Origin of the sequence: Curtobacterium sp. MCLR17_054 (genome assembly GCF_003234335.2) — a bacterium.
Taxonomy (GTDB): domain Bacteria; phylum Actinomycetota; class Actinomycetes; order Actinomycetales; family Microbacteriaceae; genus Curtobacterium; species Curtobacterium flaccumfaciens.
In genome coordinates this window covers 3,578,335-3,691,082 of the sequence record NZ_CP126263.1, presented here as the reverse complement: position 1 = coordinate 3,691,082, position 112,748 = coordinate 3,578,335, and the positions used below count along the sequence as shown (strand labels likewise).

109 protein-coding genes and 1 pseudogene (2 of these 110 only partly in view) are annotated in these 112,748 nt (G+C 71.1%); 75 read left to right on the top strand and 35 right to left on the bottom strand.

What is annotated here, in order from left to right; all coding sequences use genetic code 11:
- Nucleotides 1–1,405, top strand: the 3' portion of a protein-coding gene (locus tag DEJ08_RS17555; protein ID WP_111053672.1) for an L-serine ammonia-lyase. Its footprint begins 2 nt before the window's first position; the window shows 1,405 of its 1,407 coding nt (coding positions 3–1,407); only part of the start codon is in view: it crosses the left edge, with 1 base visible at nucleotide 1; its stop codon occupies nucleotides 1,403–1,405.
- Nucleotides 1,406–1,440: 35 nt separating this feature from the next.
- On the opposite strand, the gene DEJ08_RS17550 is transcribed toward DEJ08_RS17555, so the two are convergent.
- Genes DEJ08_RS17550 through DEJ08_RS17530 form a run of 5 tightly spaced genes read right to left on the bottom strand, consistent with a single transcriptional unit; the run spans nucleotide 1,441 to nucleotide 6,218 of the window.
- Nucleotides 1,441–2,277, bottom strand: a complete 837-nt coding sequence (locus DEJ08_RS17550; protein WP_181438900.1) for a class II fructose-bisphosphate aldolase — start codon at nucleotides 2,275–2,277, stop codon at nucleotides 1,441–1,443.
- Complete coding sequence (locus DEJ08_RS17545; protein WP_111053673.1) at nucleotides 2,274–3,317, bottom strand: 1-phosphofructokinase family hexose kinase; 1,044 nt, start codon at nucleotides 3,315–3,317, stop codon at nucleotides 2,274–2,276. Before DEJ08_RS17545 ends, DEJ08_RS17550 begins: the two co-directional genes overlap by 4 nt.
- On the bottom strand, nucleotides 3,314–4,432 hold the full coding sequence (nagA, locus tag DEJ08_RS17540) for an N-acetylglucosamine-6-phosphate deacetylase (RefSeq protein WP_111053674.1): 1,119 nt from the start codon (nucleotides 4,430–4,432) through the stop codon (nucleotides 3,314–3,316). The genes DEJ08_RS17545 and nagA overlap by 4 nt, the downstream gene beginning before the upstream one ends.
- Nucleotides 4,429–5,340: an ROK family protein gene (locus DEJ08_RS17535; RefSeq protein WP_071406233.1), complete on the bottom strand. Its 912-nt coding sequence runs from the start codon at nucleotides 5,338–5,340 to the stop codon at nucleotides 4,429–4,431. The genes nagA and DEJ08_RS17535 overlap by 4 nt, the downstream gene beginning before the upstream one ends.
- A complete protein-coding gene (locus DEJ08_RS17530; RefSeq protein ID WP_071406232.1) occupies nucleotides 5,340–6,218 on the bottom strand; it encodes an SIS domain-containing protein in 879 nt (292 codons plus the stop codon). The genes DEJ08_RS17535 and DEJ08_RS17530 overlap by 1 nt, the downstream gene beginning before the upstream one ends.
- A gap of 133 nt (nucleotides 6,219–6,351) precedes the next feature.
- On the opposite strand from DEJ08_RS17530, the gene DEJ08_RS17525 reads away from it, so the two are divergent.
- From DEJ08_RS17525 to DEJ08_RS17460, 14 genes are all read left to right on the top strand, one after another.
- Nucleotides 6,352–7,140 carry a DeoR/GlpR family DNA-binding transcription regulator gene (locus DEJ08_RS17525; RefSeq protein ID WP_027466817.1) on the top strand — a complete coding sequence of 263 codons (789 nt, stop codon included), beginning with the start codon at nucleotides 6,352–6,354 and terminating at the stop codon, nucleotides 7,138–7,140.
- A 147-nt stretch (nucleotides 7,141–7,287) separates the two neighbouring features.
- Nucleotides 7,288–8,529, top strand: coding sequence for a Gfo/Idh/MocA family protein (locus DEJ08_RS17520; protein WP_111053675.1), 1,242 nt, complete (start codon nucleotides 7,288–7,290; stop codon nucleotides 8,527–8,529).
- A gap of 23 nt (nucleotides 8,530–8,552) precedes the next feature.
- Nucleotides 8,553–9,878 carry an ABC transporter substrate-binding protein gene (locus DEJ08_RS17515; RefSeq protein ID WP_111053676.1) on the top strand — a complete coding sequence of 442 codons (1,326 nt, stop codon included), beginning with the start codon at nucleotides 8,553–8,555 and terminating at the stop codon, nucleotides 9,876–9,878.
- Nucleotides 9,879–9,887: 9 nt separating this feature from the next.
- Entirely contained in the window at nucleotides 9,888–10,865 is a 978-nt protein-coding gene (locus DEJ08_RS17510) for a carbohydrate ABC transporter permease (RefSeq protein WP_111038425.1), read from the top strand.
- Nucleotides 10,862–11,722 carry a carbohydrate ABC transporter permease gene (locus DEJ08_RS17505; protein WP_181433258.1) on the top strand — a complete coding sequence of 287 codons (861 nt, stop codon included), beginning with the start codon at nucleotides 10,862–10,864 and terminating at the stop codon, nucleotides 11,720–11,722. The genes DEJ08_RS17510 and DEJ08_RS17505 overlap by 4 nt, the downstream gene beginning before the upstream one ends.
- On the top strand, nucleotides 11,719–12,492 hold the full coding sequence (locus DEJ08_RS17500) for a hypothetical protein (protein WP_111053677.1): 774 nt from the start codon (nucleotides 11,719–11,721) through the stop codon (nucleotides 12,490–12,492). Before DEJ08_RS17505 ends, DEJ08_RS17500 begins: the two co-directional genes overlap by 4 nt.
- A gap of 34 nt (nucleotides 12,493–12,526) precedes the next feature.
- A complete protein-coding gene (locus DEJ08_RS17495; protein WP_017887924.1) occupies nucleotides 12,527–12,721 on the top strand; it encodes a hypothetical protein in 195 nt (64 codons plus the stop codon).
- Between the two features lie 54 nt (nucleotides 12,722–12,775).
- Nucleotides 12,776–14,461: a bifunctional 3'-5' exonuclease/DNA polymerase gene (locus DEJ08_RS17490; RefSeq protein ID WP_111053678.1), complete on the top strand. Its 1,686-nt coding sequence runs from the start codon at nucleotides 12,776–12,778 to the stop codon at nucleotides 14,459–14,461.
- A gap of 118 nt (nucleotides 14,462–14,579) precedes the next feature.
- Nucleotides 14,580–15,041: a hypothetical protein gene (locus DEJ08_RS17485; RefSeq protein ID WP_111053679.1), complete on the top strand. Its 462-nt coding sequence runs from the start codon at nucleotides 14,580–14,582 to the stop codon at nucleotides 15,039–15,041.
- 46 nt (nucleotides 15,042–15,087) lie between these two features.
- On the top strand, nucleotides 15,088–15,906 hold the full coding sequence (locus DEJ08_RS17480) for a phosphatase PAP2 family protein (protein WP_111053680.1): 819 nt from the start codon (nucleotides 15,088–15,090) through the stop codon (nucleotides 15,904–15,906).
- A 108-nt stretch (nucleotides 15,907–16,014) separates the two neighbouring features.
- A complete protein-coding gene (locus DEJ08_RS17475; RefSeq protein ID WP_111053681.1) occupies nucleotides 16,015–17,628 on the top strand; it encodes a serine/threonine-protein kinase in 1,614 nt (537 codons plus the stop codon).
- 85 nt (nucleotides 17,629–17,713) lie between these two features.
- Nucleotides 17,714–20,866, top strand: a complete 3,153-nt coding sequence (locus tag DEJ08_RS17470; RefSeq protein ID WP_258366975.1) for a GH92 family glycosyl hydrolase — start codon at nucleotides 17,714–17,716, stop codon at nucleotides 20,864–20,866.
- 34 nt (nucleotides 20,867–20,900) lie between these two features.
- Complete coding sequence (locus DEJ08_RS17465) at nucleotides 20,901–21,131, top strand: hypothetical protein (protein ID WP_017887929.1); 231 nt, start codon at nucleotides 20,901–20,903, stop codon at nucleotides 21,129–21,131.
- Between the two features lie 64 nt (nucleotides 21,132–21,195).
- Complete coding sequence (locus DEJ08_RS17460; RefSeq protein ID WP_139179591.1) at nucleotides 21,196–21,408, top strand: hypothetical protein; 213 nt, start codon at nucleotides 21,196–21,198, stop codon at nucleotides 21,406–21,408.
- Between the two features lie 112 nt (nucleotides 21,409–21,520).
- Here DEJ08_RS17460 and DEJ08_RS17455 read toward each other — a convergent pair whose 3' ends face one another.
- The 4 genes from DEJ08_RS17455 to DEJ08_RS17440 are packed head-to-tail and all read right to left on the bottom strand — an operon-like array spanning nucleotide 21,521 to nucleotide 24,501.
- Nucleotides 21,521–22,048 carry a GNAT family N-acetyltransferase gene (locus tag DEJ08_RS17455; RefSeq protein ID WP_111053683.1) on the bottom strand — a complete coding sequence of 176 codons (528 nt, stop codon included), beginning with the start codon at nucleotides 22,046–22,048 and terminating at the stop codon, nucleotides 21,521–21,523.
- A 37-nt stretch (nucleotides 22,049–22,085) separates the two neighbouring features.
- Nucleotides 22,086–23,024, bottom strand: a complete 939-nt coding sequence (locus DEJ08_RS17450; RefSeq protein WP_111053684.1) for an aldo/keto reductase — start codon at nucleotides 23,022–23,024, stop codon at nucleotides 22,086–22,088.
- Between the two features lie 51 nt (nucleotides 23,025–23,075).
- Nucleotides 23,076–23,696, bottom strand: coding sequence for a CG0192-related protein (locus DEJ08_RS17445; RefSeq protein WP_111053764.1), 621 nt, complete (start codon nucleotides 23,694–23,696; stop codon nucleotides 23,076–23,078).
- 49 nt (nucleotides 23,697–23,745) lie between these two features.
- Nucleotides 23,746–24,501, bottom strand: a complete 756-nt coding sequence (locus tag DEJ08_RS17440; RefSeq protein ID WP_111053685.1) for an SDR family NAD(P)-dependent oxidoreductase — start codon at nucleotides 24,499–24,501, stop codon at nucleotides 23,746–23,748.
- Nucleotides 24,502–24,535: 34 nt separating this feature from the next.
- Here DEJ08_RS17440 and DEJ08_RS17435 point away from each other — a divergent pair, with 34 nt between their 5' ends.
- The gene (locus DEJ08_RS17435; protein ID WP_111053686.1) at nucleotides 24,536–25,348 is read left to right on the top strand and encodes a putative RNA methyltransferase; all 813 of its coding nucleotides are present in this window, start codon (nucleotides 24,536–24,538) and stop codon (nucleotides 25,346–25,348) included.
- A gap of 19 nt (nucleotides 25,349–25,367) precedes the next feature.
- On the opposite strand, the gene DEJ08_RS17430 is transcribed toward DEJ08_RS17435, so the two are convergent.
- Nucleotides 25,368–25,787 carry a VOC family protein gene (locus tag DEJ08_RS17430; RefSeq protein WP_111023347.1) on the bottom strand — a complete coding sequence of 140 codons (420 nt, stop codon included), beginning with the start codon at nucleotides 25,785–25,787 and terminating at the stop codon, nucleotides 25,368–25,370.
- Between the two features lie 62 nt (nucleotides 25,788–25,849).
- On the opposite strand from DEJ08_RS17430, the gene DEJ08_RS17425 reads away from it, so the two are divergent.
- Complete coding sequence (locus DEJ08_RS17425) at nucleotides 25,850–26,806, top strand: helix-turn-helix transcriptional regulator (RefSeq protein ID WP_111053687.1); 957 nt, start codon at nucleotides 25,850–25,852, stop codon at nucleotides 26,804–26,806.
- Here the strand turns inward: DEJ08_RS17425 and DEJ08_RS17420 are convergent, their stop codons facing one another.
- Nucleotides 26,807–27,895 (bottom strand): Abi family protein, encoded by a 1,089-nt coding sequence (locus DEJ08_RS17420; protein WP_284180487.1) that lies wholly within the window; start codon nucleotides 27,893–27,895, stop codon nucleotides 26,807–26,809.
- Nucleotides 27,896–28,132: 237 nt separating this feature from the next.
- On the opposite strand from DEJ08_RS17420, the gene DEJ08_RS17415 reads away from it, so the two are divergent.
- The 7 genes from DEJ08_RS17415 (at nucleotide 28,133) to DEJ08_RS17385 (ending at nucleotide 36,511) form a co-directional block, all read left to right on the top strand.
- Nucleotides 28,133–28,222 (top strand): potassium-transporting ATPase subunit F, encoded by a 90-nt coding sequence (locus tag DEJ08_RS17415; RefSeq protein ID WP_017887940.1) that lies wholly within the window; start codon nucleotides 28,133–28,135, stop codon nucleotides 28,220–28,222.
- Complete coding sequence (kdpA, locus tag DEJ08_RS17410) at nucleotides 28,222–29,904, top strand: potassium-transporting ATPase subunit KdpA (protein WP_111045866.1); 1,683 nt, start codon at nucleotides 28,222–28,224, stop codon at nucleotides 29,902–29,904. Before DEJ08_RS17415 ends, kdpA begins: the two co-directional genes overlap by 1 nt.
- On the top strand, nucleotides 29,901–32,000 hold the full coding sequence (gene kdpB / locus DEJ08_RS17405) for a potassium-transporting ATPase subunit KdpB (protein ID WP_111053689.1): 2,100 nt from the start codon (nucleotides 29,901–29,903) through the stop codon (nucleotides 31,998–32,000). Before kdpA ends, kdpB begins: the two co-directional genes overlap by 4 nt.
- A 2-nt stretch (nucleotides 32,001–32,002) precedes the next feature.
- On the top strand, nucleotides 32,003–32,602 hold the full coding sequence (kdpC, locus tag DEJ08_RS17400; RefSeq protein ID WP_111053690.1) for a K(+)-transporting ATPase subunit C: 600 nt from the start codon (nucleotides 32,003–32,005) through the stop codon (nucleotides 32,600–32,602).
- Between the two features lie 121 nt (nucleotides 32,603–32,723).
- Nucleotides 32,724–35,216, top strand: coding sequence for an ATP-binding protein (locus DEJ08_RS17395; RefSeq protein ID WP_111053691.1), 2,493 nt, complete (start codon nucleotides 32,724–32,726; stop codon nucleotides 35,214–35,216).
- The gene (locus tag DEJ08_RS17390) at nucleotides 35,213–35,896 is read left to right on the top strand and encodes a response regulator (RefSeq protein WP_027466795.1); all 684 of its coding nucleotides are present in this window, start codon (nucleotides 35,213–35,215) and stop codon (nucleotides 35,894–35,896) included. The genes DEJ08_RS17395 and DEJ08_RS17390 overlap by 4 nt, the downstream gene beginning before the upstream one ends.
- A 96-nt stretch (nucleotides 35,897–35,992) precedes the next feature.
- Entirely contained in the window at nucleotides 35,993–36,511 is a 519-nt protein-coding gene (locus tag DEJ08_RS17385) for a helix-turn-helix domain-containing protein (RefSeq protein WP_111045873.1), read from the top strand.
- On the opposite strand, the gene DEJ08_RS17380 is transcribed toward DEJ08_RS17385, so the two are convergent.
- The gene (locus DEJ08_RS17380) at nucleotides 36,495–37,340 is read right to left on the bottom strand and encodes a helix-turn-helix transcriptional regulator (protein ID WP_027466793.1); all 846 of its coding nucleotides are present in this window, start codon (nucleotides 37,338–37,340) and stop codon (nucleotides 36,495–36,497) included. The genes DEJ08_RS17385 and DEJ08_RS17380 overlap by 17 nt on opposite strands.
- A 110-nt stretch (nucleotides 37,341–37,450) precedes the next feature.
- Between DEJ08_RS17380 and hxlB the strand changes: the two genes are divergently transcribed.
- The 4 genes from hxlB (at nucleotide 37,451) to DEJ08_RS17360 (ending at nucleotide 40,011) form a co-directional block, all read left to right on the top strand.
- A complete protein-coding gene (gene hxlB, locus DEJ08_RS17375) occupies nucleotides 37,451–38,014 on the top strand; it encodes a 6-phospho-3-hexuloisomerase (protein ID WP_111045875.1) in 564 nt (187 codons plus the stop codon).
- Between the two features lie 11 nt (nucleotides 38,015–38,025).
- Nucleotides 38,026–38,649 (top strand): 3-hexulose-6-phosphate synthase, encoded by a 624-nt coding sequence (gene hxlA / locus DEJ08_RS17370; RefSeq protein ID WP_071406215.1) that lies wholly within the window; start codon nucleotides 38,026–38,028, stop codon nucleotides 38,647–38,649.
- Between the two features lie 136 nt (nucleotides 38,650–38,785).
- Entirely contained in the window at nucleotides 38,786–39,292 is a 507-nt protein-coding gene (locus DEJ08_RS17365) for a GNAT family N-acetyltransferase (protein ID WP_111023340.1), read from the top strand.
- Nucleotides 39,289–40,011, top strand: a complete 723-nt coding sequence (locus DEJ08_RS17360) for an alpha/beta hydrolase (RefSeq protein ID WP_111028931.1) — start codon at nucleotides 39,289–39,291, stop codon at nucleotides 40,009–40,011. The genes DEJ08_RS17365 and DEJ08_RS17360 overlap by 4 nt, the downstream gene beginning before the upstream one ends.
- 71 nt (nucleotides 40,012–40,082) lie before the next feature.
- Here the strand turns inward: DEJ08_RS17360 and DEJ08_RS17355 are convergent, their stop codons facing one another.
- A complete protein-coding gene (locus DEJ08_RS17355) occupies nucleotides 40,083–41,438 on the bottom strand; it encodes an APC family permease (RefSeq protein ID WP_111023338.1) in 1,356 nt (451 codons plus the stop codon).
- A 201-nt stretch (nucleotides 41,439–41,639) separates the two neighbouring features.
- Between DEJ08_RS17355 and DEJ08_RS17350 the strand changes: the two genes are divergently transcribed.
- From DEJ08_RS17350 to budC, 3 genes are all read left to right on the top strand, one after another.
- Nucleotides 41,640–42,407 (top strand): HAD family hydrolase, encoded by a 768-nt coding sequence (locus DEJ08_RS17350; protein WP_071406212.1) that lies wholly within the window; start codon nucleotides 41,640–41,642, stop codon nucleotides 42,405–42,407.
- A 73-nt stretch (nucleotides 42,408–42,480) separates the two neighbouring features.
- On the top strand, nucleotides 42,481–44,991 hold the full coding sequence (locus DEJ08_RS17345) for a glycoside hydrolase family 65 protein (RefSeq protein WP_071406211.1): 2,511 nt from the start codon (nucleotides 42,481–42,483) through the stop codon (nucleotides 44,989–44,991).
- Nucleotides 44,992–45,192: 201 nt separating this feature from the next.
- A complete protein-coding gene (gene budC / locus DEJ08_RS17340) occupies nucleotides 45,193–45,960 on the top strand; it encodes a meso-2,3-butanediol dehydrogenase (RefSeq protein WP_071406210.1) in 768 nt (255 codons plus the stop codon).
- Nucleotides 45,961–45,984: 24 nt separating this feature from the next.
- Here the strand turns inward: budC and DEJ08_RS17335 are convergent, their stop codons facing one another.
- From DEJ08_RS17335 to DEJ08_RS17325, 3 genes are read right to left on the bottom strand one after another with little or no spacing between them, the layout of a single operon-like run.
- Entirely contained in the window at nucleotides 45,985–46,371 is a 387-nt protein-coding gene (locus tag DEJ08_RS17335; RefSeq protein ID WP_111045883.1) for a VOC family protein, read from the bottom strand.
- Nucleotides 46,368–46,883 carry a DUF1697 domain-containing protein gene (locus DEJ08_RS17330; protein WP_111053765.1) on the bottom strand — a complete coding sequence of 172 codons (516 nt, stop codon included), beginning with the start codon at nucleotides 46,881–46,883 and terminating at the stop codon, nucleotides 46,368–46,370. Before DEJ08_RS17330 ends, DEJ08_RS17335 begins: the two co-directional genes overlap by 4 nt.
- 26 nt (nucleotides 46,884–46,909) lie before the next feature.
- A complete protein-coding gene (locus DEJ08_RS17325; protein ID WP_244993283.1) occupies nucleotides 46,910–47,173 on the bottom strand; it encodes a hypothetical protein in 264 nt (87 codons plus the stop codon).
- Nucleotides 47,174–47,276: 103 nt separating this feature from the next.
- On the opposite strand from DEJ08_RS17325, the gene DEJ08_RS17320 reads away from it, so the two are divergent.
- From DEJ08_RS17320 to DEJ08_RS17310, 3 genes are all read left to right on the top strand, one after another.
- On the top strand, nucleotides 47,277–47,741 hold the full coding sequence (locus DEJ08_RS17320) for a prevent-host-death protein (protein WP_111045885.1): 465 nt from the start codon (nucleotides 47,277–47,279) through the stop codon (nucleotides 47,739–47,741).
- A gap of 160 nt (nucleotides 47,742–47,901) precedes the next feature.
- The gene (locus DEJ08_RS17315; RefSeq protein ID WP_194653228.1) at nucleotides 47,902–48,090 is read left to right on the top strand and encodes a hypothetical protein; all 189 of its coding nucleotides are present in this window, start codon (nucleotides 47,902–47,904) and stop codon (nucleotides 48,088–48,090) included.
- A gap of 39 nt (nucleotides 48,091–48,129) precedes the next feature.
- Entirely contained in the window at nucleotides 48,130–48,582 is a 453-nt protein-coding gene (locus tag DEJ08_RS17310; RefSeq protein WP_017887957.1) for a hypothetical protein, read from the top strand.
- Nucleotides 48,583–48,737: 155 nt separating this feature from the next.
- On the opposite strand, the gene DEJ08_RS17305 is transcribed toward DEJ08_RS17310, so the two are convergent.
- The gene (locus DEJ08_RS17305) at nucleotides 48,738–50,213 is read right to left on the bottom strand and encodes an NCS2 family permease (protein WP_111053692.1); all 1,476 of its coding nucleotides are present in this window, start codon (nucleotides 50,211–50,213) and stop codon (nucleotides 48,738–48,740) included.
- 157 nt (nucleotides 50,214–50,370) lie between these two features.
- Between DEJ08_RS17305 and folE the strand changes: the two genes are divergently transcribed.
- The 5 genes from folE to DEJ08_RS17280 all read left to right on the top strand — a co-directional run bounded on the left by folE (nucleotide 50,371) and on the right by DEJ08_RS17280 (nucleotide 54,379).
- Nucleotides 50,371–50,982 (top strand): GTP cyclohydrolase I, encoded by a 612-nt coding sequence (folE, locus tag DEJ08_RS17300; RefSeq protein ID WP_111053693.1) that lies wholly within the window; start codon nucleotides 50,371–50,373, stop codon nucleotides 50,980–50,982.
- Nucleotides 50,979–51,914, top strand: a complete 936-nt coding sequence (folP, locus tag DEJ08_RS17295) for a dihydropteroate synthase (RefSeq protein WP_111053694.1) — start codon at nucleotides 50,979–50,981, stop codon at nucleotides 51,912–51,914. Before folE ends, folP begins: the two co-directional genes overlap by 4 nt.
- Nucleotides 51,911–52,660 carry a pyrimidine reductase family protein gene (locus DEJ08_RS17290; RefSeq protein WP_258366976.1) on the top strand — a complete coding sequence of 250 codons (750 nt, stop codon included), beginning with the start codon at nucleotides 51,911–51,913 and terminating at the stop codon, nucleotides 52,658–52,660. Before folP ends, DEJ08_RS17290 begins: the two co-directional genes overlap by 4 nt.
- A gap of 78 nt (nucleotides 52,661–52,738) precedes the next feature.
- A complete protein-coding gene (locus DEJ08_RS17285; protein ID WP_111053696.1) occupies nucleotides 52,739–53,392 on the top strand; it encodes an HAD-IA family hydrolase in 654 nt (217 codons plus the stop codon).
- Between the two features lie 444 nt (nucleotides 53,393–53,836).
- Nucleotides 53,837–54,379 (top strand): type 1 glutamine amidotransferase domain-containing protein, encoded by a 543-nt coding sequence (locus DEJ08_RS17280; protein WP_027466778.1) that lies wholly within the window; start codon nucleotides 53,837–53,839, stop codon nucleotides 54,377–54,379.
- A 40-nt stretch (nucleotides 54,380–54,419) separates the two neighbouring features.
- Here DEJ08_RS17280 and DEJ08_RS17275 read toward each other — a convergent pair whose 3' ends face one another.
- Nucleotides 54,420–55,019, bottom strand: a complete 600-nt coding sequence (locus DEJ08_RS17275; protein WP_258366977.1) for a molybdenum cofactor biosysynthesis protein — start codon at nucleotides 55,017–55,019, stop codon at nucleotides 54,420–54,422.
- Nucleotides 55,020–55,108: 89 nt separating this feature from the next.
- Between DEJ08_RS17275 and DEJ08_RS17270 the strand changes: the two genes are divergently transcribed.
- From DEJ08_RS17270 to DEJ08_RS17240, 7 genes are all read left to right on the top strand, one after another.
- On the top strand, nucleotides 55,109–56,701 hold the full coding sequence (locus DEJ08_RS17270) for an AlkA N-terminal domain-containing protein (protein ID WP_111053698.1): 1,593 nt from the start codon (nucleotides 55,109–55,111) through the stop codon (nucleotides 56,699–56,701).
- The gene (locus DEJ08_RS17265; RefSeq protein ID WP_111053699.1) at nucleotides 56,698–57,210 is read left to right on the top strand and encodes a methylated-DNA--[protein]-cysteine S-methyltransferase; all 513 of its coding nucleotides are present in this window, start codon (nucleotides 56,698–56,700) and stop codon (nucleotides 57,208–57,210) included. Before DEJ08_RS17270 ends, DEJ08_RS17265 begins: the two co-directional genes overlap by 4 nt.
- Nucleotides 57,211–57,238: 28 nt before the next feature.
- Complete coding sequence (locus DEJ08_RS17260) at nucleotides 57,239–57,499, top strand: type II toxin-antitoxin system Phd/YefM family antitoxin (RefSeq protein WP_027466775.1); 261 nt, start codon at nucleotides 57,239–57,241, stop codon at nucleotides 57,497–57,499.
- A complete protein-coding gene (locus DEJ08_RS17255; RefSeq protein WP_017885834.1) occupies nucleotides 57,496–57,756 on the top strand; it encodes a type II toxin-antitoxin system RelE family toxin in 261 nt (86 codons plus the stop codon). The genes DEJ08_RS17260 and DEJ08_RS17255 overlap by 4 nt, the downstream gene beginning before the upstream one ends.
- A gap of 146 nt (nucleotides 57,757–57,902) precedes the next feature.
- Nucleotides 57,903–58,724, top strand: coding sequence for an alpha/beta fold hydrolase (locus DEJ08_RS17250; protein WP_111053700.1), 822 nt, complete (start codon nucleotides 57,903–57,905; stop codon nucleotides 58,722–58,724).
- 18 nt (nucleotides 58,725–58,742) lie between these two features.
- On the top strand, nucleotides 58,743–59,615 hold the full coding sequence (locus DEJ08_RS17245; protein WP_111092200.1) for an HAD family hydrolase: 873 nt from the start codon (nucleotides 58,743–58,745) through the stop codon (nucleotides 59,613–59,615).
- A 226-nt stretch (nucleotides 59,616–59,841) separates the two neighbouring features.
- The gene (locus tag DEJ08_RS17240) at nucleotides 59,842–61,317 is read left to right on the top strand and encodes an APC family permease (protein WP_111053702.1); all 1,476 of its coding nucleotides are present in this window, start codon (nucleotides 59,842–59,844) and stop codon (nucleotides 61,315–61,317) included.
- Between the two features lie 97 nt (nucleotides 61,318–61,414).
- On the opposite strand, the gene DEJ08_RS17235 is transcribed toward DEJ08_RS17240, so the two are convergent.
- Entirely contained in the window at nucleotides 61,415–62,146 is a 732-nt protein-coding gene (locus DEJ08_RS17235; protein WP_220035427.1) for a LysE/ArgO family amino acid transporter, read from the bottom strand.
- Between the two features lie 69 nt (nucleotides 62,147–62,215).
- Here DEJ08_RS17235 and DEJ08_RS17230 point away from each other — a divergent pair, with 69 nt between their 5' ends.
- Complete coding sequence (locus DEJ08_RS17230; protein ID WP_111053704.1) at nucleotides 62,216–63,130, top strand: LysR family transcriptional regulator ArgP; 915 nt, start codon at nucleotides 62,216–62,218, stop codon at nucleotides 63,128–63,130.
- Here the strand turns inward: DEJ08_RS17230 and DEJ08_RS17225 are convergent.
- Nucleotides 63,121–63,900 carry an Fpg/Nei family DNA glycosylase gene (locus DEJ08_RS17225; RefSeq protein ID WP_111053705.1) on the bottom strand — a complete coding sequence of 260 codons (780 nt, stop codon included), beginning with the start codon at nucleotides 63,898–63,900 and terminating at the stop codon, nucleotides 63,121–63,123. The genes DEJ08_RS17230 and DEJ08_RS17225 overlap by 10 nt on opposite strands.
- Nucleotides 63,901–63,950: 50 nt before the next feature.
- Nucleotides 63,951–68,717 (bottom strand): Lhr family ATP-dependent helicase, encoded by a 4,767-nt coding sequence (locus DEJ08_RS17220; RefSeq protein WP_111053706.1) that lies wholly within the window; start codon nucleotides 68,715–68,717, stop codon nucleotides 63,951–63,953.
- Nucleotides 68,718–68,877: 160 nt separating this feature from the next.
- On the opposite strand from DEJ08_RS17220, the gene DEJ08_RS17215 reads away from it, so the two are divergent.
- A complete protein-coding gene (locus DEJ08_RS17215; protein ID WP_111053707.1) occupies nucleotides 68,878–69,552 on the top strand; it encodes a PadR family transcriptional regulator in 675 nt (224 codons plus the stop codon).
- 71 nt (nucleotides 69,553–69,623) lie between these two features.
- Here DEJ08_RS17215 and DEJ08_RS17210 read toward each other — a convergent pair whose 3' ends face one another.
- Entirely contained in the window at nucleotides 69,624–70,244 is a 621-nt protein-coding gene (locus DEJ08_RS17210) for an alpha/beta hydrolase (RefSeq protein ID WP_111053708.1), read from the bottom strand.
- 73 nt (nucleotides 70,245–70,317) lie between these two features.
- On the opposite strand from DEJ08_RS17210, the gene DEJ08_RS17205 reads away from it, so the two are divergent.
- Nucleotides 70,318–70,860: an NUDIX hydrolase family protein gene (locus tag DEJ08_RS17205; RefSeq protein WP_071406188.1), complete on the top strand. Its 543-nt coding sequence runs from the start codon at nucleotides 70,318–70,320 to the stop codon at nucleotides 70,858–70,860.
- Between the two features lie 88 nt (nucleotides 70,861–70,948).
- On the opposite strand, the gene DEJ08_RS17200 is transcribed toward DEJ08_RS17205, so the two are convergent.
- On the bottom strand, nucleotides 70,949–71,152 hold the full coding sequence (locus tag DEJ08_RS17200) for a CsbD family protein (protein ID WP_027466762.1): 204 nt from the start codon (nucleotides 71,150–71,152) through the stop codon (nucleotides 70,949–70,951).
- 265 nt (nucleotides 71,153–71,417) lie between these two features.
- Complete coding sequence (locus tag DEJ08_RS17195) at nucleotides 71,418–73,028, bottom strand: DEAD/DEAH box helicase (protein WP_111032224.1); 1,611 nt, start codon at nucleotides 73,026–73,028, stop codon at nucleotides 71,418–71,420.
- A gap of 292 nt (nucleotides 73,029–73,320) precedes the next feature.
- Between DEJ08_RS17195 and DEJ08_RS17190 the strand changes: the two genes are divergently transcribed.
- Nucleotides 73,321–74,148 (top strand): endo alpha-1,4 polygalactosaminidase, encoded by an 828-nt coding sequence (locus DEJ08_RS17190; protein WP_258366981.1) that lies wholly within the window; start codon nucleotides 73,321–73,323, stop codon nucleotides 74,146–74,148.
- A gap of 142 nt (nucleotides 74,149–74,290) precedes the next feature.
- On the opposite strand, the gene DEJ08_RS17185 is transcribed toward DEJ08_RS17190, so the two are convergent.
- The 4 genes from DEJ08_RS17185 to DEJ08_RS17170 all read right to left on the bottom strand — a co-directional run bounded on the left by DEJ08_RS17185 (nucleotide 74,291) and on the right by DEJ08_RS17170 (nucleotide 76,558).
- Entirely contained in the window at nucleotides 74,291–74,650 is a 360-nt protein-coding gene (locus tag DEJ08_RS17185) for a GntR family transcriptional regulator (RefSeq protein ID WP_035809483.1), read from the bottom strand.
- A 10-nt stretch (nucleotides 74,651–74,660) separates the two neighbouring features.
- On the bottom strand, nucleotides 74,661–75,233 hold the full coding sequence (locus DEJ08_RS17180; protein WP_051597091.1) for a DUF1684 domain-containing protein: 573 nt from the start codon (nucleotides 75,231–75,233) through the stop codon (nucleotides 74,661–74,663).
- Nucleotides 75,234–75,365: 132 nt separating this feature from the next.
- Nucleotides 75,366–75,848, bottom strand: a complete 483-nt coding sequence (locus DEJ08_RS17175) for a hypothetical protein (protein ID WP_071406185.1) — start codon at nucleotides 75,846–75,848, stop codon at nucleotides 75,366–75,368.
- Between the two features lie 71 nt (nucleotides 75,849–75,919).
- Complete coding sequence (locus DEJ08_RS17170) at nucleotides 75,920–76,558, bottom strand: GNAT family N-acetyltransferase (protein ID WP_071406184.1); 639 nt, start codon at nucleotides 76,556–76,558, stop codon at nucleotides 75,920–75,922.
- A 91-nt stretch (nucleotides 76,559–76,649) separates the two neighbouring features.
- On the opposite strand from DEJ08_RS17170, the gene DEJ08_RS17165 reads away from it, so the two are divergent.
- Entirely contained in the window at nucleotides 76,650–77,255 is a 606-nt protein-coding gene (locus tag DEJ08_RS17165) for a 2-phosphosulfolactate phosphatase (protein ID WP_258366978.1), read from the top strand.
- 36 nt (nucleotides 77,256–77,291) lie between these two features.
- Nucleotides 77,292–77,600, top strand: a pseudogene (locus DEJ08_RS17160) (DUF427 domain-containing protein); the annotation flags it as partial.
- A 29-nt stretch (nucleotides 77,601–77,629) separates the two neighbouring features.
- On the opposite strand, the gene DEJ08_RS17155 reads toward DEJ08_RS17160, so the two are convergent.
- The 6 genes from DEJ08_RS17155 to DEJ08_RS17130 form a co-directional block, all read right to left on the bottom strand.
- The gene (locus tag DEJ08_RS17155; protein ID WP_111038472.1) at nucleotides 77,630–78,889 is read right to left on the bottom strand and encodes an Nramp family divalent metal transporter; all 1,260 of its coding nucleotides are present in this window, start codon (nucleotides 78,887–78,889) and stop codon (nucleotides 77,630–77,632) included.
- A gap of 192 nt (nucleotides 78,890–79,081) precedes the next feature.
- Complete coding sequence (locus tag DEJ08_RS17150) at nucleotides 79,082–79,777, bottom strand: CGNR zinc finger domain-containing protein (RefSeq protein WP_111053711.1); 696 nt, start codon at nucleotides 79,775–79,777, stop codon at nucleotides 79,082–79,084.
- 47 nt (nucleotides 79,778–79,824) lie between these two features.
- Entirely contained in the window at nucleotides 79,825–80,316 is a 492-nt protein-coding gene (locus DEJ08_RS17145; RefSeq protein WP_111053712.1) for a SprT-like domain-containing protein, read from the bottom strand.
- Complete coding sequence (locus DEJ08_RS17140; protein WP_071406181.1) at nucleotides 80,313–81,143, bottom strand: hypothetical protein; 831 nt, start codon at nucleotides 81,141–81,143, stop codon at nucleotides 80,313–80,315. The genes DEJ08_RS17145 and DEJ08_RS17140 overlap by 4 nt, the downstream gene beginning before the upstream one ends.
- Nucleotides 81,144–81,284: 141 nt before the next feature.
- Nucleotides 81,285–81,995: a YhjD/YihY/BrkB family envelope integrity protein gene (locus tag DEJ08_RS17135; RefSeq protein WP_146248429.1), complete on the bottom strand. Its 711-nt coding sequence runs from the start codon at nucleotides 81,993–81,995 to the stop codon at nucleotides 81,285–81,287.
- A gap of 106 nt (nucleotides 81,996–82,101) precedes the next feature.
- Complete coding sequence (locus DEJ08_RS17130) at nucleotides 82,102–82,944, bottom strand: spermidine synthase (RefSeq protein ID WP_111053714.1); 843 nt, start codon at nucleotides 82,942–82,944, stop codon at nucleotides 82,102–82,104.
- Between the two features lie 130 nt (nucleotides 82,945–83,074).
- On the opposite strand from DEJ08_RS17130, the gene DEJ08_RS17125 reads away from it, so the two are divergent.
- The 6 genes from DEJ08_RS17125 to rpoC all read left to right on the top strand — a co-directional run bounded on the left by DEJ08_RS17125 (nucleotide 83,075) and on the right by rpoC (nucleotide 94,275).
- Entirely contained in the window at nucleotides 83,075–83,596 is a 522-nt protein-coding gene (locus DEJ08_RS17125; protein ID WP_111053715.1) for a hypothetical protein, read from the top strand.
- Nucleotides 83,593–84,798 (top strand): sensor histidine kinase, encoded by a 1,206-nt coding sequence (locus DEJ08_RS17120; RefSeq protein WP_111053716.1) that lies wholly within the window; start codon nucleotides 83,593–83,595, stop codon nucleotides 84,796–84,798. Before DEJ08_RS17125 ends, DEJ08_RS17120 begins: the two co-directional genes overlap by 4 nt.
- Nucleotides 84,795–85,472 (top strand): response regulator transcription factor, encoded by a 678-nt coding sequence (locus DEJ08_RS17115; protein ID WP_111053717.1) that lies wholly within the window; start codon nucleotides 84,795–84,797, stop codon nucleotides 85,470–85,472. The genes DEJ08_RS17120 and DEJ08_RS17115 overlap by 4 nt, the downstream gene beginning before the upstream one ends.
- A 332-nt stretch (nucleotides 85,473–85,804) precedes the next feature.
- Nucleotides 85,805–86,458: a hypothetical protein gene (locus DEJ08_RS17110; RefSeq protein WP_111053718.1), complete on the top strand. Its 654-nt coding sequence runs from the start codon at nucleotides 85,805–85,807 to the stop codon at nucleotides 86,456–86,458.
- A gap of 402 nt (nucleotides 86,459–86,860) precedes the next feature.
- A complete protein-coding gene (gene rpoB, locus DEJ08_RS17105) occupies nucleotides 86,861–90,349 on the top strand; it encodes a DNA-directed RNA polymerase subunit beta (RefSeq protein WP_071406174.1) in 3,489 nt (1,162 codons plus the stop codon).
- A gap of 44 nt (nucleotides 90,350–90,393) precedes the next feature.
- Nucleotides 90,394–94,275, top strand: coding sequence for a DNA-directed RNA polymerase subunit beta' (rpoC, locus tag DEJ08_RS17100; RefSeq protein ID WP_110863230.1), 3,882 nt, complete (start codon nucleotides 90,394–90,396; stop codon nucleotides 94,273–94,275).
- Between the two features lie 129 nt (nucleotides 94,276–94,404).
- Here rpoC and DEJ08_RS17095 read toward each other — a convergent pair whose 3' ends face one another.
- On the bottom strand, nucleotides 94,405–94,800 hold the full coding sequence (locus tag DEJ08_RS17095; RefSeq protein ID WP_111053719.1) for a VOC family protein: 396 nt from the start codon (nucleotides 94,798–94,800) through the stop codon (nucleotides 94,405–94,407).
- 401 nt (nucleotides 94,801–95,201) lie between these two features.
- Here DEJ08_RS17095 and DEJ08_RS17090 point away from each other — a divergent pair, with 401 nt between their 5' ends.
- From DEJ08_RS17090 to fusA, 17 genes are all read left to right on the top strand, one after another.
- Entirely contained in the window at nucleotides 95,202–96,869 is a 1,668-nt protein-coding gene (locus DEJ08_RS17090) for a GspE/PulE family protein (RefSeq protein WP_027466747.1), read from the top strand.
- Nucleotides 96,870–96,889: 20 nt separating this feature from the next.
- Nucleotides 96,890–98,479 (top strand): type IV pilus twitching motility protein PilT, encoded by a 1,590-nt coding sequence (locus DEJ08_RS17085; protein WP_284180485.1) that lies wholly within the window; start codon nucleotides 96,890–96,892, stop codon nucleotides 98,477–98,479.
- On the top strand, nucleotides 98,479–99,702 hold the full coding sequence (locus tag DEJ08_RS17080) for a type II secretion system F family protein (protein WP_111053720.1): 1,224 nt from the start codon (nucleotides 98,479–98,481) through the stop codon (nucleotides 99,700–99,702). The genes DEJ08_RS17085 and DEJ08_RS17080 overlap by 1 nt, the downstream gene beginning before the upstream one ends.
- Before the next feature lie 183 nt (nucleotides 99,703–99,885).
- Nucleotides 99,886–100,344 carry a type II secretion system protein gene (locus tag DEJ08_RS18920; protein ID WP_307810259.1) on the top strand — a complete coding sequence of 153 codons (459 nt, stop codon included), beginning with the start codon at nucleotides 99,886–99,888 and terminating at the stop codon, nucleotides 100,342–100,344.
- A gap of 73 nt (nucleotides 100,345–100,417) precedes the next feature.
- A complete protein-coding gene (locus tag DEJ08_RS17070; RefSeq protein WP_146248430.1) occupies nucleotides 100,418–101,869 on the top strand; it encodes a type IV pilus modification PilV family protein in 1,452 nt (483 codons plus the stop codon).
- Complete coding sequence (locus DEJ08_RS17065) at nucleotides 101,869–102,573, top strand: PilW family protein (protein ID WP_111053722.1); 705 nt, start codon at nucleotides 101,869–101,871, stop codon at nucleotides 102,571–102,573. The genes DEJ08_RS17070 and DEJ08_RS17065 overlap by 1 nt, the downstream gene beginning before the upstream one ends.
- The gene (locus DEJ08_RS17060) at nucleotides 102,570–104,465 is read left to right on the top strand and encodes a hypothetical protein (protein WP_111053723.1); all 1,896 of its coding nucleotides are present in this window, start codon (nucleotides 102,570–102,572) and stop codon (nucleotides 104,463–104,465) included. Before DEJ08_RS17065 ends, DEJ08_RS17060 begins: the two co-directional genes overlap by 4 nt.
- Nucleotides 104,462–105,304 (top strand): prepilin peptidase, encoded by an 843-nt coding sequence (locus DEJ08_RS17055; RefSeq protein ID WP_111053768.1) that lies wholly within the window; start codon nucleotides 104,462–104,464, stop codon nucleotides 105,302–105,304. Before DEJ08_RS17060 ends, DEJ08_RS17055 begins: the two co-directional genes overlap by 4 nt.
- A gap of 35 nt (nucleotides 105,305–105,339) precedes the next feature.
- On the top strand, nucleotides 105,340–106,392 hold the full coding sequence (gene pilM / locus DEJ08_RS17050) for a type IV pilus assembly protein PilM (RefSeq protein WP_111053724.1): 1,053 nt from the start codon (nucleotides 105,340–105,342) through the stop codon (nucleotides 106,390–106,392).
- Nucleotides 106,389–107,117 (top strand): PilN family protein, encoded by a 729-nt coding sequence (locus DEJ08_RS17045; RefSeq protein WP_181438901.1) that lies wholly within the window; start codon nucleotides 106,389–106,391, stop codon nucleotides 107,115–107,117. Before pilM ends, DEJ08_RS17045 begins: the two co-directional genes overlap by 4 nt.
- A complete protein-coding gene (locus DEJ08_RS17040; protein ID WP_181438902.1) occupies nucleotides 107,114–107,791 on the top strand; it encodes a type IV pilus inner membrane component PilO in 678 nt (225 codons plus the stop codon). Before DEJ08_RS17045 ends, DEJ08_RS17040 begins: the two co-directional genes overlap by 4 nt.
- Nucleotides 107,792–107,952: 161 nt before the next feature.
- The gene (locus DEJ08_RS17035; protein WP_502869437.1) at nucleotides 107,953–108,561 is read left to right on the top strand and encodes a CBU_0592 family membrane protein; all 609 of its coding nucleotides are present in this window, start codon (nucleotides 107,953–107,955) and stop codon (nucleotides 108,559–108,561) included.
- 27 nt (nucleotides 108,562–108,588) lie between these two features.
- The gene (locus tag DEJ08_RS17030; protein ID WP_111053727.1) at nucleotides 108,589–109,104 is read left to right on the top strand and encodes a DUF6121 family protein; all 516 of its coding nucleotides are present in this window, start codon (nucleotides 108,589–108,591) and stop codon (nucleotides 109,102–109,104) included.
- A gap of 37 nt (nucleotides 109,105–109,141) precedes the next feature.
- On the top strand, nucleotides 109,142–110,374 hold the full coding sequence (locus tag DEJ08_RS17025; RefSeq protein WP_111053728.1) for a hypothetical protein: 1,233 nt from the start codon (nucleotides 109,142–109,144) through the stop codon (nucleotides 110,372–110,374).
- Between the two features lie 228 nt (nucleotides 110,375–110,602).
- On the top strand, nucleotides 110,603–110,971 hold the full coding sequence (gene rpsL / locus DEJ08_RS17020; protein WP_017885540.1) for a 30S ribosomal protein S12: 369 nt from the start codon (nucleotides 110,603–110,605) through the stop codon (nucleotides 110,969–110,971).
- A gap of 5 nt (nucleotides 110,972–110,976) precedes the next feature.
- On the top strand, nucleotides 110,977–111,447 hold the full coding sequence (gene rpsG / locus DEJ08_RS17015) for a 30S ribosomal protein S7 (protein ID WP_017885539.1): 471 nt from the start codon (nucleotides 110,977–110,979) through the stop codon (nucleotides 111,445–111,447).
- Nucleotides 111,448–111,534: 87 nt separating this feature from the next.
- On the top strand, nucleotides 111,535–112,748 hold the 5' portion of the coding sequence (gene fusA / locus DEJ08_RS17010) for an elongation factor G (RefSeq protein WP_027466735.1). 904 nt of this gene lie beyond the right edge of the window; only the first 1,214 of its 2,118 coding nucleotides appear in the window; the start codon lies at nucleotides 111,535–111,537; its stop codon lies beyond the right edge, outside the window.

Below are 112,748 nucleotides of genomic sequence, written 5' to 3'. Positions count from 1 at the left end.
GCCGGTCTCCGTCTTCGATCTGTTCAGCGTCGGTGTCGGCCCCTCGAGCTCGCACACGGTCGGCCCGATGCGGGCCGGTGCCGAGTTCGCAACCCTCGTCCGTGGCCTGCCCGTCGCGTCCGTGGTGGTCGACCTGTACGGGTCCCTCGCGTCGACCGGGCAGGGTCACGGCACCCTCGGTGCCGTCGTCGCCGGGCTCATGGGGTCACACCCGGAGACCGTCGACCCCGATGCCATGGTCCTCGCGCTCGACGCCGTGGAACGCGACGGTGTCCTGCGCCTCGATGGCGGTGCGAGCGTGCCGTTCCGCCTCGCCGACATCGTCCTGCACCCCCTGACGATGCTGCCCCGGCACCCGAACGCCATGCGGCTGCGTGCCCGTGACGCCGACGGGACCGACCTGGCCGACGAGACGTACTACTCGATCGGTGGCGGGTTCATCGCACGGGACGAGGCGGCGGAGCCCGCGGCCGACGCATCCGCTGCCGTCGCCGGTGCCGCGATCCCGGTCGACGACGCCGTGCCGTACCCGTTCTCGAGCGGCGCGGAGCTGCTCGCCGCGTGTGCCGGTTCCGGCCTGCCGATCAGCGGCGTCGCCCTGGCGAACGAGGCAGTCACGCGGACGGACGCCGAGATCCGGTCCGGACTGCTGGGCATCCACGGCGTGATGGAGTCGTGCGTCGACCGATCCGTCCGCCGGGGCGGGTGCCTGCCCGGGGGACTCGACGTCCGCCGTCGCGCGGCCACCTGGCACGAGCAGCTCACCCGCGAGGACCCCGACCACGACCCGCTCTTCGCGATGGAGTGGGTGAACCTCGTCGCCATGGCGGTCAACGAGGAGAACGCCACCGGAGGCCGCGTCGTCACCGCCCCGACGAACGGCGCAGCCGGCATCATCCCCGCGGTCCTGTACTACGCGCTCACCTACGTGCCCACGGTCGCCGACGCCCCCGCCGCCGAACGGGACGACGCCGTCGTGCGGTTCCTGCTCACCGCCGGGGCGATCGGGTCGATCTACAAGGAACGGGCGTCGATCTCCGGTGCCGAGGTCGGCTGCCAGGGCGAGGTCGGTTCGGCGGCGTCGATGGCGGCTGCAGGGCTCGCCGAGGTCCTCGGGGGCACGCCGGAGCAGGTCGAGAACGCCGCCGAGATCGCGATGGAGCACAACCTCGGGCTGACCTGCGACCCGATCGGCGGCCTGGTGCAGATCCCGTGCATCGAGCGGAACGCGATCGCGGCGAACAAGGCGATCAACGCCGCCCGGATGGCCCTGCGCGGGGATGGGGTGCACCACGTGTCGCTCGACCAGGTCGTCGAGACGATGCGGCAGACCGGGGCGGACATGTCGTCGAAGTACAAGGAGACCGCGATGGGCGGGCTCGCGGTGAACGTCCCGCTCTGCTGAGCGCCAGCTCGCGCCCGTTTGCGCCCGCTCGCGCGTCAGGCGTGCAGGAGCGTCAGCAGCCGTGCCGTCTCGGTGGCGATGGCGTCCCGGCCCGCCGACACGTACTTGCGCGGGTCGACGACGTCCGGCCGCTCGTCGAGCACGGTGCGGAGCGCACGGGTGAACAGGCCGTTCAGGTGCGTCGAGATGTTGATCTTCGTCATCCCCGCGTGTACAGCGCCACGGAGTTCGTCGTCGGACAGGCCCGAGGACCCGTGCAGCACGAGCGGCACCGGAACCGCGGCACGGAGGCGCTCGACCAGGTCACGGTCCACCGACGCCTCGCGGGTCTGCATCGCGTGCGAGGTCCCCACCGCGACCGCCAGGGCATCGACCCCGGTGTCAGCCACGAACGCGGCTGCGTCGGTCGGATCGGTGCGGACGCCGGGTGCGTGCACGCCGTCCTTGCCGCCGACCTCGCCGAGCTCGGCCTCGATCGCGACGCCCGCGGCGTGACACCGAGCGGCGAGCTCGCGGGTCGCGGCCACGTTGGCGGCGAAGTCCAGGTGTGAACCGTCGTACATGACCGAGTCGACGCCCAGCTCGACGCCGGCCGCCACCAGCTCCGGGTCCTCGATGTGGTCGAGGTGCACGAGGACCTCGACGTCGGCGGCGCGTGCGACCGTCTGGGTCGCGGTCGTGATCGGTGCGAGGCCGCCGTGGTACCGGACGCAGTTCTCGCTGATCTGCAGGATCACCGGCAGACCGGCCAGCTCGGCGCCGGAGACGATCGCCTCGGCGTGCTCGAGCAGCACGACGTTGAACGCACCGACCCCGCGGCGTGCCGTGCGGGCGGTGTCGAGCAGGCCGGTGAGGGCGAGGTCGTTGATCATGCGGGGGTCCTCGTTCGGTCGTGGGCGGGAGCGGGCGGGGTGGACAGGAAGCGGTGGACGTCTGCCGGGTCGACCGCGCCAGCCACCGGCTGGAGGACGGCGGCCGCCCCGTGTGCGGCGGCGGACCGCATGGCTCGGAGCAGGGTGGCGTCGTCGGGGGCCGGGACGCTGCCGTCGGGCGCGGAGAGGCCAGCACCGACGAGGACATCGACCAGGACACCGACGAGTCCGGCGGTGGCTGCGTCGCCGGCGCCGGTGGGGTTACCCGAGACCCCGGGGACCGCTGGCACCTCGAGCACGTGCTCGGTGGTGTGGGCGGCGATGCCGTCGGAGCCGCGAGAGACCACGACGACCGTCGCGCCGAGTCCGAGGAGCCGGAGTGCCCCCGAGCGCTCGTCGTCGGCGCCCGTGGCCTCGAGCAGTTCCTCGCGGTTGGGCTTGCAGACCGTCGCGCCGGCCGACGCGGCAGCCAGCAGCGCGGTGCCTGAGCAGTCGACCACGGAGAGCACACCGCGGCGGCGGGCGGCGGTGACCCAGCGGGCGACGACCGCGGGGTCGGTGTCGCGGGGCAGGGAGCCCGACACGACCAGGGCAGCGGCGGGCGGGGCACCGGCGGCACCGCGGGTACTGGCGGCACCGGTGGCATCGCTGGCATCGCCGCCGAGCAGTGTCTCGACCGCGGTGGTGACGGTGTCCCACTCGTCGGGGCTGAGCACGGGGCCGGGCTCGCCGAACATGGTCGGGTGCGCGAGGTCGTCCACCACCGTGACGGTCGTGCGGGTCTCACCACGGACGGCGACGTCGGTGTGGACGAGCCCGAGGTCGTCGAGGGCATGGGCGATCCAGTGCCCGCCGTCGCCGCCGAGGGGCAGCACGGCGTGGGTCGGGACACCGGTGGCTGCGAGGACCCGCCCGACGTTCAGGCCCTTGCCGCCGGGACGCCGCTGGACCTCGAGCACGCGCTGGGTCTCGCCGATGCGCTGTTCGGCGACCCGGTAGGTCACGTCGACGGCCGGGTTCGGGGTGACGACGAGGATCACGCGACCACCGCCGTCGGCAGGGCTCGGACGCTGCCGCGCTCCGGGTCGAGCACGACCAGGTCGGCGGGGGCGCCCACGCTGAGCGGGGCCGGAGCCCCGAGCAGGCGTGCCGCACGCCCCGCGGACGCCGCGACGACCTCGGGCAGGTCGGTCCCGGCGTCGAGCAGGCGGCGGACGGCGTCGGCGACCGTGATCGTGCTGCCCGCCAGCGACGAACCGTCGGCGAGCACGGCGAGCCCGTCGCGGACGGTCACCGCCGATCCGGCCACCGTGTACGCGCCGTCGGGGCAGCCGGTCGCCGCCATGGCGTCGGAGACCAGGACCATCCGGCCCGGAGCGCTGCGCTGGACGATGTCGACGGCGACCGGGTCCAAGTGGTGGCCGTCGACGATGCACTCGAGCAGAACACGGTCGTCGGAGAGCGCGACCCCGACCGGCCCTGGCGCACGGTGGTGCAGCGGGGGCATCCCGTTGAACAGGTGGGTGGCGAGCGAGGCCCCGGCGTCGACCGCGCGGCGGGTCTGCTCGGCGGTGGCGTCGGTGTGGCCGATGGCAACGACGACCCCGGCGTCGACGAAGCGGGCGACGGCGTCGAGTGCACCCGGCAGCTCCGGCGCGAGCGTGACGATCCGCAGGGCGCCACCCGCGGCGTCGCAGTAGGCGTCGACCTCGGCGGGGTCCGGGGCGTGCAGCAGGTCGACGCGGTGCGCCCCGCGACGGGCGGGCGCGAGCCACGGCCCCTCCAGGTGCAGCCCGGCGAGCGTGCCGTCCGCGACGAGCGGCCGGAGCCGGGTGAGGGCCGCCACGGTGTCCGCGCGCCCGCCCGTGGCGATGGACCCGACCAGGGTGGTCGTGCCCCGTGACCGGTGGTGCCCAGCGGCGGCGCGGGCGTCCTCGGCGGAGCACCCGGCGAAGTCGTGCCCGAGCGCCCCGTGGGCGTGCAGGTCGACGAACCCGGGCACGACCGCGCCGTCGACGGTGACGGCGGTGCCCGTGCGCATCGGGGCCCCGGTGCCGGTCGCCAGCACGGTGTCATCGTCACCGATGACGAGCCAGCCGTCGTGCAGGTCCGCCTGGGCCGTGACGATGCGATGAGCTCGGACGAGGGTCGTCACAGCAGGACTCCGGTCTCGGTCTCGAGCAGCGCGCGTGCGAGGATCCCCGCTCCGATGGCGCCGGCTGCGTCGCCGTGCCGGGCGGGGACGACGACGGGGACACGGACGCCCTGCAGGCGCTCCGTGACGGCGTCGCGCAGCGGGTCGAGCAGCAGCGGCCCCGACTCGGCGAGTCCCCCGCCGACGATGATGGTGTGGACCCCGGCGACCGCGGTCGTCCAGGCGAGCGCGTCGGCCAGGACCGCGACGCAGTCGTCCCAGACCGCACGGGCTGCGGGGTCGCCCTGGCGGACCAGGAGCATGGCGGCGTGAGCGGACGGCGCGCCGGAACGACGTGCGACTCCCCCGGCGGACGCGATCTCCTCGACGCGGTGTCCCGCGTGCGGACCGGTCTGGATGCGGACCTGCCCGATCTCCCCCGCCCAGCCACCGCCGGACACGACGACGCCGTCGACCACCAGGGCGCTCGCGAGCCCGGTGCCGACCGGCACGAACGAGACCGACCCCCGCGAGAGCGCCGGGTCACCGGCCCGGACCTCGGCCAGGGCGCCGGCGCGGACGTCGTGGCCGAAGGCGAGCGGCACGTCGATCCCGTGACGCAGGAGCTCGGCACGGACGAGGTCACGCACCGGGACGTCGCGCCACCCGAGGTTGACGGACAGGTCCACGGTGCCGCGGGTCTCGTCGACGACGCCGGGGGTCACCACCCCGATGGCTCCGAGCGGCGCCCGTCGGGTGGCCTGTGCGGCCAGTTCGGCGACGACGGCGGCGAGGCGCTCGGCGCCCGGGTCGTCGCGCGGCGTCGGTACCCGGGTCTCGTCGAGGACGAGTCCGTCGGCCGTCGTCAGCCGGGTCTTGATGCCCGTGCCGCCGACGTCGACCCCGAGCACCGCGCCTGCGCCACCCATCAGGTGAGGATGACCGACCGGGTGAGCGACCGGGGGTTGTCCGGGTCGAGCCCGCGTCCCTCGGCCAGGGCGACGGCGAACCGGTGCACCACGACGAGTCCGGCGATCGGGTCGAGGTCGTGCTGGACGAAGCGGGCGCCGGTGGCGGCGACCTCGTCGGCCAGGCCCTCGGGTGCCGTGCCGAGCGACCAGACGAGCCGGCCGGGCTGGGCGATCGCGATGGGACCGTGCCGGTAGTCCATCGCCGGGTAGGACTCAGCCCAGAACTGCGCGGCCTCACGCGTCTTGAGCGCGGCTTCGAACGTCAGGCCGACTGCGGCCCCACGACCGACGAACGAGACCTGCTCGGCGTCGAGCAGGTCGTCGATCGGCACCGTCAGCGCGGTCTCGGCCTGGGCTGCGAGCGCGTCGACGTCGTCACCGATGGACGCCCGCAGCAGTGCGAGCGTCGTGGTGGCGAAGCGGGTCTGGACGACCGAGCGCTCGTCGGCGAAGGGCAGGGCGACCACCTGGTCGGCGACGGCCGCGGCAGGGCTGTCGGCGACGGCCGTGATCAGGACGGTCCGCTGCGACGGCAGGGCCTGCAGCAGGTCGACGATCTCGGTCGTCGTGCCCGAGCGGCTGATCATGAGCACGCGGTCGTACTCGCGGGACGCGGGGTACTCGGATCCGGCGAAGGCATCGGTCACACCGAGGCCCGCCTGCTCACGGGCGACGGCGTAGCTCATGGCGATGAACCAGCTCGTGCCGCAGCCGATCACGGCCACGCGTTCGCCCGGCTGGGGGAGCGCGTCGGCGAAGGTCGGCAGGAGCGCGGCGGCTGCACGCCAGGTCTCCGGCTGCGAGGCCAGTTCAGCGCTCACGAAGGTGTCGGTCATGGGAGCCTTCCGGGTCCGGATCGATCCGGGTGATCGATGATCAGGAAGCGTAGCGAGCGATCGTGCGCAAGGGAAGGGGAAAACGTCATTTCCGATCACCGGGGGACGGTGGTGACGCCGTAGGATGACCGTCATGACCCCCCAACAGCGGCTGAACGCCCTGCTCGAACTGGTGAGCGAACGCGGCAACGTGTCGATCGCCGAGATCGGGGAGCTGCTCGGGATCTCCGCCGCGACGGCTCGCCGTGACCTCGCGACCCTCGCCGACCAGCGGCTCGTCACGCGCACGCACGGGGGCGCGGCAGCGCTCGGGGCCGGGTACGAGCTCCCGCTGCAGTACAAGATCGCCCGGCAGGCCGAGGCGAAGACGGCGATCGCCCGCGCGGCCGCCCGACTGGTGCAGCCGGGGGAGACCGTCGGCCTCAACGGCGGGACGACCACGACCGAGGTCGCGCGTGAACTCGGCAAGAGCGAGCGGTTCATCCGCGCCGACGGCGAGTTCGGCATCACGATCGTGACGAACGCGCTGAACGTCGGGTACGAGCTGTCCGTCCGCGCCAACGTGAAGATCGTGGTCACCGGTGGAGTGGCGCGGCGGCAGTCCTACGAGCTCGTCGGGCCGCTCGTCCGGGACACCCTCGACGAGTTCGCCCTCGACCTCGTGGTGCTCGGCGTCGACGGTCTCACCGGCCAGTACGGCGCGACCACCATGCACGAGGGCGAGGCCGAGGTCAGCCGCCACTTCGCCTCGGTCGGACGACGCGTCGTCGTGGTCGCCGACTCGACCAAGATCGAACGGTCGACCTTCGCCCGGATCTGCCCGCTCGACCGCATCGACGTCCTGGTCACCGACCAGCCGGTGCCTGCCTCGTTCGCCGCTGACCTGGCCAGCGCCGGCGTGGAGCTCGTCGTCGCCGACTGAGCACCCCCTGCGGCCACCCCGGAACGGTCCGGACGTTTCGATCGTGTAAAACCCTCCCCGGCACGGATGCGTGAGCGATCCGTGAGCGCCTATTGTGCATTCATGATCGATTCGGCATCATGGGCGTCACATTCACGCAAGGGAGCGATGAGCATGGGCGCTGACAACGCAGGACTCCGCGTCGCGGTGATCGGGATGGGCCAGCGGTCCGCCATCGCGCGCCACGTGGCCGAGGCAACCGCCGACGACCCGTCGCTGCAGGCCCGGGTCGTGGCCGTCGCCGACGTCACCGCGGCCGGCCGGGACCGCGGGCACGACGAGTACCCGGACGCCCTGGTGGTCGAACACCACCGTGACCTCACCGGTCACGTCGACGCGGCCATCGTCACCACGCCGGACTGGACCCACGCCGAGATCGCGATCGACCTGCTCCGCGCGGGCATCGCCGTCTACCTCGAGAAGCCGCTGGCCATCACGGTCGAGGACGCCGACGCCGTCCTGAACACCGCGGCGGAGACCCGGACGCCGCTGTACGTCGGGCACAACTTCCGGCACGCCGCCGTCGTCCGCCTGATGCGCGAGATCGTCGACCGCGGCGAGATCGGTCAGGTCAAGGCCGTCTGGTGCCGGCACTTCGTCGGCAACGGTGGCGACTACTACTTCAAGGACTGGCACGCCGACCGCAGCAAGGTGAACTCCCTGCTCCTGCAGAAGGCGAGCCACGACCTCGACGTCATCCACGCGCTCGGCGGGGGCGACACCGCCCGGGTCGTCGGGATGGGTTCGCTGTCGGTCTACGGTGACGTCACCGACCGGCGCGACCGCAGCGGCGAGCTCATGGGGGACTGGTTCTCCCACGACAACTGGCCGCCGCTCGCCCAGACCGGGCTGAACCCCGTCGTCGACGTCGAGGACGTCTCGATGGTGATGATGACGCTCGACAACGGGGTGCAGGCCAGCTACGAGCAGTGCCACTTCACCCCGGACTACTGGCGGAACTACACCGTCATCGGCACCGAGGGACGCCTCGAGAACATCGGCGACACCGGTGGTGGCGTCGTGAAGGTCTGGACGCACCGCCGGGGCTGGGACACCGCGGGGGACCGCGAGTACCCGATCGACGGCGTCGAGGACGGGCACGCCGACGCCGACCTGCTCACCATGACCGAGTTCCTGCGGTCCGTCGCGTTCGACGAACCGTCGGAGCTGTCCCCGATCGCGGCCCGTGCCGCGGTCGCCGCCGGCGCGCTGGCCACGCGCTCGCTCCGCAACGGGTCCGTCCCCATCGACGTCCCGCCCCTGCCGGCCGAGACCATCGCGCACTTCACGTCGAACGCCCCGCACTCCACCCCCTCCACCCCGCATCCCGCCCAGACCGTCGGCTCCTGACGGCCGTGCGAAAGGACACCCCGATGACCGCACACATCCCCACCCGAGGAACCGGCGTGCGCCGCGTCCTCCTCGGCGCCGTCGCCGCACTCGGCGCGGCAGCGCTCCTGGCCGGCTGCTCCTCGTCGTCCGGCGCGTCCGGCTCCGGCGGCGACTACGAGGCCGCGCCGAAGGACACCAAGGCGTCCCTGACCTACGCCGTCTGGGACGAGAACCAGGTCAAGGCCATCAAGGCCAACCTGAAGGGCTTCAACGAGGAGTACCCGGACATCAAGGTGAGCGTCGACGTCACGCCGTTCGCCAACTACTGGACGAAGCTGCAGACCCAGGGCTCGAGCAACACCCTGCCCGACCTGTTCTGGATGAACGGCCCGAACTTCCAGCTGTACGCGGCCAACGGCAAGCTCGCGCCGATCACCGGCGAGGTCGAGTCGGGTGACATCGACGCGTCGAAGTACTCGAGCGCACTCAACGACCTGTACACGTACGACGACACCCAGTACGGCGTGCCGAAGGACTTCGACACCATCGGCGTCTGGGTCAACAAGTCGCTGTTCGAGCAGGCCGGCTTGGACCTGCCGTCCAAGGACTGGACCTGGGACGACTTCCAGCAGACCGGCGCCGAGCTGTCCGAGAAGCTCAAGTCGAAGGGCGCCTACGGGGCGGCCGGCGGCATGGACGGCCAGACGACGTACTACAACACGATCCTGCAGGCCGGGGGATCGGTCGTGAACGCGGACGGCACCGAGTCCGAGTACGCCACGAAGGCCTCCGAGGACGGCCTGCAGTTCTGGACCGACCTGATCGACTCGGGGGCATCGCCCTCGATCAAGCAGCTCACCGACACCACGGCCGACCAGTGGTTCACCTCGGGCAAGCTCGCGATGTACCAGGGCGGCAGCTGGTTCCGCTCCGCGCTGACCGGCACCGAGCTCGAGAAGGACGTCGTCGCCTACCCGCTGCCCAAGGGCAAGGAGCAGGCGACCGTCATCCACGGTGTCTCGAACGTCGTGTCCGAGGCGAGCAAGGACAAGGCAGCCGCCCAGGCGCTGCAGGTCTACCTCGCGGGCAAGACGGCCCAGCAGCAGCAGGGCGACATGGGCGCGGTCATCCCGGCGTACGAGGGCACGCAGAGCGCCTTCACGAAGACGATGCCCGACGCCGACCTGCAGGTGTTCCTCGACGCGGTGGACTACGCGAAGCCGCTGCCGGTGTCGAAGAACACCGCCGCCTGGAACACCCTCGAGACCACCCTGCTGCCGAGCGCCTTCGACGGGTCGAAGCCCGTCGACCAGGTGGCAGAGGACCTCGCACAGAAGATGGACGCCGCCCTCGCCAAGGAAAAGTAGGACCCGCGCGTGACGATCAACACCGAGCGGCCCCCGGCCGCAGCCACCCCCGCCCGGACGACACGTTCGTCCGGGCGGGGCGCCCCCGCTCAGCGAGCCGACGGCGGCCGAGCGCCACGACGGACCGACGGCTGGTGGCCGTGGCTCTTCGTGCTCCCGTTGCTCGTCGGCGTCGGCACCTTCTACATCTGGCCGATCATCCAGACGTTCTGGTACTCGTTCACCAGCTGGGGCGTCTTCGGCGGTGCCACGTTCACCGGCGTCGCCAACTACGTCCGGCTCGTCGGTGACCCGCAGCTGTACCAGTCGCTGCTCAACACGGTGATCTACACCGTGATCGTCCTCGCCGGGATCCCGATCGCGGTGTGGCTCGCCAGCCTGCTGAACACCCCGGGGCTGCGGTTCGCGCAGTTCTACCGGGTGCTCTTCTTCCTGCCGTACGTCGCCATGCCCGCGGCGATCGCCCTGGTCTGGCGGATCATGTACAACGGCGACTACGGCATCGTGAACTGGTTCCTCGGGAACTTCGGCATCGACGGCCCGTACTGGATCTCGACCCCCGGCTTCGCGCTGATCGCGGTGAGCCTGGTCGGCCTCTGGTCGTCCCTCGGGTTCTCGATGATCATCCTCGGCGCCGGGCTCAAGGACATCCCGCCGGAGCTCTACGAGGCCGCGGAGCTCGACGGCGCGAGCCGGTGGCGGCAGTTCCGGTCGGTGACCGTGCCGTTGCTCAGCCCGAGCATCTTCTTCGTGGTGATCGTCACGACGATCTCGAGCTTCCAGCTGTTCGACCTGCTGTACGCGATCCTCGGCAGCACCAACCCGGTGATCCCGAAGACGATGTCGCTCGTCTTCTACTTCTACAGCGCCGGGTTCATCGACAACGACAAGGGCTTCGCGGCCGCGATCGCGATGGTGATCTTCCTGCTCATCGGCATCGTCACGCTCGTGCAGTTCCGCGTCCAACGGAAGTGGGTGCAGGGATGACCGCCACCGTCACACCGCCTCGGACCGCGCGTCGGCCCGGCCGTCGCGGCGGCAGCCACTGGTGGATCCACGTCGTGCTCGGCATCGGCGGGTTCGCGATGGCCTTCCCGTTCCTGTGGCAGATCATCATGTCGCTGTCGACGAACGCGCAGGTGCAGTCCGTCACGCCGGTCTTCTGGCCGGGGGAGCTGCAGTGGCAGAACTACGCGCAGGTGTTCGAACGCCTGCCGTTCCTCAGCCAGCTCGGCACGTCGGTGTACGTCACGATCATCCGCACGATCGCGCAGATCGTCCTGTGCACGCTCGCCGGGTACGCCTTCGCCCGGATGCGGTTCCGCGGCCGGGCGGCACTGCTCGCGATCGTGCTGTCGATCCTGCTCGTGCCCTCGCAGGTCTACCTGATCTCGCAGTACCAGATCGTGCAGGGGCTCGGCTGGCTCGACACCCTGATGGGGATCGTCGCACCCGGGCTGTTCAGCGCCTTCGGCACGTTCCTGATGCGGACCGCGTTCCTGAACATGCCGCCCGAGCTCGAAGAGGCAGCGCGGATGGACGGTGCGAACCCGTTCCAGACGTTCTGGCGGATCATGCTGCCCCTGGCCCGTCCCTCGATCAGCGTGCTCGCGATCACGACCGTGCTGTGGTCGTGGAACGAGCTGCTCTGGCCGCTCGTGGTCTCCACCCGCGCCGAGGACATGCCGCTCGCAGCCGGCCTCGCGACGCTGTCGAGTGACCGCACGATCGACTACCCGGTGCTGATGGCCGCCAGCCTGATGGCGATGGCGCCGGTGCTCATCATGTTCGTCGTGCTGCAGCGTCGGGTAATGGACGGGCTCGCGTCGTCCGGTCTGAAGTGACCACCGCGACCCCCGGCCTGGAGGCCCGCCCCGCGTCCGTCGCGGTCCTCGCCGCCGCCGTGGGGTCACCGGACGACTCGGCGACGGTGGCGGCTGCACTGGCCGCCACCGTCGCCGACGCCGGGCCCGCGGAGCGGGACGCGCTGCTGGTCGCGGCGCTCCGCGCCGCGGTGCCGGACAGCGCCGACGCGCTCGCGGAGCGGGGCCTCCCGCGCGCGCTCGCCGAGGCCTCCGTCGCCGACGTCGACCGCAAGCTCGCACGCTACGGGCTGCACGGCACCGGGGTGGAGTGGCTCGTCGCCGTGGTGACCGGGCGCGTGGTGGCCGTGGGGCGCCTCCAGTTCGAACTCGGCGACCACCTGGCGGACGGCACGCTGGCCTGGGGCGTGCACGTGCCGGAGACCGGGCCGCTCGACCCGGTGGCCTGCGACCGCTCGTTCGCCCGCGCACCCGAGGTCCTGCGCGGCCTCGCACCGCAGCTCGCTGCCGATCGGTGGCAGTGCCGCTCCTGGATGCTCGACCCGGGACTGCCCGCCGCGCTCGGTCCCGATGCCAACCTCGTGCGCTTCGCCCGGCGCTTCCGTCTCGTCCCGCCGGGCGAGCGCGACGCGACCGAGGGGGACGCCAGCGTCGCGAAGTTCGTCTTCGGGGTGCCGCTGGCGACCGCGCGGTCCGCGGCGCCGTCCGGTCGGTTGCGCGCGGCCGTGCTCGACCGGTGGGCGAGCGGTGGGCACTGGACCGAGCGGACCGGCACGGCACCGGTCGCGTGACCGCCCGCAGCCGCGGCCGCGTACCGTGCACGGCATGACGAAGCCCGACCACGACCACCTCGACGACGGCGTCGACATGACGTTCGAGGAACGCCGACAGGACACGTTCCGCCGCATGTCCGGATCCGACGAGCACGACGCCGATCCGCGGGTCGAGGTCTCCCGTGCCGAGGACGGTGACGTCCGCATCGACGTCGCCGACACCGCGGCGGTCCGACCCGGCGAGTGACACCCGTTCCGGCCCTGGTCCGCCGGGGTCGGTGGGGCACGGCATGATCGTGTCGTGCACCTCGTCCTCCGCCGCGTCGACGGCGGCGTCCTCGCGACGCCCCTGACCGACGCGGGGACCGCCGGGGGCGAGCCGATCCGCCTGGACGAGCCGGGCCTCCCGGCCTTCGTCGCGGCCCACGACGCACCGGGCGTGCGCTGGGTGTGGGACGACACCGCGCGCTGGTACCCGGCCGTGCTCGCTGCAGGTGGGCGGGTCGGTCGCTGCGTCGACCTGCGCCTCGGTCGTCGTGTCCTGCGGGCCGCGCTCGCGGCACGGGGATCCGCGCTCGCCGCTGCGCCGGCAGATGCCCTGGACGCCCCGGTCGCGGAAGCCCGCATGGTCCGGCCGACGCAGGCCCAGCTCTTCGACGACGCCCTGTTCACCGCCTCCGCGCCCGACGACGAGGTCGACCCGGTGGCGGAGTTCCGCTCCCAGCTCGCCGCGGTGGCGGGGTCGAGCGCTCCCGGTGCCCTCCGCCTGCTGCTCACCGCGGAGTCGGCCGGTGCGCTCGTGGCGGCCGAGATGCTGCACGCGGGGCTGCCGTGGCGTGCCGACGTGCACGAGCGGCTGCTCGAGGACGCCCTCGGGCCGCGCGTGCCCTACGGGGTGCGGCCGCGACGTCTCGAGGAGATCGCCGCCGTCGTGCGCGAGCGCCTCGACGACCCCGGTCTCAACCCGGACTCGCCCGCCGACGTCCTGAAGTCGCTGCGCCGGGCAGGCCTGATGGTCACGAGCACGCGGAAGTGGGAGCTGCAGGAGATCGAGCACCCCGTCATCGAGCCGCTGCTCGAGTACAAGCGCCTGGCGCGACTGCTCACCGCCAACGGCTGGACCTGGCTCGACGACTGGATCCGCGACGGCCGGTTCCACCCGAAGTACGTCGTCGGCGGTGTCGTCACCGGTCGTTGGGCGGCCGACGGCGGGGGAGCGATGCAGTTGCCGAAGGGCATCCGCGGGGCCGTCATCGCCGACCCCGGGTGGAAGCTCGTCGTGGCGGACGCCGCGCAGCTGGAGCCACGTGTGCTCGCCGCGATGTCCGGCGACCGGGCGATGGCCGCGGCCGGCGACGGGCGCGACCTGTACGACGGCGTGGTGGCGTCGGGGGCGGTCGAGACCCGGCAGCAGGCCAAGGTGGCGATGCTCGGTGCGATGTACGGGGCGACCCAGGGCGAGGGCGGTCGGCTCGTGCCACGCCTGGTCCGGGCGTTCCCGCAGGCGCTCGACATGGTGGAACGGGCGGCCCGTGCGGGGGAGCGCGGCGAACCCGTGACGACGCTGCTCGGGCGGACGTCACCGGTGCCCGAGGACTCGTGGTTCGAGGCCCGGAACCAGGCCTACACGGTCGAGGGGACCCCGGCGATGCAGCGTGCGGTCGAGTCCCGCGCCCGGAGCTGGGGACGGTTCACCCGGAACTTCGTGGTGCAGGGGACCGCGGCCGAGTGGGCACTCGCGTGGATGGGTTCCCTGCGGTCGCGGCTGATCGCGCGCTTCCCCGGAGCCGTGACGGACGGGCCGCACCTGGTGTTCTTCGTGCACGACGAGATCGTGGTGCACGCTCCGGCGGAGCACGCCGAGTGGGTGGCGCAGCAGATCCGGGAGGCCGCGGTCGATGCCGGACGGCTGCTGTTCCAGGACTTTCCGGTGACGTTCCCGCTGTCGGTCGGGGTGGTGGGGGCGTACTCGGAGGCGAAGGACTGAGGCGGCCGGGGCTCACGTGCCGCCGAGTTGTGCCACTGAAACACGTATGTCAGTGTTCCAGCAGCAGCTGTTGTCCGGTGCTCTCCCTCCGAGTGCCCAGAAACGATCGGACGGATCGATGCGTGTCCTCTCCTGGCAACGGTTCGACATCGGGTTGCGGCTCATCCTCTGCAGCGGCCCTGTGCTGATCTGCGTGTTCTCCCTGGCCGAGTTCCCGGAAGTGAGCGGCTGGTGGATGCTGGGCATCGGGACCGCGTCGATCGTGCTGATGCTCAGCACCCCGGCGGTCGCCATCATCGCGACCCGTAACGCCCTCTGGCTCGTTGCGGCGCCGTTCTGGGGCGTCCGGGTCAAGATCGACGACGTCGCGTCGGTGGCGAGCGCGGACGTGCGACCGATGGAGGACTTCGGTGGGTGGGGCATCAAGGGCAGGAGCCGCCGCGGTGGTCTGCTCCTGGCAGCGGACGGCCAGCGCGCCGTGCGCATTGCTCGACTGAACGGACAGGTCTTCCTCGCCACCTCGGATGATGCCGACGGTGTGGCCAGCGCGATCGGTCGTGTGGTCGCTCGGCGCTCGTAGCCAGGCGGCCGGGACGGCTCCCGGCGGCTTCGGGCAGTGTGGACGGATGCACACCGAACGCGGGGACGCCGCCGACCGCACCGTCGGCGAAGTCGACCTGACCCGTTGGCGCTCCCGGGCGGGCCGCAGTGTCGCCGGTGCGTGGACCGCGCTCGGCAAGCGCTTCGGCGCCATGCCCGTCCTGCTGCTGACCCTCGCCATCGGCCTGGGCGTCGCCGTCCTCGCCACGTGGATCGCCTCCGAGGTCTACGACGCCGTGCGGGAAGCCGACGACGTCGCGGTGCTCGACCGACCCGTCCTCGACTGGGCGCTCACACTCCGATCACCCACGGCGGACACGCTCGTCACCTGGTGGACCGACATCGCCGGCACGATCGGGATGCCGATCGTCGCGCTCGGATTCCTGGTCGGCTTCACGATCCAGCGCCGTGCGTGGACGCCACTGGTACTCCTGGTCGCCGCGAGCGGTGGTTCGTTGCTCATGACGATCGCGGGCAAGGACCTGATCGGTCGCGCCCGTCCGCCGCTGTCCGACGCGGTGCCGCCGTACGAGACGTCGCCGTCGTTCCCGTCGGGCCACACGCTCAACTCCACGGTGATCGTGGGCACGATCGTGTACCTCCTGCTCCTGCGGCAGTCGCGCGTCGTCACCCGGGTGTGGACGATCGTCGTCGGCACCCTGTTCGTGCTGTCGGTGGGGGCGTCGCGGGTGTTCCTCGGGCACCACTGGGTGACCGACGTGCTGGCGGCGTGGGCGCTCGGACTCGCCTGGCTCGCCCTCGTGATCACGGCGCACCGGTTGTACCTGACGGCGCTCCACCACGGTGCCGAGCCCGCGCCGGACGTCGACCGCATCACTTCGTGAGCAGAAGACGTCGGGTCGCTCGCCCGCACCCGACATCTTCTGCTCACGAAGTCGCCGGGCCCCCCGAACGGCAGAGCGCCGTCAGCCGCGACCGGTAGGTTGCCGGGCATGGAAGAACGGGTCTTCGGCGGCAGGTACCGCGTCACGGGCACGCTCGGACACGGTGGCATGGCGTCCGTGTACCGGGCGGTCGACGAGCAACTCGGTCGCGAGGTCGCGGTCAAGGTGTTCCGCATCGGCCCCGTCGACCGCGGTGAGCGCGCCCGCGCCGAGGCGGAGATCCAGACGCTCGCGACGCTGCGCGCCCCCGAGCTCGTCACGCTCTACGACGCCGCTCTCGACGACGTCGACGGCGACTCGTACCTCGTCATGGAACTCGTGCCGGGCAGTGACCTGGCGACCCGTCTGCGCGAGGGCCCGCTCGACCCCGCGACCGCTGCCCGCCTGGGTGCCCAGGTCGCCGACGGCCTGGCCGCCGTGCACGCGCAGGGGATCGTCCACCGTGACGTGAAGCCCGCGAACGTCCTGCTCGAGAGCGACGGCCGGCACGTCAAGCTCGCCGACTTCGGGATCGCCCTGCTCCGTGACGCCTCACGCGTGACGGGGACGGGGACCGTGATGGGGACGGCGGCGTACCTGGCCCCGGAGCAGGTCCTGGCGAAGGAGATCACCGGCAAGGCCGACGTCTACTCGCTCGGGCTCGTGCTGCTCGAGTGCATGACCGGCCGCCAGCCGTTCCCGGGCAGCGCGGTCGAGTCGGCCACCGCCCGGCTCACCCGTTCGCCCGAGATCGACCGGCAGCTGCCCACGGCCTGGCGCACCCTGCTGCACGTGATGACCGCGCAGGACCCGGCGGAGCGACCGACGGCTGCCGAGGCGGCCGAGCGCCTGCGAGCGCTGGGCCGCGACGAGCCGACGAACGCCACGCAGCTGCTGCCCGGCACGCCCGGTGCGGTGACGTCCGCGGCCGCCGGTGCGGCTGGTGCCGCGGTCGGCGCCGGTGCCGCCGCAGCGGCGAACGCCGACGACCGGACGCAGGCGATGCCGGCGAGCGAACTGCCGAACGGCGGCGCGCGTCCGGGCGACGACGCCACCCGCGTCCTCGACACCCAGCGTCCGAACGCCGCCGACGACGTCTCGACGACCGTCCTCGGCGCCCAGGCGAACGGCCGCGGCGCATCGGGCCCGAGCGGTCCGACACCGCCACCGGTCATGCCCCGACCGGTCCGGGGAGACCGGCCGGACGACCAGCCGGAGAAGAAGAAGCGCGGACCGCTCATCGCCGCGATCATCGTGATCGTCCTGGTGCTGATCGGCATCGGGGTCGCGGTGTTCGCCCTCAACGGCGACGACGACGGCACCCCGGCCCCGACGGACACCACCTCGACCGCGCCGACCGAGCAGCAGCCGTCCGAGGACCCGGGCGAGGAACAGCAGCCGAGCGAACCCGCCGAGCAGCAGCCATCCCAGGAGCAGCAGCAGCCGTCGCAGCCCGCCGAGGAACCCAGCGAAGAGCCGAGCGAACCGACCGAGCCGGAGCAGCCCACCCAGGACCCGCCCGTCGGTCCGGAGCCGAGCACCCCGGCCTCGAACCCGGTGCAGGAGCCGCAGGACGGTACGGGCGCGGCCGACACCGGCGCGGCCGACACCGGCGCGGTCGACACCACGTCGGACACCGCCCCCGGCAAGTCCGGCAGCGCACCGGGACACAACAAGGACTGACGACCAGCACTGACGACGAGCACTGACGACGAGCACTGACACGCCGGGGTTTTCGTCCAGTCCCTGGAGCAAATAGGCTCGTTCCGTGCGAGAACTGCAACGGAGCGGTGGCCCGACGACGGCCGTGGCCGCTCGGAACGGCGTCGGCTTCGGTTCAGCAGAGGCCTGGCTCGTCGAACGACCAGCGGGAGCGTCCGTGGCCGAGGCGATCGTCCCCGGCTTCACCGGACGCACCATCGCCACCGGCGACGAGCTCTCCTGGGTCTGGTTCCCCGAGCGGACCCTGCCCGACGGGGCGTCGGAACCGACCGAAGCAGACCTGCCGCACTTCTGGGACGCCACGGCCTTCGCCGTCGACGTCGTCTTCACCGACGGCTCGCGGCTGCGTGACCACGCCGGGGTCCGCGACCAGTACGGCGACGCGGTCACCCCGGACGCGCAGGATGCGGCCCGCAAGCAGTGGGTGGACCAGTGGAACCGTCGCGCGGTCGACCTCACGCCGTTCGCGGGGCTGGTCGTCGACCGCCTGGAGGCCCGGCTCGGCTCCGACACGTCGGCTGCGGCCACCGACGGCGAACGTCCCGCACTGCGCGGCTGGCTCGACGCCGTCCGGATCGGTCCCGCGCGTCCGGCCCCGACGACCCCGCTCGGCCACGTCCGGACGACCCGTGGCACCCAGGCATCCTCCCGGTTCTCCCGCGGCAACAACGCCCCGCTCGTCGGCGTCCCGCACGGAGGCGTGTTCGGCCTGCCGATGACGGACGCCTCGAGCAACCGCTGGCCGTACGCGTACCAGGAGCACGACCGGCTCGACGACCAGGGGCGACTCCGTCCGGCGATCCAGGCCTTCGCGACGAGTCACATCCCGTCGCCGTGGATGGGCGACCGCGGGGTGTTCCAGGTGATGCCCTCGCCACTCGACACCCCCGATGTCGACCGGTCCGCCCGCGCGCTCGGGTTCGACCACGAGGACGAGCAGGACGGCCCGCACCGCTACCGGGTCGCCCTCGAGCACGGTGTGACGGCCGAGCTGACCGCGGGGGAGTTCGCCCTCGGGTTCCGGTTCACCGGCACCCGCAGCGTCGTGCTCGACCACCACGGCCGGGTGTCCGACGTCTCCGTGACGATCACCGACGGCACCGCCGTGGTCGAGGCCGTCCTCGACGACCGCCCCGGCACCCCGCCGCACCACGTGCACCTGCGGGTCGCGGGGATCACCGCCGACCACACGACGATCGGCGAGCACGAGCTGCGCGGCTGGCTGTCCGTGGGGCAGGCTGGGGCCACGGACGGCCCGGTCGACGTCCTGCTCGGCATCTCGACCGTCTCGATCGAGGACGCCCGCGCGAACCTCGACGCCGCCGGCTCGTTCGACGCCATGTGCTCCCGTGCCGAGGCGCTGTGGACCGAGAAGCTCGCGACGCTGTCCTTCGACGGCGCGACCCCCGACCAGCTGACGAGCCTGTACTCCGGCCTGTACCGGCTGTTCCTCTACCCGAACCGCGCCGGGGAGACCGCCCTGACCGGCACCCCGCGGCACCGCTCCCCGTACGGCGACGTGCTGGCGGACCCGATCCGCGACGAGCCCGGGCCGGAGATCGTCGAGGGTCCGTTCACCACCACGAACGGCTTCTGGGACACCTACCGCACGGCCTGGCCGCTCCTCGGACTCCTGACCCCCGAGACCGCTGGCGAGCTCGCGCAGGGCTTCGTCGAGCACCACCACGACGGCGGGTGGACGCCCCGCTGGAGTGCCCCCGGCGCCGAGGACTGCATGACCGGAACCACGAGCGACACCGTCTTCGCCGACCTCGCGGTGAAGGGCGTGCGCGGCTTCGACCTGGCCGAGGCGTACCGGAGCGCGGTGCGGAACGCGACCGTCCCGCCGCGTGACGAGCGCGTCGGACGCAAGGGGAGCCTCCCGGGCGCCTTCCGCGGCCACGTCGACACGGCGACCCACGAGGGGATGTCGTGGACCCTGGACGCGGCCATCAACGACTGGGGTCTGGCCGTCATGGCGGGCCTGCTCGCGTCACGGGCGCGGACGCCCGCCGACCTGTCCCGTTACGAGGCCGAGGCCGAGTGGTTCGCCTGCCGTTCCCTGCAGTACCGGCACGTCTTCGACTCCGAGCGCGGGTTCTTCATCGGCCGCGACCCGGACGGCTCGTGGCGGGTCGGCACCGAGTTCGACCCGCGCGACTGGGGCGACGACTACACGGAGACGAACGCGTGGGGCACCGCGTTCACGGCGCCGCACGACGGCGCCGGCGTCGTCGACCTGCACGGCGGGCCGGAGCGGTTCGATGCCGCTCTCGACGCGTTCTTCGCGACCCCCGAGACCGGCGCGTTGGCGCGCTCCGGCTCGTACGGCTTCCCGATCCACGAGATGACCGAGGCCCGCGACGTCCGGATGGGCATGCTTGGGCTGTCGAACCAGCCCGCGCACCACATCCCCTTCTTCCCGATGTTCACCGGGCGGCACGACGACGCGCACCGCATCGTCCGCGAGTCGCTCGAGCGCCTGTTCGTCGGGTCCGACCTCGGCCAGGGGTACCCCGGCGACGAGGACAACGGCGAGATGAGCGCCTGGTACGTCTTCGCGACCATCGGCCTGTACCCGCTCGCGCCGTCGACCGGTACCTACGTGCTCGTGCCGCCGTCGGTCCGCAGGACGGTGCTGCGACAGCCTGGAGGAACGGAGACGGTCATCGAGATCGCCGCCGGCTCCGCAGGCCGGTACGTCGCGTCGGTGACGGTCGACGGCTCGCCCTGGACCTCGGTCACCATCCCGCACAGCGTGGTCGTGGCCGCGTCGCGGATCGAGTTCACCCTGTCAGACGAACCGCAGGGCTGGGCGTCGGACACCCGCCCCGTCTCGGCCTCCGACGTGCACGGCTACCGGGACGCCCCGGTGGACGTCCTGCCCGTCGGTGCCTCGGCGCTCACCGACGACACCGGCCGCACCGTCACGGCGCTCGCCGCGGGGGAGTCCGTGTCCTTCGACGTGTCGTGCCCCGCCGCCTCGTTGTACACCGTGACGGTGGCATCGCCGGGGTCCTACTCGTGGCAGGTCGGCCTCGACGACGCCGTCACCGCGGTCGACGGTGCCGAGTTCTCGTGGGTCGGCCAGACCCGGGTGTTCCGCATCCTCGGCGGCGGTTCGTCGTTCACGTTCACCGCCGGCACCGACCTGACGCTGACGCAGCTCGAGCTCATCGCGGCCGACGGACAGCGTTGACCCGGCGTTCACCGAGCGGGAGCATGCTCGCCCCATGTCGATGAGCGCACCGTTCGATCCCGAACAGCAGGGCCGATCCATCCCCGTGGACGGCAGTGACGAGTCCGAACTCGAGATGGAGGAGGACCGCGGCGCCGACGTCGGGGACGACTCCGCCGACCCGAGCGTCTCGCCCGTCAGTCACCACGACGAGGACGAGGCCGGCGGCGGCCCGGTGTTCCGGCGTCCGCACGCCGGTGAGCGGCTGCACCCGGACGACCTCTGACCGTTCCGGGGGTCCTCCGGGGTTTCTTGGGCGATTGCCAAGCGGCTCGGGCATGCTCGTGCGCATGTCGATCGCGAACTCGTGGGACCCGTCCGGTGGCCGTGCAATCCCGGAGGACCAGGTCCGTCAGGACGGGCTCGAACTCGACGAGGACCCGGCGATGCTCGGGATCTCGTTCGACGTCGTGGGTGGTGCCTCCGCCGACCCCGCCGGGGTGTCCCCGGTCGACGTGAACGTGCCGACGCCGAGGTCTGCTGGTTCCGCCTCCGACGACTAGCGCGCCCCTGGTCGAATCGGGCGTACCTGGTCGAATCGGGCATACCTGGTCGAATCTTTTCACCAGGTACGCCCCAAAGCACCTTGCATCGCACGCGTTCTGGGAAAGAACGTCAGCGCGCGGAAGGGTCGGGGACCCGGTACTTGAACCCGACGTGCGAGCCGGTGAAGCCGAGACGCTCGTAGAACCGGTGCGCATCGGTCCGTGCAGCGTCCGAGGTGAGCTGCACGAGCGGGGTCCCGAGGGCCGGCGCCGCGACGTCGGTCACCCAGCGCATCAGCGCACTCCCGATGCCGCCGGAGCGCAGCGCACTGCTGACCCGCACCGCCTCGACGAGCAGCCGGGTGGCACCACGACGAGCCATCCCGGGGATCCGGGTGAGTTGCAGCGTCCCGACGAGCCGCCCGTCGGCGTCCTCGGCGACGAGCAGCGCGTTCGCCGGGTCGTCCACGATCGACCGGAGTGCCTGGGCGTACTGCGGACGGTCCTCCGGCGCGGCGACGTCACCCCGTGCGGCGCTGATCGGGTCGTCGGACAACAGCGCCATGAGCGCATCGAGGTCCTCGTCCACCGCGTTCCGCAGCGTCAGTTCGCCGGAGCGTGTGGTCAGGCGGACGGGCAGGGCGAGATCGTGGAGCACGACCCCACCCTGCCCGACCCGACCGGGCCGTTCCTGCTCAGGGAACGGTGTGTCCAGCCGCGGTGAAGATCCGGTACCACTCCTCGCGCGACAGCTCGACGTCCGAGCCGGCTGCCGAGTCCCGCACACGCTGCGGGTTCGTGGTGCCGAGGACGACCTGGAAGTGCGCGGGGTGGCGGGTGATCCACGCGACCGCGATGCCGGTCGGGGTGACACCGTGCGCCGCTGCGACCTCCTCGAGCACGTCGTTCAGCTCGGCGTACTGCTCACGGTCGCCCAGGAAGACGCCGTCGAAGAAGCCCTTCTGGAACGGCGACCACGCCTGGAGCGTGACGTCGTTGATGCGCGAGTAGTTGAGGATGTCGTTGTCGCGGTCGACCGACTGCTCGAGGCCGCCCATGTTCGCGGTCAGGCCCTGCGAGATGACGTTGGCGTGGGTGATGCTCAGCTGCACCTGGTTGAACGCGAGCGGCGGGCGGACGTGCTTCTTGAGCAGGTCGACCTGGCCGGGGGTGTGGTTCGAGACGCCGAAGTGGTGCACCTTGCCGGCGGCGTGCAGCTCGTCGAAGGCCTTCGCGACCTCTTCCGGCTCGACCAGGGCGTCGGGGCGGTGCAGCAGCAGGACGTCGACGTACTCGGTCTGCAGCGCCTCGAGCGACTCGTGCACGGACTCGAGGATGTGCTCGTACGAGAAGTCGAAGTACGCGCCCTTCGGCGTCGGCCGGATGCCGACCTTGGTCTGCAGCACGATCTCGGCGCGTTCCGCGGGCGTCAGCGTGACGGCGGCGCCGAACCGCTCCTCGCAGCCGTGCCATTCGCCGTAGACCACGGCATGGTCGAACATGTTCACGCCCGCATCGCGCGAGGCGCTGTAGAGCGAACGGATGTCCTCGTCGCTCATGTCGTTGATCCGCATCAGTCCGACGACGACGTCGGAGGCGGTGAGGTCTGTCTGTGGCAACTCCAGTGTCTTCACGCCGTCGATCCTGCCAGCCGGTCCCCGGTGCAGGCAGGCCCTGCCAGTACCTCAGGCGCGTTCGGGCAGCAGGACGGCGAGCACCTCGGAGCCGTCCGTCCACGTCCCGGTCAGCGTCTCGCCCTCGGGCAGGGTCGTACCGACGACCCGAGCGATGACGATCGTGCCGTGGTCGGTCGCGATCGACGTCAGGGCGTCCGCAGTGGTCGCTCGCACCGAGGCGACACTGGGGGAGTCGGGTGCGGAGCCGCTCCCGCTGGCCCAGGCGTCCTTCGGCCGCGGTCCGGCACCGTTGGCCATCTCGAGCGAGGCTTCGTGCCCGCCGGTCACGATCGCCCGGCGCAGCACGTCGGCATGGACCGGATCACCCACGGCGTCGTAGACCCACCGTCGCCCGAGCACGGAGTGGTCCATCTCGGTGACCAGGAACGCGTCGGCGCCGGGCAGTGGTGCGTCCCGGTAGGTCAGTGGCGCCTGCAGGACCCGGCCGTCGTCGGTGCGGACGAGGAGCACCTCGACGCCGACCTCGCCAGCGGGGTCGTCGAACCGGAACTGCCCGACGACCTGGAGCGGCGATCCCGCGACGACGCCGCTCCACGCCTGGTCGGGGAGCCAGGCGGCGAGCGCCTCGGCCTTGGAGGGGCGGAGCGTTGCCTGCTCGATGACTGCCATGAGCCGACCGTACTGCTGCGCAGCACCGTGCCGTCGGCGCACCTCGGGGTCAGTGGACGGAGAACCCGCCGTCCACCGCGATGGACTGCCCGGTGACGTAGGCCGACCCGGGTCCGGCGAGGAACACCGCCGCCGCGGCGAAGTCCGACGCCAGCCCGTTCCGGCCGACCAGCGTCCGCGCGGCGAGGGCCGCGACCGTCGCCGGGTCGGACCCGAGTCGCTCGTTGAGCGGGGTGCGCACGAAACCGGGGACGAGGACGTTGGAGGTGACCCCCTGCGCGGACCAGGCCTCTGCCTGGGACCGGGCCAGCGCCTCCAGGCCGGCCTTGGAGACCCCGTACGCGCCGCTGGCGGCGAAGGGGCGGTGGGCCTGCTGTGAACTGATCGACACGATCCTTCCGTACCCACGGACCGCCATCCCGGGTGCGAGCCGCTGCCCGAGCACGAACGGCGCGTCGAGGTTGACGGCCATCGTGGCGTCCCAGGTGGCCTCGTCGAGTTCGGGCATCGGCGGCCGCAGGTTGATCCCGGCGGAGTTCACCAGCACGTCGACGTCCCCGGCGGCGTCCGCGAGTGCGTGTGCGCCAGCGCGGGAGGAGAGGTCCGCGACGATGCCGTCAGCCGAGCGGCCCGCCTGGCGGATGCCGGCGACGGTTGCGTCGATGGTCGCGGGCGTCCGGGCGGCGACGAGGACGTGGGCACCCGCGTCGGCGAGTGCGGTGGCGATCGCTCGGCCGATGCCGGAGCTGCCTCCCGTCACGAGTGCGGTGCGGCCGTCGAGGCCGAAGAGCTGCTGCAGCGACATCCGGTCAGGGTACCGAGGCCCGTACGCTGGGCCGGTGCGTGACGACCTGCTGCCGATGCTCGCCTGCCCCGTGTGCGCCGAGCCCCTCGGCCGCGTCGACGGCGGCCAGGTCGGGTGCCCGAACGGTCACCGGTTCGACGAGGCGAAGCAGGGCCACCTGACGCTCCTGCCCGCGAAGCGGCGCGCACTCACCGCGGACACCCCGGAGATGGTGGACGCGCGGCTGCGGTTCCTGGGGCGCGGCCACTACGCGCCCGTCGAGCGGGCGCTCGCCGCGATCGTCGCGGACGCGCCCGCGCCCGGCATCGTGCTCGACGTCGGTTCGGGCCCAGGGACCTACCTGGCGCATGCGCTGCGCGCGGCGGACGGGAGGCTCGGGGTCGCGTTGGACTTGTCGGCCGTCGCGATCCGGCGTGCGGCACGCGCCCACGAGCGCGCGGGGGCCGTCGTCGGGGACGTGACCGAGCGCCTCCCGGTCGTCGACGGCGCTGCCGCCGTCCTGCTCGACGTCTTCGCACCCCGCAACCAGACCGAGTACGCCCGCGTCCTGCACGCCGACGGCGTGCTCGCGGTGGTGACCCCGCGGGCCGGCCACCTGGCGGAGCTCGCCGAGGCGACGATCAGCGTGGACCCGGAGAAGGAGCGCCGGCTGCACGACTCCCTGGCGCCGTCGTTCGCGCTGCGGTCCTCCGAGGACCTGACGTGGACCATGGAGTTGTCGGCGGAGGACGTCCACGACGTGGTGCACATGGGGCCGAGCCACCACCACGTCGCGGCGGACACGGTGTTCGAGCCGGCGACGGTGACGGCCGCGGTCACCGTGTCGACGTGGACGCCGACGCGCTGACCGCGACCCTCAGGACGGATCAGTCGCCAGCGGGGGCGACGTCGAGCTGCCAGACCACGCCGAACCGGTCGCGCAGCTGCCCGGCCAATGGTGCCCAGGCCGAGGGTTCCAGAGGCTGCCGGACCTCGGCGCCGTCGGACAGTACGGCCCAGTACCGCTCGATCTCGGCCGTGTCGTCGCCGTGCACGAACACGTAGAAGGCGTTCGATCCCTGGTCGTAGGGCTGCCCGGGCCAGACGTCGAAGGCCATGACGCGGAAGCCGGCGGCCGTGGCGACCTGACCGAAGACGATCCGGTCCGCCCAGGCCGGGTCGTCCAGGGCGCCCATCTGGCCGTAGGTGGCGGCGGTGACCTCGCCGCCGAAGACCGATGCGTAGAAGTCGAGCGCCGCGCGGGCGTCGCCGTCGAAGTTGAGGTGGGTTGTCGTCTCGATGCTCATGGGACGAGGATGACGGGCAATGCGGTCAGATCGTGTCCGCTTCTCGGACGAAGATGGACGCCATGGCCGGACCCTCCGCACGGATGCTCGCGCTGCTCTCCCTGCTCCAGGTGCACCGCGACTGGCCGGGGGACGAGCTCGCCGGGCGGCTCGACGTCAGTCCGCGCACCGTCCGCCGCGACGTTGATCGGCTCCGCGGGCTCGGGTACCGGGTCGAGGCGCTCCGTGGCCCGGCCGGCGGCTACCGGCTCGAGGCCGGCTCCGACCTGCCCCCGCTGCTCTTCGACGACGACCAGGCTGTGGCGATCGCCCTGGCGCTCGCCGTGGCACCGGCATCGGGGGCGGACGTCGCGGAGTCGGCGGCCCGCGCCCTGGCGACCGTCCGGCAGGTGATGCCCGCGCGGCTGCGGTCCCGGGTCGACGCGGTGCAGGCCGTGACCGCGACGAGCCGGACCACCACCGACCCGGAGGTCCTGGTGGCGGTGAGCGAGGCCGTCCACCTGCAGGAGGTCTTCCGCTTCGGGTACGGCGAGGACGAGACCCCGTACCGGGTGGAACCGCACGCCGTCGTCGCCCGGAACGGCCGCTGGTACCTGCTCGACTGGGATGCCGATCGCGACGACTGGCGCACGCACCGCATCGACCGGATCACGCCGCGGATGCGCACCCGCGTCCCCTTCACGCCACGTCCGATCCCGGGTGGCGATGCGGCCGCGTTCGTGTCCGCGCGGTTCAAGGGTTCGGCGGTCGACGACGTGTGGCCGTGCACCGGTTCGGTGACCACGACGGCGGACGATGCGCGGCGGATCGCACCGTACCTGCCCGAGGACGCCGTGGTCGAGCAGCTCGAGGACGACCGGGCGCGCGTCACCCTCGGATCGTGGTCGTGGGACGGGCTCGCGGGAGTGGTGTCAGGACTTGCGGTCGACTTCGTCGTCGCGAGTCCGGACGAGCTCGTCGAGGCCGTGGCAGGCCTCGCTGACCGGTTGCGCGCGGCCGGCACGCGTGGCCCAGCGTGATCAGTGGCGACCTCTCCAGATCGCGTGGTCCAGCCAACCGGCGCCGACACCCATCGACGAGAGATCGAGGTGCTCGTTGCTCGGGAAGGCCCCGAGGAGAGCGGCCACGCGCTCGGCCCAGTCGTGGTCGGACGGGATCGACCTGAGCAGGTAGGCCATAACCGCCAAGGTGTTGTAGACGCCGAACTGCTTCGGCGCATCGGTTCCCGAGAGATGTGCGAGGAGCGGTACCGCACCGGAACTCGGGCGTTTCGGGACCACGACCAACTTCCGGTTGAACAGACGCGCATGGTGTGCTGCGACGTTCCGGACGTAGTTGACCGAGGCGAGCCAGCTCAGCATCGTCTTCTTGGTCGGGACGCCGAACTCTCCGGCGATCCGGGTGGCGACGTCGTTCCGGAGACCGCCGTACAGCCGAGCGAGGTGTCCCAGCTCGAGGATTTCGGTGAGTGCCCAGATGGGCATCCGGTCGTCGTACTTGGCGCGGAAGTGGGCAACGAACGACTCATCCGAGGAATCCTGCCGTTCGCGGACGCGCTGCAGCCAAGCAGTGTGCGGGCTGGAGCCATCGGACGCATCGGCCCGGTGTGCGGTGAAGGCATCGGTGAAGAGTGATCCGTCTTCGTGAGCGAAGGGGGCGTGCTCTCCGAGGACGTGGCCGACCTGGGTCCGAACGGCCACCTCGATCCGCTCGACACCTTCGATCACCAGGAGCCGGAGACTCCGATCGAAGGCGATGAGTGCTTCTGCTGCGGCGAGTTCCGTCCCTGGTCGGTACCGGTCCTGGACCTCGATGTGCCGACGGCCGCCGTCGTCGATCTCGAACGAGGATTCACGGAAGGGGTAGAGGTACCCGGTGAGGCGGTAGTAGCCGACTTCGCGCAGCACCGAGCTCGCGACACCCCGATCACCGATGCAGACTCCCTTGGAAGCCAGCTTCTCGATCTGCTCACCGATCGAGAGCCACGGCTTCACGTACTCCATGCGCCCCCCGAGACAAGAAAATCGGCCCGAGCCGTGAGGCGAGCGGGCCGATCGTGATACCGAAACCCTACCAGGATCCGCGTCACGGGATCGAGCGCTCTCCACAGGCGTTAGGAGCGTGCATGCGTCCGCCAGGGCGGCGTCAGGGATCCGTTAGGAGCGGCCTGGAGGCGCGGCGCAGGATCCAGCATCGGTTCGGCACCACTCGTGGTGCCGGTCCGCGTCACCCGGCGCGGACACCGCAGATCTTCTGGAGTCCCTCGTGTTCGACGTGTTCGTCGTCGCCGGTGTCCTCGCCGTGTTCGGCGTGGTGGCACTGATCGCCAAGGGGGTGGAACGGCTGTGATCGGCATCACCATCGCGGCCGCCGTCCTCGGCATCGCCGCAGTCGTGTACCTCGTCTGGGCGCTCGTGCGTCCGGAGCGCTTCTAGTGGGCGCCGCGGACGTCTGGGCGGGCATCGCCCAGGTCGCCACCCTCGTCCTGCTGCTCGTCGTCGCGTACCGCCCGCTCGGCGACTGGATGGCGAAGGTCTTCACGCCCGTCCGCCACAACCGGGTCGAGCGCGGGGTCTACCGGCTGATCGGGGTCGACCCGGACGCCGAGCAGTCGTGGCCCGTGTACCTGCGCGGCGTGCTGCTCTTCAGCGTCGCCGGGCTCCTGCTCGTCTACCTGCTGCAGCGCATCCAGGTCGTCCTGCCCGGCGACCTCGGGCTGCCCGGCGTCGGACCCTCGCTCGCGTTCAACACCGCGGCGTCGTTCGTGTCGAACACGAACTGGCAGTCGTACTCGCCCGAGGTCACCCTCGGCTACACGGTGCAGATGGCCGGCCTGGCGGTGCAGAACTTCCTGTCCGCAGCCGTCGGCCTGGCGGTCGCCGTGGCCCTGGTGCGCGGGTTCGCCCGTCGCAAGTCGGGCACGCTCGGCAACGTGTGGGTGGACATCGTCCGCGGGCTCGGCCGACTGCTGCTGCCCGGGGCGTTCGTCTTCGCGATCGTCCTCGTCGCCGGCGGGGTCGTCCAGTCGTGGGGGAGCGGCACCGACGTCACCACGCTCATCGGTGGCACGCAGCACATCCCGGACGGGTTCGTCGCGTCGCAGGAGGCGATCAAGGAGCTCGGCACGAACGGTGGCGGCTACTTCAACGCGAACTCGGCGCACCCGTTCGAGAACCCGCAGGCGTGGACGAACCTCGTCGAGATCTTCCTGATGCTCGTCATCCCGTTCTCGCTCCCACGCACGTTCGGGCGCCTGGTCGGCGACGACCGCCAGGGGTACGCGATCCTCGCCGTGATGGGCGCGATCTTCCTCGTCTCGCTGTCGGTCATGTCGATCGCCGAGCTCGGCGGCGGCGGTGTCGCCACACACGCTGCCGGGGCCGCGATGGAGGGCAAGGAGAGCCGCTTCGGCATCCTCGGTTCGACGCTCTTCTCGACCGCGACCACCTCGACGTCCACCGGTGCGGTCAACGCGATGCACGACAGCTACACCCCGATCGGCGGGATGATGGCGCTCGTCAACATGATGCTCGGCGAGGTCACCCCCGGCGGCGTCGGATCCGGCCTGTACGGCATGCTCGTGCTCGCCGTGATCACGGTGTTCATCGGCGGCCTGCTCGTCGGTCGCACCCCGGAGTACCTCGGCAAGAAGATCCGCGCCAAGGAGATGACCTTCGCGGCGCTGTACATCCTCGTCACGCCGACGCTCGTGCTCCTGGCCACCGGGCTCTCGCTCGTGATCCCCGGGGTCCGCGAACAGGTGCTCGGGACGTCGATCTTCAACCCCGGCAACCACGGGCTGACCGAGCTGCTCTACGCCTTCACCTCGGGTGCGAACAACAACGGCTCGGCCTTCGGCGGGCTCACCGCGAACACCACCTGGATGAACTCCTCGCTCGGCGTCGTGATGCTGCTCGGCCGCTTCGTGCCGATGGTGTTCGTCCTGGCGCTCGCCGGGTCCCTCGCCGCGCAGGACCGGGTGCCGGAGACCGCCGGCACGCTGCCCACCCACCGCCCGCTGTTCATCGGGCTGCTCGGCGGCGTCGCCGTCATCGTCACCGCACTCACCTACTTCCCGGTGCTCGCACTGGGTCCGCTCGCAGAAGGACTGTCATGACCACCCCCGTGACCACGGAGTCGGAACCGCGCCCCGCCGTGGAACCGGCCACCCGCTCGTCCGCATTCGGCCCCCGCCAACTGGTGGCGGGCCTCCCGGGCGCCCTGCGGAAACTCGATCCGCGACTCATGTGGCGGAACCCCGTCATGTTCATCGTCGAGGTCGGCGCAGCGCTGACGACGGCGGCTGCCGTCGTCGAGCCGTCCGCGTTCACCATCGCCATCGCCGTGTGGCTCTGGCTCACCGCCGTCTTCGCCAACCTGGCGGAGTCGGTGGCCGAGGGTCGCGGCAAGGCGCAGGCCGACACCCTGCGGAAGACCCGCTCGACCACGAGCGCCCGCCGGGTGCTCGGGTACGCGACGACCGACGCGGCCGCGACCGGCAACGAGACCGAGGAGGTCGCGTCCGTCGACCTGGCCAAGGGCGACGTGGTCGTGGTCGTTGCCGGCGAGGTCATCCCCGGCGACGGTGACGTCATCGACGGCATCGCGTCGGTCGACGAGTCGGCCGTCACGGGTGAGTCCGCACCGGTCATCCGCGAGTCCGGCGGTGACCGCAGCGCCGTCACCGGCGGCACCCGGGTGCTGTCGGACCGGATCGTGGTGCGCATCACCTCGACGCCGGGCGAGACCTTCATCGACCGGATGATCCGCCTGGTCGAGGGTGCGGCACGGCAGAAGACGCCGAACGAGATCGCGCTGAACATCCTGCTCGCCTCGTTGTCGATCGTCTTCGTGATCGTCTGCCTGACGATGCAGCCCATCGCGGGACTCGTCGGCGCGACGGTCAGCGTGCCGGTGCTCATCGCCCTGCTCGTCTGCCTCATCCCGACCACCATCGGGGCCCTGCTCTCCGCGATCGGCATCGCCGGCATGGACCGGCTCGTGCAGCACAACGTGCTGGCGATGTCGGGCCGCGCGGTCGAGGCCGCCGGTGACATCACGACGCTGCTGCTCGACAAGACCGGGACGATCACCTACGGCAACCGTCGGGCATCCCGTGTGGTGCCGGTGCCGGGCGTGAGCGAGGCTTCGCTGATGGAAGCGGCAGCCCTGTCGAGCGCTGCGGACTCGACCCCTGAGGGACGTTCGATCGTCGACCTGGCGCGCGAAGACGGCGCCGCCGTCGGCCTGCCGGACGGCGCTGTCGAGGTGCCGTTCACGGCGCAGACGCGCATGTCCGGTCTCGACCTGCCCGACGGGTCGCAGATCCGGAAGGGCGCTGCTGCGGCAGTGCTCGCCTGGGCGGACACCACCGAAGCCGGTGTGGTGTCGGCCATCGACGCGACCGTCGCGGAGATCTCCGACCAGGGCGGCACCCCGCTCGTCGTCGGGCGTCGCTCCTCGACCGGTGCGGTCACGCTGCTCGGTGTCGTGCACCTGAAGGACGTCGTCAAGGACGGCATGGCGTCGCGGTTCGCCGAGCTCCGGTCGATGGGCATCCGCACGGTGATGATCACCGGCGACAACCCCCGTACCGCGGCCGCCATCGCCCACGAGGCCGGCGTCGACGACTTCCTCGCCGAGGCCACCCCGGAGGACAAGCTCGCCTACATCAAGCGCGAGCAGGAGGGCGGCAACCTCGTCGCCATGACCGGTGACGGCACCAACGACGCCCCGGCCCTGGCCCAGGCGGACGTCGGCGTCGCGATGAACACCGGCACGACGGCGGCGAAGGAGGCGGGCAACATGGTCGACCTCGACTCCGACCCGACCAAGCTCATCGACGTCGTCCGCATCGGTAAGCAGCTGCTCATCACCCGCGGTGCCCTGACCACCTTCTCCATCGCCAACGACGTCGCGAAGTACTTCGCGATCATCCCGGCGATGTTCCAGGCGGCGTTCCCCGGGCTCGCGGCGCTCAACATCATGGGGCTGCACAGCCCGTCGTCGGCGATCCTGTCGGCTGTCATCTTCAACGCGCTCGTCATCGTGGCGCTCATCCCGCTGTCCCTGCGTGGCGTCAAGTACCGCGCGGCCGCAGCGTCGTCGATCCTCGGCCGCAACCTGCTCGTCTACGGGCTGGGCGGCGTGGTCGTCCCCTTCATCGGCATCAAACTGATCGACCTCGTGGTCGGTCTCATCCCGGGGTTCTAGTCATGGCATCTGCACGTTCCACCTTCCGTTCCGCCGGTGTGGCCATCCGCCTCACCCTCGTCGCCACCGTCGTCCTGGGCGTCGGCTACCCGCTCGCCGTCTGGGGAGTCGGCCAGGCGGCGTTCCACGACCAGGCCAACGGTTCGATGGTCACGGACTCGTCCGGCAAGGTCGTCGGTTCCTCGTTGATCGGGCAGTCGTTCACCGGCAAGCAGGCCGACCGTTGGTTCCAGTCGCGGCCGTCCGCCGCCGGGGACGGCTACGACGCGGGGGCGTCCTCCGGCTCGAACCTCGGGCCGAACAACGCCGACCTGCTCAAGGCCGTCGAGGAGCGTCGTGCGGCGCTGGCGAAGGCCGACGGGGTCTCCGCCGCGCAGGTGCCGGCGGACGCGGTCACGGCGTCGGGTTCGGGGCTCGACCCGGACATCAGCCCGGAGTACGCGTCGCAGCAGGTCACGCGGGTGGCCTCGGCGCGAGGCCTGTCGGTTGCTGACGTGCGGGCGCTCGTGGCCGAGCACACCGAGTCGCGGCAGCTCGGGTTCCTCGGTGAGCCCGTCGTGAACGTGTTGTCGCTGAACCTGGCGCTGGCGAAGGCGTCCTGAGCGTGGGTGTCCCCTCCGCAAAACACCGGTGCTCGCGCGTCGAACACCCGCAATCCGCGGTGCGACAGGTGAACACCGGTGTTTTGCGGAGACCGACCCCCGGACGCGAGAGGATGAGCACGTGAAGCGCGGGAAGCTGCGGGTCCTGCTCGGTGCGGCGCCCGGTGTCGGCAAGACCTACACGATGCTCGAAGAGGGGCGTCGGCTGCTCGACGAGGGTCGCGACGTGGTCGTCGCCGTCGTCGAGACGCACGAGCGCGCCGCCACCGCAGCACTGGTGAACGGGCTCGAGGTCGTGCCCCGCCGCACCGTCTCGCACCGCGGTGTCGACCTGGACGACCTCGACCTCGACGCCGTCATCGCCCGGGCACCCGAGGTCGCGCTGGTCGACGAACTCGCGCACACGAACGCCCCGGGGAGCGCGAACGAGAAGCGCTGGCAGGACGTGGAGGCACTGCGGGACGCCGGCATCGACGTCATCTCGACCGTCAACGTGCAGCACATGCAGTCCCTCGGCGACGTGGTCCGCGAGATCACCGGCACCGTGCAGCGCGAGACCGTCCCCGACGCCGTGGTGCGCGCGGCCGATCAGATCGAGGTCGTCGACCTGGCCCCGGCAGCGCTGCGCGAACGGCTCTCCGACGGGCTCGTGTACCCGGCGGCCCGGATCGACGCCGCGCTGTCGAACTACTTCCGCCTCGGCAACCTCACCGCACTGCGCGAGATCGCCCTGCTCTGGCTCGCCGACGAGGTCGACGACGCGCTCAAGGCCTACCGCGCCGAGCACGGCATCGAGCACCGGTGGGAGACCCGGGAGCGCGTGCTCGTCGCCCTGACCGGCGGCCCCGAGGGCGAGACCCTGTTGCGCCGCGGCGCCCGCATCGCCGCCCGCAGTGCCGGCGGTGAACTCGCCGCCGTGCACGTGACGACGAACGACGGCCTGCGCGTCCGGCACCCCGGCGCGCTCGGCAAGCAGCGGACCCTGCTCGAGCAGCTCGGTGGGACGTACCACCAGGTCGTCGGCGACGACGTGCCGAGCACGCTGGTGCGGTTCGCGCGGTCGATCGACGCCACCCAGATCGTGATCGGGGTCAGCCGCCGCAGTCGGCTCGCGGCCGCCATGACCGGCCCGGGGATCGGCAACACCGTGATCCGCGAGTCCGGCGACATCGACGTGCACGTCGTCACGCACGAGCGAGCCGGCGGCGGGATCACCCTGCCGAAGCTCGGCGGCAGCCTGTCGCGCGGCCGGGTGGTCGCCGCGTTCGTCCTGTCGGTCCTGGTCGGGCCGCTGCTCACGTGGGTGCTGTCGATCGGCAGTGATCCGGACGCCATCACGGTGGACGTACTGGCGTACCAGCTGCTCGTCCTCGTCGTGGCGCTCGTGGGTGGGATGTGGCCGGCGGTGTTCACGGCCGTGCTGTCCGGGCTGAGCCTCGACTACTTCTTCGTGCAACCCCTCTACATGGTCACCGTCCAGCAGCCGTGGCACCTGTTCGCCCTGGTCATGTACGTGATCAGTGCGGTGCTGGTCAGCTTCGTGGTCGACCGGTCCGCTCGCCGTTCACGTGCCGCCCGTCGAGCCTCGGCCGAGTCCGGGCTCCTGATGGGCATCGCCGGCAGCGTGCTCCGCGGCGACGACGCCCTGCAGGCACTGCTCGACCGCACACGAGAGGCGTTCGGCTTCGCCGGCGTCCGGATCCGCCAGGGCGACGAGGTGCCGGCGACCTCCGGCGAGTTCGGTGCGACGCCGGACGCGTCGACGACGCTGGCGTCCGGCGCCGTGCTCGAGTTCGCCGGTGCGCCCGACGACCCGACCCAGCGCCGGCTGCTGCGGGTCGTCGAGCAGCAGCTCGACGCCGCCGTCGAGCACCGGGAGCTGACACGCACCGCCGTCGGCGCCGAGCGCATCGCCGCCGCCGACCGGGTCCGGAGCGCGCTGCTCGCGGCCGTCGGGCACGACGTTCGCCGACCCATCGCCGCGGCCTCCGCCGCCGTGCAGACGCTGCGTGCGCCCGACATCGACCTGTCACGGGCCGACCGGGAGGCGCTGCTCGCGACCGCCGACGAGAGCCTCGGTCAGCTGGCGGTGCTGTTGGCAGACCTGTTGGACGTCAGCCGCGTGCAGGCCGGAGTCCTCGCGGTCACCCCGGCGGCGATCGCGCTCGAGACGGTGGTCGCCCCCGCACTCGACGAGCTGGAGCTCGGCCCCGACGACGTCGACCTCGACCTGCCCGCGGACCTGCCGCCGGTGCTCGCCGACCCGGTCCTGCTGCAGCGCGTCGTCGTGAACCTGCTCGCCAACGCCGCCCGGTACGCACCGGACGGCACCCACGTCCGGGTCGCCGCCAGCGCCTTCGCCGGCGGGGTCGAACTCCGCGTCGCCGACCACGGCCCCGGGATCCCCGAGGACCGCCGCGACGAGGTGTTCCAGCCGTTCCAGCGGCTCGGTGACACCGACAACGAGACCGGCCTCGGGCTCGGGCTGGCCCTGGCGCGCGGGTTCACCGAGGGCATGGGCGGCACGATCGAGGTCGACGACACCCCGGGCGGTGGGCTCACCGTCGTGGTGCGGCTGCCGATCGCCGGGCACGTGGGAGTGGAGATCCGATGAAGGTCCTGATCGCTGACGACGACGCGCAGCTCGTCCGCGCGCTCTCGGTGACGCTCTCGGCGCGTGGGTACGACGTCGTCACGGCTCGGGACGGGCGCGAGGCGATCGACGCCGTCATCACCGAGCGCCCCGACCTGGTGCTGCTCGACCTCGGCATGCCCCGGCTCGACGGCATCGGCGTGCTCGAGGGCGTCCGGGCCTGGTCGCAGGTGCCGGTCCTCGTGCTCTCCGGGCGCACCGACTCGTCCGACAAGGTCGACGCGCTCGACGCCGGTGCCGACGACTACGTGACGAAGCCGTTCCAGATGGACGAGCTCCTCGCCCGGCTGCGGGCTCTCGGACGGCGGCGGGTGGTGGCGTCGGAGGAGACCCCGACGATCGCGATCGGACCGCTGCTCGTGGACCTCGTCGCGAAGCAGGTCACCCCGGCCGAGGGTCCGGCGATCCGCCTGACGCCCACCGAGTGGCGCCTGCTCGAGGTCCTGGTCACGAACCCCGACCGTCTGATGACCCGCGAGATGCTGTTGACCGAGGTCTGGGGGCCGACGCACGGCAACGACTCCGGGTACCTGCGCCTGTACATGGCGCAGCTGCGGCGGAAGCTCGAGCCCGACCCCGCGCACCCGCGCTACCTGGTGACGGAGTCCGGCATGGGGTACCGCTTCGCCCCCGGAGCGTAGGGGACCGCCGCTGTCGGGGAACTGGCGGGAAGCTGTCGTGTCGGTGGCGGGTCCCTGTCGTGGTGTGCCGTTCCGCGGTTCCCTACTGTTCAGGACATGAACGAGATGCGGATCGGTGAACTCCGACGACTGCGGGGCTGGACCCAGGAACGACTGGCCGAGACGAGCGGCATCGCCGTGCGGACGGTGCAACGGATGGAGAGCGGCAACGACGCGAGCCTCGAGTCGCTGTCCGCGGTGGCCACGGCCCTCGAGGTCCCCGTGCGCGACCTGTTCGCCACCGAGGAGCCGGCGTCGCTCGACCCCGGGGTGCGCGGTCTCGACGAGCGCGCCGAGCGGGAGCAGGCGCAGCGCGACGCGGCTTCGCGCGGCTGGCAGTACCTGTACTCCGGCGTCGGCATCGTCGTGACGCTCGGCACCCTGGCACTGATCGGTTCGCGCATCTGGCCGGGGGCCGCGATCTTCGTCATCCCCATCTACTGGGCGGGTGGACGGCTGCTCTCGCAGTTCTTGATGGCGACCGTCGTCGAGCCCGCGCTCGACCGTCGGTACCCGTTGTCGCGGTCTCGTCGGGACGCCTCGTCGCGGTCCCGTCGGTTCACGCCCGGGAACTGAACGCCGCGAGCTCGGCCCGGGTCCGGGCGCCGTGCTTCCGGAGCAGGTTCGCCACGTGGTACTTCACGGTGTTGACGCTGATGCCGAGTCCCTCGGCGATCTCCCGGTTGCCCACACCGGTCGCCACGAGCCGCAGGACGTCGCGCTCCCGCGGGGTCAGGTCGCCGTCGTCGACCGCGTCCACCTCGGCCGGCCGCGGGTCGAGCGGCAGTGAGATGTCGAGCACGGACCCCCAGCCGGGCGTGCTCGCGACCTGCACCCGCCCGTCGAGCGTGACGACCCGCTCCGCGATCGGCCGCATGGCGTCGTCGTGCACGTCGAGCGTGCCGGAGCCGTCGTCGCGGAGCTGCATGAGCAGGTTCCGGCCGTCGCAGTCCCACTGGATGCGCACCCGCTTCGCCGCACCGTCGTCGACCAGGGCGAGCACCGCGGTCCGGACGATCGCCCGGGCCGCGTGGGCGACGTCACCGGGGAGCGCACGGCCGGTGGCCGGCGGCTCGACGAACTGCACGTCGAGGTCCCCGAAGCGCACGAGCGGCCGCAGGTCGGCGCGCAACCGCGAGAACGCGCCGGTGACGGGTTCGAGCAGGGTGCTCCGCTGCTGATCGGTCACGGTGCGCAGGTCGACGAGGGCGGCCGAGGCGATCTCGACGGCCTCGGCCCTGGCGGCCGCGTCGGTGACCCGCGACGACCGGAGCACGGCGAGGACGGACTCCAGGGTCAGCGCGTGCCGATCGGCCTGCTCGGCGACCGTGCGGGCGTGCTCGGCGGCCGCGAGCCGGATGGCGGAGCCGCCCCGGGCCTCCAGGGTGTCGACCGATGCGTCCATGGACGCGACGGTACCCGTCCCACCCGAGCGGACGGGCCCACCCGATGGGATGGGGTCCCTGCCGGGGCGGGTAGCGGCGTGCCGAGGCGCGCGACGGAAGGATCGAGGGCATGGCAGCAACCACCGTCTCCGCAGCGCTCGACCTGGTCGTCCGCGAGGTCGGCGACCTGGCGACCCGCCTCGACGATGCCCCGGCCCAGCGCGCACTCGACCTGATCGAGGGCGCCGACCGGGTGTTCGTCCACGGCGCCGGTCGCTCCGGACTCGCCCTCCGCATGACCGCGATGCGCCTCATGCACCTCGGCCTCGACGCGCACGTCGTCGGCGAGGTCACCACCCCGGCCATCCGACCGGGCGACCTGCTCCTCGTCGCGAGCGGCTCCGGCACGACCACCGGCATCGTGCAGGCCGCACGCACCGCGCACGAGGTCGGCGCATCCGTCGTGGCGCTCTCGACCACCGACGACTCCCCGCTCTCCGAGCTGGCGGACGTCACGATCGTGCTGCCCGCCGCGACGAAGACCGACCGCTCCGGCACCGCCTCGGCCCAGTACGCCGGTGGCCTCTTCGAACAGGCGGTCGCCCTGGTGGGCGACGCCGTGTTCCACGCCCTGTGGACCCGAGGCGGGCAGTCCGCCGACGACCTCTGGCCCCGTCACGCCAACCTCGAATGAAAGGCACACCCATGCAGCTCCAGTTCGCCATGGACACCCTGACCACCGAAGCCGCCCTCGAGCTCGCCGCCGCGGCCGCGCCGCACGTCGACGTCCTCGAGCTCGGCACGCCCCTGATCAAGAGCGCCGGCCTGTCCGCCGTCACCGCGATCAAGGAAGCACACCCGGACAAGATCGTGTTCGCCGACCTCAAGACCATGGACGCCGGTGAGCTCGAGGCCGACATCGCCTTCTCGGCCGGTGCCGACCTGGTCACCGTCCTCGGTGTCGCCGGCGACTCGACGATCGTCGGCGCCGTCAAGGCCGCGAAGAAGCACGGCAAGGGCATCGTCGTCGACCTGATCGGCGTCTCCGACAAGGCCGCCCGTGCCCGCGAGGTCGTCGCACTCGGCGCCGAGTTCGTCGAGGTCCACGCCGGGCTCGACGAGCAGGCGGAAGAGGGCTTCACGTTCTCGACCCTGCTCGACGCCGGCAAGGACTCGGGTGTCCCGTTCTCGATCGCGGGCGGCGTGAACGCGTCCTCGGTCGCCTCGGTGCAGGAGGCCGGTGCCCGCATCGCCGTCGCCGGCAGCGCGATCTACAGCGCCTCGGACGTCGGCGCAGCAGCCGCCGAGATCCGCGCCGCCATCAAGTAGCGCGTCCCGGTCGCCCTCCTCGGGCGACGGTCAACGAGTGAGCAGAAGACGTCGAGTGCGACCACCGCACCCGACGTCTTCTGCTCACTGGCTCCCGCCCCTGCGGTCACACCCCGCCCCGCGGTAGCGTCGGGCCGTGGGGATCGAACTGCGCCGCGCGACCGCCGACGACTGGGAAGCCTGGCGACCAGTGCGCCTCCGCGCGCTCGCCGATGCCCCGCACGCCTTCGGCTCGACGCTGCAGGACTGGGCGAACGCACCCGAACACCGGTGGCGCACCCGCCTGTCGATCCCGGGAGCGCTCGACCTGCTCGCAGTCGACACCGCTGCCGAGGTTCCCGGCACGGTCGTCGGGATGGCCAGCGGGATCCCACCCACCGGCCCCGACGGCCCCGCCGAGCTCATCTCGATGTGGGTCGACCCGGCAGCGCGCGGCCGCGGTGTTGCCCGCGCCCTCATCGACGCGATCGCCGTGTGGGCGGCGACCTCCGGAGCCACCGAACTCGAACTCTCGGTGCTGCCCGACAACGCCGTCGCCCGCCGCGCCTACGAGCGAGTCGGCTTCAGCGCCCGCGACGAACCCGGCGATCCGTTGCCCGACGGTCGGACCGAGGTCCGGATGCGCCGTACGGTGGCCACATGAACCGAGCGCTGCGCTGGACCACCTGGATCGTCGCCGTCGTCGTGCTGATCGCGGTGGTGTTCCTCGTCTGGGCGCACATCGTCATGCAGGGCACCCGCAGCGCCGCCCTGCAGGTCTGGCGCGACGACCGGATCGCGGTCCGGGACGCCGGTGACTCGGTGGTGATGACCCCGACCGGCCAGGCCGACGGGGTCGGGATCGTCTTCATCCCCGGCGCGAAGGTCGATCCGTACGCCTACATGGCCACGTTCCGGCAGGTGGTCGCCAACGGCACGACGGTGGTCATCACGAAGCCGACGCTGAACCTCGCGTTCTTCGACACCCGGCCGCTCGCCACGTTCGAGGCCCACGCGCCCTCGGTCACACGCTGGGGGGTCGGCGGGCACTCCCTCGGCGGGGTCCGCGCGTGCCAGCTCGCCCAGGACGCCGACGGCCTGCTGCTGCTCGGCAGCTACTGCGCGAACGACATCAGCCGCTCCTACATCGACGTGCTGAGCGTCTCCGGTTCGCGTGACGGCTTGTCGACCCCGGCCAAGGTCGACGCCGCGCGGGACAAGCTGCCGTCGACCGCCACCATGACCGAGATCCAGGGGTCGAACCACGCCGACTTCGGTGCCTACGGCGACCAGCCGGGCGACCGCACGGCGACCATCAGCCGTGCTGATGCCCGCCAGCAGATCGCGGACGCGATCGAGGCCTGGGTGCGCGACCTGCGCTGATCACGCGGGCGGACCGGCGGACGCACCACGGGCCTCCAGACGGTCTGCCTGGAGGCCCGTGGTGCGTGACGTCAGTGGATCACGCCCGCCTCGTGGTCGCGTCCGGAACGGCGCCCGGTGAACCGGGCGACGAAGTACAGGACCACGCCGACGGCGAGCAGGATCGCGGCGTAGAGCCAGACCTGACCGCTCTGCTGCGTCAGCAGCAGGATGCACGACAGCACCCCGAGCACCGGGACGAACGTCCAGACCCGGAAGTGGTCGTGCTCGACGTGGTCGCGGCGGAGCACCAGGACGGCGACGTTCGTGCTGATGAACACGAAGAGCAGCAGGAGCACGACGGTCTCGGCCAGCACGCCCACGTCGCCCACCAGGGTCAGGAGCATCGCGACGACCGTGGTGGCGACGATGGCGGTCCACGGGGTCTTCCGGTTCGGCAGGACCTTCGCGAGCAGGGCGGGCAGGAGCCGCTGCTCGGCCATGCCGTAGGTCACGCGGCTCGACATGATCATCGTGAGCAGTGCGCCGTTCGCGACGGCGACCAGGGCGATGAGGCTGAAGACCCAGTCCGGGATCGGGACGCCGGTGGCGGAGACGACCGCGAGCAGCGGGCCGCTGGACTCGGACAGCTCCGACGCGGGCAGGGCGATCGCGCTGGCGAGGGCGACGAGGACGTAGACGACACCGGCCGTGGCGAGGGCACCGAACAGGGCCTTCGGGTAGACGCGGCGGGGGTCGCGGACCTCCTCCGCGATGTTGGCGGACGTCTCGAAGCCGACGAACGAGTAGTAGGCGACGATCGCGGCGCTCAGGGTCGCCAGGGCCGGGTTCGCCTCGGACGGGAACGCGCCGATCCGGGAGACGTCACCGCCGCCACCGCCGAGCATCACGGCCACGACCACGATCACGATGACCAGGCCGGAGACCTCGATGATCGTCATCACGACGTTGCTCTTGAGCGAGTCGGAGATGCCGCGGGCGTTCAGGCAGGCGATCAGGGCGAGGAAGACGATCGCGGTGGGCACGGGCGGCAGGTCGACGAACGTGCCGAGGTAGTCGCCGGCGAAGGCGAGCGACAGACCGGCGGCGCTCGTGACGCCGGCGGCGAGCATGCTGAACCCGACCAGGAACGAGACGATCGGCGCCTTGTAGGCGCGTTCGGCGAAGACCGCGGCACCGCCGGCCTTCGGGTACTTCGTCACGAGTTCGGCGTAGGAGCCCGCGGTGAGCAGGGCCAGCAGGAGCGCGAGCACCAGTGGTGCCCAGAGCGCACCGCCGACGTCCTTCGCCAGCGTCCCCATCAGGGCGTAGATGCCGGCACCGAGCACGTCGCCGAGGATGAAGAGGAACAGCAGCGGGCCGGTGATCGCCTGGCGGAGCTTCGACTGCGTGCCGTCGTGGGGTGCGGCCGTGGTGTCGCTGGTCATGGTGGTGCCTTTCGTCCGGGTCAGCGTGCCGGGGCGTGTCTCAGAGGCCTCACAGGTGCGCCGTGGCGGGGGTCCTCCCTGCACAGCGGAGCGGCCGGTGAACTCGCTCCACAGGGTGCGGCGCGTCGGAACGTCCGGACTGGAGCGGTCCTAGACTCGTCGCGAGCCATTCGTCCACCACCAGTCCCCGGAGGACCGCAGATGACGACGCAGGACCAGCGCACGCCCGCGCGACTCAGTGACCAGCGCGCGCTCCTGTTCGACCTCGACGGCGTGCTCACCCCCACCGCCGACGTGCACATGCGCGCGTGGAGCCGACTCTTCACGCCGTACCTCGAAGCACACGGGGTCGCGCCGTACACCGAGCAGGACTACTTCACCTCCATCGACGGCAAGCCCCGCTACGACGGCGTGCGCTCGCTGCTCGAGTCGCGCGGCATCGACCTGCCGCAGGGCACCCCGGACGACGCACCCGACACCGACACGGTGTGCGGGCTCGGCAACCGGAAGAACGCGGAGTTCACCGCCGAGCTCGACGAGCACGGCGTCGAGCCCTACCCGGGGTCGCTCCGGTTCCTGACCGCCGCGATCGCCGCAGGCATGTCCGTCGCGGTCGTCTCGAGCTCGGCGAACGCCACGTCGGTGCTCCGGACGGCGGGCATCCTCGACCGGTTCCCCGTCGTCGTCGACGGGCTCGTCGCGCGTCAGGACGGCCTGACCGGCAAGCCGGCGCCCGACACCTACCTCGACGCGGCGACCCGGTTCGGGCTCACTGCCGCCGAGTGCGTCGTGGTCGAGGACGCCACCAGCGGGGTCGAAGCCGGCCGCAACGGTTCGTTCGGTCTCGTCGTCGGTGTCGACCGCGGTGCCGGGGCGGACGCCCTGCGCGAGCACGGTGCCGACGTCGTCGTGTCCGACCTCGACGAACTCATCGACCAGCTGCCCGCACCGGCCACCAGCACGACGTAGGCCACCCGGCCGGACGCTCCCTGGCTGCCGGCCGCACCGACGCACCCATCTCCCTCCCTTCCCACGGAGCAGCATGAACCCCATCACCTCGGACCCCCTCGACCGCGTTCGCTACCCGATCGACGAGTGGGCCCTCGTCGAGACCGAGTACACCCCCGACGAGCAGGGCGTCGCCGAGACGAACTTCGCCGTCGGCAACGGGTACCTCGGCCTGCGAGGCAACCTCGACGAAGGCCGTGGCGGCGTGCAGTACGGCACGTACATCAACGGGTTCCACGAGACCTGGCCGATCCGGCATGCGGAAGACGCCTTCGGCTTCGCGAAGACCGGGCAGACGATCATCAACGCGCCGGACGCCAAGGTCATCCGCCTCTACGTCGACGACGAGCCGCTCGTGCTGGCCGAGGCCGACATCCTCCGGCACACCCGTCGGCTGGAGTTCCGCGGCGGCTACCTGTTCCGCGAGACCGAGTGGTCGACGCCGTCCGGCAAGCGGGTGCTCATCCGAGCACGTCGACTCGTGTCGTTCACCGACCGGCACCTCGCCGTCATCGACTACGAGGTCACCGTGCTCGACGCGGACGCCTCGATCCTGCTGTCCAGCCAGATCCTCAACCGCCAGGACGTGCAGGACGAGTACCACGCCGGCATGCGGGCCGCGGCGAACGCCTTCGACCCCCGCAAGGCCGAGTCGTTCACCGAGCGGGTGCTCGTGCCGAAGCTCAAGCGCAGCACCGGCGGCCGCTCGGTCCTCGGGTACCAGGCGTCCAGCTCCGGCATGACGATCTGCGTCGGCGTCGAGCACCACATCGAGACCGAGAACAGCTGGGACGAGTCGTCGTCGATCGAGGACGACCTGGCGAAGCACGTCTACCGGGTGCAGGCCCGCGCCGGGCAGCCCATCCGGCTCGTGAAGCACGTGGTCTACCACACCTCCCGCGGGGTGCCCGTGCGCGAGCTCGCCGACCGGTGCGACCGCACGCTCGACCGCGCGCACGCCGAGAACGTCGACGAGACCTTCGCGAAGCAGCGCGACTGGCTCGACGACTACTGGGCCCGCAGCGACGTCGAGATCGCCGGTCAGCCCGCGATCCAGCAGGCCGTCCGCTGGAACCTCTTCCAGCTCGCGCAGGCCACCGCCCGCACCGACGGCCACGGCATCGCCGCGAAGGGCGTCACCGGCTCCGGCTACGGCGGCCACTACTTCTGGGACATGGAGATCTACGTCCTGCCGTTCCTGTCGTACACGGCGCCGATCGTCGCGCGGAACGCCCTGCGCTTCCGCTACAACATGCTCGACGCGGCGCGGGCTCGGGCCCGCGAGCTGAACCAGCGCGGCGCCCTGTTCCCGTGGCGGACGATCAACGGTGAAGAGTCCAGCGCGTACTACGCCGCCGGCACCGCGCAGTACCACATCGACGCCGACATCTCGCATGCGCTCATGCAGTACGTGCGGGCCTCGGGCGACCGCGAGTTCCTGAAGCGCGGCGCCATCGACGTGCTCGTGGAGACCGCCCGGCTCTGGGCCGACCTCGGGTTCTGGCGGTCCAACGGTGACAAGAAGTTCCACATCGACGGCGTGACCGGGCCGGACGAGTACACGACCGTCGTCGACGACAACCTCTACACGAACGTCATGGCGCGGGCGAACCTGTGGTTCGCCGTCAACGCCTGCCGCGAGCTCGCCGCCGACGACGCCGAAGAGTACGACCGCATGGTGCGCCGGACCGGTCTGCAGCCGGACGAGCTCGTCGAGTGGGAGCACGCTGCCGAGTCGATGGAGATCCCGTTCGATCCGCACCGCGGCATCCACCCGCAGGACGCCCAGTTCCTCGACAAGGAACTCTGGGACCTCGAGAACACCCCCGAGTCCAAGCGTCCGCTGCTGCTCCACTACCACCCGCTGGTCATCTACCGGTTCCAGGTGCTGAAGCAGGCCGACGTCGTGCTCGCACTGTTCCTGCAGGGGCACGAGTTCACGGCGGCCGAGAAGCGTCGCGACTTCGACTACTACGACGCACTCACCACCGGTGACTCGACGCTGTCCGCGGTCGTGCAGTCGATCATGGCGGCCGAGGTCGGGTACCACGACCTCGCCGACCAGTACTTCCAGACCGCGCTCTACGTCGACCTGGCGGACCTGCACGGCAACACCTCGGACGGCGTGCACATCGCGTCGACCGGTGGCATCTGGGGTGCGCTCGTCAACGGCTTCGGCGGCATGCGCGACCACGGCGGCCGGATGAGCTTCAACCCGCGGCTGCCGAAGCACTGGGACCGTCTGTCCTACCGTCTGACGGTGCGCGGATCGCGGGTCCGGGTCGACCTCGAGCAGGAAGCCATGACGCTCACGGTCGAGACCGGTTCGGGCTTCACGGTGTGGGTGCACAACCAGCAGTGGGACATCGAGGCGGGGGAGCCCACCGTGGTGCCGCTGCCGCACCACGGGCCGCGGATGTCCGGGCACGCCCCGACCACGAGCGACATCCAGGGCACGCTGCGGGCGGACGGCTCGGTCATCACCGCGTCGATCCCGACGATCTCCCTGGAGCGCGACTTCGACCTCGACGACTCGACCGGCTGACGCCAGTTCCTGCGCTGCACTGCCCTGCGCCGCAGTCGCACGTCGCCCCGGTTCCGCCTCGCGGAGCCGGGGCGACGTGTGTTCCCGGGCGTTCCCGGCGCCTCCGAGCGCGTCCAGCCGGCCCGGGGCACCGTGGTCTGCCGTGCCCCTCGGGTCGATGGCGTCTCCCCGGGCACGGTTCGTGCAACGAGAGGAGACATCATGGGCAACCGGTTCGAGGGCAAGGTCGCGATCGTCACGGGCGCAGGGTCCGGCATCGGTGAGGCGACGGCGCGGGCGTTCATCGACGAGGGCGCGTCGGTCGTGCTGACCGACAGCGTCGAGGAGAAGGTCCGCGCGGTGGGTGACTCCCTGCCGACGCACCGGGTCGTCGCCCTGCACGCCGACGTGGCGAGTCCGGAGGACTGGGAGACCGTCGTCTCGGCGGCGATCGACCGCTTCGACCGGCTCGACGTCCTGGTGAACAACGCCGGGACCTTCAGCTCGGGCGACATCACCGACATCAGCACGGCTGAGTGGCGCCGGGTCATCGAGACCGACCTGTCCGGTGTGTTCTACGGCACCCGGGCGGCCCTGCCGTTCCTGCGCGAGACGAAGGGGTCGATCGTCAACACGTCGTCGGTCTCCGGTGAGGACGCCGACTGGCGGATGAGCCCCTACAACGCGGCGAAGGGTGGCGTGACGAACTTCACCAAGGCCGCTGCCCTCGACAACGGGCAGTTCGGCGTGCGCGTGAACGCCGTCGCTCCGGGACTCATCTGGACCGACCTGACCCAGGAGCAGGCGGAGGACGAGGCCCTGCAGTCGAAGTTCACCGAGCGCATCGCCCTCGGCCGCGGAGGTCGCTCTGCCGAGGTCGCCGAGGCGATCCTGTTCCTGGCCAGCGACGCGGCCTCGTTCATCACGGGTGCGGTCCTGCCGGTGGACGGCGGCACGATGGCGAGCAACGGGCAGCCGCCGCAGGCCTGAGCCACCCCGGCCCCGGCGGCACCGTCAGCTGGCGACGAGCTCGACCTTGAACCGCTCGGCGTCCTCGAGGAAGGCCGCGTGGTGCTCCGGGCCACCGGCGAACGGGTGTCGGTCCTCGTACAGGCGTGCCCAGCCGTGACCGGGAGCCTCGGCCCAGAGTCGCTCCACCGTCTCGGCAGTACCGGCGTGGAACGCCAGGTGGCTGAGCCCCGGTCGGCGGCGGTCGTGATCGCCGTCCAGCGGTGCCGATTCGAGGACGACGTACAACGGGCCGAGCCGCCAGCTCCGGCCGTGCTCCCAGCGCTGGAACGGCTCGTAGCCGAGTTCTCCGAGCAGCCAGCTCCAGGCGCCGACGGCGGTGTCGAGGTCGGCGGTGCGGAGCTCGACGTGGTGCAGCGTGCCGAGCGTCACAGGAGCTTCCGCAGGGTGTTCGTGTTGCGGGTCGTCGTCGTGCGCTTGACGCGTGCGGCGCCGGCCCGCTTGGCGAACAGGGTGTCGGTGCTCGAGCCCTTCGGGCAGGACCAGTAGACGACCCCGTTCCCGCGGGCGACCTGCTCGACCGAGTCGTCGATTTCGAGGTCCGCGACCAAGGCGTCGAGCGCACCGTCGTCGGACCCGAACACGACGTAGTCGTGCCGTTCGTCGGCACGCGCGAAGGGGAACCCGTCGACCACCGCCGCGAGGGCGTCGTGCCGGACGAGCACGATCCAGGCGTCGTACCCGAACCGGTCGCGCAGCCCCTGCTCGATCGACGTCTTGAGCTGCTCGGCGGGCACGTCGGCGGAGAACACGACGTTGCCCGAGGCGAGCACAGTGCGGACGTCGTCGAACCCGAGCCCTCGGAAGAGCTCCGCGAGTTCAGCGCTCCGGATCGTGATGCCGTTCACGTTGACCCCGCGCAGCAGCGCCACCCACCTGTCCATGTCCGGACGGTAGCGGTCCGGGCCGCTCACGTCCACGTCCGGGCCACGCCCCAACCGGCACCCTGCGGCACGATGTCGACCACCAGGGCCTCACCGTCGTCGTCGCTGGTCGCCTGGAACCGCCAGCCCACGGTTCGCTCGGGCGCATGGGTGATCGCGGTGGGCAGCTCGGCGCGCGTCACGGTCAGCCGGGTGGGGGTGTCGCTCACCCGCCAGCGCCGTCCGGCCCACACCAGCCGGGTCGGCGTGCCCTCGGCCCACCACACCGTGGCGGCCGTGTCGGTGATCATCATCGGGTCTCCTCGTTCGAACGTGTGTTCGAATGGTAGGTGTCGACCTCCGACGTCGCAACTGACCGTTGCGTTCAGAACACGTTCTGAATAGGCTCGATCCATGACGCTCGTCGCTCCGCTCCGATCCCGACGGTCGGTGCAGTCCTCTGACCTCTCCCGCCACGCCAAGCAGGTGTTCGCTGCCGCCGAGGAAGCCCCGCTCGAGGTCACCCGTCGCGACGGGAAGCCCCTCGTCCTCACCACGAAGGAACGATCCGACGACGACGACGCAGTGCTCGACATCGCGGCGCAGCTCATCGCCGCGGTGACGCTCAACGAGCAACTGCCACTCCACGATCGGCTGGCGATCCCGTACCCGTGGATCAAGCTCCTCAGCGCCGCAGACCAGCAGCGCTTCGCCCGGGAGATCGTCGACGTCGCCCGTGGCTCGTTCTCGCTCCGGCAGCCGCGCAGACTCCTGCTCGAGATGCAGGCGTGGCGCAACAGTGCCGAGGCGATCGCCGCGGGCTGGGACACCGGAGAGCCGGAGATCCTCGCCGAGCCGATCCGCGTCGAGAAGCCCTGACGCGGTGGCGGGTCGGCGCGGCGGGGTCCCCCGGCCGATCCGTTCGACGGAGTACACGATCGTCTTCGGGACACGTGGCGCGGAACAGGGGTGGCGCGACGTGGTGGCGGTGCAGCGGAACGCAGTCGCTGCCGCGTGGGATCGGCTGACCACGGATCCGTTGACCGAGGACCTGTCCTGCCACGCCCTGCGCGGGGAACTCGGTGTGGTTCGACACTCTGGCCGGGAGTGGACGCGTCGTCAGTTCGAGCTGAAGCGCGGCGCCCGGATCTGGTTCACGGTCGACGTGGATGACCGGGTGGTGTGCATCACCGACGTGCACACCCACCACCCCAACCAGACGAAGTGACTGCGCTCGGCCTCGGCAGTCGTCGTGTAGACGGGACCCATGACGAACGACGCACAGGGCCCCGACGCGCAGCACCAGGTTCCCGAGGGGGTGTCCGAGGCCACGGTCGAGGCGCTCGGCAGCCTGTCCGCCGCGGTCGAGGTCATCGAGCACGCCCGTGGCCTGCTCTACGGGTTCCACCGACTGACCGGCACCGCTGACCTGAACCTCGGTGAGGCGGTCGAGCAGCTGCGGAAGGCCGGGCACACCGAACTCGCCGAGCGCATCGACACGGAACTCGTGGGCCGCAACGTCATCGCGGGCCGCTGGACGTTCCAGATCGTCGAGGACTACGACGACGGCTACTACGCCCTCGCCAAGGAGCTCGAGCGCACCGCGCGCGACGAGCTCGTGCAGGGCCGTCGCCACCTGTTCGAGGCGGGCATGAAGGAAGACCGTCGCACCCAGGACCAGCGCCACCACGAGGCGACGCCGAGCGACCTGCCGGACTGAGCACGGGCCTCCAGGCCTGCGGAAGACGCCGGCGTCCTGCGGAAGACGCCCCGGAAACATCGAGACGCCGCCGGATTCGGCGGCGTCTCGATGACACGACGGCGTCTTGCGCCAGGTCCAGCCAGACCCGGATCAGCAGGCCCAGCAGGAACGTCTCAACCGACGCCGAGCAGCGCCTCCAGCGGCCCCCGCGCGAAGTACAGCAGGAAGCCCGCGGCCACGACGTAGAGCAGCCACGAGACCTCGCGGCCACGGCCGGACAGCAGCTTGATGAGCACCCAGCTGATGAAGCCGGCGCCGATGCCGTTCGCGATCGAGTACGTCAGCGGCATGACGACGATCGTCAGGAACGCCGGCAGGGCCGAGCCGAAGTCCGACCACGAGATGTCCGCGACCTGCGCGACCATGAGCGCACCGACGACGACGAGCCCGGCGGCGGCGACTTCGAGCGGGACGACCTGGGTGAGCGGCGTGAGGAACATCGACGCCAGGAACAGCAGTCCGGTGACGACCGACGCCATGCCGGTGCGGGCACCTTCGCCGATGCCGGAGGCCGAGTCGATGAAGACGGTGTTCGACGACACCGACGCGCCGCCACCGGCGATCGCGCCGACGCCCTCGACGACGAGCGCCGACTTCAGGCGGGGGAACGTGCCGTCCGGCTTCGCGACACCGGCCGCCTTGGCCAGACCGGTCATGGTGCCCATGGCGTCGAAGAAGTTCGTGAAGACGAGGGTGAAGACGAGCATCGACGCGGCGAGCGGGCCGATGCGGGTGAAGGCGCCGAAGACGTCGGCGTGGCCGACGAGCGACAGGTCCGGCACGGCGAACAGCGCGCTCGGCAGGCCGGGGGCGTTGAGGTTCCAGCCGGTCTTCGAGTCGACCGAGGTCGGCACCTGGAAGATCGCCTGCAGGATGATCGCGATGATCGTGGTCGCGACGATGCCGATGAGCAGCGCACCCTTGACCCGGCGGGCCATGAGCGTGCCGATGATGATCAGGCCGATGAGGAACACGATGGTCGGCAGGGCGCCGACGGAGCCGTCCTCGCCGAGCTGCAGCGGCGGCGAGGCGAGCCCGGAGGACCGCACGAAGCCGGAGTCGACGAGCCCGATGAACGCGATGAACAGGCCGATGCCGACGGTGATCGCGGCCTTGAGCTGTGCGGGGACGGCGGTGAAGATCATCGTCCGGATGCCGGTCAACGCGAGGATCACGATGATCACACCGTTGATGACGACCAGGCCCATCGCCTCGGCCCAGGTGACCTGGTGCACGACGCTGACGGCGAGGAACGAGTTGATCCCGAGCCCCGCGGCGATGCCGAACGGCAGGTTCGCGATGATGCCCATCACGATGGTCATGACGCCGGCGACGAGACCGGTCGCCGCGGCCACCTGAGCGTTCTCGAGCCATCCGCCGCTGACGTCCTTGGCGGCCTGGTCGGCGCTGAACCCGCCGAGGATGAGGGGGTTCAGGATGACGATGTACGCCATCGTCACGAACGAGACGAGGCCACCGCGGACCTCGCGGGGGATCGACGATCCGCGTTGCGTGATGGAGAAGAATCGATCGAGGCCGGTCGCGAAGCGGTTCCGGGGCGTGGTGTCGGTCTGCGGGGCGCTCACCACGAGAGTTTAAAGGACGCTGGGTTTCGGGCGTGTCACACCGGTCTCACAGGTTGTGACCGCCGGGAGGCCCGTTCTACGCGGTTCGCGCACCTCGCGCTGGGCGTCTGCCCGCGTTCTCCGGCCATGGCTGGTGTTGGATGAGCGGGTGACGTCACCCATGGACCGCGCCCGTGTGCAGGCCGCCGTCCGCGAGCTGCTGCTCGCCATCGGCGAGGATCCCGACCGCCCGGAACTCACCCGCACCCCCGCCCGGGTCGCCGACTCGTACGCCGAGTTCTTCTCCGGGATCGGCACCGACGCGGTCGCCATCGCCCGGGACGGCACCGTGCACGCCGATGACGGCGAACGCGGTCGGCTCGTCATCGTGCGCGACGTGAAGTTCCGCTCCGTCTGCGAGCACCACCTGCTGCCGTTCCTCGGGGTCGCGCACCTGGCGTACGCGCCGGGTGACCGCCTCATCGGGCTCGGCACGCTGGCGCGGGTGCTCGACGCGGTGGCTTCCCGCCCGCAGCTGCAGGAGCGGCTCGGCGAACAGGTCGCCGCGACCATCGCCGAGGGGCTCGGCGCCGAGGGCGTCCTGGTGGTCCTCGACGCCCAGCACCAGTGCGTCACGACGCGTGGGGAGCGCCAGACCGGTTCGACGACCGTGACGGTGGCGGCGACCGGTTCGTTGGCCGACACCGCGGGACGGGCCGAGGCGATCGCGCTCATCGGCGCGGGGCGTGGGACCGAGGCCGGGCACGACGAGCGTGCCGGGGCGGACGCATGACGGGCCTCCTGGACGGCGCGGCCGGACCCGGCGTGGCCGGACCCGGCTGGGTCGTGCCGGACCTGCGCCACCCGGTCCGGACGTTCGGCCGCCGCACCATCGACTTCGACCACCGGATCGCCGTGATGGCGATCGTGAACCGCACCCCCGACTCGTTCCACGACCGCGGCGCCACCTTCGAGCTCGACCAGGCCGTCGCCGCCTCGGTCCGTGCCGCCGAACAGGGCGCCGACTGGGTCGACATCGGCGGCGTGAAGTTCGCCCCCGGTCCGGAACTGCCCGCCTCCGACGAGATCGACCGCGTCGTGCCCGTCGTCGAGCAGCTCGCCCAGCAGTCCGACGTCGTCATCAGCGTCGACACCTTCCGCCCGGAGGTCGCCGCAGCGGCGATCGCAGCCGGGGCGACCGTCGTCAACGACACCACCGGCCTGTCCGACCCCCGGATGGCCGCCGTGGTCGCCGACTCCGAGGCCACCGTCGTCATCACACACTCGCTCGCGGAACCCCGTCGTCCGCTGCCCGCACCCCCGCAGTACGGCGACATCGCGGGCGAGGTCGTCGCGTTCCTGCGCGAACGGGTCGACCGAGCGCTCGCCGCGGGCATCCCCGAGTCGCGGATCATCGTCGACCCGGGCCACGACCTGCACAAGAACACCGTGCACACCCTCGAGCTCACCCGTCGGCTGCCCGAGGTCGTCGCGCTCGGCTACCCGGTCCTCGCCGCGGTGTCGAACAAGGACTTCGTGGGGGAGTCGCTCGGACGCCCCCGCGGTGAACGGCTCTCCGGATCGCTCGCCGTCGCGACCGTGAGTGCGATGCTCGGTGCCCGGATCGTCCGGATGCACGACGTCGCCGAGAGCGTCGACGCGATGCGCATGGTCGAGGCCACGCTCGGATGGCGCACCCCCGTGGAATCGAGGCACAACACGTGAACGTCCTGCCCCCGTCGATCGCGGACCTGTCCGACGACGACCTGCTCGACCTCTACACCGCCGACGCCGGGGCCCCCTGGCTCCGCGTGAACTTCGTCGCGACGCTCGACGGTTCGGCCTCGGCTGCCGGGGTGTCCGGGTCGCTCGGCGGCGACGACGACCTGCGCGTCTTCGACCTGCTCCGGCGGGTGGCCGACGTCGTGCTCGTCGCCGCCGGCACCGTCCGTGACGAGGGCTACGGGCCGATGGTCCTGCACGACGCCGACGTCGCCTGGCGTCGGGCGCACGGCAAGCCGGACCACCCCGTGTTCGCGATCGTCACCGGCTCGCTGTCGCTCGACCCGGGGTCTCGGGTGTTCACCGAGGCGCCGGTGCGCCCGATCGTCCTGACGTCGGCGACGGCGGCTGCGTCGTCGAAGGCCCAGACACTCGCCGAGGTCGCCGACGTCGTGCCCTGCAGTGCGGACGACGAGCCGGACTCGGTGGACGCCGGGCGGATCCGAGGCGTGTTGGCCGACCGTGGCCTCGGGATGATCCACTGCGAGGGCGGGCCGTCGTTCCTCGGGGCGCTCATCGCCGCGGACGCCGTCGACGAGCTGACCCTGACGATCGACCCGTCGCTCGAGGGCGGGGAGGGGCCGCGCATCGCCCGTGGGTCGTCGCCGGAGCTCCGGCGGATGCGACCGGCGCACGTGCTGCTCGGCGCCGGCGGTGTGCTGCTCACCCGGTACGTCCGGGCGCGCTGACACCGGTCGCGCGCGGACCGCGGGACGGCGGGACCGCGGACCGCGGGACGGTCGGGCCCGTGGGCTAGGGTCGGGCGCGTGATCGACATCGTGGCGTCCGGGGTCCTCTTCGACATGGACGGGACCCTCGTCGACTCGACCGCGGTGGTCGAGGCGACCTGGACCCGGTTCGGCCACGCGAACGGCATCGACCCCGACGAGATCCTCGCGTTCTCGCACGGGCGGCAGGCGATCGACACCCTGCGGCGCTTCCTCCCCGATCTGCCCCTGGCCGAGCAGCAGCGGATCGCGGCCGAGCTCGTCGCCGAGGAGACCGCGAGCACCGAGGGCATCCTCGAGATCCCCGGCGCCGTCGCCTTCGTGCAGCGACTCGTCGAACTCGGCGTCCCGGTGGCCCTCGTCACGAGCGCACCGCGTGACCTCGCCGCGGGCCGGATGGCGGCCGCCGGGTTCGCCGTGCCCGAGGCCTTCGTGCCCTCGGAGGACGTCGAGCACGGCAAGCCCCACCCCGACGGCTACCTGCGCGGAGCTGCCCTGCTCGGCGTCGACCCGACCGACTGCGTGGCGTTCGAGGACGCCCCGGCCGGGCTGGAGTCCGCCATCGCCTCCGGCGCGACCACGGTCGTCGTCGGTCCGCTCGAGCACCCGGTGACGGCCGGCCTGCACCGGGTCCACGGGTACGACGGTCTGACCGTCGAGCGCGACGGCGAGGCCTTCCGCATCCGCGGCTGAGCGCGGCGCCCGGCCTGCGCGCCCGCCGGTCTGCCGTCGGTCAGGACACCCCGCCCTGTCCGCGCCGAGTGGTCAGGAACCGTCGGCTGCGCCGCCGCCAGGCGACACTTCGTGACCGCTCGGCGGACGTGAGCGGGGGGTTGCGACCGCCCGAGTGGCGGCCTGGAGGCCCGTGGCGGGCTCGCACCGTGCCTCCAGGCCGACTGTGGCGCGTCCACGGCGCCTCGGCGGCCGGTCAGGACACCCCGCCCGGCCTGCGCCGAGTGGTCAGGAACCGTCGGCTGCGCCGCCGCCAGCCGACACTTCGCGACCACCCGGCGGACGTGAGCGGGGTGTTGCGACCGCCCGACCGGACCCCCGAGCCGCCCCTGGAGGCCTGCTCAGCCGACCTCGACGACCCTCGGGTGTGCGGCCGGAACGACCGGGCCGCGGAAGGAGCGGATCATGGCAACCCTCGACGGCAAGAAGGTCCTCGTCATCACGACGAACTACGGCGTGGAGCAGGACGAGATCGTCGTCCCCACCGAGCAGCTGCGTGAGCGCGGTGCCTCGGTGACCGTGGCGGCGAAGGAGACCGGCACGATCCAGACGCTGGTCGGCGACAAGGACCCCGGGCAGACGCTCGAGCCGGACACCACCATCGCCGGTGTCGACGCGAAGGACTTCGACGCCCTCGTGATCCCCGGCGGCACGATCAACGCCGACACGCTGCGCCAGGAGTCCCGCGCGGCGACGCTCGTGCAGGCCTTCGCCGAGGCGAGCAAGCCGGTCGCGGCGATCTGCCACGGCCCGTGGACCCTCGTCGAGGCGGGTGTGCTGTCGGGCAAGACCGTCACGTCGTTCCCGTCGCTGCAGACCGACCTGCGCAACGCCGGAGCCGAGTGGGTCGACCAGGAGGTCCAGGTCGACGGCGGCTTCATCACCTCCCGCACCCCGGACGACCTGCCGGCGTTCGTCGATGCGATCGAGAGCGCCCTCACCGCCTGAGCACTGTGCCGCAGGGCGGTCGCCCCGCCCGGCGGTGGCGTCAGCCGAGCGCGACGGGGCGGGCCGTGCGGAGCACCGCGGGTCCGAGGGTGAGCACACCGTCGGACTCCGGATCGCACCGCACACCGCCCCGGCCGCGCATCGCCCGGAACGCCCCGGGGGCCACCTCGTGGTCCATCCAGGCGCAGGGGTTCGCCGCGCGGTAGCCACGGAACCGGACGGCACGACCGAGGTCGTCGCCGCCGTCACCACCGGGAAGCACGCTCTCCAACGAGAACGGCTCGCCCCGCAGCGCCTCGACGTCGGCACCGCGGAGGAACACGTTCCGCCGGGTCGCAGCGGGGTCGACGGTTGCCCCGATCGCCTCGCCGACGGCCTCGAGACCCTCCATGCCGATCACCGTGACCGAGGCGTGCACGTGCGCCCGGGCCGCGAAGTACCGGTCGCCGACGATGCCCAGCCCGGACCGGAGCTCGATCCGGTCGCGTGACTCGTCCGGATCGTCCGCGCCCACCGGCAGCGCGCCGTCGGCGGGGCGTCCCTCGTACCGGTGCCGCGGCGAGACGAGCAGCAGCGCGACCTCGACCTCGGTCCGGAACGGCAGGTCGTCGAGACCGGCCACGTCGTCTGCGGAAGTCACCCGGCCAACGCTAGCCGGGCCTCCCGGCCGTGCGCTGCTCCGTCCGATTCCCGCCAGTCGACGTCGGCGGCGCATGTCAGGCTGAGCCCATGACCACCCCGGACACCGGCGTACAGCCCGACGCGCTGCACGCCGAACGGCACCGCGCCGTCGCGTCGCGCGACGCGCGTTTCGACGGCCAGTTCGTCACCGCCGTGCACTCCACCGGCATCTACTGCCGCCCCAGCTGCCCGGCCCGCACGCCGAAGGTCTCGGGCGTCACCTTCTACCGCACGAGCGCCGCAGCGCACCTCGCCGGCTTCCGCGCCTGCAAGCGCTGCCTGCCCGAGGCGACCCCCGGCAGCCCCGAGTGGGACCTGCGCGAGGACGTCGCCGGCCGGGCGATGCGACTCGTCCTCGACGGTGTCGTCGAGCGCGACGGCGTCCCCGGGCTCGCCACGCGCGTGGGCTACTCGGAGCGGCAGCTCAACCGCATCATGACGGCCGAGCTGGGCGCCGGGCCGAAGGCGCTCAGTCGGGCGCACCGGGCGCAGACCGCGCGGACCCTGCTCACCTCGTCCGACCTGCCCGTCGCCGACGTCGCGTTCGCCGCGGGCTTCGCCAGCGTCCGGCAGTTCAACGACACCGTGCGCGAGGTCTTCGCCGTCACCCCGACGGAGCTCCGCGCACGCCGGTCCGGGCGAGGCGACGGTGCCACGGACGGCGGCGACGGCGCACTGCACGTCCACCTGCCGGCCCGGGCGCCGTTCGACGCGCAGGGCCTGCTCGACTGGCACGCGCTGCACGCCCTGCCGGGCACGGAGCAGGTGGACACCGACCCCACGGGCCGGGTCACGTCGTACGGGCGGCTGGTCGACCTGCCTGGAGGCCCGGGCTGGTTCAGCGCGTCGGCCGCCGTCCCCGACGTGGCCGGGCGGGGCACCGGGATCGACCTGCGCGTGCGGGTCACCGACCTCTCCGACCTGCCCGCGCTCGTGGCGCGGGTGCGTGCGCTGTTCGACCTCGACGCCGACCCGGTCGCCGTCGACGCCGTCCTCGGAGCCGTGCCCGAGCTCGCCGGACCCGTCGGACGGGTGCCGGGTCTCCGGCTCCCCGGCGCGGTGGACGCGCACGAGATCGTGTTCCGCACCCTGATCGGGCAGCAGGTCTCGGTGGCCGCGGCGCGCACCGCGCAGACCCGGCTCGTGGCCGCACTCGGCGCGACGGTGCCCGACGCCATCCGGCCCGGCGGGCTGCTGTTCCCGTCCGCGGTGGCGATCGTCGAACGCGGGCACGAGGTGCTGCGCGGCCCCGCCGTCCGCGTCGACACGATCCTGCGGGTGGCTGCGGCGCTCGCCGACGGGTCCCTGGTGGTGGACGGTGGGCAGTCCCTCGGTGACCTGCGCGACGGACTCCTCGCGGTGAAGGGCATCGGGCCGTGGACCGCCGACTACGTCGCGCTGCGGGTCCGGCACCACCCGGACATCTTCCTCCACAGCGACCTCGCTGTGCGGAACGGTGCACAGGAACTCGGGCTGCCCGGAACGGCGCGCGAGCTCTCCCTATGGTCGGAGCAGGTGGCCCCCTGGCGGAGCTACCTCACGATGCACTGCTGGCGACCGATCATCGACCGCGCGATGACCGCGACCGCCGGCGCCCGTGCAGCCCGTGCCCCCGAGGACCCCCGGAAGGACGACCGATGACCGACGCAACCATCCAGACCCTGGACACCCCTGACGGGGCGTTCACCGTGCTCGAAGACGCCGAGGGCAGGGTCCTCGCGTCCGGGTGGACCGACTCCGACGAGCGGATCCTCGCCCGTCTGGCCGACCGCCACCGCCCCGACCGGGTGCTCGACGGCGTGGTCGCCTCGGCCGACGCGGTCGACGCCTTCTACTCGGGCGAGGTCGAGCACGCCATGCAGGTGCCCGTGCGCCAGTTCGGCACGGAGCTCTTCACCGAGGGGTGGCGCCAGCTCCGCCGGATCCCCGCCGGCGGCACCCTGACCTACACCGGGTTCGCGGCTGCGATGGGCCGGCCCGACGCCGTGCGGGCGGCGGCGAGCGTGTGCGCCCGGAACGCCCCGGCGCTCTTCGTCCCGTGCCATCGGGTGTTGCGCTCGGACGGCACGCTCGGGGGCTTCGCGTGGGGGCTCGACGTCAAGCGGTCCCTGCTCGAACGGGAGTCGGTCGGCACCACGGCACTCGTCTGACTTGTACAAAACGCCCTAGAATGTACAGGTGAGCGAAGTGTCGATCTCCGAAGCCCGTGGCCGCCTGGCGTCGATCATCGACGACGCCCGGCACGAACCCGTCTACCTGACCCGGCGCAACAAGCGCGTCGCCGCAGTGGTCGACGCGGCCGTCCTCGACCGGTTGCTCGAGGCGGCGGAGGACCTGGACGACCTGGTCGCCTACGACGAAGCCGTCGCCGAGAGTGCCCGCATCGGTGGCGAGAACGTCAAGTGGGACGACCTCAAGCGCGAACTCGGCCTCGGGTGACGTACTCGGTCGAGGTCATCCCGGCCGCGCAACGCGTCATCCGCAAGCTCCCGCTCGACGGGCGGCGGCGGATCGAGGGGCTCCTCGCGATCCTCGCCGAGCACCCCCGGCCGCCCGCCGCACGCAAGCTCGTGAACCGGCCCGGGTGGCGGGTCCGCTCGGGGGACTACCGGCTGATCTACCGGATCGACGACGGCAAGCTCGTCGTGGTGGTCGTCGACGCCGGGCACCGGCGCGAGGTCTACCGGGACCGCTGATCGTCCGGCGCTCGAGCGGCGGGGTTCTGCCCCTGGAAGCGGGGGGAGACACGGACTCCCACGCCTGCGACACTCGGAGGACCGGTAATCCGCACGGTCCCCTCCGAGGCCCGACGCATCGCCGTCGACAGCTCGCAAAGGACCCCATGCTCCCTCCAGTCGACCGAACGGTCGTCTCCTCCGACGGCACCACCATCGCCGTCTCCGAGGCAGGGGACGGGCCGGCGGTCGTCGTCGTGGGCGGTGCCTTCGACCACCGCGGGACCCCGTACCTCGACCGCGTGGTCGCCGGGCTCGGCTCGACGCACCGCGTGGTGACCTACGACCGCCGTGGCCGTGGTGCCAGCGGTGACTCCACGTCGTGGGCGATCGAGCGCGAGGTCGACGACCTGCGTGCCGTCGTCGAGAGCATCGGCGCACCGACCACCGCCGTCGGCATCTGCGTCGGCGCCGGTGTCGTCCTGCACGGGCTCGCCACCGGACTGCCGGTCGACGGCGCCGTCCTGTGGGAACCGCCGTACCGCGCCTCCGTCGACCCGCACGCCGACGACGTCGTGTTCGCCGACCTGCTCGACGAGCACGTCGGTGCTGGCCGCCGGGCCCAGGCCGTCCGCGGGTTCCTGACCCAGGTGCTCGGGGTTCCGATGGGCCAGATCACGGCCCTGCGGCTCAAGGGATCGCTCTGGCGCTCCCTGGTCGTCGACGCCCACGTGCTCAGCCGCGAGGTCCGCGTGCTGAACGGCCTCGCCGTGCCCGAGCGGGTCGCCGCCGCGGTCGGCGTACCGGTGCTCGTCGGCGCCGGTGGCGACGGACTCGAGTGGATGCGACGTGCGGCCCGCGCCCTCGTCGACGCCGTCCCGGGCTCGGAGTACGCCGAGGTTCCCGGGCAGGGACACGTCCCCGCCCCGGCGGCCCTCGGAACCCTGATCGACCGCGTCCGGAGCCGGATCGTCTCGCCCAGCAGCTGACTGCGAGAGGATGGGCTGGTGAACGCACCCCGCCTCGGTCTCCTGCTCGACGTCGACGGGCCCATCGCCAGCCCGGTCTCCCGCACCATCGCGATCCCGAGCATCGTCGCGGACCTCGTCGCGCTCGCCGCCGAGGGCATCCCGATCGTCTTCAACACCGGCCGCAGCGACGCCTTCATCCGCTCCGAGGTCGTCGGCCCGCTACTCGCCGGTGGCCTCGCCGAGGGTGGCCGCGTCCACGCCGTCTGCGAGAAGGGTGCCGTGTGGTGCTCGATCGGTCCGCAGTACGACGGCGGCATGGGCGAACTGACGGTCGCCGAGGACCTCGCGCTGCCGCGGGACTACGCCGACGAGATGCGCGAGCTGGTCCGCGACGAGTACGCCGACCTGGTGTTCTTCGACGAGACGAAGCGCGCCATGGTGTCGATCGAGCAGCGCGTCGAGGTGCCGAACGCCACCTACCTGGCCCGCCAGCCGGACTTCGACGCGAAGGCCATGGCCGCACTCGAGCGTCGCGGGCTCGGTGTCCGCCGCCTCGACGACGTCCGACCCGACGCCGACGGCGCCGTGCAGTGGCGCATCGACCCGACGATCATCTCGACCGACGTCGAGTCCGACCGCAGCGGCAAGGACCTGGGGGCCGAGCGCTCGCTCGAGCTCCTCGGGCAGGACGGCGAGCTCCCGGTCACCTGGCGCACCGTGGGAGACTCCCGCAGCGACTACGCCATGGCGGACTGGCTGCACGCCCACGGCCACGAGGTTGCGCACGTCGACGTCCGTCCCGCCGACGGGGTGCCGGCCACGCCGTACCCGGTGCTCACCGCGCCCGACGGCGTGATCCACGACGAGGCCGGAGCCCGGTTCCTGGCGGACTGGCGCGCGGGCCGCTGACGCGAGCACAACCGCATCCCGCTGACGCGGCCGCAACCGCGCCCCGCTGACGCGAGCGCGGCCTGGGATGCACCCGTCTGCCGGCCGAGCGGTGCGTGGCGGGCCGCCGCCGCGCCTCCCGGCCGTCGCCGGACCGAGCCACCGTCCGGGCGGACGCTTTGCGTGACACAGTGGTACACCAGTACCCTTCCGAGGTCCGCCGCCAGCCGATGACGGGATCCACCCCATGGCAACGAAGCTCCGCATCAAGTCGATCGAGGCCTCCCTGGCCGACTCCGAGGAGCAGGGCAGGTCCCTGAAACGCTCCCTGAAGACGTTCGACATCGCCGCGATGGGGATCGCGGTCGCCGTCGGCGCCGGCATCTTCTCGGTCGGCGCGAACGCCGCCGCGAACTTCGCCGGGCCCGGCGTCATCATCTCCTTCCTGCTCGCCGCCGTCACGTGCGGCCTGGCGATCATGTGCTACGCCGAGTTCGCGTCGACGATCCCCGTCGCCGGCTCCGCGTACACGTTCACCTACGCCACGATGGGTGAGCTGCTCGCCTGGATCGTGGGCTGGGACCTCATCCTCGAGACCCTCACCGCCAGCGCCGTGATCGCGAAGTACTGGGGCATCTACCTCAGCGAAGCGTTCAAGGTGTTCGGCGTCGACCTGCCCAGCACGATCCAGCTCGGTCCGATCCCGTTCACCTGGGGGCCGGTGCTCATCGTCGGGATCTTCACGGTGCTCCTCGCCTTCGGCACGCGCCTGTCGTCGCGGGTGTCGGCGGTCATCACCGTCATCAAGGTCGCGATCGTCGTGTTCGTCATCGTCGCCGGTGCGTTCTTCGTCAAGGCCGCCAACTTCACCCCGTTCATCCCGCCGGCCGAGCCCGCCAAGGGTGCCGAGGGCAGCGTCTGGACCCAGTCCCTCGTGTCGTGGTTCACCGGTGCCGAGCCCGCCCAGTACGGCGTCTTCGGCCTGCTCGCCGCGGCGTCCCTGGTGTTCTTCGCCTTCATCGGCTTCGACGTCGTCGCCACGAGCGCGGAGGAGACCGAGAATCCGCAGAAGACCCTGCCGCGCGGCATCTTCATCGGCCTCGGCATCGTGACCCTGCTCTACGTCGGCGTCAGCATCGTCATCACCGGCATGGTCTCGTACCAGCGCCTGGCCGAGGAGGACACACCGTCCCTGGCGTCGGCGTTCAACATCGTCGGGCTGCCGTGGGCCGCCGGCATCATCGCCATCGGCTCCCTGATCGGTCTGACCACCGTCGTCATGGTGCTGCTGCTCGGCCTGTCCCGCATCGTCTTCTCGATGAGCCGCGACGGCCTGCTGCCCCGCTGGTTCTCGAAGACCAACCCGAAGACGCAGACCCCGGTGCGCGTGCAGGTCGTCGCCGGTGTCGTCGTGGCGCTGCTGGCAGGGTTCACGGCGGTCGACAAGCTCGAGGGCATGATCAACATCGGCACGCTGTCCGCGTTCGTCCTGGTGTCGATCGGCATCGTCGTGCTGCGTCGTTCGCGCCCCGACGCCCCGCGGGCCTTCCGGGTGCCGTGGTCGCCCGTGCTGCCGATCATCTCGGCGGTGCTGTGCTTCTGGCTGATGCTGAACCTCGAGGTCGAGACCTGGCTCCGGTTCATCATCTGGCTGGTCATCGGCTTCGTCATCTACTTCGGCTACAGCCGTCGCCACAGCCGCGTCGGCCAGCGCATGCAGTAGGGCGGTTCCGCCTCACCGGAACCAGGTTCCGGACACAGCACCGCGCGGTCGCGTGGTGCTGTGTCCGTTTCGCGGTGCGCCACGCGCGCCGCCGCCGCTACGCGCCGACGAGCAGCAGCACGCCGAACGCGAGCATCACGACGGCGACCAGGCCGTCGAACACCCGCCAGGTCAGCGGCTTCTCGAACAGCGGCCGCAGCAGGCGTCCGCCGAACCCGAGGGCCCCGAACCACAGGCAGCTCGCTGCGACGGCACCGATCGTCCAGAGCCACCGGTCGTCCGCGCCCTGCTGGTTGGCCACCGACCCGAGGAACACCAGCGTGTCCAGGTAGACGTGCGGGTTCGCCCACGTGAAGACGAGCATGGTCAGCACGGCCGTCCGCATGGTCACCACCTGGCCGGGAGGCGCGGTGCGCGTCCGCCCCGCCGCCACCGTCGTGCCGGTGGTCGCGTCCACCCCCGCGCCCGCGTCCGTGCTGGCGCCCACCACACCGTCGTCGGCTGCCTCGTCGGCGACCCGCATCGCGTCCCCTGAGGGCCGCAGCGCACGCCGCGCCGCCAGCACCCCGTACGTGAGCAGGAACGCGGCACCGACGAACCGGATCACCAGGAGCGCCACGGGGAACCGCTCGACCACGGCGCCGACCCCGAGCACCCCGGCGACGATGAGCAGCGCATCCGAGACCGCGCACACCACGACCGCCGCGGCCACCACCCGGAGTCCTGCGCTGACCGCGAGCCGGAGCAGGTACGTGTTCTGCACACCGATCGCGACGATCAGTGCGAGGCCGGTGCCGAGGCCGGAGAGCAGGGGCAGGAGCGAGGTCACGATCTGACGCTAGGGCCGGGTGCCGGTGTAGTACAGCTCACGTTCCTGCACCCCCGTAAGCTCAGCTGCATGACCCGGTTCCAGCGCGAGCACCTCGAGACGCTGCTCGCCGCCGTCGACCACGGCACGCTCGACGCGGCGGCCCGTGCGCTGGCGATCACCCCGTCGGCGGTCTCGCAGCGGATCAAGTCGATGGAGCAGCAGGTCGGCCGGGTCCTGCTCCAGCGCACCACCCCGGTGCGCCCGACCGCGGACGGCGCAGTCGTGCTCCGGCACGCACGGCAGGTCCGGCTGCTCGACGAGGAGACCTCCCGAGCCCTCGGCGGTGGATCGTCGGTGGTGCCGTCGATCCCGCTGGCCGTGAACGCCGACTCGCTCGGCACCTGGTTCCTCGACGCCCTCGCCCTCGTGCGGGCCGACACCGAGGTGGTCTTCGACCTGCACCGCGAGGACCAGGACCGCACCGCCGAGCTGCTCCGCGCCGGCACGGTGATGGGTGCCGTGACGGCCGAGGCGGATCCGGTGCAGGGCTGCTCGTCGGTGCCACTCGGCATCGACCGGTACCGGGCCGTGGCGTCCCCGGCGTTCGTCGCCCGCTACCTCGGCGACACCGGCACCGAGCGGCGGATGCTCCGGCGGCTCGACGAGGTCCCGCTCGTCGACTACGACCGCGACGACGACCTGCAGCAGGGGTACCTGCGACAGGTCCTCGGCCACGCTCCCGGCGGCCCGCGTCACTTCGTCCCGACCTCCGCCGACTTCGCCCGCGCGGTCACGCTCGGGTTCGGGTGGGGGCTGCTGCCCGAGGCACAGTGCCTCGAGGCGATCGACAGCGGCGTCCTGGTCGAGCTGGCCCCGGGTCGGCACGCCGACGTAGCGCTGTGGTGGCAGCGCTGGAACCTGGCGTCACCCCTGCTCGAACGGGTCACCGACGCCGTCCGTGCGACCGCGTCGTCGCGACTGCACCCCGCGCGTCAGGTCTGACAGCGCGGACACCAGTATGTGTCGCGCAGGGTGAGTTCCGAGTCGCCGAGTTCGCCGTGCCGGATCGGTGTCCCGCACCGCAGACACGGCTTGCCGGCACGGCCGTAGACCCAGAACCGTCGCCCGGGGCGGTCGACGCCGGTCGTGACGCGGGCGCTGCGGTCGCGGTTCGCCAGGATCAGTCGGCTCGCGAGCGTGATCGTCCGCGCCGGGTCCGGCACCTGGCCGACCGGACGCGTGGGCAGCACGCCACGCAGGAAGCAGAGTTCGTTCCGGTACACGTTGCCGAGTCCGGCGAGCACCCGCTGGTCGAGCAGCGCCAGCCCGACCGGGCGTTCGGGGTCCTTGGTCAGGTTGGCGAGCGCCAGGTCGGCGTCCCAGTCTGGGCCGAGCAGGTCCGGCCCCAGGTGTCCGACGACCTCGGACTCCTGGTCGCGCGGCACGACCTCGAGCACTCCGAGGGCGAAGCCGACGGTGGAGACCCCCTCGGCGTCCAGGATCGCCCGGGCCTGGTGCGCGGGGCGTCGCCAGCGGTCACCGGGCGCGTAGACGTCCCACCGGCCCTCCATCTTCAGGTGCGAGTGCACGGTCAGGTCGCCGATGCGGTGCAGCAGGTGCTTGCCGCGGGGGACGACCTCGTCGACGGTGCGGCCGACCAGGTCGAGCGTCGCGAACGCGGGGACCCGGAAGTCGCTCTTCGTCAGGACCTTGCCCGCCAGCGCGGTGTGCAGGCGGCGGGCAGCCCGGTAGACGGTGTCGCCTTCAGGCACGGGTCACCTCCGGCAGGTGGTCGCTGCACTGCCGGGAGGCGCGGCTCGCCTCACACACGGAGCCGCAGCCCCTGCGGGGTCGCCGTGAACCCCGCGGCCCGGAGCGCGCCACCGAGCGGCGTCTCCAGCACGAAGTCCCCGTCGACCCGCTCGACCGAGAGCTTCCGCAGCCCGGTCCGGACGATGCCGGCGATCGAGGCCGCCGCGGCAGCGAGGTCGGCGGCATCGTCGGTGAAGGTCAGCACCGACTTGCCACCGCGCTCCACGTACACGGTGAGCTTGCCGTCGACGGTCGTGACGAGGGCACCCGCCTTGCGCCCGGGCCGGTGACCCCGGGTGGCCTTCGCGCCGCTTGCCGCATCGTTCGCGCCGGTGCTCTCCACACCGGCTGCGACGGCATCGTCCGGAACCGCGGGATCGGCGTCGCCCGTCGGCCACGGCAGCGAGGCCCCGAACGGGTTCGCCGGGTCGGTCGCGGCGAGCGTGAGCGCCTCGCGCTTCCGGTCCGGGTCGTCGCGCTCGTCGTCGCCGAGTTCGCGGGCGTAGGTCCGCAGCCGGTCGACGGTCGGGCCGGTGGCGAACTGCGCCGCGCCGAGTCCCTCGACGAAGTACCCGCGACGAGCCCGGCCGGACTCCTCGAACCGCGAGAGCACCCGGTACACCCCGGCGAAGCCGCCGCGGACACCTTCGACCTGCACGGCACCGCGGGTGACGACGCCGTAGCGTTCGAGCAGCTGTTCGGCGGTCGCCGCGGCCCGCACGGTCGAGTCGGACTTGGCCAGCGGCAGGAGCGACCAGCGACCCCCGACGGACGGCGGCCCGGACTGCGTCGGCATCGTCGGACGCCGTCGGCCACGATAGGCCCGAGCCCGCGGAGCACTCGAGCTCTTCGCCTTGCCACCGAGCATCGAGCGCAGCGGGGCGAACGTGTCGTTCGTGATCTGCCCGGCCCAGACCAGGTCCCACAGCGCGGTGGTGAGCGCCTGGTCGTCGCTGCTGCCCACGGCCTGGCCGAGCTGCCGGAAGAAGTACGCGCCGCCGCCGGCCAGGGCGCCGAGCACGTCCCGCTGCAGTTCGGTCGTCTCGTCACCGGAGGGCTCGGCGAGCGTCGTCGCCGCGGTGTCGGCCAGGTGCAGGCGCACCCATCCGTCGTTGCCCGGCAGGGTGCCCCCGCCGGACCACAGGACCTCGCCGGTGGCGGTGAGTTCGTCGAGCATGCTCGTCGAGTAGTCGGTGACGCGCGACGGCAGTACCAGGGTCTCCCAGGCGCTGGCGGGCAGGGCGACCCCGGCGAGCTGGTCGATCACCTGCAGGACGCCGTCGACGCCACGGAGCCCGCCGCGGGTCCCCGGTGTCTGCACGTGCTGCCACGCGGGCAGGAAGCGGGCGAGGGTGTCCGGCGAGACCGGTTCGACCTCGTGCCGCAGCGCTGCGAGTGACTTCGTGCGGATCCGTCGCAGGACCTCGGCGTCGCACCACTCGGCACCCTGGCGGTCGGGTCGGAACTCGCCCTCCACCACCCGGCGGTCGGCGACGAGTCGGCGCAGGGTGTCCTGCACGACGGCGATGCCCAGCCCGAGGCGACCGGCGGCCTCCTGCGCGGAGAACGGCCCGTGCGACCGGGCGTAGCGGCCGATCAGGTCACCGAGGGGGTCGGCCACGGGCTCGACGAACGCCGTGGGCACACCGATCGGCAGCGGGACCCCGAGGGCGTCCCGCAGACGGGCGGCGTCCTCGATCACGGCCCAGCGCGTCGCCCCGGCGTGCGAGAACGACAGCACTCGGCGGTCCCGCTCCAACACCTGGAGCGTGCTGCGCAGTTCGGCGGTGGCCGCTGGACGGTCGGCGGTGTCGGCGAGCCAACTCCGGTCGACCGCTTCGTCGAGGTCGAGCGCGCCGACGAGCCGCAGCACGTCCACGAGCCCCTCGGCGTCACGGGCACGGCGGTCCGGCGACAGCCGCTGCAGGTCGCGCTCCACCGAGGTGATGACCGCCGGGTCGAGCAGCTCACGCAGCTCCGCACGGCCGAGCAGCTCGCCGAGCAGGGTCGAGTCGAGCGACAGGGCCGCTGCCCGGCGTTCGGCGAGCGGGGTGTCCCCCTCGTACATGAAGGCCGCGACGTACCCGAACAGGATCGAGCGGGCGAACGGCGACGGCTGCTCGGTCTCCGTCTCGACCAGGCGGATCCGACGTCCGGCGATGTCGTCGGCGATCCCGAGCAGCGCGGGCACGTCGTAGACGTCCTGCAGCACCTCGCGCACGGTCTCGAGCACGATCGGGAACGTCGGGTACTTCTGCGCGACCTCGAGCAGCTGCGAGGCCCGCTGCCGCTGCTGCCAGAGCGGCGACCGCTGCCCGGGGTTCCGTCGGGGCAGCAGCAGGGCGCGCGCCGCACACTCACGGAACCGCGCGGCGAACAGCGCCGAGCCCCCGACCTCGTCGGTGACCAGGGCCTCGAGGTCGTCGCGCTCGAACACGAACAGGTCGGCACCCGGCGGTTCGGCGTCGGTCTCCGGGATGCGGACGACGATGCCGTCGTCGGCCGCCATCGCGTCACCGTCGATGCCGTGCCGTTCGCGCAGCCGTGCGGCGACCGCCAGGGCCCACGGCGCGTGCACCTGCATGCCGTAGGGCGAGTGCAGGATGAGCCGCCAGTCCCCGAGCTCGTCGCGGAACCGCTCGATGACGAGCGTGGTGTCGTTCGGCACGTGACCGGTGGCCGCGCGCTGGTCGCGCAGGAAGGTCAGCAGGTTGGTGATCGCGCGCTCGTCCAGTCCACCGGCGGCGACGCGGGCGCGTGCGTCGTCGTCCGAGGCGCCCTCGACCTCGCGCACGAACGCACCGGTCGCCCGCCCGAGCTCGGCGGGCCGGCCGATGCCGTCGCCCTTCCAGAACGGCACGCGTCCGGGCTGCCCGAACGCCGGGCTCACGACGACGCGGTCGTGGGTGATCTCCTCGATCCGCCAGCTCGTCGCACCGAGGGCGAAGACGTCGCCCACGCGCGACTCGTAGACCATCTCCTCGTCGAGCTCGCCGACGCGGGACGCCTTCTCGCCGACCATGAAGACGCCGAACATGCCGCGGTCGGGGATCGTCCCGCCGCTCGTCACCGCGAGGCGCTGCGCACCGGGGCGCCCGGTCAGGGTGCCGTGCACGCGGTCCCAGACCAGCCGTGGCCGGAGTTCGGCGAACTCGTCGCTCGGGTACCGGCCCGTGACCAGGTCGAGCGTCGCCTCGAACGCCGATCGGGGCAGGCCGCTGAACGGGGCGCTCCGCCGCACGAGCTCGAACCAGTGCTCGACGTCGAGTGTGTCGATCGCCCCGGCCGCCACGGTGTGCTGCGCCAGGACGTCGAGCGGGTTCGCCGGCACCGAGATCGACTCGATCTGGCCCGTGACCATCCGCTCGACCGTGACCGCGCTGTTGACCAGGTCGGCGCGGTGCTTCGGGAACAGCACGCCGCGGGAGATCTCGCCCACCTGGTGGCCGGCACGACCGACGCGCTGCAGGCCGCTCGCGACCGAGGGCGGCGCCTCGACCTGGACGACCAGGTCGACCTCGCCCATGTCGATGCCGAGCTCGAGTGAACTCGTCGCGACGACGCACCGCAGCCGACCGGACTTCAGGTCGTCCTCGATGATCGCGCGCTGGTCCTTCGACACCGAGCCGTGGTGTGCGCGGGCGAGCACCGGGACGGAGGCGTCCGAGCCCCCGCCGCCGGTCTGCCCGGACCCGCCGATCAGCTGCGCCGGCGGGCGCTTGGCCCCCTGGGGTGCGACGGCGTGCGCCGAGGTGCGGGCCGGTGACTGCGGTCGGCCCTGCGCCACGGGCAGGCCGTCGTCGTCCGGGGACGCACCCGCCGGCACCAGCACGCCGTCACCGGCGGCGGCGAGCACGCGTTCCTCGTGGATCTCGTTGAGCCGAGCCGTGAGTCGTTCGGCCAGCCGCCGCGAGTTCGCGAACACGATGGTCGAGCGGTGTTCCTCGATCAGGTCGACGACACGTTCTTCGACGTGCGGCCAGATCGACCCGTTCGTCGGCGACTCGGACGCGTCCGCACCCACCGGCGGCGCCCCGAGCTCGGTCATGTCGTCGACGGGCACGACGACCCGCAGGTCGAAGGTCTTCTGCGCGGGCGGCGCGATGATCGTCACCGGTGCACGGCCGCCGAGGAACCGGGCGACCTCTTCCGGTGGGCGGACGGTCGCGGACAGCCCGATGCGCTGCACGGGCTTGTCGAGCAGGTCGTCGAGGCGCTCGAGCGACACGGCCAGGTGTGCGCCGCGCTTGGTCGAGGCGACCGCGTGGACCTCGTCCACGATGACGGTGTCGACGTTCACCAGGGTCTCGCGCGCCTGCGAGGTGAGCATCAGGTAGAGCGACTCGGGCGTGGTGATGAGGATGTCCGGCGGCTGGCGCAGGAGCTTCTGCCGGTCGGACGACGGGGTGTCACCGCTGCGCACCCCGACCGTGACGTCGGGCGGTTCGGTGCCGAGGCGGCGTGCGGTCTGGGTGATGCCGACGAGCGGGCTCCGCAGGTTGCGCTCGACGTCGACGCCCAGGGCCTTGAGCGGCGAGACGTAGAGCACGCGCGTGCGCTGCTTCGCCGGTGGACGGTCCGTCGCGCTGATGAGCCGGTCGATCGACCACAGGAACGACGCCAGGGTCTTGCCGGAGCCGGTCGGGGCGATCACGAGTGCGTGCTGCCCGGTCGAGATGGCGTCCCACGCCCCGGCCTGCGCCGGTGTCGGTGCATCGAAGGCGCCGCGGAACCACTCGGTGGTCGCGGGGGAGAAGCGCTCGAAGACGTCCGTCATGGTCCGTCCCATCCTGCCCGCCACCACCGACAGCAGGCCGAGCGCACGTCCCCCTTGACAAAGCGATAGTTACCGATCTATCGTAAACACATCGCGATACGACGAAGACGATCAGGTCAGACCGGTCGCGAGCCGACTCAGCACGACGAAAGGACTCCTCATGCGCCCCTCGTATGACGACAACAGCAACACGTCCTCCCGCGACCAGCGCGGGTTCGGCCCGCGCGGCCCCCGCTTCGGCGGCGCGCGGCAGCACCACGGCGCCGGCTTCCCCGGCCGTGACCGCGGTGACCACGACCACGGCGGCCGCGGCTTCGGTGGCCGCGGGTTCGGCCCCGGCTTCGGCCCGGGCATGGGCTTCGGCCCCGGTTTCGGCGGGCCCGGTTTCGGCCGCGAACGCCGTCGCCGCGGTGACGTCCGTCTCGCGATCCTCGGTCTGCTGGCCGAGGGCCCGCAGAACGGGTACGCCGTGATCAAGACCATCGCCGAGCGCACCGGCGGCGCCTGGAAGCCGAGCCCCGGCTCGGTCTACCCGACGCTCCAGCAGCTCGTCGACGAAGACCTCGTGGTCTCGTCGGGCGACGGCCGCAAGACGCTCTTCGAGCTCACCGACGCCGGCAAGGCCGAGACCGAGGCCAAGGCCGACGAGATCGCTGCGGCACTCGACGGGGCCCCGGGCATCCCGGACGCCCAGCGCGAGTTCTTCGAGGCACTCCGGAAGACCATGGGCGTCCTGCAGATGTACCGCAGCACCGCGACCGAGGAACAGGCCAAGGCCGCCACGGCCAAGGTGGACCAGCTCCGCAAGGACCTGCTCCAGATCCTGGCCGACTGACGGACGTCACCCATGACGGACAGGAGGCCCGGTGCCAGCTGGCACCGGGCCTCCAGTCCGTCGTCGTGCGCCTACACCGCGCCGACGAAGGCGGCCACGTCCGCCAGCTCCGCCGTCGACACGGCGTGCGGCAGGCCCGCGTAGGAACGGTCGGTCACGTCGGTGTGCGCTGCGGCCCACGCCTGCGTCCGGGCGGTGGCCTCGGGCGGGATCACCGGGTCGAGGTCACCGTGCCCCAGGAACACCCGCGGCCGCACGGCCGACACGGCCTCGTCGCGGGAGTCCGTGACGCCCGGCACGACGAACCCCGACAGCGACACGGCGAACGCGAACGCCGCGGGCCGGGCGCGCAGCAGCTGGAGCGCCATCGAGCCGCCCTGCGAGAACCCGAGCAGCCCGATCCGCGGGTGGTCGGCGGCGACGGAGTCGATCCAGTCGAGCACCTCGGCGGTCGCGGCGTCCACCGCCTCGGGCGCGGGGGAGCCGGGCGTGCCGAGCGGGTACCAGCTGAAGCCGGGCCCCCACGGCATCGGCGCGCGGAGTGACGCGACCGTCCACGCGGGCGGCAGCGCGGGGGCGAGGCCGAGCAGGTCGTGCTCGTTCGACCCGACCCCGTGCATCGCCACGAGCAGGGGTGTGCTCCGCCTGTCCGAGGTACTCCGGGTCCACTGCACCAGGTCCGCATCGATCATGTGGACAACGCTAACCATCCCCAACTCCCGCGCCTTCCGCCGAACTCGCCGCCGTCCCTGGTAGACACGGTGCATGTCCTCGCTGCGCACCCCCGATCCCGACTCCGGCTGGCTGTCCGACGAGGAGCTCGCGAACGTCCGCCGTCGTCTGCCGATCTGTTACGTCGAGGCGGTCCCTGTCCGCACCGACGGCCTCGGCGTCGTGACCGAGGTCGGCGTGCTGCTGCGTGTCTCCCCGAGCGGTTCGATCGCCCGCACCCTGGTGTCCGGTCGGGTGATGTTCGGCGAGTCGATCCGCACCGCGCTGTTCCGCCACCTCGAGAAGGACCTCGGGCCGATGGCGTTCCCGCAGCTGCCCTCGAGTCCGACGCCGTTCACCGTGGCCGAGTACTTCCCGCTGCCCGGCGCCTCGGTGTACACCGACGAGCGGCAGCACGCGATCTCGCTGGCGTACGTCGTCCCCGTCACGGGGACGTGCGAGCCCCGGCAGGACGCCCTCGAGCTCACGTGGATGACCCCGATGGAAGCCGCGTCCGACGCCGTCGCCGACGAGATGGAAGGCGGCCGTGGCGCACTGCTGCGGGCTGGTCTGGCATCGGTCGGCGCCCTCCACTAGTCCGACCGGGGCGTCCGCGCCCGGCGCACGACGAAGCCCCCGGATCCGATCGGATCCGGGGGCTTCGCAGCGCGGTTGCGAACCGGCTTCAGTGCTTGTCGTCCTTGAAGCTGTCGGCGACGCCGTGCGCGGCGTCCTTGACGTCGGTGACGCCCTGCTTTGCCGAGGCCTTGCCCTGGTCGGTCTGGCCTTCGGCCTTCAAGCGGTCGTTACCGGTCGCGTTGCCGGCGGCTTCCTTGACCTTGCCTGCCGCCTTCTCAGCGGCGTTCTTGATGTCATCGATGCCAGCCATAGGCACTCCTTCCAGAAGCGGACGTGTTCCCCGTCAGCCGCTTGCGCGGCATCCGGTGAAGCAGACCGTACGCCCGGTGGAGTACCCCACCCCCAGCCCCCGCCAAGGTTCGCCAGCGCAGGCACGCAAAACACCGGTGTTCACGGATCACACCCCGGGATGCGGGGGTTCGAAACGTGGACACCGGTGTCTTGCGGGCATCGACGCGCTCAGGCCGACGGGGTCAGGCCGAGCAGGTCAGACCGCGTGGGTCAGCCCGCGCAGGTCAGTGGCGGTCGGCAGCGCCGGCCGGACGGGAGGCGCGGCGCGAGCCACCACGACGGTTGCCGCCCGACTCGTTGCCGGACCGACCCGCGGCGTAGCCGCCCTCGGACGACCAGACGGCCGACGAGCCGCCGCGCACGACGTCGCTGCTGCCCGAGCGGCGGTTGCCGCCGCTGCGGCGGCCACCGGTCGAACCGGCGGCCGCGGCACCGGAGCGCCCGGCGCCCTCGGAACGTGCGCCACGGGCCGGACGGCCCTGACGGCCCCCGGCCGAACCGGCGGACTCGCCAGCCGAGCCGGAGCGCGCGGGCTGCGCCGCGCCTCCAGACCGACCGCCGCGACCACGGCGACGACCGCCGCCGTCACCGGCGGACTCGGCCGAGCGCTGCTTGGGCTGACGCTGCTGGGTGGGCTGCTCCTCGGCCACGTGGCGGATCGGAGCGACCTCGCCGACGAGCGCGGTGACGGCCGGGGAGGTCGCCGAGACGTGCTGCGGCGTGACCTTGATCGCGGCTGCACGCATCATCTGCGCAACGTCGCGACGCTCGGCGGGCATCGTCACGGTGACGACGTCACCGGACGAACCTGCACGCGCCGTGCGTCCAGAGCGGTGCAGGTAGGCCTTGTGCTCGGTGGGCGGGTCGACGTGCACGACGAGCTCGACGTTGTCGACGTGCACACCGCGGGCGGCGACGTCGGTGGCGACGAGCACGAGGGCCTCACCGGAGGAGAACTTCGCGAGGTTGCGCTCACGGGCGCCCTGCGACAGGTTGCCCTGCAGGTCGACGGCCGGGATCCCCTGGCTGCTGAGCTGCTTGGCGAGGCGCTTGGCGTGGTGCTTCGTGCGCATGAAGAGGATGCGGCGACCGTTGCCCGAGGCGAGGGCGCTCACGAGGTGCTTCTTCGCGTCGGCGTCGGCGACCTCGAACAGGTGGTGGGTCATCGCCTCGACGGGGCTGTTCGCCTCGTCGACGGAGTGCATCACCGGGTTGTGCAGGAACTTCTTGACGAGCTTGTCCACGCCGTTGTCGAGCGTGGCGGAGAACAGCAGTCGCTGCCCGTTCTCCGGCGTCGCCTGCATGATCTTGGTGACGCCGGGCAGGAAGCCCATGTCGGCCATGTGGTCGGCCTCGTCGAGGACGGTGACCTCGATGTCGCCCAGGTTCACGTGACCCTGCTGCATCAGGTCGGCGAGGCGACCCGGGCAGGCGACCACGACGTCGACGCCGCCGCGCAGGGCGTCGACCTGACGACCCTGACCGACGCCACCGAAGATGGTCGTGGTGTTGAGGCCCATGGCCTTGGCGAGCGGGGCGAGGGCGACGTCGATCTGCGTCGCGAGCTCACGCGTCGGTGCGAGCACCAGGGCGCGAGGGCGACCGGCGCGGCGCTTGCGGCCGCTGGCGGCGAGGCGGGCGACGAGCGGGATCGCGAAGGCGATGGTCTTGCCGGAGCCGGTGCGGCCGCGGCCGAGGACGTCCTTGCCCTGCAGGGAGTCCGGGAGGGTGTCCGCCTGGATGGGGAACGCCATGTCCTTGCCCTGGTCGGCGAGGACGGAGACCATCGGCGCGGGGACGCCGAGGTCGGAGAAACGGATGTCTTCGGTGGTCATGGTGACCTTTCGAGCCGGAGCAGTCCGGCTGTGGGCGCGCTCTGAGGCAGCGCGCGGGCGGGATGCGCCAACGGATGTGGCTGGCGCAGTCGCCGCAGCAGAGAAGCCTGGGCACCTTCGTGAGGTGCTCGATCATCGACCAGAGTCCGGAGACAGGTGGTCGGGAGTTCGGGGCGTCCGTACGACGCACGAGGCGATCGGCGCCTCGAGTACGACCAGCATAGCGTGCACATCCCCGGAACAGCGAGGGCGGGGTCGTTCGCCCTGCGCGTGCGAGGATTCCGGGGTGCGCATGCGATCCGTCCTGTTGACCACCGCGATGGCCCTGGTGGCCGTCCTCGGCACCGCCGGCTGCGCCGAGGCCGCCACGACCAGCGCGGCCGGGAGCTACCGCAACCTGCCGACCTCGGGCCGCGTGGACTACCAGCTCGGCGGTGGGTACACCCCGCCCTCCGGCGTGACGATCGTCGAGCGCGACAGCACCGACCGCCCCGCGAAGGGCAAGTACAACATCTGCTACGTCAACGGGTTCCAGACGCAGCCCGAGGCCGCCCGCACGTGGAAGAAGTCGTACCCGTCGGCGATCCTCCGCGACCGCGCGGGCAAGCCGGTCTCCGACCCGGGGTGGCCGGACGAGATGCTCCTCGACACCCGGACCGCGGCCAAGCGTGCCCTGATCACGAAGGTGCTCGCGAAGACCGTCGCCCGCTGCGGTGACCGCGGGTTCGACGCCGTGGAGTTCGACAACCTCGACTCGTGGACCCGGAGCGGCAAGCGGCTCACCCGTGCCGGCAACCTGGCGCTCGCGAAGTCGCTCGTCGCCAAGGGGCACCGGCACGGCCTGGCCGTCGGGCAGAAGAACACGCCGCAGCTCGGGGCGTCCGGCCGGAAGCAGACCGGGTTCGACTTCGTCGTCGCCGAGGAGTGCGTGCAGTACCGGGAGTGCGCTGCGTACACGAAGGCCTACGGCGGGCGGGTCATCGACGTGGAGTACTCGGACACCCTCGAGCGCTCGTGGGGGTCGGTCTGCGGGCTGAAGAGCCGTCCGGCCATGACGATCCTGCGCGACCGCGACCTGGTGACCCCGAAGGACGACGCGTACGTGTACGAGCACTGCTGAGCGCTCGGGACGTTCCTTCCCAGAACGCCTGCGATGCCTGGTCGGATCGGGCGTACCGGGTCAGAACTTCCGACCGGGTACGCCCGGAACGACCAGGTACGCCCGGAAGCGCCAGCCCCGCCAGCGCAGCCACCCGCGCCCGCTACGCCGGCCAGGCCTCGCGCAACGCGGTGGCCGCCTGGTCCGCCGACAGCCCCGCCGAGCGCGCCGCGGCGGCCAGGGCACGAGCGGCCTCGGCCACGGCGTCCGGCACCGCCGCTGGCCGCACCACCCGGGTACCGGCGCCCCGCGCGGTGTGCACGAGCCCGGCCTCCTCGAGCAGCTGGTAGGCCTTCGCGACGGTGCCGGCGGCGAGCCCGAGCTCGTCCGCCAGCCCACGGACGCTCGGCAGCCGTTCGCCGTCCACCAGGTACCCGGCGGTGATCTGTGCGGCGATCTGCGATCGGACCTGCTCGAACGGCGGCACGCGGCCACCGACGTCGAGGGCGACGAGTCCTGTCATGCGTTCCACCCTAGAAGTCGTACTGCTCGCCGACGGGGATCGGGACCGGCACGGTGTTGCCCGGAGGCGCGAGCGGGCACGCCCACGCCGGGTCGTACGCGCACGACGGGTTGTAGGCGAAGTTGAAGTCGAGCACGAGCGACCCGAGGTCGTCGCCGCCCAGGTCCGAGCCCTTGATGGTGTCGAGCAGGTAGCGCCCGCCGCCGTAGGTGCCGCGGGCCTTGCCGGCGCTGGCGTCCTTGACGGGGACGAACACCCCGCCCGCGTAGCCACCGTGCTTCCAGACGTCGAGCGTGCCCACACCGGGGACCCGCACGAGGCCGAGCCGGTCGAAGTGGACGACGCCGTCGGTGCCGGTCTCGAAGTCGAACTCGGCGGGCTCCGTGGCCTCGATGCGGACCTGGAACCGCCACGCCGGGTCGTAGTCCGGCACCGGCAGCGACTCGAAGTCGCGAGCGTCCTCGTCGAGCAGCGGCGAGGCGGGGTGCTCCGCGAACATCGCGTCACGGGTCTCGCGCCAGAGCGCGTGCGCCGTCTGGGGGTCCGGGGTGGCGCGGACGCGGCGGTACAGGTCGAACGTCATCCGCCGCCAATCCGTCGTCGCCAGCACGCTGCGCACGCGGTCGTCGGTCGTCGGCTCCTGGGGGCGCGTCTGGCTCACGTGGTCGAGGCTACGCCCGCTCCGCGGTGGACGGGAGGCCCGACCCGCGTCGCGTCACTCGCCGTCGGTCCGCCAGGTGGGCGCGAGGGCGCGCATCCGGAACGCCCGCCACTGCCAGATGACCCACATGCCGGGCCACAGGGCGAGCCCGAGGACGGCCGGTCGCATCCGGTAGGTCAGGCGGTCGAGCAGCAGGGTCCGGCCACCCGGCGCGGGGACGACGGCCATCCGGTGCGACATCGTCATCCGCCCGAACAACCCGGACGTGCCGCCGCCGTTGTCTCGCTGCACGGGGACTCCCCGGACCTCGTACAGGTCGAGGTCGACGTGCGTGTCGCCGCTCGGCACCAGTCCGAAGGCGTCCGCGGTGATCGGGTGCGGGTGCCCCGGCTCCCAGCGCTCCGGGAACCCCTGGGGATCACGCGAGCGGTACGCCAGGAACGGCTTCGTCACCGCCACCATCACGGAGGGGGACAGCAGGGCATCGCGCACGGCGTCGACCGGCGCGTCGAGGACGATCCTGAGGCCGACGTGCATGGCGGTGACGCTACGCCCGCGGGCTGGACGGTGCGCCGTGGCCCGCTGGGCGACGACGCAGGCGCGACGCCTCAGGCGTGCCGGGCCGACCGGCGGCGGGACCCCTCGGCGCGGTCGTGCCGCCGGAGCCGCTCGGCCAGCGAGAGCCGCACGGCCGGCCACTCCGACGCGATCACCGAGAACACCACGGTGTCGCGCAGCGTGCCGTCACGGCCGATCGCGTGGTTCCGGAGCACGCCGTCCTGCTTGGCGCCGAGGCCCGCGATGGCCGCCCGGGACTGCAGGTTGTGCCAGTGGGTGCGGAACTCGACCGCGATGCACTGCCAGGCCTCGAACGCGTGCGACAGCATGAGCAGCTTCGACTCGGTGTTGATCCCCGAGCGCTGCGCGGACCGGGCCAGGAACGTGCTGCCGATCTCGACGTGGCGGTTGCCCGGGTCGATGTTCATGAAGGTCGTCGCACCCACCACCCGTCCGGTCGGGCGGTCCCGCACGGCGAAGGGCACCATGCGTCCGGCCTCGTGCTCGGCGAGCCGCCGGTCGATCTCGGCCTCGACCTGTGCCGGGGCGGGCACGGAGGTGTACCAGGTGCGCCACAGATCGCCGTCCGCGACCGCCGCCCGCAGGTCTTCCGCGTGCTCCTGCCCGAGGGGCTCGAGCGTCACACGGTCGCCGGTCAGGGTGGGTACGGGGGCGATCTCCATGACCATGCATCCTAGGGTTGGCGACCCTGGTGGAACCCGGTCGGACGGCGACCCTGTGGAGAAGGACAGCATCGCCCGGGCGGCTATCGTGACGGACGTGGCAGAACGCACCCAGGAGAAGTACCAGGTCCGGTTCGCGTGGGGTCCCGGAGGTGCGGCACGGATCGTCCACGGCACCCACCTGCTCGTCTGGGTCGACGCCCTGCCGCCGACCCCCGACGCCGCAGCACAGCGGCGCGCGCTGCGGAACGTGACCGCCCAGCTGCCGCAGGGGCCGGAGGTCGTGCTCGGCCACCTCGGCAACGCGGCGGCGGTCGCGGAACGCGTGACGGGCCTCCAGGCCGCACGCGGTGACCGGTGCGTCGTCGCGATCGTGGCCGCCGGGCTGCACCACTCCGCAGTCCTCGACGACGCGGCCGAGGCGGCGGGGGAGTCCGTCGACGTGGCCGACGCACCCGACTTCGCCGTCGAGGACCTGCTCGCCGCCGGAGCCGTCGTCGACGCGCTCACCGAGGTCGGCATCGACCACACCTCACCCGAGGCCGCTGCGGCCTGCGCGGCGTACACGGGGCTGCGCCGTGCCGTGCGGCACCTGGTCAGCGCGTCCGAGGGAGCCGCCGTCCTGAGTCGTGACGACGTGCACGCGGCGCTCGCTGCGGGCCCCGACCTGCCCGTCCTGCGGGAATCGGGGGAGCGCGCGTAGCGTTCGCCCCGTCACGGAACCAGCGAGCGAAGGAGCAACGCCATGAAGGCAGTCGTGGGCGACACGGTGATCGCGGAGGCCCCCGAAGAGGACCTCATCAAGATCGAGGGCAACTGGTACTTCCCGCCGTCGAGCGTGAAGACCGAGCTCTTCACCGAGAGCCCCACCCAGTACCACTGCCCGTGGAAGGGCGACACCCAGTACTTCACGGTGAACGTCGACGGACAGGCGCTGCAGGACCGCGCGTGGTCGTACCCGACGCCGATCCCGTCGTCGTTCGAGCGCGTCGGCAAGGACTACTCGGGCTACGTCGCGTTCTGGAAGGACGTCCAGGTCGTCGACTGACGACCGGTCGCCCCCTGACCGGCTGCGATTCAGCCGGTCAGGGTGAGCACGACCAGCGCGACGTTGAGCGCCACGATGACCGCCGCGATCACCCACGCCACCACGCGGGTGGTCGCGGCGTTCACGTCGGTCCCCATCACGCTCCGTCGCGAGGTGTAGACCACCAGGGGCACGATCGCGAAGGCGATGCCGAAGCTCAGCACCACCTGGCTGACCACGAGCAGCATCGTCGCGTCGATGTTCAGTGCGAGCAGCACGATCGCCGGCACCAGGGTGATCGCGCGCCGGGCCACGAGCGGGATCCGCACGTGCAGCAGCCCCTGCATGATCTCCGCGCCGGCCATGCAGCCCACCGAGGTCGAGGCCAGGCCGGACGCGAGCAGGCCCACGGCGAAGAGCACCCCGACGACCGGGCCGACGTTCTCGGCGATGGCGCGCTGCGCACCGGGGATGGAGTCGGTGCCCTCGACGCCCGGCAGGGTGGCCGCGGCGAGGACGAGCATCGCGATGTTCACCCCACCCGCGACGATCAGCGCGAGCCCGACGTCCCACCGGGTCGCGACGAGCACCCGGCGACGCTCCGGCCCGGCGGGGACGTCCCCGTGGCGGTCCCGGGCGAGCGCCGAGTGCAGGTACACCGCGTGCGGCATCACGGTGGCGCCGAGCATCGAGGCCGCCAGCAGCACCGACCCGGAGCCCTCGAACCGCGGCACGAGCCCGGCGACCAGGTCGGCCGGAGACACCCGGGCGAACAGCAGTCCGGCACAGAAGCCCACCGTCAGGATCGCGAGCATCGCCGTCACCACGGTCTCGAACAGGCGCGTGCCCCGGCGGCTGTGCAGGGTCAGCAGGAGCATCGAGACGAGCCCGGTGATGATCCCGCCGACCACGAGCGGCAGACCGAAGAGCAGGTAGAGCGCCAGCGCGCCGCCGATGACCTCGGCGATGTCGGTCGCGGCGGCGACGATCTCGGCCTGGCCCCAGAACAGCAGGCGCGGGGTGCGCCGCATCCGCAGGCCGAGGTGCTCGGGCAGCGACTTGCCCGTCACCACCCCGAGCTTGGCGGACAGGTACTGCACCACCACGGCGCTGGCGTTCGCGGCCACGAGCACCCAGAGCAGCAGGTACCCGTACTCGGCGCCGGCGGTCAGGTTGGCGGCGACGTTGCCCGGGTCGACGTACGCGATGGCCGCGACGAAGGCCGGTCCGAGCAGGGTGAGCCCGGCTGCGCGGCGACGCGGGGCACCGGATGGATGCTCGTCGAGCCGGGGGCTGGCAGTGTCGGTCATGCACCGATCCTGCCAGAGAATTCGGCGTCCCGAATCTTTTTCTTCGACGGGTCGTTGTGCTCGCCGGTCGCCGCGCGCGCGTGCGTGCGTCGGGTGGTCAAGACCTGTCGGCTGGGAGGCCGCCAGCCGACGGTTGGTGACCGCTCGGCGCGGGTGCGCGGGGTGTCGTGACCGCTCGTGCTCAGCTCGTGGTCACTCCGCGGCGCGGCGAGCGCGGTGCGCCCGGACCTTCGCCCGGTTGCCGCACCGCTGCATCGAGCACCAGCGTCGGGTCCCACCGCGCGACGAGTCGTAGAACACCAGGCCGCAGTCCTCGGCCGAGCAGCGGCTCAGCCGCGTCGGCCGGCCGTGGGCCTCGACGTCGTCGAAGCCGACCTCGGTGAAGAGCGCGACGGCGTCGCGCGCGACGCTCGACAGGGCCTGCGCCAGGCGGACCCGGTTGGCTCCGGCACGGCGTCGGCCACCCGGGAGGCTCGGGGGCACGTCCGGCAGGGCGGCGAACAGGTTGACGGTGTCGATGTCGTCGGGCGCGGGGCGCGTGCGGCCGGCCCCGGCACGCAGGCCCGCCGCCACGGCGGTGCGTTCCGCGGCGGTGCTCGCCGGCGCGGGGGCGGCGGCCACGGCGAGCCGGGCGATCGCGGCACGCAGGGCCCGGGCGTCCTGCAGCTCGCGGGCGCTGGCACCGACGTCGATCGGCTCGGTGTGCTCGCTGAGCCACTCGTCCAGGTCGGCCGGGCTCGCGAGCAGTTCCCCGAGCTGCGACCGCGGTCGGCGTCCGGTGGGGTCGTCGGCGAAGCCACCCGTGTGCGCGAAGTCGAGCGCGATCCGTCCGGCGTCGAAGAACCAGGAGGAACCGGCGTCCGTGCGGATGTGCTGCCCCGTGTGCATCCGCCCAGGCTAACGGGTTACCGGCGCGCCTCCGTGCGTCGGGACCCTCATGCGGTAGTCGACGCCATCGAGGCCGCGTCGTCGTCGGCGGTCCGGCGCCGCCAGGTGATGACGTTCCGGGCATCGAAGCGCCGGGAACAGCGGGCGCAGGCCAGGGGACGGGTGGGCGTGCGGTACCGGAAGTGCTCGTGCCCCGCGGGGCAGGTGCCGATCCAGGGGGCGAGCTCGCTGGCGATCGGCCCGTCGTGCAGCCGGGAGCCGGTGTACCCGATCGCCGCAGCCGTGCGCTTCCACTTCGGTCCGTGTGCCGCCCGGGCGCCGGCGAGTGCGTGCGCGACCTCGTGCAGCAGGACCTGCTCGACGTCGTCGTCGGAGAACCGGGTGGCCAGGTGACGGCTCACCGTGATCCGCTTCCGCGCGAAGTCGCACTGCCCGGCGCGGGTCTTGGCGTGGTCGAAGCCGAACGCCCACGTGCCGGCACCGAGGTGTTCGGCGATGAGCGCTTCGGCACGGAGCCGGACGGTCTCGAGCGCGGTCACTGCTCGGCGCGAGGGTCGGCCTGGCCCTTCTTCGCTGCCCGGGCCGCGATCCGGCCCCAGATGTCGTCGGCCTCGGTCCGTGCGGCGTCGGGCGCACCGAGCACGCGGCGGCGGATCGGCGGAACCTGCTTCACCGGCTCGGCGACGCGGGTGGTGGGTTCCTCGTCCTCGGCACGGCGGGCGGCGACCTCGCGGGCGGTCCGTGGCTTGTCGGACGGTTCCGCCGGGTTGGTGATCGAGGCCCGCATGGCGGCCTCGACCGCGGTGCGCAACGCGTCGGTGCGCTCGGACGGCGCCCCCGCTTGCCGGAAGGCCTGGTACGCCCGCGAGAGTGCGGCGCGGGCCTCGTCGAATCGGTCGTTCTCGAACAGCGACCAGCCCTCGATCTCGGCTGCGGCGCCCTCGAGTTCGGGCCACTCCTCGGTGGCGGCGGTGTCGCGGGCCATGGCGGCCTCGGTGGCGGCGCGGTCGTGCCGCCCGAGGTCGTGCAGGACGTGCGCACGACGGATCCGCGCGGCGACCTTGTCCTGGCGCTCCCCGGTGAACATTGCGAGGCGGAACACCTCTTCCGCGATGACGAGCGACTCGTCCAGACGACCGAGCAGGCGGAGGAGTTCGGCGCGTTCGGCGAGGGCGTCGGTGCTGCGGCTCTGGCCGAGGTCACGGAGCCGCTGGTGCACGGCGTCGACGTCGACCGCGGGTCGCAGGCTGATGGGCGCGAAGGTGCTGCCCGGGCTGACTCCGGCCGTCACGGGAGCCGCGTGGCGCGGTTCACGGGAACGGTCGGACAGGTCGGGCTGCTGGCGGTCGTCGGGCGGGAGGGACATCGGTTCGAGGGTAGCCGCGGTCTCCCGGGAGCGGTCGGTGCGACGCGCTCAGGTTGCGCGGGTGCGGCCGTGCACGCGTGCCGCCCGGGACGACGAACGGCCCGCCGTGCCGGAGCACGACGGGCCGTTCCGAGTGGTCGATCAGGAGTTGGCGGCCACCGCGGCGGCAGCGGCTACGCCGACGTAGGTGACCAGCGTCGCGATCGTGGCCACGACGGCCAGGATGATCGCGAAGATGCCCCAGCCGCGACCACGCTTGGTCACGGCGGCGATGATGCCCTGCACGAGCGCCCAGAGCCCGAGGATCGCGGCGACGCCGGCGATCACCGCACCGACACCGATCTGCGAGATGACGGCCGGGTCGTTCATGAGCTGACGCTGCAGCTCCTGCTGGTCCGGGGTGGCACCGCTGCTCGGTACGAGGTTGTTGATCGCGTCGCTGTTGGCGAGCGCCGACCCCATCACGTACCCGCCGATGACGCCGATGACGAGCGCGGCGAGTCCGAGGAAGAACGCCACGACACCGAGGGTCTTCTTCTTGGGCTTCGGCTCGTCGTGGCTCTGCCAGGCCGGGGCACCGGCGTGCGCGGGCGCGGCGGCGTACGGCTGCTGGTCGTGGTGCTGGTCGTGGCGCTGCTGGTCGTTCCAGCTCGGCGTGCTCGACGGCTGGCCGTACTGCTGCTGGCCCTGCCCGTACTGCTCGCCGTACTGCGGGGTCGAGGTCGGCGCCGGGTCCACCCGCTCGCCGTACCGCGGGGCATCGGCGTCGGGCTGCTGCTGCGGGGCGTCGCCCCAGCGCGGCGCCTGGCCGTCGCCCGTCCGGTCCTGGTCGTTCCGGTCGTCGTTCGTCATCAGGGTTCCCATCGCTCGGTCGCGCACCTGCGCGGTCGTCCAGACCATCCTGACAGCCGGACCCGCCGAGTGCCCGAAGTCCGTCCCCGGCGGTGCCGCGCGGGCATCAGCCCCCGAACACGCTCCGGTTCGGCTCCGGCGACGCGACCGCCGTCTGGTCGGTGACGATCGGCGCCCCGGCGATGAACGCCCTGAGCTCCGCACCGTGCACGACCTTCGCCGGCATCGGGTCGGACGAGTACCGCCTCGGCATGTCCGCCACCGGCAGGTCGGTCGGCGACCCGAGCAGCACGATGTTCCCGAACCGCCGGCCCTTGAGCATGCCGGTGTCCGCGACCGCGGCGACCGACGGCAGCACCGACTGCAGCGTCGAGGCCTGCCCGCGGGCGAACGCCAACCCGGCGCCGTCGGCCACGTTCACCGCGACGATGCCCGTCGGCGACAGGAACACGGCGACCTCACGGTAGAACTCGACACTCGTCACGTGGGCGGGGATCTGAGAACCGCCGAAGACGTCCACCACCGCCAGGTCCACGGTGCCGCGGAGTCCGGCGGGCAGCTTGCCGAGGACCTCCCGGGCGTCGCCGTACCGCACCCGGATCGAGGCGCCGCGGGGGAACGGCAGGGCCTCGCGCACGTGCTCGACCAGGTCGCGCTCGAGCTCGATCACCTGCTGCCGCGAACCCGGACGGGTCACCGCGACGTAGCGGGGCAGGGTGAGGGCACCGGCGCCCAGGTGCAGTGCCGTGATCGGGCCGTCCGGCAGCAGGTCGATCGCGTGCCCGATCCGCCGGATGTACTCGAACGCCAGGTGGGTCGGGTCCTCGAGGTCCACGTGCGACTGCGGGGTGCCGTCCACCACCAGGGTGAAGGACCCCGGTCGGTGCCGGTCCGGCTCCACCACCGAGTACCCCGCACCGATCCGGAACCCGTCGAACGCATCAGCCATGCCGTCAATGGAACACCACCGCGATCACCACCCGCGTCCCCACCCCTGGTTGGTGTGCCCGCGGAGCGCCCGGAACGAGGCTGATGGGACCGGTCGGAACACTCCGCCGGACCACCTCGAAAGGCACACCATGTCGGTCCAGCTCCTCGCGAACGTGCTCATCGGCCTCGCCCTCGTCGCCTTCCTGGCGTACCGGCAGGCGACCTGGCGGTCCCTCGACCCGGCGCGCATCTGGCGGGGACCGCTCGTGATGGCGATCGTCGGTGTGGTCGTCCTCGCACAGACCACGGCGACCGTCACCACCACCGACGTCGTGTTCCTCGGCCTCGAGGCCCTGCTCACCGTCGCCGTCGGCCTCGCGATGGGGGCCATGACCCGGTTCCGCACGGTCACGACGCCGGACGACAAGGGCCGTACGCTGCAGTCCCGCACCGGGTGGCTCGGCGCCGCGCTCTGGATCGTCCTGATCGCCGCCCGCGTCGGGCTCGACGTCCTCGGCGGCCACCTCGGTGCGCACCTGCTCACCTCGACCGGCACGATCCTGCTCGTGCTCGCCCTGAACCGTGCAGCCCGTGCCCTGGTCGTCGACCAGCGCATCCCCCGCGGCGGCGACCGGTCGGCGGCCGCCCGCCGCGGCATGATGGTGCGGTGAGCCTGCCGACCGACCCGGACCGGACCGACCCCGCCGGGGTCCGGTCCGCCTCGGTGCTCTCCTGGGGACTCAACGCCGTCGGGATCGCCGTGGTCGCGTTCTGGTTCGTCCGGAACGGCCTCCTGCTGCACCACCCCGCGTGGGTCTGGGCCGTCGGGGCCGTGGCGCTCGCCGCCTGGGCCGTCCGCGAAGCGACACGCACGCCCCGCGTCCTCGTCGCCGCAGCCGGCGTGATGATCGCAGCCGGATCGCTCACCGTGGCGCCGACCGACTCGCTGCTGGTGGTCCCGGTGATCGTCGGGCTCGTCATCCTCGGCGCGGACCTGCGTCTGCCGGTCTGGACGGCCGCGGTCGCCGCGCTCGCCGCCGTCGTGGTGGTGGCCGTCACCGCGACGCTCGAGCAGACGTCGGTGCAGTTCGTCCTCGGCGTGAGCGGCGGGCTGCTGCTCGGCGTGCTCGTCGGCTTCAGCCGTCGGCAGGTCCGGATCACGACGGCGCAGGCTCGCGAGACCGAGCGGCAGCAGCAGCGCGCACGGCTCCTCGCCGACCGGTCGCGGGCGTCCCGGGACATCCACGACGTCCTCGCCCACTCGCTCGGCGGTCTGGTGCTGCAGCTCGACGCGGTCGAGGCCCTGCTCGAGGCCGGTCGCGTCGACGAGGCCACCCGCCGAGCCGGCGAGGCTCGCGCGCTGGCCGCGGACGGCCTGGCCGAGGCGCGGCGTGCGGTGCACGCGCTCCGCGACGAACCGCAGCCCGGCCAGCCGGAGCCGACCCGTGCCTCCAGTCCGTCCGCCGACCACGGGTCGGGCCTGACGGCCCTGCTCGACGCGCACCGTTCGTTCGGCGGCGAGGTCGTCGTGCAGGGTGACGCGACCCTCGCGGTCCTCGACGACGCCCACCGTGCCGCCGTGGTCCAGGTCGTCCGGGAGGCCCTCAGCAACGCCCGCAGGCATGCTCCCGGCCGCCCCGTGTCCCTGTCCGTGATCCGGGACGGCGACGCCGTGGACGTCGTCGTGGCCAACCCGCTGCCGAGCGGCGGGCAGGGGGTGCTCGGGATGCGCGAGCGGTTCGCGGAACTCGGCAGCGAGGCCACGGTGGAGGCCGAGCGTTCCGACGACGAGTTCGTCGTCGCCATGCACCTGCCCGTCGACGGCACGCGCGACGCGGACGCTACGGTCGCCGCCGAGGACGACCGCTCGTGACCATCCGGGTGCTCGTGGTCGACGACCAGGCCATCGTCCGCGACGGCCTGGTGACGGTGCTGTCGCTCGTGCCCGACCTGCAGGTCGTCGGGCAGGCGGCCGACGGTGCCGAGGCGATCGCCGCCGTCGACCGGCACGTGCCCGACGTCGTCCTGATGGACCTGCGGATGCCGGGGGTCGACGGGCCGACGGCCACCGCGCGGATCGTCGCCGAGCACCCCGGGGTCGCGGTCCTGGTGCTGACGACCTACGCCGACGACGACTCCATCGTCACCGCGCTGCGGGCGGGAGCTCGCGGCTACCTGACGAAGGACGCCGGACGGGCGGAGATCGCGACCGCGGTGCGGGCGGTGGCCGCCGGGCAGTCGACCTTCGACGCGACCGTGGGGGCGCGGCTGGTGGCGCGCCTCGCCGGTGGTGCAAGTGCCGGTGTCGCTGCTGGTTCCGCTGCGCCTGCGTCACCCGATCCCGGTCCGTCGCTCGGTGCTCGGTTCCCGGACCTCACCCCGCGCGAAGTGGACGTCCTCGAGCGGATCGCGGACGGCCGGACGAACCCGCAGATCGCCGCCGAGCTGTTCCTGACGGTGCCCACCGTGAAGTCGTACGTGAACCAGGTGTTCGCGAAGCTCGGGGTCCGGACCCGGGCCGAGGCCGTCGCCCGCGTCCTGCGCTGACCACCCGCAGCACCCCGTCGTCCCCGGGCGACGCACTGCGGACACGTGAATGCGTACACATGGACGACCAGCGGACGCCAAGACTCGTTGCGTACCGTTGACGTCTGTCGTCACGACGCCAGAGCGTCGATGCGTGTGTGCCCCACACTCCACGCGTCCGCCCGGACACCGTGACCACGACGTGCCCGTGAGCGCCCCCACCGCTCGAGCGTGCGCGCCGTCGGCGTGCTGCTGCGCGCCACCCCTCCGGCCACCCGCGCGCGCTGGCCGTCGAACGCACCGCACCCGATGACGAGTGCACCACTGCTGATCCGCCGCAGGAGACCTCCGTCATGACCGCCGACACCATGAGCGTGCCCACCGCACGCCTCACCACACCGGACACCCACCGGTCCGGGACCCGACCCACCCGGGTGATCCGGGCCTCCCGGCCGTCCCGTGCAGCCCATCCGTCCCGCGCCGCCCTGCCGTTCCGCGCCGCCCTGCCGTTCCACGCCGACCGCGAGACGGCACCCACCTGGATGCGGGTCGTCGGCACGGCGCTGCTCCTCGGCGGTGCCGGCCTGTCCGCCGCCGTGCTCGGCTGGCCCGGGGACGCGCCGGAGGTCGCCCTGCTGGTGCCGGCCCTGCTCGCCGTCACCCTCGGGTCGCTGCTCCTGCTCGCGCGTGCCGGGTTCACCGTCACCGAGCGGCACGTGACCCTGCACTTCCGTCCGCTCCCGCCGCGGCGCATCCCGCGCCGGCGGATCACCGACGTGCGCCTGGTCGAGGCGGACGCGGCCACCTACGGCGGTGTCGGCCTGCGGATCCGTCGTGGCGAGCGTGCGCTCATCCTCACGCCGGGGCTCGGGATCGAGCTCACGGACGACCGGGGCCGGGTCACGTTCGTCCGCACGCGTCGACCGGAGGACGCGATCCGTGCGCTGGCCGGACTGCCGGGCGGGCCGGGAGGCGCGGATCGCGTCGAGCGCGAGCGTCTCGGTTGATCAGGGGCTCGGCTGAGCACGGACCCGGCTGAGGACGGGAATGGAAGCGGCGTGTGGCGGCTTATACACGCCACTGCCGAATCCGGTCAAGCCGGGACTGGACAGCGCGCCACGGAGCGAACTATGATGACAGTTCGCGCTCCCTGGCATCCGTGTCGTCATATTGCGGTCGACGCAGAGTTCTGAGACAGAAACTCATCTCGCCCTGGTGCAGCCGGACCCGTATATGGCGGCGGGTACCGCTCACGGAGATCATCCCACACGTGCACCGACGTTCCGCGTCAAGGCACGCGTCGGCGTGGTCGCAGGGCTTGCATCTCAGGGTTCGCCGAGCGATCAATCCACTCACCTACACACTGCTCGTCAGTGTCGGCCCGACGGGGCCTACCGGAGGTCACACCCTTGGCTGCTGCGCCCAACGCATCCACCAACCCCAAGAACGGTCGCAACCACTCGCGACTCTCGTTCGCCAAGATCACGGACACCCTCACGGTTCCTGATCTGCTCGCACTCCAGACGGAGAGCTTCGACTGGCTCGTCGGCAACGACGTCTGGAAGGCCCGCCTCGCCGAAGGGCAGGAGCAGGGTCGTACCGACCTCGCGCTGCACTCGGGGCTCGAGGAGATCTTCGAGGAGATCTCCCCGATCGAGGACCTCGGCGAGACCATGCAGCTCTCGTTCACCGCGCCGGAGCTCGAAGACCCGAAGTACTCGATCGACGACTGCAAGGAGCGCGGCAAGACCTACGCCGCTCCGCTGTACGTCAACGCCGAGTTCATGAACCACATGACGGGTGAGATCAAGACGCAGACGGTCTTCATGGGCGACTTCCCGCTCATGACCGAACGCGGCACGTTCATCATCAACGGCACCGAGCGCGTCGTCGTGTCGCAGCTCGTCCGTTCGCCCGGCGTGTACTTCGAGCGCCAGCAGGAGAAGACCTCCGACAAGGACATCTACTCGGCGCGGATCATCCCGTCGCGTGGCGCCTGGCTCGAGTTCGAGATCGACAAGCGCGACCAGGTGGGCGTGCGCATCGACCGCAAGCGCAAGCAGTCCGTGACCGTCTTCCTCAAGGCCCTCGGCCTGACGAGCGAAGAGATCATGGACGAGTTCCAGGGCTTCGCGTCGATCGAGTCGACCCTCGAGAAGGACGCCGTCCTCACGAAGGAAGAGGCGCTCAAGGACATCTACCGCAAGCTCCGTCCCGGCGAGCAGGTCGCTGCCGAGGCCGCGCGTGCGCTCCTCGACAACTTCTACTTCAACCCGAAGCGCTACGACCTGGCGAAGGTCGGCCGCTACAAGGTCAACCGCAAGCTCGGCATGGACGCCCCGCTGTCCGACTCGGTGCTCACCGTCAAGGACATCGTCGCGACGATCAAGTACCTGGTGTCGCTGCACGCTGAGCGCACCACGATCGACGGCGTCCGTGACGGCGAGCCGGTGCAGCTGCGCCTCGACGTGGACGACATCGACCACTTCGGCAACCGTCGCATCCGCGCCGTCGGCGAGCTCATCCAGAACCAGGTCCGCACGGGTCTGTCCCGCATGGAGCGCGTCGTCCGCGAGCGCATGACCACGCAGGACATCGAGGCGATCACCCCCCAGACGCTCATCAACGTGCGTCCGGTCGTCGCCGCGATCAAGGAGTTCTTCGGAACGTCCCAGCTGTCGCAGTTCATGGACCAGAACAACCCGCTCGCGGGCCTGACGCACAAGCGTCGTCTCTCGGCCCTCGGCCCGGGTGGTCTGTCCCGTGAGCGTGCCGGCGTCGAGGTCCGTGACGTCCACCCGTCGCACTACGGCCGCATGTGCCCGATCGAGACCCCGGAAGGCCCGAACATCGGCCTGATCGGTTCGCTCGCGTCCTTCGGTCGGATCAACTCCTTCGGCTTCATCGAGACCCCGTACCGTCGCGTCGTCAACGGCGAGGTCACGAAGACCATCGACTACCTCACCGCTTCGGAAGAGGACGACTTCGTCGTCGCGCAGGCCAACGCCCCGCTGACGAACGACTTCCACTTCGCCGACGACAAGGTGCTCGTCCGCAAGAAGGGTGGCGAGGTCGAACTCGTCGCCAAGGACGAGGTCGACTACATGGACGTCTCCCCGCGCCAGATGGTGTCGGTCGCGACGTCGCTCATCCCGTTCCTCGAGCACGACGACGCGAACCGCGCCCTGATGGGTGCGAACATGCAGCGTCAGGCCGTCCCGCTGCTCCGTTCCGAGTCGCCGCTCGTCGGTACCGGTATGGAGGGCTACACGGCCATCGACGCCGGCGACGTCGTCACCGCCGACAAGGCCGGTGTCGTCTCCGAGGTCTCGGCCGACGCCGTCACCCTGCAGCTCGACGAGGGCGGCACGCAGACCTACTACCTGCGCAAGTTCGACCGCTCCAACCAGGGCACGAGCTACAACCACCGCGTCATCGTCTCCGCAGGCGAGCGCGTGGAGCAGGGCGAGGTCATCGCCGACGGTCCCGCGACGGAGAACGGCGAGCTCGCGCTCGGCAAGAACCTCCTCGTCGCGTTCATGCCGTGGGAGGGCTACAACTACGAGGACGCGATGATCCTGTCGCAGAACCTCATCAAGGACGACACGCTCTCCTCGATCCACATCGAGGAGTACGAGGTCGACGCCCGCGACACCAAGCTCGGCAAGGAGGAGATCACCCGTGACCTCCCCAACGTCAGCCCGGACCTGCTGGCCGACCTCGACGAGCGCGGCATCATCCGCATCGGTGCCGAGGTCCGCCCCGGCGACATCCTCGTCGGCAAGGTCACGCCGAAGGGCGAGACCGAGCTGAGCGCCGAGGAGCGTCTGCTCCGTGCCATCTTCAACGAGAAGTCGCGCGAAGTCCGCGACACCTCGCTCAAGGTGCCCCACGGTGAAGAGGGCACGATCATCGGTGTCAAGGTGTTCGACTCGCAGGACGGTGACGACGAACTCGGCTCTGGTGTCAACCAGCGCGTGGTCGTCTACATCGCCCAGAAGCGCAAGATCACCGCGGGTGACAAGCTCGCCGGTCGTCACGGCAACAAGGGCGTCATCTCGACCATCCTCCCGGTCGAGGACATGCCGTTCCTCGCCGACGGCACCCCCGTCGACATCGTCCTCAACCCGCTCGGCGTCCCCGGCCGCATGAACTTCGGCCAGGTGCTCGAGATCCACCTCGGGTGGCTCGCCAAGCAGGGCTGGAACGTCGAGGGCATCCAGGACTGGGCCGAGAACCTGCCGGAGGCAGCGCACAGCGCCGAGCCCGGCACCAAGGTCGCCACCCCGGTGTTCGACGGTGCGTACGAGCGCGAGATCGAGGGCCTCCTCGACTCGACCCTCCCGAACCGCGACGGCGAGCGCCTGATCGGCTCGTCCGGCAAGGCGCAGCTCTTCGACGGCCGCTCCGGCGAGCCGTTCCCGGAGCCCGTCTCGGTCGGCTACATGTACATCCTCAAGCTGCACCACCTGGTCGACGACAAGATCCACGCGCGTTCGACCGGTCCGTACTCGATGATCACGCAGCAGCCGCTGGGTGGTAAGGCGCAGTTCGGTGGACAGCGATTCGGTGAGATGGAGGTGTGGGCGCTCGAAGCGTACGGTGCCGCCTACGCCCTCCAGGAGCTCCTGACGATCAAGTCCGACGACATCCTCGGCCGCGTGAAGGTCTACGAGGCGATCGTCAAGGGCGAGAACATCCAGGAACCCGGCATCCCCGAGTCCTTCAAGGTCCTCATGAAGGAGATGCAGTCGCTCTGCCTGAACGTCGAGGTCCTCTCGGCTGACGGCCAGGCGGTCAGCCTGCGCGACAACGATGACGAGGTCTTCCGCGCTGCGGAGGAGCTGGGCATCAACATCTCCTCGCGGTTCGAGTCGTCCTCTGTCGACGACATCTGATCCCGCCCGTACATCGAAGCCTGAATCAGCAAGAGAGAAGAACATTGCTCGAAGCAACTTCCTTTGACGCCATTCGGATCGGCCTCGCGACCGCCGAGGACATCCGTCAGTGGTCGTACGGCGAGGTCAAGAAGCCGGAGACCATCAACTACCGCACCCTGAAGCCCGAGAAGGACGGTCTGTTCGGCGAGCAGATCTTCGGTCCTTCCCGCGACTGGGAGTGCGCCTGCGGCAAGTACAAGCGTGTCCGGTTCAAGGGCATCGTCTGCGAGCGCTGCGGCGTCGAGGTCACCAAGTCCTCGGTCCGTCGTGAGCGCATGGGCCACATCGAGCTCGCTGCCCCCGTCACGCACATCTGGTACTTCAAGGGCGTCCCGTCGCGCCTCGGGTACCTCCTCGACATGGCGCCGAAGGACCTCGAGAAGGTCATCTACTTCGCGGCGTACATGATCATCGACATCGATGAAGAGGGCCGTCACGCGGACATGCCGGGTCTCGAGAACGAGATGCGTCTCGAGATCAAGACCCTCGAGGGCCAGCGCGACTCGATCATCGCCGACCGCCTCAAGAAGCTCGAGGACGACCTCGCAGCCCTTGAGGAAGAGGGTGCCAAGGCCGACGTCAAGCGCCGCACCAAGGACACCGCCGAGAAGGAGATGTCCCAGGTCCGCAAGTCGTTCGACGAGGACATCACCCGTCTCGAGCGTGTGTGGGAGGACTTCCGCAACCTCAAGGTGGGCGACCTCAAGCCCGAGGACGCCGTCTTCCACGAGCTCCAGGACCGGTTCGGGATCTACTTCGACGCCTACATGGGCGCCGAGGCGATCAAGCTCCGGCTCGAGGCGTTCGACCTGGCCGCCGAGGCCGAGGCACTGCGTCTGCAGATCGCCGAGGGCAAGGGCCAGAAGAAGATCCGCGCGATCAAGCGTCTGCGCGTCGTCAGCTCCTTCCTCGCCACCGGCAACTCGCCGGCCGCGATGGTGCTCGGCGTCGTGCCGGTCATCCCGCCGGAGCTGCGCCCGATGGTGCAGCTCGACGGTGGCCGTTTCGCCACGTCGGACCTCAACGACCTCTACCGTCGTGTGATCAACCGCAACAACCGTCTCCGCCGCCTGCTCGACCTCGGTGCCCCCGAGATCATCGTGAACAACGAGAAGCGCATGCTGCAGGAAGCCGTTGACGCGCTGTTCGACAACGGTCGTCGTGGTCGTCCGGTCACGGGTACCGGCAACCGTGCCCTGAAGTCCCTGAGCGACATGCTCAAGGGCAAGCAGGGTCGTTTCCGCCAGAACCTGCTCGGCAAGCGCGTCGACTACTCGGGCCGTTCGGTCATCATCGTCGGCCCGCAGCTGAAGCTGCACCAGTGCGGTCTGCCCAAGCAGATGGCGCTCGAGCTCTTCAAGCCGTTCGTGATCAAGCGCCTCATCGACCTGTCGCACGCGCAGAACATCAAGTCGGCCAAGCGCATGGTCGAGCGTTCGCGTCCGCAGGTGTGGGACGTGCTCGAGGAGATCATCCGCGAGCGCCCCGTCCTGCTGAACCGTGCGCCGACGCTGCACCGTCTGGGCATCCAGGCGTTCGAGCCGCAGCTCGTCGAGGGCAAGGCCATCCAGCTCCACCCGCTCGTGTGTGCTGCGTTCAACGCGGACTTCGACGGTGACCAGATGGCCGTGCACCTGCCGCTGTCGGTCGAGGCCCAGGCCGAGGCCCGCATCCTGATGCTCGCCTCGAACAACATCCTGAAGCCGTCCGACGGCCGTCCGGTGACCCTGCCTGCACAGGACATGATCATCGGTCTGCACCACCTGACGACCGTCCGCGAGGGCGCCGTCGGTGAAGGCCGTGCGTTCTCCTCGGTCGCCGAGGCGATCCTGGCCAACGACCAGCACACGCTGCACCTCAACGCGATGGCGAAGATCCGCATGACGGGTGTCCACTTCGCCGAGGGTGAAGCTCCCGAGGGCTACGAGCAGGGCGACACCGTGCTGCTCGAGACGACCCTGGGCCGTGCGCTCTTCAACGAGACCCTCCCGGCGAACTACCCGTTCGTCCAGAAGGTCACCGACAAGGGCGTGCTCTCCGCGATCGTCAACGACCTCGCCGAGCGCTACTCCAAGACCGAGACGGCCGCTGCGCTGGACCGGATCAAGGACGCCGGCTTCTACTGGGGCACCCGCTCCGGTGTGACCGTCGCCCTGTCGGACGTCGTGACGCCTCCTCGCAAGAAGGAGATCATCGCGGGCTACGAGATCCAGGCCGCCAAGGTGCAGGGCGAGTTCGACAAGGGTCTGATCACCGACTCCGAGCGTCGCGCCGACCTGATCAAGATCTGGACCGAGGCCACGAACGAGATCGCGCAGGAGATGCGCGACAACTTCCCGGTCGACAACACCATCAACCGCATGGTGTCGTCCGGTGCTCGTGGTAACTGGCTCCAGGTCCGCAACATCGCCGGTATGCGTGGTCTGGTGAACAACCCGAAGGGCGAGATCATCGCCCGCCCGATCATCAACTCGTACCGCGAGGGCCTGACCGTGGCGGAGTACTTCATCGCCACCCACGGTGCTCGTAAGGGTCTTGCCGACACCGCGCTCCGTACCGCGGACTCCGGGTACCTCACCCGTCGTCTCGTGGACGTCTCGCAGGACGTCATCATCCGCGAGGACGACTGCGGCACGACGCGTGGCCTCGAGCTGCCGATCGCGACCGTGGACGCCGACGGCAAGCTCGTCCGCGACCCGCGCGTCGAGAACACCGTGTACTCCCGCACCCTGGCCACCGAGGCCGTGGACGCACAGGGCACGGTCGTGGCAGAGGCTCGCGAGGACGTCGGTGACGTGCTCCTCGAAAAGCTGCTGGCAGCCGGTGTCGAGAGCATCAAGGTGCGCTCGGTCCTGACCTGCGAGTCGGCCGTCGGTGTCTGCGCGAAGTGCTACGGCCGTTCGCTCGCCACCGGCAACCTGGTCGACATCGGTGAGGCAGTCGGCATCATCGCCGCGCAGTCCATCGGTGAGCCCGGTACCCAGCTGACGATGCGTACCTTCCACACGGGTGGTTCGGCCTCGGCCGACGACATCACCCAGGGTCTGCCGCGTGTCACGGAGCTCTTCGAGGCGCGTACCCCCAAGGGCGCGTCCCCGATCGCCGAGGCCCCCGGCCGCGTCGTGGTCGAGGACACGGACAAGGGTCGTCGGATCATCCTCACGCCGGACAACGGCGACGAGCCGTTCATCTACCCGGTGCTCAAGCGTGCGACGCTCCTCATCGAGGACAACCAGCACGTCGAGCTCGGCGAGCAGTTCATCGCCGGCACCGTCGACCCGAAGGAAGTCCTCCGGGTCAAGGGTGTCCGAGAGGTCCAGAAGCACCTGGTCAACGGTGTGCAGGACGTCTACGGCTCGCAGGGTGTGCCGATCCACGACAAGCACATCGAGGTCATCGTCCGCCAGATGCTCCGCAAGGTCACCGTCGTCGACCACGGCGACACCGACCTGCTGCCGGGTGAGCTCGTCGACCGGTCGCGCTACAACGCGCTGAACCGTGCGGCGCTGCAGGAGGGTCGCAAGACCGCCTCGGCTCGCCAGGAGGTCATGGGCATCACGAAGGCGTCCCTCGCGACCGAGTCGTGGCTGTCCGCCGCTTCCTTCCAGGAGACCACCCGCGTGCTCACGCAGGCGGCCATGGAGGGCAAGCAGGACCACCTCGTCGGCCTCAAGGAGAACGTCATCATCGGTAAGCTCATCCCCGCCGGGACGGGCCTCAGCCGGTACCGTGACGTGGACGTGAACGCGACCGAAGAGGCGAAGGCGGAGCGGTACCCCAACCGCATCTTCGCTGACGACTCGTCGTTCTCGGACGCCGACCTGAGCTTCGTCGACTTCGACAGCTTCTCGTCGGACGACTTCACGCCGGGCACGTACAACTGAGCCTGATGTGATCTCACGAAGGCCCCGTCTCCGCAAGGAGGCGGGGCCTTCGTCGTGTCGTCACCACGTGACGGCCTGGAGGCGCGGTGCGGGGCCGCCACGGGCCTCCCGTCCGCCGTGGGGTCGCGTCTAGAGCGCGCGGCCCGCGCCGTTGTCGCGTCCGGAACCGCGTCCGGTCTCGTCGACCAGCGAGAACAGGCTCAGCACGTTGCCGTCGGGGTCGCGGACGTCGAACCAGTCGACCGCCCCGTCGACGCACTCGACGGGGCCGATGTCGATACCGAGCGCGCCGATGCGTGCGTGCTGCGCGGCGACGTCGTCGACGCCGAAGCGGATGCTGACCGGGTTCTCCTCGGCCTGTTCGTCGACGTAGAGCTGGATCCAGATGCCGCCGACCTCGTACTCGGCCACGCCGTCCTCGGGTTCGAGGTCCGGCTCGGTGCGCTCGAAGACCGCGCCGTACCAGAGGCAGGACGCCTCGATGTCGCTGACGGGCAACCCCACGGTCACGCTCGTGATGTCCATGTCTCATCATGTGCCCGGGTGGGGGCGCACGTCGAGAGGGATTCCGCGGCGCCGCGCTGTCCGGCCCGCGTCGGACGGCGCCCTCGTTCCTCCACACCCCCGTGCGACGCCGACGTTCTCCACGGACTGCTCGCCATGGCTCCGGGACCGGTGCGGGGTCCGGGAGGCTGGCGGACATGCACCCTCCGACGACCACCGCGAACCGGCCGAGGCGTCCCCCGGACCGGGGCCGAACCGGTCGTGGACCCCAGTTCTGGGTGCAGCCGGACCCCCTCCGCCCCCTCTTTCTGGGACTGCGGTCGGCGAGGGCCCCAGAAGTAGCGTGGTCGGGCGCCACATCCCTGGTGGCGCATCACCCGACGACGTCTCGCCGTGCGCGAGTCCAAGGAGGCACGGGACTCATGGCGACCCTGTCCGAGATCCTCATCCTGAACGGCGCCCTGCCCATCGAGCACCTCGATGCGATGACGGGTGACGAGGACCTCGACGAGCGCGCCATCCGCGGCCTGGTCGACCAGGGCGTCGTGAGCGAGGCCCAGTTCATCACCGCCCGGGCCGCGTCGAACAACTCGCGCACCGTCCCGCTGAGCGACTACCCCGTCGACGGCACCGCGGTGTCGATCCTGCCGGCGGCCCTGTGCCGGCGCCACGGTGTGCTCGGCGTCGGGTTCGAGGGCGACCTGCTCATCCTCGCGATGGTGAACCCCACGAACGTGCTCGCCATCGACGACGCCCGGACGGCATCCGGTCGCGCGATCAAGCCACTGCAGGTCGAGGAGCGTGACCTCGTCGCTGCCCTCGACCGGTACCTGCGCGCCGACGACGAGCTGAACGACCTGACGTCGTCGCTCGAAGAAGAAGCGTCGACGACCTCGAAGGCGCAGGTCGACATCGCCGACGGCGCCCTCGACGACGTCCCGATCGTCCGGTTCGTGAACCTGCTCGTGTCGCAGGCCATCCAGGACCACGCGTCCGACATCCACATCGAGCCCGGCGAGCACGAGGTCCGGATCCGGTACCGCATCGACGGCGTGCTGCACGAGATGGCGCCGGCGCCGAAGAACATCCAGAACGGCGTGATCAGCCGCCTGAAGATCATGAGCGACATCGACATCGCCGAGCGTCGCAAGCCGCAGGACGGCCGCATGTCCGTGCGGCACGGCGGCCGGCAGATCGACCTCCGTGTCGCGACGCTGCCCACCGTGTGGGGCGAGAAGGTCGTCATGCGGATCCTCGACAACACGAACACCTCGCTGACCCTCAAGGACCTCAACCTCCTCGAGCAGAACTTCCAGGCGTACCAGCGGTCCTACTCGAAGCCGTACGGCATGATCCTGGTCACCGGTCCCACCGGTTCGGGCAAGTCGACGACGCTGTACACGACCCTCAACGCCGTGGCGAAGCCCGAGATCAACGTCATCACGGTGGAGGACCCGGTCGAGTACCGGATGGCCGGCATCAACCAGGTGCAGGTCAACCCGAAGGCCGGCCTGACGTTCGCCTCCGCGCTCCGCTCGATCCTCCGCTCCGACCCCGACGTCGTGCTGCTCGGTGAGATCCGCGACCACGAGACCGCCCAGATCGCGATCGAGGCGTCGCTGACCGGGCACCTCGTGCTCTCGACCCTGCACACCAACGACGCCCCGTCGGCCGTGACCCGTCTGACCGAGATGGACATCGAGCCGTTCCTGGTCGGGTCCGCCCTCGACTCCGTCGTCGCCCAGCGACTCGCCCGTCGGCTGTGCGACCGGTGCAAGGCGCCCGCCGTGTACGAGATCGAGCAGCTCCGGGCGCTCGGGTTCCTGGCCCCCGGCGACGAGATGCCCGCGTTCTTCGCCCCGGTCGGCTGCGCCGTCTGCTCGAACACCGGTTACCGCGGCCGCATCGCCCTGCACGAGGTCATGACCGTGACCGAGGAGATCGAGCGGCTCGCCGTCGGTCGTGCCTCGAGCGCGGAGATCAGCCGCGTCGCCCAGCAGCAGGGCATGCTCACGCTCCGCCAGGACGGCTTCGAGAAGGTCAAGCTCGGCATGACGAGCGTCGACGAGATCCTGCGCGTCGTCGCGTGACCGGGGAACAGGAAGAGCAGATGACCGACTCCGTGTACGACATCACCATGCCCGGCGACGAGCCGGTCGCCGGATGGCACCCCGGCACCCCGGGCGCCGAGGTCGGCTCCCGCCGTGCCGCGCGTCTGGCCGCCGCCGCCGCTCCGCCCGAGCAGGTCTACGACCTGACGGACGACTCGGCGGTGTGGCCCGCGCCCACCGGCACGGCCGTGGCGAGCCCGGTTGCCGGGCCCGTGGGCGTTCCGGTCGCCGCTCCCGTGGCGCAGTCCGCCACTGCTCCGGCGACGCCGCCCGCCGCGGTGCCGTCGTCGACGGCCACCTACGGGTACGCCGAGCCGGCGACCCAGCAGCTGCCGGCCATCGCCTCCAGCGGCGCGCACCAAGCCGCACCGCCGGCACCTGCTCCGGCCCCCGCCGCGGCCTCGGCGGGTGACATCGACTTCGCCCGGCACGCACGCGAGGTCGCCGACCCCGACCTCATCACCGCACTCGCACAGGTCGTCTACCAGGGGGCCTCCGACCTGCACGTCACGGCCGACGCCCCGCCCACCGTCCGCGTCGACGGCTCGCTCCGGCCGGCCGTGCCCGGAGGCGCGTGGTCGCGCGGCAAGGTCATCGCGGCACTCAAGACGCTGCTGTCCGTCGAACAGGCCGGGCAGTTCGACCACGACCAGGAGCTCGACTTCGCGTACTCGCTGTCGCCGGAGTACCGCTTCCGCGTGAACTACTACCAGCAGCGCGGCAACTGGGGCGCCGCGTTCCGCATCATCCCCACCAGGATCAAGACGCTCAAGCAGCTCGGCATCCCCGCGCACGTCGGTGACTTCGCCGGCCTGCCCCGTGGCCTGGTCCTCGTCACCGGCCCGACCGGCTCGGGCAAGTCGACCACCCTCGCCGCGCTCATCGACCTGGTCAACGAGAGCCGTGCCGACCACATCGTGACGGTCGAGGACCCGATCGAGTTCATGCACGACCACAAGCGGTCGATCATCAACCAGCGCGAGGTCGGCGCCGACACCCACTCCTTCGCCTCCGCGCTCAAGCACGTGCTGCGGCAGGACCCCGACGTCATCCTGATCGGTGAGCTCCGCGACCTCGAGACCATCTCCGTCGCGCTCACCGCCGCCGAGACCGGTCACCTGGTGTTCGCCACCCTGCACACGCAGAGCGCACCGGGCACGATCGACCGCGTCATCGACGTCTTCCCACCGCACCAGCAGGGGCAGATCCGCACCCAGCTCGCGGCCACCCTGCAGGGTGTCGTCTGCCAGACCCTCGTCCCGAAGGCCAACGGCGTCGGCCGGGTCGTCGCCACCGAGATCATGACGATCACCCCGGCCATCGGCAACCTCATCCGCGAGGGCAAGACGTACCAGATCACCTCCGCCATGCAGGCCGGCCGTGACCTCGGCATGCACACCATGGACCAGGACCTCGCCGAACTGGTCAACGTCGGCACGATCTCGCGCAAGGCCGCGATGGAGAAGGTGCACGACGAAGAGGGCTTCGACCGGCTCGTCCAGCGCGTCGAGTCCCCGTCCGACTCCTCGGCCGCCGCGATCGCCGCCAGCGGCATCGACTTCGGCGACAAGTTCTCCGGAGGCTACTGATGTCACTCGCGTTCGACTACCGCGGGCGTGACGGCGCCGGCAAGCTCGTCAAGGGCCGCCTCGACGCCGCGTCGGAAGGGGCCGTCGTCCAGCGTCTCCGGGGGATGGGCGTCTCACCGATCGCCATCACCGAGGCCAAGGCCGGCACCGGGCTCCAGACCGAGATCAAGATCCCCGGGTTCGAGAAGGGCGTCGGCCTCAAGGACCTCGCGATCATGTCGCGACAGGCCTCGACGATGCTCACCTCCGGGCTCTCGCTGCTGCGGACCCTGACGATCCTGTCCGACCAGACCGAGAACAAGAAGCTCAAGGACATCCTCGGCAAGGTCCGCGACGACGTCGAGCGCGGCGTCTCGTTCTCCGACGCCGTCGCGAAGTACCCGGTCGACTTCCCGCCGATCATGATCAACATGATCCGTGCGGGGGAGACCGGCGGGTTCCTCGACCAGGCCATGGACTCCATCGCGACGAACTTCGAGAAGGAGCACAAGCTCCGCTCGACGATCAAGTCGGCGATGACCTATCCGGTGGTCGTGCTGTGCATGTCACTTGCCGCCGTCGTGATCATGCTCATCTTCATCGTCCCGATCTTCCAGGACATGTTCTCGTCGCTCGGTGGGCAGCTCCCGTTGCCGACGCAGGTCCTGGTGACCCTGTCACACGCGATGCGTTGGCTCGCGCCGGTCCTCGCGGTCGCCGTGATCGTCGGCTGGCTGTGGTTCCGGGCGAACAAGAACACCGATCGCTTCCGGAGCTTCCGCGACCCGATCATGCTCCGCCTGCCGGTGTTCGGCGGACTGACCCGCAAGATCGTCATCGCGCGGTTCGCGCGGAACTTCTCGAACATGATCGGCGCTGGCGTGCCGATTCTGCAGGCATTGTCGATCGTCGGTCAGGTGTCGAACAACTTCGTCGTCCAGAAAGCACTCGAGCGGGTTGCGGAAGACGTCCGGAAAGGCGAATCAATTGCGGCGCCGTTGGCCCGGGAAAGCATTTTCCCGGCAATGGTCTCGCAAATGGTCGCCGTCGGCGAGGACGCCGGTTCGCTGGAGATCATGCTCGAGAAGATCGCGGTCTTCTACGACTCTGAAGTCGAGTCGACGACCGAGTCGCTGACTGCCCTGATCGAGCCGCTCCTCATCGCATTCCTCGGTGTCGTCGTGGGCGGCATGATCATCGCGCTCTACCTGCCGATCTTCCAGATCACGTCGTTGGTGAAGTAAGGGTCGCCCCTCGTGTGGGGGTGAAGCGCGAGGGGAGACCCCCGTTACTGGGGGCAATTCGGAGGGCTCGGACCCCCCGTTCTCGGGATTCCACCCCGAATCGCCGCTGAATACTCTTGTCAGCGGCGGCGGAGCACTCCCCGGCACATTCTCCCATCGCATTCCCCCAAGAACGGAACCACCATGTACTTCGCTCTCATGGGCAAGCTCGACGCTCGCCGCAAGGGTCTCCTCGAGGACAAGGAGAAGGGCTTCACGCTCATCGAGCTCCTCGTCGTCGTCATCATCATCGGCATCCTCGCCGCCATCGCCATCCCGGTGTACCTGAACGTGCAGAACAACGCGAAGGACTCGGCCGTGAAGAGCGACCTCGCGAACGCGAAGACCGCGGTCATCGCGTACCAGACGGAAAGCGGCAAGCTCCCGGACGGCAGCACCACCGGACAGAAGCTGGTCGCTGACACCACCGAGCTCGGCAAGTACGGGCTGACGGTCAGCGACAACACCAAGGACCTGAAGTACGGCACCACCCCCGCGAGCGGCGCCACGACGTTCTGCATCCAGGAGACGTCGGCCACGGGCAAGACCTTCCGCATCACCGAGTCGACCTCGGTCGTCGAGAAGGCCTGCGGCGCCGCGTAGTCCGCACCAGGAGGGCGACCTGTCGGTTGGCAGGTCGCCCTTCGTTTGCTCACACGACGAGGAGGAGGTGACCATGTTCCAGCGACTGCACGACCGGCTGTACCGGCACGACGCCGAAGCCGGCTTCTCGATCATCGAGGTGATGGTCGCCATGATGGTGTTCGCGGTCATGTCGATCGGGATCGCCTACGGCATCGCGAACAGCCTCCAGCTCACGCAGACCAACCGCGGACGCGAGACCGCGGTCGCCCTCGCCTCGCAGGACATCGACACCCTCCGCCAGACCGCGGCTGCTTCCACCGGGGGGATCTTCCGGGTCCTCAGCAAGTCCGGTCCGGACAACACGAAGACCATCGGCGGCGTCGAGTACGCGATCGACCGGAAGGTCAGTTGGGTGCAGAGCGACGGCGCGACCGGCGCGTGCGGGACCTCGAACGGCAAGCTCGCCTACAAGAGCGTCGTCGAGACCGTGACCTGGCCGAACCTGCGCGGCGGTTCCAGCACCACGTCGGTTTCGTCAGCGATCGCGCCGAGTGACGCGGTCACCGACCCCGGGTACGGCACCGTGATCATCTCGGTCACCACCGCTTCAGGAGCGCCCTACGAGGGTGTCGGGATCACCATCACCCCCGTCGGTGGCGGTGGCGGTGCAGCGCTGACGGCAGCGGTCCTCCCAACCGACGCGCAGGGCTGCTCGTACGCGGTGAACGTGTCGCAGGGCGACTACGCGGTCTCTGCGCGCGTCGACGGCGGCATCGACACGAACCAGCAGCAGCCGTCCGTGCAGTCGCCGATCTCGGTGACCGCCGGCGCGAGCTCGCCCGTCCCGTTCGTGTACGACCAGTCGAGCCAGCTGACCCTGCAGTACGCAGCCGGCTCCAAGGCGATGATCCCGACCAACATGCCCACGACGCTGTCGAGTACGGCCGGCGGGCTGGACGTCGTCAAGCCGTGGGACCTGGCCAGCACCTCGCTCACCGTCACCTCGAGTTCACAGCCGTCGGTGCCGGTGTTCCCGTTCGCCTCGGGCTACACCGTCTACGCCGGCCCGTACTCCAACAGCACCGGGAGTGCGACCAGCTGCCTCAGTCCCAACCCCTCGTCCTGGTCGACACCGAACGCCGCCAACGCGATCGGCGTGAGCCCGCCGTCGGTCGCCACTGCTCCCGGGAAGCCTTCGTCGGCCTCCGTGATGATGGGCGTCGCGACCGTCACCGGTGTGAAGGACCGTTACGTCACTGCCGTCTCGTCGGCGAACCCGGCCGCCGGCGACCCCGGCTGCGCCGCCGGCATGACGATGAGGTTCCCGGTCTCGACCGGGGACACCGCGACCATCGCCCTGCCCTTCGGCACGTGGACGCTCTACTCCGGGACGACGTTCGGGTCGACGACGAAGAATGAGATCGCGTCGAAGGCTTCGAACGTGAAACCCGTGACCAACGGCATGGTGAACCAGAAGACCGCGCTGGTGCTCATCAACTACGACAACACCCTGACCCTCGACCCCCGCGGGCAGACGTCGTGATGCGGGCCCTCCGACGCCTCCATCGCGAGCAGGCGGGGATCTCGCTGTCCGAACTGCTCGTCGCGGTCAGCGTGTCGATGATCATCCTCGTCGCGGTGGGCGGGTTCTTCACCGCCACCCTGCGCGCCGGGGTGACGAACACGTCCTCCGACCAGAACGCTCGGACGGCGTCGATCGCGATGAACTCGATCACGCGCTACGTGCACGCCGCGAGTCTGTTGCCGAAGTCGGACGGCACGTACGCCGCTGCGGTCACCCGGGCGGCCCCGACGCAGGTGGTGTTCTACGCGTACATCAACCTCGACGGCAACAGCACCGACAAACCCGTGCAGATCCGCTACTCGCTGAACGACGCGAAACGCCTCGTCGTGGACCAGTGGGACGGCACGGCGACGAACGGCTTCTACTCCTTTCCTGCGACGACCCAGACCCCGGCGCGGAGCCTGGTGGTGGGTGGTCCGATCGCCTCGCCGACGAGCGACGGTGTCGCGCTGTTCTCCTACCTCGGAGCCGACGGCAAGACGCTCGCGGCCCAGCCGGACGGAACACTGGCGACCACGCAGTTGGGCAACGTGCGAGCCGTCCGCGTGAACCTGGAACTCGGTTCCACCACCGCCGGTGCGAGCGGCAACACCCACGTGCAGAACACCCTGTACCTCTTCAACGTCGTCTACGGCACCAGCATCGGAGCAGGTTCATCATGATCCGTCGCATCAGCGCGGTCCTCGCGCGCGCCCAGCGCGACGAGCGCGGCATGGTCCTCGGCAACGTGCTCATCTTCGGCACCGTCATGATGCTGCTCGTCGCGACGATGATCGCCGTCTCGACCTCGGGCGCGGTCAAGGCTGCTTCGGACCGCAACTTCCAGAATGCGATGGCGGCCGCGTACGCGGGGCTCGCCGACTACCAGTCGAAGCTCTCGAACGACAACGGCTACGCGCTCTACGGCAACGCGAACGCCCAGTTCAGCAAGTCGAGCGGGTCGACCTTCGTCAACGCCGACAAGAACATCGCGTTCAGCAACTCCGGCTCGGACTGGGCACCGGTCGTCGGCTCGAGCGACCAGTGGTTCCGCTACGAGGTCGACAACTCCGACTACTCCGGCAAGGGCGTCCTGCGGGTCCGTGTCACCGGCAAGGCCGGGGGAAGCGTCCGGTCGCTCGTGGCCAACCTCAAGGGCGACGGGTTCATCAACTACCTCTACTTCACCAACTACGAGTCCTCGAACCCCGCGCTCACCGGGGCCAACTGCACGACCGCCTACCAGTGGCAATCGGTCGCCGGGAAGTGCGCGGCGGTGCAGTTCGCCGGCACCGACACCCTGAACGGGCCGATCCGGACCAACGACGTCTTCACCTCGGCGTGCTCGACGGTGTTCAACGGGTCGGTCGAACAGCACGACACGACCGTGAAACCGTCGAGCGGCACCTGCGCGGGGATGTTCAACGGCGGTGCGGCGACCGCGGTTCCGTACCTCGGTCTGCCCGCGCTGAACACGAACATGTCGCAGGAGACGCGGACCGACCTGCCCACGACGGTTCCGCGGCCAGGCTGCCTGTACACCGGACCGACCCGCGTGAAGTTCCTCGGGAACGGCAGGATGACCGTGTGGTCGCCGTGGTCACGGGCCACGCAGATCAAGGTCAACAGTTCGAGCGGGGCGGTCCTCGGCGCGGACGACCCGGCAAAGGCCGCAGCGCTGTGCGGGGCGATCTCGGATCTGCAAGGTTCCGCCGGTGCCACCATCCCGACCCTCCCCTCGAACCTGATGTACGTGCAGGACATCCCGTCTGCGTCGAACAACGTGAACGCGTGGGGTGCGACCTTCCCGTCGAAGTACACGAACACGTACTGCACGACCACGGTCACCGTGCGGTCGAACGGTTCGGCGACCAACACGAGCAACCAGCCGTTCAGCAACGGGCAGGGGTTCCCGGCCGCAGGCGAGTGGATCAACGGGGGATCGTCGGGTTCCTCGTACCAGACGGGTTCGGCGTCCGACACGTACAGCTGCACGGCGGGAGACGTCTTCGTCAGCGGGGCGTTCAGCGGGGCGATGACGATTGCCGCGTCCGGCACCGTGTGGGTCACCGACGACATCACCTACGTCAGCGCCACCAACGACGTACTCGGGCTCGTCGGCCAGAACGCCGTCGAGATCTCCAACCCTGCCCGATGCACCTCGTACCCGACCACCTACCAGTGGGGTGTCGGATACGTGGCGGACACCTCACGCTGCAACAGCTCGGGCGTGGGCCTGCTGAGCCGGTCTCCGGGTGAGTCGATCACCGTGTCGGCGGCGATCGCGAGCAACGCGGGCACGTTCTGGAACCAGAACTACGACATCGGCTCGAAGCTCGGCACCCTCAAGGTCATCGGTTCGATCGCGCAGAACTGGCGCGGGGCGGTCGCGACGACCGGCAACACCGGGTTCTCGAAGAACTACGTCTACGACCAGCGCCTGTTGACGACGGCACCCCCGAAGTTCCTGCAGCCGGTGTCGACCTCGTACGGGGTCACGACGCAGGTCGAGGTCCAGACCGCGTACACCGCAGGCGGTTCGTGCGCGACCACGACCGGTGGTGCGTGCCGATGAGCGGTCTCCAGGTGCTCGGGCCCGTCCTCCCCGGACTCTCCGCCGTGTTCGGACTGCTCATCGGCTCGTTCCTCAACGTCGTGGTGCACCGCGTGCCGGCGGGCCAGTCCGTGGTCTCACCACCGAGCGCATGTCCGACGTGCGAGCACACGATCCGACGCCGCGACAACGTCCCGGTGCTCTCCTGGCTGGTCCTGCGCGGACGCTGCCGTGACTGTTCCGCGCCGATTTCCGCGCGGTACCCCGCCGTCGAGTTCACCACCGCGGTCCTGTTCGGACTCACCGCCTTCGTGGTCGCGGGTCGCTCGCCTGCGGGGACGACCCGGGACACCATGGCGCAGGTCGTGGTCCTCGTCGCGTTGCTGTACTTGATGGCGATCAGCGTCGCACTCACCCTGATCGACGTCGCCACCCACACGCTCCCGAACGCGATCGTCTACCCGTCCGGGATGGTCCTCGCGGTGCTCCTCGTCGTCGCGAGTGCTGCCGACGGCGACTGGTCCGCTCTCGGTCGTGCGGCGATCGGTGCCCTCGGGTCCGGTGCCCTCTACCTCGGTCTCGCGCTGGCGGTCCCCGGCGGCATGGGTCTCGGTGACGTCAAACTGGCCGTGGTCCTCGGCCTCGTCCTCGCGTACCTCGGATGGGGACCCCTCGCAGTGGGTGCTTTCGGTGCGTTCCTGGTGGGCGGTACCGTCGCGATCGCGCTCCTCCTCGCCGGCCGTGCACGTTGGCGCGGCGGGCTGCCGTTCGGGCCGTCGATGCTGGTGGGGGCATGGCTCGGGATCGTCTTCGGGGACCTCCTCTGGACCGGGTACCTCCAGGTCCTCGGGGTCGCTTGAGCGACCACCACTCCATCTCCAACGAAAGCAGCATCATGGGCAAGAGCATCGTGGGCCTCGACATCGCGGGGTCGTCGATCCGCGCGGTCGAGGTCGTCGACGCCGACAAGGCACAACCGACGGTGGTGCGCTTCGCGGAGGTCCCCACTCCGCCGGACGCGGTGAGCCGCGGTGAGGTCCTCGAACCGAACACCGTCGCGGCCACCCTCCGCGAGCTGTGGTCGACGGGACGGTTCCGCTCGAAGGACGTCGTCCTGGGGATGGGGAACCAACGGGTGCTCTCCCGCGACCTCACGGTGCCACTCGCCCCGATGGCGCAGATCCGCGAGAGCCTCCCGTTCCAGGTGCAGGAGATGCTCCCGGTGCCGGTCGGCGACGCGATCCTCGACTTCTACCCGGTGTCCGAGGGGGAGAGCGAGAACGGCCCCGTCGTCCACGGGCTCCTGATCGCAGCCATCAAGGACGCCGTGCTCGCGAACGTCAAAGCGGTGCAGCTCGCCGGACTCAACCCGATCGGGGTCGACATGATCCCGTTCGCGCTCACCCGTGTCCTGCTCGGGCGCCAGGGGGTCCCGGGGACCGCGGCGGTGGTGCAGCTCGGCGCGGACACCACGAGCGTGGTCATCGCGACCGACGGGATCCCGCAGTTCGTCCGGATCATCCCGATGGGGGGCAACGACATCTCCCGCGCGCTGGTCGGGACCCTCGACATCACCTTCGACGAGGCCGAGGCAGTGAAACGCCACCTCGGGCTCGGTGGATCGGCACGGACTCCGGACGACGCCCGTGCCATCGCGGTGATCACGGCCTCGGTCCACGAACTCACGTCGAGCTTGCGGAACACGATCAACTACTTCGTCAACACCCGGCCGTCGGAACCCGTGACCCGGGTCGTGCTGACCGGTGGCGGGACCCGGCTGCAGGGCATGCGGGAGGCGCTCGCGGAGCAGACGCGCCTACCGGTCACGCTTGGCGCCGCGTTCGACGGTGTCGGACTCGCACGATCGATCCCGGCCGGCGATGTCGCCGATCACGTCGATGCGATCACGGTCGCCTTCGGGTTGGCAGTAGGGAGCAGAGCAGCATGACCGTCACAGAAGTGCGACCCGTCGATGCGGTCGGTGCGGCACGACCGGAGCGTCCCCGGCGGAGTGCTCGCGGCGCGCAGGTGTCGATAGCCGGTCGAGAACCCCGCGTCGATCTCCTGCCCTCCGAGGTCCACGTCGAGCGTCGGGAGCGGGGCGTCGCGCGACGTGCGTGGCTCGGTGTCCTCATCACGGCGGCCGTCGCGGCACTCGGCGTCGGCGCAGCGGCGGTCCACCAGCTGGACACCGCATCGTCACTGACCGCGGCGCAGGCCGAGACGGCGTCGTTGCTGCAGCAGCAGCAACGTTTCTCCGACGTCCGGCAGGTCGAACAGGACAGCCAGCTCCTGGAGGCGGCACGAACCGTCGGAGGGTCGACGGAGATCGACTGGAACGGCACGCTGTCGCAACTCAAGAACGTGCTGCCGGCCGGCGTCACCATCACCTCGATGACCATCGACTCCGCTGACGTCACGACGGCGTTCGCACAGTCGGCGGTCCCGCTCGAGAAGGCCCGTGTCGCATCGATGCAGCTGACCGTGTCGAGTCCGACCATCCCCTCGGTACCCGACTGGACCGCTCGTCTGTCGCAGCTCAAGGGCTACGCAGACTCCACCATCACGTCGGTCGCGTTGCAGGAGGACTCCGGCGGGTACACCGCGACGGTCCAGGTCCACCTCGGCGAACGGGCGTTCGACGGCGAGTACACCCAGGAGCAGTCGAAGTGAACCGCAACCGCCTCTCGCTCGTCGTCGCGCTCGTCGCGATCGGAGCCGTGCTCGCCGGGGCGTGGTTCCTCGGGGTGCAGCCGCAGCTCGCCCAGGCTGCGGACAACTCCTCGCAGCAGACGGACATCGACGCCACGAACGCCCGGAACCAGGCCGAGCTCGCTCGGCTCCAAAAGGCGAGCGACGCACTCGCCGAGACGAAGACGAAGCTGGACGCGCTCCGCGCCTCGGTACCGTCGACGCCGTCGACGGAGGCCCTCCTCCGGGAGCTGAACGGCGCTGCGACCGCCGCTGGCGTCACGGTGACCTCGATAACCGTCGGAGACGCGAAGGCCTACGAGCCGGTAGCCGGCCAGGCCCCCGAGGAGCCGGCCGCCTCGGCGAGTGCCACGCCGAGCGCCGAACCGACCCCGACGGCGCCGACTGCCCGGACAGACGCTGCGATCAACGGATCGAACTTCGTCGTCATCCCGGTGACCGTGGCGGTACAGGGCTCGTACGACCAGGCGCTCGCCTTCACGAAGGCGGTGCAGTCCGGGCAGCGGCTGTTCCTGGTCACCGGCATCGCCTCGACGAGTTCCGACTCGGGAGCGAGCCCGATGGACGCGCAGGCGTGGTCGCTCTCCGGATCGGTCTACGTCCTCGCCGAGTCGGACACGGCCGCGAAAGGCTGACCCGACCCCCGCGGACTGGGGTCGGCCGCGCCACGCCGACCCCACTTCCGCGACACCCGTCGTTGTGATTACGATGCACCAGACGCCGTGATCGCGGCTGCTCATCCCCTCTCGAACGGTCGGCTCGAACCGGCCGTTCCTCGTCGTGCCCGGAGTCGCGCGTGTTGGTCGGAATCGTGGAATTCCTGGGTTGGTTCGGTGCAGTAACCGTTCTAGCCGGTTACATCTTGTTCTCCACCGGCAAGATCCCGAACGGCCCGCTCTACCAGCTGTTCAACCTCGTCGGCGGCCTCGCGGTGGCCATCAACGTCGCCGCGCACCACGCCGTCCCCTCGACCATCGTCAACGGGATCTGGGCGATCGTCGCCGTCGTCGTCCTGGTGAAGATGGGCCGAGCGCGCCGCGCGGCGAAGCGCGACGGATCCGTGTCCACCGAGCCGCCGGTCCTGCACGCTGAACCGGCCGCGACCACGGGGGTGCTGCCGGTCATCGGCCCGGCGCTGCGTGACCACGAGCCGGAGGGCAGCGCCGAGGCGGACGCCGCCACGGGCCTCCAGTCCGACGTCCCGACGGACGAGACGGACGAGACGGACGAGACGGCCGCGACGATGCCGGATTCCGCGCCCGCGCCCGCCCCCATGACGGAGACCGTCCCGATCATCACGGCGACGATCGCGCTCGCCCTGGTCGCCGCAGCGCAGGAGCAGTCCGACCGGGCGGACCGTCGCGAACACGCGGACGACACGGACCACGCCGAACCCGCTCGCTGACCAGCCGGTCGACGATACGATCGGCGCATGTCCCGGTGGTTGATCGCGACGATGACGTCCGTCCTCTTCATCGCGCTCGTGATTGCCGTCACGGGCTTCGAAGCCCTGCTCGCCGACGTCGAGGTCATCTCGCAGCCCGACGCCACCCCGTACCTCGGGCCCGCGATGGTGGTCGGTGGCGCGGTGGTGGTCTTCCTCGCGACCGCGGCCGGCGTGCGCGACGGCAACCCCGGGGTCACCGCGCTGGTGGCCGCAGCGACGGTCTACCTGGTCATGCTCGGCGTCGGAGCCGTGGGCTACGCGCTCGTCCGTTCGGACGCGACGGAGCTCCTCGTCTTCCCCGCGGGGTACGCCCTCGGGCCGTTCGTGGTCGGGTCCGTCGTGGTGGCGCTCCTGTCGGTGCTCGGCGGGATCACGATGGCTCGCCACCAGGCACGGACCGATGGCGGCTCGGGCGCGGCCGGGACGGCACGTCTGGACGGGCCTGACGAGCGCTCCGGGCACAACCGGACGAACGCGGGCGAGGAACCCGCCGGACGGTAGTGTTCGCAGGGCACGACGCACACGCAACGGGGGAACGATGAGCGACCAGCACGCGCAGGATCCGGTCCAGCAGGGCGGCTGGGGTGCCGTCCCGCCGGTGGCCTCGATCCGTGGGACCGACGGAATGTCCGAGGCAGCGGCCCAGGGGTTCGGTCCGGGTCCCGGCGCAGGAGCCCCCGGATTCCCCGGGATGCCCGGGATGCCCGGGATGCCCGGGGTGCCCGGACCGGTGCCGCAGCGTCCTCGCCGGAAGCTCCGCCGCGGTCAGCTCATCGGCATCATCTCGGGCGGCACGGCGGTCGTCCTGCTGCTCGTCGCCGGTGTCGTCGGGTACTCGGTCGGTTCCTCTTCGCACTCAGCGGACCGCCCGGTGCGGGCGTTCCTCGACGACCTGACGGCCGGACGCGTGGCCGACGCCCTCGACGACGCGGGCATCGAACGCGAGAAGACCGACGTGCTGCTCGGCGAAGCCGCCTACGCGAAGGCGTCGGACAAGGTCACCGGCTACCGCGTCGCCGCGACGCGCACGGACGGCGACACCGCGACGGTCCGCGCGTACCTGCGCCAGGGCGGGCAGGACGTCGCTGCGACCTTCACGCTGGACAAGACCGGGACGGACTGGGGTGTGTTCCCGATCTGGGAGCTGCAGGCCCCCGAGCTCGGATCGGTCGCCGTCGCCGTGCGGGGGCCGTCCGGTGCGGCGGTCACCGTCGCCGGCCGGAACGTGGAGACCGCGAAGGACGGCACGGTGAGCCTCCGAGCACTGCCCGGCACGTACGACGTCGCCTTCGACGGCGGCAAGTGGACCACGGCCCGAGGGGGAACGGCGAGCGTCAGCGGGTTCGGGCGGTCGACCTCGAACCCGGTGCAGATGACCACGACCCTGACCGCCGCCGGGCAGCAGGCCGCCAAGCGGGCGGTGGACGACTGGGTGGACGGCTGCATCGCCTCCACCGACGCCGCCCCCGCCGGGTGCAGCTTCTACGCGTACGGGCAGAACCCCGCGTACACGTACTCGAACCAGAAGTGGACGCTCGAGACGCGGCCGACGGTCCGGGTCGGCAGCTGGACGACGAACGGCTGGTTGATCACGACGACGGCGCCCGGCCGGGCGAAGTACACGGCCGACATCTCGGGTGCTGCCGGCACCGGAACGGCCTCCGCGGGGCCGCTCAACGTGAACGCGAGCGGGTACGTCACGGGCTTCTCGAGCGACGGCGCCACGTTCCGCTCGGCAGTGGGCAACGGGTCGTCCGACACCGGCTCATGACGGTGTCGGTTCCCGGGGTGACCCGGATTGATTTCGTCCCGTTACGCGGGTAGTCTCTACCGGGTGTGCGCCCTCGGGCGCGCCCGAAAAGTCCGGCGAGCGGGATCGCCCAGCCGGACCACTCCGTCCCCCACTCGAACACCCGCCGTCCGGCGGTGCTCAGCGTGGGACGAGGAAGCCGGCGGAACGCGCCGGCCAGAGAGCACGAGCGAAGAACCAGGAGAACAGTTGCCTACTATTCAGCAGCTGGTTCGCAAGGGTCGTACGCCGAAGGTCACCAAGACCAAGGCGCCCGCCCTGAAGGCGAACCCCCAGCAGCGTGGTGTGTGCACCCGCGTCTACACCACCACCCCCAAGAAGCCGAACTCGGCACTGCGCAAGGTCGCTCGTGTCAAGCTCTCGAACGGCACCGAGGTCACGGCCTACATCCCCGGTGAGGGCCACAACCTCCAGGAGCACTCGATGGTGCTCGTCCGCGGCGGTCGTGTGAAGGACCTCCCGGGTGTGCGGTACAAGATCATCCGTGGCGCCCTGGACACCCAGGCAGTCAAGAACCGTAAGCAGGCTCGTAGCCGCTACGGCGCGAAGAAGGGTTGAGTTAGATGCCTCGTAAGGGTCCCGCCCCCAAGCGTCCCGTCGTCGCCGACCCGGTCTACGGTGCGCCGATCGTCAGCCAGCTCGTCAACAAGATCCTGCTCGACGGCAAGAAGGGCCTCGCCGAGCGCATCGTCTACGGTGCACTCGAGGGCGTTTCCGCCAAGAACCAGCAGGACGCCGTCGTGACGCTGAAGAAGGCGCTCGACAACGTCCGTCCGACCCTCGAGGTCCGTAGCCGCCGCGTCGGTGGCTCGACCTACCAGGTCCCGGTCGAGGTCAAGCCGCACCGCGCGAACACCCTCGCGCTCCGTTGGCTCACCTCGTACGCCAAGGCCCGTCGCGAGAAGACGATGACCGAGCGTCTCATGAACGAGATCCTCGACGCGTCGAACGGTCTCGGTGCCGCGGTCAAGCGCCGCGAGGACACGCACAAGATGGCCGAGTCGAACAAGGCCTTCGCCCACTACCGCTGGTAGTCCCGGCACCGTCCGGGCGCCGGTGGCCAAGAACCCCGGCGCCCGGACGGCCGCCAACCTCTCCTACAACTCTTCCGGAGGAACCCTGTGGCACAGGACGTGCTCACCGACCTGAACAAGGTCCGCAACATCGGCATCATGGCGCACATCGATGCCGGCAAGACCACGACGACCGAGCGCATCCTGTTCTACACGGGCATCACGCACAAGATCGGTGAGGTCCACGACGGCGCTGCCACGATGGACTGGATGGCGCAGGAGCAGGAGCGCGGCATCACGATCACGTCGGCCGCGACGACCTGCTTCTGGGACAACAACCAGATCAACATCATCGACACCCCCGGTCACGTGGACTTCACGGTCGAGGTGGAGCGCTCGCTCCGCGTCCTCGACGGTGCGGTCGCCGTCTTCGACGGCAAGGAGGGCGTCGAGCCCCAGTCCGAGACCGTCTGGCGTCAGGCCGACAAGTACGACGTCCCGCGCATCTGCTTCGTCAACAAGATGGACAAGCTGGGCGCCGACTTCTACTACACCGTCGACACCATCGTGAACCGCCTCGGCGCGGAGCCGCTCGTGCTCCAGCTGCCGATCGGTTCCGAGAGCTCGTTCGAAGGCGTCGTCGACCTCGTCCAGATGCGTGCACTCACCTGGCGCGGCGACGCCAAGGGTGACGTCGCGATGGGCGCGAAGTACGAGATCGAAGAGATCCCGGCCGACCTGCAGGACCGCGCCGCCGAGTACCGCGAGAAGCTCATCGAGCGCGTGGCCGAGGCGGACGACGTCCTCATGGAGCGCTACCTCGAGGGCGACACCGACTTCTCGGTCGCCGAGATCAAGGCAGCCATCCGTGCCCTCACGGTCAGCAGCACGCTCTACCCGGTCCTCTGCGGTTCCGCGTTCAAGAACCGTGGTGTCCAGCCGATGCTCGACGCCGTCATCGACTACCTCCCGTCCCCGCTCGACGTGCCGCCGATGATCGGCCACGACGTCAAGGACGAGGAGAAGGAGATCATCCGCAAGCCCGACGCGTCGGAGCCGTTCTCGGCCCTCGCGTTCAAGGTCGCGGTGCACCCGTTCTTCGGTCGTCTGACCTACGTGCGCGTCTACTCCGGCTCGATCGAGTCCGGTGCCCAGGTCATCAACTCGACCAAGGGCAAGAAGGAGCGCATCGGCAAGATCTTCCAGATGCACTCCAACAAGGAGAACCCGGTCGCCAACGTGACCGCTGGCCACATCTACGCGGTCATCGGCCTCAAGGACACCACCACCGGTGACACCCTGTGCGACCCGACCAACCAGGT

What these genes read in the sequence shown, in the direction of transcription:
- DEJ08_RS17065 (WP_111053722.1), top strand. Translation starts at nt 101,869, where the DNA reads ATGCGGGCCCTCCGACGCCTCCATCGCGAGCAGGCGGGGATCTCGCTG.
- DEJ08_RS17385 (WP_111045873.1), top strand. Translation starts at nt 35,993, where the DNA reads ATGAACGAGATGCGGATCGGTGAACTCCGACGACTGCGGGGCTGGACC.
- DEJ08_RS17110 (WP_111053718.1), top strand. Translation starts at nt 85,805, where the DNA reads ATGACCGCCGACACCATGAGCGTGCCCACCGCACGCCTCACCACACCG.
- folE (WP_111053693.1), top strand. Translation starts at nt 50,371, where the DNA reads ATGGACCGCGCCCGTGTGCAGGCCGCCGTCCGCGAGCTGCTGCTCGCC.
- DEJ08_RS17130 (WP_111053714.1), bottom strand. Translation starts at nt 82,944, where the DNA reads ATGGCTGATGCGTTCGACGGGTTCCGGATCGGTGCGGGGTACTCGGTG.
- DEJ08_RS17430 (WP_111023347.1), bottom strand. Translation starts at nt 25,787, where the DNA reads ATGAGCATCGAGACGACAACCCACCTCAACTTCGACGGCGACGCCCGC.
- DEJ08_RS17550 (WP_181438900.1), bottom strand. Translation starts at nt 2,277, where the DNA reads ATGATCAACGACCTCGCCCTCACCGGCCTGCTCGACACCGCCCGCACG.
- DEJ08_RS17205 (WP_071406188.1), top strand. Translation starts at nt 70,318, where the DNA reads ATGTCCTCGCTGCGCACCCCCGATCCCGACTCCGGCTGGCTGTCCGAC.
- DEJ08_RS17465 (WP_017887929.1), top strand. Translation starts at nt 20,901, where the DNA reads ATGTCGATGAGCGCACCGTTCGATCCCGAACAGCAGGGCCGATCCATC.
- DEJ08_RS17025 (WP_111053728.1), top strand. Translation starts at nt 109,142, where the DNA reads ATGAGCGACCAGCACGCGCAGGATCCGGTCCAGCAGGGCGGCTGGGGT.
- DEJ08_RS17515 (WP_111053676.1), top strand. Translation starts at nt 8,553, where the DNA reads ATGACCGCACACATCCCCACCCGAGGAACCGGCGTGCGCCGCGTCCTC.
- DEJ08_RS17460 (WP_139179591.1), top strand. Translation starts at nt 21,196, where the DNA reads ATGTCGATCGCGAACTCGTGGGACCCGTCCGGTGGCCGTGCAATCCCG.
- DEJ08_RS17195 (WP_111032224.1), bottom strand. Translation starts at nt 73,028, where the DNA reads ATGACCACCGAAGACATCCGTTTCTCCGACCTCGGCGTCCCCGCGCCG.
- DEJ08_RS17265 (WP_111053699.1), top strand. Translation starts at nt 56,698, where the DNA reads ATGACCGACGCAACCATCCAGACCCTGGACACCCCTGACGGGGCGTTC.
- DEJ08_RS17350 (WP_071406212.1), top strand. Translation starts at nt 41,640, where the DNA reads ATGACGACGCAGGACCAGCGCACGCCCGCGCGACTCAGTGACCAGCGC.
- DEJ08_RS17250 (WP_111053700.1), top strand. Translation starts at nt 57,903, where the DNA reads ATGCTCCCTCCAGTCGACCGAACGGTCGTCTCCTCCGACGGCACCACC.
- DEJ08_RS17180 (WP_051597091.1), bottom strand. Translation starts at nt 75,233, where the DNA reads ATGACGTTCGACCTGTACCGCCGCGTCCGCGCCACCCCGGACCCCCAG.
- DEJ08_RS17125 (WP_111053715.1), top strand. Translation starts at nt 83,075, where the DNA reads ATGTCGGTCCAGCTCCTCGCGAACGTGCTCATCGGCCTCGCCCTCGTC.
- DEJ08_RS17505 (WP_181433258.1), top strand. Translation starts at nt 10,862, where the DNA reads ATGACCGCCACCGTCACACCGCCTCGGACCGCGCGTCGGCCCGGCCGT.
- DEJ08_RS17170 (WP_071406184.1), bottom strand. Translation starts at nt 76,558, where the DNA reads ATGGTCATGGAGATCGCCCCCGTACCCACCCTGACCGGCGACCGTGTG.
- DEJ08_RS17520 (WP_111053675.1), top strand. Translation starts at nt 7,288, where the DNA reads ATGAGCATGGGCGCTGACAACGCAGGACTCCGCGTCGCGGTGATCGGG.
- DEJ08_RS17270 (WP_111053698.1), top strand. Translation starts at nt 55,109, where the DNA reads ATGACCACCCCGGACACCGGCGTACAGCCCGACGCGCTGCACGCCGAA.
- budC (WP_071406210.1), top strand. Translation starts at nt 45,193, where the DNA reads ATGGGCAACCGGTTCGAGGGCAAGGTCGCGATCGTCACGGGCGCAGGG.
- DEJ08_RS17530 (WP_071406232.1), bottom strand. Translation starts at nt 6,218, where the DNA reads ATGACCGACACCTTCGTGAGCGCTGAACTGGCCTCGCAGCCGGAGACC.
- DEJ08_RS18920 (WP_307810259.1), top strand. Translation starts at nt 99,886, where the DNA reads ATGTACTTCGCTCTCATGGGCAAGCTCGACGCTCGCCGCAAGGGTCTC.
- DEJ08_RS17070 (WP_146248430.1), top strand. Translation starts at nt 100,418, where the DNA reads ATGTTCCAGCGACTGCACGACCGGCTGTACCGGCACGACGCCGAAGCC.
- DEJ08_RS17215 (WP_111053707.1), top strand. Translation starts at nt 68,878, where the DNA reads ATGCGCCCCTCGTATGACGACAACAGCAACACGTCCTCCCGCGACCAG.
- DEJ08_RS17135 (WP_146248429.1), bottom strand. Translation starts at nt 81,995, where the DNA reads ATGACGAACGACGACCGGAACGACCAGGACCGGACGGGCGACGGCCAG.
- DEJ08_RS17390 (WP_027466795.1), top strand. Translation starts at nt 35,213, where the DNA reads ATGAAGGTCCTGATCGCTGACGACGACGCGCAGCTCGTCCGCGCGCTC.
- DEJ08_RS17330 (WP_111053765.1), bottom strand. Translation starts at nt 46,883, where the DNA reads ATGGACAGGTGGGTGGCGCTGCTGCGCGGGGTCAACGTGAACGGCATC.
- DEJ08_RS17445 (WP_111053764.1), bottom strand. Translation starts at nt 23,696, where the DNA reads ATGGCAGTCATCGAGCAGGCAACGCTCCGCCCCTCCAAGGCCGAGGCG.
- DEJ08_RS17355 (WP_111023338.1), bottom strand. Translation starts at nt 41,438, where the DNA reads ATGACCAGCGACACCACGGCCGCACCCCACGACGGCACGCAGTCGAAG.
- folP (WP_111053694.1), top strand. Translation starts at nt 50,979, where the DNA reads ATGACGGGCCTCCTGGACGGCGCGGCCGGACCCGGCGTGGCCGGACCC.
- DEJ08_RS17140 (WP_071406181.1), bottom strand. Translation starts at nt 81,143, where the DNA reads ATGTCCCTCCCGCCCGACGACCGCCAGCAGCCCGACCTGTCCGACCGT.
- hxlB (WP_111045875.1), top strand. Translation starts at nt 37,451, where the DNA reads ATGGCAGCAACCACCGTCTCCGCAGCGCTCGACCTGGTCGTCCGCGAG.
- DEJ08_RS17150 (WP_111053711.1), bottom strand. Translation starts at nt 79,777, where the DNA reads ATGCACACGGGGCAGCACATCCGCACGGACGCCGGTTCCTCCTGGTTC.
- DEJ08_RS17210 (WP_111053708.1), bottom strand. Translation starts at nt 70,244, where the DNA reads ATGATCGATGCGGACCTGGTGCAGTGGACCCGGAGTACCTCGGACAGG.
- DEJ08_RS17360 (WP_111028931.1), top strand. Translation starts at nt 39,289, where the DNA reads ATGAACCGAGCGCTGCGCTGGACCACCTGGATCGTCGCCGTCGTCGTG.
- DEJ08_RS17175 (WP_071406185.1), bottom strand. Translation starts at nt 75,848, where the DNA reads ATGCACGTCGGCCTCAGGATCGTCCTCGACGCGCCGGTCGACGCCGTG.
- DEJ08_RS17045 (WP_181438901.1), top strand. Translation starts at nt 106,389, where the DNA reads ATGACCGTCACAGAAGTGCGACCCGTCGATGCGGTCGGTGCGGCACGA.
- DEJ08_RS17220 (WP_111053706.1), bottom strand. Translation starts at nt 68,717, where the DNA reads ATGACGGACGTCTTCGAGCGCTTCTCCCCCGCGACCACCGAGTGGTTC.
- DEJ08_RS17060 (WP_111053723.1), top strand. Translation starts at nt 102,570, where the DNA reads ATGATCCGTCGCATCAGCGCGGTCCTCGCGCGCGCCCAGCGCGACGAG.
- DEJ08_RS17495 (WP_017887924.1), top strand. Translation starts at nt 12,527, where the DNA reads ATGACGAAGCCCGACCACGACCACCTCGACGACGGCGTCGACATGACG.
- DEJ08_RS17030 (WP_111053727.1), top strand. Translation starts at nt 108,589, where the DNA reads ATGTCCCGGTGGTTGATCGCGACGATGACGTCCGTCCTCTTCATCGCG.
- DEJ08_RS17325 (WP_244993283.1), bottom strand. Translation starts at nt 47,173, where the DNA reads ATGATCACCGACACGGCCGCCACGGTGTGGTGGGCCGAGGGCACGCCG.
- DEJ08_RS17535 (WP_071406233.1), bottom strand. Translation starts at nt 5,340, where the DNA reads ATGGGTGGCGCAGGCGCGGTGCTCGGGGTCGACGTCGGCGGCACGGGC.
- DEJ08_RS17525 (WP_027466817.1), top strand. Translation starts at nt 6,352, where the DNA reads ATGACCCCCCAACAGCGGCTGAACGCCCTGCTCGAACTGGTGAGCGAA.
- rpsG (WP_017885539.1), top strand. Translation starts at nt 110,977, where the DNA reads ATGCCTCGTAAGGGTCCCGCCCCCAAGCGTCCCGTCGTCGCCGACCCG.
- hxlA (WP_071406215.1), top strand. Translation starts at nt 38,026, where the DNA reads ATGCAGCTCCAGTTCGCCATGGACACCCTGACCACCGAAGCCGCCCTC.
- kdpB (WP_111053689.1), top strand. Translation starts at nt 29,901, where the DNA reads ATGACCACCCCCGTGACCACGGAGTCGGAACCGCGCCCCGCCGTGGAA.
- DEJ08_RS17155 (WP_111038472.1), bottom strand. Translation starts at nt 78,889, where the DNA reads ATGACCGACACTGCCAGCCCCCGGCTCGACGAGCATCCATCCGGTGCC.
- DEJ08_RS17190 (WP_258366981.1), top strand. Translation starts at nt 73,321, where the DNA reads ATGCGATCCGTCCTGTTGACCACCGCGATGGCCCTGGTGGCCGTCCTC.
- DEJ08_RS17485 (WP_111053679.1), top strand. Translation starts at nt 14,580, where the DNA reads ATGCGTGTCCTCTCCTGGCAACGGTTCGACATCGGGTTGCGGCTCATC.
- DEJ08_RS17055 (WP_111053768.1), top strand. Translation starts at nt 104,462, where the DNA reads ATGAGCGGTCTCCAGGTGCTCGGGCCCGTCCTCCCCGGACTCTCCGCC.
- DEJ08_RS17480 (WP_111053680.1), top strand. Translation starts at nt 15,088, where the DNA reads ATGCACACCGAACGCGGGGACGCCGCCGACCGCACCGTCGGCGAAGTC.
- DEJ08_RS17310 (WP_017887957.1), top strand. Translation starts at nt 48,130, where the DNA reads ATGACGAACGACGCACAGGGCCCCGACGCGCAGCACCAGGTTCCCGAG.
- DEJ08_RS17280 (WP_027466778.1), top strand. Translation starts at nt 53,837, where the DNA reads ATGGCAACCCTCGACGGCAAGAAGGTCCTCGTCATCACGACGAACTAC.
- DEJ08_RS17080 (WP_111053720.1), top strand. Translation starts at nt 98,479, where the DNA reads ATGTCACTCGCGTTCGACTACCGCGGGCGTGACGGCGCCGGCAAGCTC.
- DEJ08_RS17095 (WP_111053719.1), bottom strand. Translation starts at nt 94,800, where the DNA reads ATGGACATCACGAGCGTGACCGTGGGGTTGCCCGTCAGCGACATCGAG.
- DEJ08_RS17425 (WP_111053687.1), top strand. Translation starts at nt 25,850, where the DNA reads ATGGCCGGACCCTCCGCACGGATGCTCGCGCTGCTCTCCCTGCTCCAG.
- kdpC (WP_111053690.1), top strand. Translation starts at nt 32,003, where the DNA reads ATGGCATCTGCACGTTCCACCTTCCGTTCCGCCGGTGTGGCCATCCGC.
- DEJ08_RS17085 (WP_284180485.1), top strand. Translation starts at nt 96,890, where the DNA reads ATGACCGACTCCGTGTACGACATCACCATGCCCGGCGACGAGCCGGTC.
- DEJ08_RS17090 (WP_027466747.1), top strand. Translation starts at nt 95,202, where the DNA reads ATGGCGACCCTGTCCGAGATCCTCATCCTGAACGGCGCCCTGCCCATC.
- DEJ08_RS17240 (WP_111053702.1), top strand. Translation starts at nt 59,842, where the DNA reads ATGGCAACGAAGCTCCGCATCAAGTCGATCGAGGCCTCCCTGGCCGAC.
- DEJ08_RS17345 (WP_071406211.1), top strand. Translation starts at nt 42,481, where the DNA reads ATGAACCCCATCACCTCGGACCCCCTCGACCGCGTTCGCTACCCGATC.
- DEJ08_RS17440 (WP_111053685.1), bottom strand. Translation starts at nt 24,501, where the DNA reads ATGTCGCTGCAGCAGCTCTTCGGCCTCGACGGCCGCACCGCACTCGTG.
- DEJ08_RS17320 (WP_111045885.1), top strand. Translation starts at nt 47,277, where the DNA reads ATGACGCTCGTCGCTCCGCTCCGATCCCGACGGTCGGTGCAGTCCTCT.
- DEJ08_RS17475 (WP_111053681.1), top strand. Translation starts at nt 16,015, where the DNA reads ATGGAAGAACGGGTCTTCGGCGGCAGGTACCGCGTCACGGGCACGCTC.
- DEJ08_RS17185 (WP_035809483.1), bottom strand. Translation starts at nt 74,650, where the DNA reads ATGACAGGACTCGTCGCCCTCGACGTCGGTGGCCGCGTGCCGCCGTTC.
- pilM (WP_111053724.1), top strand. Translation starts at nt 105,340, where the DNA reads ATGGGCAAGAGCATCGTGGGCCTCGACATCGCGGGGTCGTCGATCCGC.
- DEJ08_RS17380 (WP_027466793.1), bottom strand. Translation starts at nt 37,340, where the DNA reads ATGGACGCATCGGTCGACACCCTGGAGGCCCGGGGCGGCTCCGCCATC.
- DEJ08_RS17230 (WP_111053704.1), top strand. Translation starts at nt 62,216, where the DNA reads ATGACCCGGTTCCAGCGCGAGCACCTCGAGACGCTGCTCGCCGCCGTC.
- DEJ08_RS17200 (WP_027466762.1), bottom strand. Translation starts at nt 71,152, where the DNA reads ATGGCTGGCATCGATGACATCAAGAACGCCGCTGAGAAGGCGGCAGGC.